This is a genomic window from Acinetobacter qingfengensis, assembly GCF_008693185.1.
GTDB classification, from domain to species: domain Bacteria; phylum Pseudomonadota; class Gammaproteobacteria; order Pseudomonadales; family Moraxellaceae; genus Acinetobacter; species Acinetobacter qingfengensis.
On record NZ_VXKN01000002.1, the window covers coordinates 57,672 to 173,014 of the forward strand.

The following is a 115,343-nucleotide window of genomic DNA, read 5'->3' on the forward strand; positions in this document are numbered from 1 at the left end:
TGATATTCATCATCCTTACGGTTATATCCCGTCCAGACCGAAATACCATCAAATTTTCTATAGGCATAAGAGGTGCTTAATGAAGTCTGAATTCCATTTTTAAAACCATAATTCACCCCCAGTAAACTACTAAATCGTTTAGATGATTCATTTTTATTGCTTAAATCATCTTTTTGTACGCCCAGATTGGCATAGACCACGAAACGAGGGGAAATCACACGGGCAAGTACAGTAGAAAATATATAAGTTTCACCATCATAGGCAGCACTATAAGATGGATTATCATATTTACGAGTTAAGGCATTGGACGATACAATCATTTGCCATTTAGGTGTAAGCCAATGACCATATTGGGTAGAAAAACCAATAGAATCCAGTTTACCAATATCATTAAGATGATAATTAGCTCGATTTACCCACGGCCCTACTTCCAGCCATGAATCAATATCCTGATATTTATAAGTAGCTGATAATGTCACATTGGCATCGTTAAATTCCCGATGCTCCTTCACAATATTGGCATTACTGTCTACAGACAGATTAATAAAGTGATTACCCTGTACATTATAATCTTTATTTGTAGAGAAGGATAAACCTGCCACATGACCCGACTGCGGTAATGATTCGGCATCTCTGGTTAAAATCCAGTAATAACCACTGGTACCGATAGGGATGTATAGATATTTATTATTAGTGGCATTATTAATATTTGAATTATAACCATAACTCACTGCCACTTTACTTTTCCAACGATCCTGCTGACGTAAGGCAGATAAATAGGCTTGTGCCTTGGTTCGGGCATTAGGCACAATATCATCCTTCAAGACCCGTTCAAACTCAGTCTGACTATCATTATAGGCTCTATTTTCAAACAGCATGGCAGCCAGATCCAGCCGCATATAACTTAAGTCAGGATGTTGCTCGACAATATTCCGATACAGTTTAATCGCCTGTTTATGCTGACCATCTTGCCGATAGATTGCACCACGAACGTAATCATATAAAATTGGGTCGTAGCCTGGAATCTGATTATAAAACTGAATGATACGGCGTAAAGTCTTCCAATCCTGCTGAATGACTGCCTGATTTACAACAAAATTAGTCAGTTTTATATTCTGTTTTAAATCTTCATCGGTAATTTTTTTTATTTGTTGTTCATATTGGGATGCGGACTGTACGCCTTTACTTAGGCTTGGCGCAGCAATTTCTGTTTTGTCCTGCAATTGCGGGATATGCTCATTGATCAAGTTCTGATCCTGAACAGGGTCTGCACAAAATGCATAAGAAACGCTACACATTGCAGATAAAAATATAACCTTAGACTTTATTTTCATAATATTCCGCATGTATAATAGGTATCGGACTTAACCAGTTTTTTACTGGATAAGGACAAATATAGAATCCAAACCCAAGTTAACGTGATGTTGTTTAAAACAGTACGCCAGCAAGGGCAGTCATGTAATATGACAAAGTAATACCCAGACGCACATCATAATGTACGTCTTGGGTCAGGCTTATTTAGTCTAGTCCACTAAATAAGCCTTTTTAATTTAAAAGTCCAAACACAAATTAGCGTTTCCCGATGATTGGTAGATCGGTTAAGCCATAGTTAACAGACCAAGTGTGAATATTACCCGCCACTTCCTGCGCTGCATCACCGTAAACACCCAAATCATACTTTGCAGTTAAGCCTGATAGTTCAGCTACAGTTACATTTCCATTGGTCACGCCTAGCAAACCATCGGTAGTGGATAATGTCGCACTAGCCAAAGTTAGGTTGAATGTTCCTACGCCTGCATAAGTGAATGAAGCCGTACCAGAACCTGTTAAAGTGCTACCCGCAGCAGTAATGGTATAGTTAAAGTCGCCTGGATCACCTGATGGTGTAATTAACACACCGTTATAAGTATAGGAACCTGCTGCCTGAATAGCGGCAATGGAACCCGCAGGATCGCTTAAGCCATAGATGGCTTTGGTGTAGCTATCGCCATCCACAAAACCAGTAGTCGTACTACGAGTGTTATTCGCCACAATTGCAGAGTAATCCTGTACATAGATACGATATGCAGTTACTGCTGTAGAATCAGAGTTATAAGTTCCTCTGGTATTGCCACCTATAACTGTATATTTTGGTAAACTTTCCAGATCCAGTGTGGTTTCTGTTGGTGCAGTAATGGCAGAAGTATCACCATCATAGTTATTATTACCAGCAGTCGCAGGATGTTCAGCCTCACTTCCTGGACCATAAACGATATTATCAAGTACAAATGATCCAGTATAACCATAATCATCAGTAGCTCCAGCCTCACTAAAATCGACTGTTGGTGCTGTCCAAGTTGGATCATCTGCCATAGCAACACTGGACGCCAAAGCTGCCAGTAATAATGCTGTTGTTTTGCTTATTTTCATAAGTCACCTATAAAGTTAGTTATGCTGATTAATTCAGCGGTTTTTGTAAATGCTATAACCCCATTGGCTATAACGCCTACAACTTGCGATTACTAAAATCTATAATTCAGACTTACAGTATAATTACGTGGTGTACCGTAAAAACTGCCTTTTTTATTCACAAGATATTTCTTGTCAAAGATATTTTCGGCATTAAGCCCTAATGTTAAATCCTTAGTTAAATTATAACGTGCCATTGCTGAAATGACGGTATAAGCTTTTTGTTCAGCCTCTATTGAGTCAAAATAAGTATCTGTATAAGCTCGTACTGTACTTTGCCAGTTGGCACCCATACCGAGTAATAAATCATCATTCACCTGATAAGTGGTAAATAATTTGATCTGGTGTTTAGGCAATAAAAACTCATTAATGAAGATTTCATTATAAGTTGCCCAACTGGTATCATACCAAGTATAAGAAGTACCAGTCTGCTCTTTAGATATAGACTTGGTTTGATAAACATAGCCTGCATTGATTTTCCATTTCGGGGTAATTTCACCTGCAACATTAAACTCTACCCCTTTAATGGCATAACCTTTACCCGCTACCGCAGGCAAAGTTAAACCGCCTGCTGGGGTACTAATATATGCAGTAGCAGGAATAGCGTTTAAATTGATACTAGGATCAGTTGTTGGATAATTCTTTTGTTTCATATAAAAATAGGACAGTGCCAGATTTAAACGATCATCAAACAAGCCTGCCTTAATACCACCTTCCCAGGTATAACCTTCAATTGGCGGTAAATATTCCCCATCTTTGGTAAAGACGAATTGTGTAAACTCATTGGTATTAGAGATGCCCGTATAGCTAGCATAGACATTAATCTCAGGAGTAATCTCATAAATTAAACCTGCATAAGGCACAAAGGCATCTACATCAGGATCACCATACTGAGCAGTATTCTTATAGCCAGTACTACGATTAGTATATATTTTAGATGAATCCAAATGAGAATATCGTCCACCCAAAATCATTTGTAAATTTTCTAATGGGCGTAATCTTAAGGCAAAATAAGTTCCTAACTCTTTACTTTTACTTGTATAATAACCATAAGGATCATCCAAAGAAAAACCACTATTATTTGCACCAATATAACTTGGCCTATTTAAATGACCATTATTCCATTGATCCAGACTAATAAGACATCCATAACCATTAATAAAATCACTAAGGCCTGTTACTACACTTTTTTTACTAATATTTAATGCACAACCAGTACCTAAGCCTAATATTGAATACACATATTGAGTTTGTTTACTATGATAGCCATCTACCCCTATTACAAAATCATGTTCCCGACCAAACAACTCAAAAGCGCCTTTAAGATGAACATCCAAGCTATGCACATCAGTTTGATATTTATTATGTCCGACATCTAGTGAGGTATAACCATCATCTGGATAATAACCGATCCGTCCAATTGCCCCATAGACACTGTCATTATCATTATGGGCATAGTTATAATTGGCAACAATCTTCCAGTCATTATCCAGAGTATACTCATAACCTGCAAAGGCATTGGTCATTTTATACCAGTTATAAGTCCAGTCAGAGGCATTATTAAAACTACGAGATAAGTTCAGATCCTTAAAACTATAATAAGATCTCCTTTCACTAGCTGATTTTCTTGCATCCCAAGACTGAAAATTTCCAGCAATCCCTTGCGGAGACAGTTCATTAAAGCGTTTATACTGGTGGCTGGCCCCCAGAGTAAATGTGCCATTGCCCACATCCAGTTCGGTAATACCATAAAGGGTAAAGCCATTATGTGAGGCTCGATCAATCCAGTAATCCCCCTGCTCATTGGCAAAGGCTACCCGACCACGCCACGTACCCTCTTGGTTTAATGGGCTAGAATAATCCAGTTCCTGACGGATATTATTCCAGCTACCATATTTCAGGTTAATCTGTCCCTGTGGGGTACTAAATGGGCGTTTACGAGTAAAGTTGACACTGGCAGAGGGATTACCAAAGCCTGAGGTTAAGCCTGTAGAGCCACGAATCAGGTCAACCTGTTGATATAAAAAGGTATCCTGGATGGCAGCGCCGCTTGCGCCACCCAACACTGCCATATTGACCTTAACTCCATCAATGGTGAAGTTATCAATGTCAAATCCACGTGCCATCATACGATAGGCACCTGTACCAGGAATACCAAAGTTAGTAGTACTTACCCCCGGAGTATTCTGTAATACCTCATGAACATCTCGGATGTCCTGATCTTGTAGTTGTTGTTCGGTAAATACAGTAATACTTTGTGGCGTTTCTTTTAGTTTTAAGTCCAACTTGGTGGCAGAGGTACTACTCTTAACTGTATAATTAGTTTCTGGCCCTGCACGGTCATCGGTTGCAGTCACAATAATTGCGTCCAGCTTTTTGGCTTGTTGCCCTTCGCTGCTTGTTTCCTGCTCAGTTGTTTCTGCGTGCGCAAGCTGTAATAGTACAGTTGCCATACTTAACATTAACACTGATGTCCTTAACCGTAATTGAGCCTTCATTGTTTCCCCACAAATGTGTAATAAGTTTGTAAACTAAATTTGTCAGAAGTTGTGCTGACTGTATGAGTTTAATGATGATCATTCTCAATTAACAGCAATATACGGAATAGTTTTAAAAAATACGGAATGATTCTGAAATTAAAAATTTTTAATTTCTCTTTAGTATTCTTCACACAGATTAACTAATATAAAAAACAAAACTTTTTGTTATCATAAACTTATGTTTTTATGTAAATAACCTTAAGATAGAACTCCAAATAAATAAATTTTATGTTAAAGTTATTGACAAAAAGTAACTTAAACACTCTAATTGATAATAATAATTATTAAAAGTTGAAATAGTTATGACCAGTGAAATATCCAAATATATTGTAGCTCATAGACAAGCATTAAATCACGTTAGTGATGTACTAGTAAGTAGATCTTCTAGTTCACCGAAATGTCAGATCAATACTTTTCATCCTTCTGTTGGAAATGGATATAGTGATTTATATGATTTTGGCAGGATATGTTTGGGCAGAGGACAGTTTTGTCTTAAAAAACCCAAACAAATTAGTGCTGAAACAACAGTATACTGCTTTGGCTTGACAATTTTTTTAAGTGGTACATTTCAAATTAAAAATAATAACTTAAATCAGCTACTTATTTGTAAATCTCCAACCATTGTATTGCGCAAAGGTTGTTTAGGTTTTCAGTCTATTAATTTGCCGCAAAATCAACAAATGAGCCTAATTTCAATAGATTTTGATCAAAATTTACTGCATGATTTTATTCAATCTAAACACCTAAATAATATAGTCAGATTTTTCTTAGACCAGAATGCTCCTTGTCTTCAGCAAATTGATAGCCCAAATTCACGTATTATTTATCAATCACAATATATTTTAAACTCGCCATCAACACAAAATGAAATAGAATTACTACATCTAGAAGGTGCAGCTTTAGAACTATTAGGGTTACTATTACAAGAAAATAATAACATTTATAATGAACCACACCTTGTATCTATAGAAAAAACTATTTCTATTATGGATAAAGAGTTTGATCAAAAAATTACAATTCCTCAATTAGCAAAGCGTGTGGGTTTAAATGAATGCGACTTGAAACGATGCTTTAAGCAATATACCAATAAAACAATAGGTAATTATTTACTAACCCTACGTATGCAACATGCAATGTTTTTATTAAAAAATGGAAGCACTATACAAGAAGTAGCTTATAAAACAGGTTATAATAATGTACATTATTTTAAAAAAGTTTTTCAAAAATATTTTAATTGTGAAATTAATTCAAATAATAAAAAACTCGAATATAAGTTACAGTAAAATTTATCCATATATTAGGCCTATTAAATATTTTTAATAAGCCTATTACACTATAATCAAAATATTTTTATCCAATAATATAATTTTATAGATCAAGATTTAATTTTTACCAAACATTAAATTTATCTAATATATCTACCATTAAAAATTACTATTTATTTCTCCTTAAAGATAAAACTCGATAACTTTCAAAAACAAGAAAAATAGCAGCTATAATCATACCAGCACTTAACACAATCCAAATTATATTTATATTTGGAAATGGCTGCAACCACCCTCTTACCCCCATAAAATAACTTAATGGAAGAATAATAAACCAATAACAAATCAAAATAGCTAATAACGGTGGTATAAATTTTTGAAAACCTCTAAGTATACCAGCTGCAACCATTTGCAAAGCATCAAACACTTGAAAAATAGCCACATATATTATTAATCCTGATGCTACATTTACGATTACTTTATCTCGACTAAAAATTTCTATAATTTCTGATGCAAAAATTAAAAGTAATATTGCTGTAATTAAACTATATATAAATGTAAAAAAAATAGCGCTAATACTTGTTAAAATTTCTTCTCTTTGATGGTTTATCAATGCTGAAAAATAAGAAATTCGTATTGTGGTAGCACTACTTATTGCAATTGGAATCATGATAATCATCATTGCTATATTAATAACAATTTGATGAGCAGCAATAATTTTTGTTCCAAGGTTTGCTGCAAAAAAAGCTAATATTGCCAATGCTAAAATTTGTAAAATAAAAGCGACTCCTATTGGTAATCCTTGTTTTAATAAAACCATACTTTCTTTGATTGAAACTTTGGGATATTTTTTATTTTTAAAATCAGTTAAAGAATTTTCCACCAAATAACGCATGATAAAAAATGCAACATAAGCACTGATTGCTGTTGCTAATCCTGTACCGGCTCCTCCCATTTCTGGAAAAAATCCATAACCATTAACAAAGTAAAAACATAAAATTGTATTTGTAAATAATAAAACAATTACCGTAATGATAACTGGTTTAAGTTGGCTATGTCCTTCACTAACAAACCTATAAAGAACCATATATATTAAACCAGGAATAGCGAAAGCAACTAAGTGCAAATAATTTTTTGTAATATTGGCTACAAAAGCATCTTTAATAAAAAATGGGCTAATAAATGCCAAAAATTGAATAATTAAAAACCCTATTATTGCCAAAATAAAAGCTATATTTTTACCTTGCTGAAGTAAAATTATTTTTTCTTTAATATTCTCAGAATGCTGAAGTTCTGAGAACTTTGGCACTATAACATATAAAATACCAGTAAATAAAATAAATACTGGTGACCATATATTTGTCCCAAGTCCAACACCAGCTAAATCTTGATAATTATAGCGTCCAGCAACTATAGTATCAATTAGTCCAAGAGAAGCTTGACATAATTGAATTAAAATTAATGGAAAAGCCAAACTTAGAACAGGTATAAATATTTTCTTAAATATATTCATAGAATTTAATCCTAAAAAATTAATCATATTTACAGTTTATTTAAGCGCCAATATCCTTTCATATGATTATTTTTACCATTTAAATCTCGCTGATTACGTAAATAATGGCGAATTTTTTTAGCAGCATCATTTTCTAATGCACCCCAAACATTTTCAATTAATATTTTTTGCTCAAGAATATTGATAACTTTTTCAGCCTGCTGTCCAGGTTGACAATTTACTCTATGAACTTCACTTTGTAATGGAAAATTAAAATCATCAAAATAAGTATAATCACGAACATCTGAAGCAAGTAAAATAATCAAAGGTGGAATAGGGTTTTTCCAAAAATCTAAAATCCCTGCTACAGCAGGATAAGCAGTTTCATCTGCAATAAAAACTACCTGCCCTTTATTTAAGTGTGTATGTTTGTCTGCAACTTCAGTTTTACTTAATATTACATCACCTTGCTTTAATAATTTTACCCATTGACTTCCAGCACTATTATCATGAGTATAAATATCAATATATGCATAATTACCTTCAAATAATTTTCTTAAAGTATAAATACGTATTCCTTTATTAATATTTTCAATTAACCGTTGTCTACTTTTACTAGATAGTATTTTTATTAACCACAACAACATCCGGTCCATTAAATTTTTTATTTTACTTTTTTTATTTAATACTTTTATATTTTTAGGTTTTTTGTTTAGTATTTTTAGCTGAAATCCATAAGCATATGCTGCATAGTAGTTTGGTGCTTGATTTAGAATTTTTAATTTTATTCTTATAAAATTTTGTGTAATTTTTTGAACATTTACAACATCAAAGTAAACAGTTTTATTTCCACTTAAATCTCTATTATTTTTTATAAAAGCTTGATAGGCTAAGTATAAAATTTGCTCTTCCAAATCGCCTCGTAGCTGAAACTCAACAAATAAGTTCTTTAATTTTTTATTTTCTTTATCAAACAATGCCAATAAAACTCCTTCTTGAAAAATATCCTCAATTAATGCATTTTTAATTATTAATTTCATTTCATAATCTTGAGCAATAATTAATAATTCTTCAGTATGATCCTGATTAATGTGGTCAATAATATCTTGTTTTTTATCTAAATCAATAATTTCTGTACGTTTAATCATAATATTTCCTCAAATTATAAGTTAAAATAGTGTATAAGATTTTGTAGGTATGATTTTCCAACCTAATAATGCAACAAATAATGCAAAAATAAAACTAATTATGATGACCCATAAATAGCCTATATGCTGTGCCAAAACCATACCTCCAGCAGCATAAACAAAGCCCATAAAAACAATTAAACTTAATTGCAAAGTAAAGAAAGTTGCTTTAGCCTGCATTGTTGCAGCCTTATCCATAATAATAGTTGATAAAGTTGCCATTAATCCTGGATTAATAATAAAATATCCAAATACAGCAAAGTAAACCCAGATTTTATTATCGTATCCAATTGAAATTGGAATAAAAAATAACAATCCAAAAGCTTGTGCGACAGTTAATAAAAGCAATGCTTTTTTTCTATTTAATTTACTCATTAAAATTATTGCCAATACTGCAGAAAAAATACCAATAATTGAACCAAAAATCTTGGTTACAAAACCAATATCTGTAAGTAACCAACCAGCATCTACTAACATTGGATTCAAATTTGCAAATACTGCTGTAAACCCAATTGGATAAATAAATAAAATTAAAAACCACGATTTATATTTTTTTAAAAAAATTTTTATTTGATGAAATAATTGACTCAAATAATTTAATATTGATATGTTTTTAATATTATTTTCTTCTTGTATTGGTTCTTTAAATGGTAATAGTTGAATACAGGTTAACAATGCAAAAGCAGCCAAAACCCATAAGGATAATTGCCATTGTAACCAAGGATAAAGCATAAGTAATACACCTCCCCCAATAATGTTACCAAGTAAATTACTAGAGTATTGCACACCATTCGCTAACTGACGTTGAGATTGGTCAAACAACTTACAAGATAATCCATCAATCGCAACATCCTGTACACTAGCCGCAAAACTATAGATTAGGAATAAAATAATAATCAATGAAAAATAGTGCTGGATGTCTATCATGCCAATAATGAATAGCATGATTGTCATTAAGCTTTGTGCAAGGATTAACCAACTACGATATTGTCCATGAAAGAATAAGCGATAATGATCAACAAATGGTGCATACAGAATTTTAAATGCAATCGGTATTGCAATTAAGTTTAATAAAGCCAACTTATTCAAGGGCATACCACTTTGACGCATAATTGCAATAGATGCAGCAGTAATAAATGCAGCACCCATATATTGAGTAGTGTAAATACTAACTAACAATATCCATGGTTTTTTATTTTCTATCATAACTAAATTCCGCACTAAATTTTTTAAATCTTAGATCCTGATTTTCATAGAAAATTTGTAACTTCAAGATATTGATGCTAACCCTAAAAGTATTTTCATCAATCAACTCATTATTTTTAAGTGAAAAAATTTTATAAAAACATTAGGTTGTCTCATTTATGATTTCCATTGATTTTTCATGCGTACCAATATTTTAAGATATAAATAATTTTGCATTTAATGCCTCTCATCAATATTTAGCCAAAAAATTAATTTTGAAATCTGTATCATCATTAGCAACAAAGATAGAATTAGCTTTAAATTTTATTGATATTCATTATCAATAACTAGCAATAAAAGAAATAATTTTAAAAAATTAGGAAAGTGATTGATATTTATTAATTATTTATTCTTAATCATGCATATTAAGTTATGCCAATTTTTCATGGAAAAATCCAAACAATGCTATAATTTTATATGAATTATTAGCAAAAAAATTTTTTTATTCAAAATATTTAATTTATTTATAATTTTTAAAGCATATTTTATCAAATACAACTTCTTTCTATAAATTTAAAAAGCCTCAATAAATCAATTAATTAAATTTCTTTAATAGTTATTTTATCAATTATCATAACGTTTCTACTTTTTCATCAATATAGATGAAAAAGTAGATTTCTGCTTATGAGTAGATGATCAGGACGCTTCTAAATTTAATCCGGCTTGTTGTGCTAATTGCGTAAACGTTGGGAAACTGGTTGCAACAGTTTCAGTGCCATAAATAGTAATAGGCGCTGCGCAACGTAAACCAGCCATACTAAAACTCATTGCAATACGATGATCATGATGGGATTCAATCTCACCACCCGTAAAGATTGTTGACCACTCACCTATTTTACCCTTACCGTTAATTACAATACCGTCTGCTGTAGGTGTACAATCAATACCCAATGTCTTTAACCCATCCGCCATTACCTGAATACGATCAGATTCTTTGACTCGCAGTTCTGCTGCACCAGTTAAAATGGTTTGTCCTTCTGCACATGCCGCAGCAATAAATAAAGCAGGAAACTCATCAATTGCTAATGGCACCTGATCTTCAGGGATATGAATACCTTTTAGGGTTTGCGTACCTCGAATGCGTATATCAGCAATTGGTTCTCCACCAGCGATACGCTGATTTTCAACGCTTAAATCAGCACCCATTTGTTTTAAAATTTCGATCACACCTGTACGTGTCGGATTAATGCCAACAGCTTCCAATGTAATATCTGCGTCTTGCGTAATTGCAGCACCTACCATAAAGAATGCCGCACTGGAAATATCTGAAGGTACCTGAATTCTAGTTCCAGTAAGCTTTCCACCACCTGTTAAAGAAATTTTATTTCCTTCAGTTTTAACTTCATAGCCAAAAGCACGCAACATACGTTCTGTATGATCGCGGGTTGGTTCTGGTTCAGTAACAGATGTTTCTCCCTGTGCCCATAAACCAGCCAATAAAATACCTGATTTTACCTGTGCAGAAGCCATAGGTAAATCGTAATGCATTCCTTGTAAAATTTGTTTTCCACGAATACTCACAGGTGGCGTACCTTTCTCACCTGTAGTCTGGATTTGGGCGCCCATTAATCGTAATGGTTTGGCAATACGCTCCATTGGGCGTTTAGACAGGGATGGATCACCAGTCATTACGGTATCAAAGTCCTGTGCAGACAATATTCCAGACAATAAGCGCATGCTTGTTCCAGAATTTCCCATATATAATGCACTGACTGGTGCCTTTAAACCATGCATGCCAACGCCATGAACCGTGACTTCACCATTTTTAGGCCCCTCAATTGATACGCCCATATCCCGAAAAGCCTGTAATGTTGCCAATGCATCTTCACCTTCCAGAAATCCTGTCACATGTGTTGTACCTTCGGCAATGGCACCAAACATAATAGAACGATGTGACACAGATTTGTCACCCGGAACTGTAAATTTTCCCACAAATTTTTGAGTACCCGGCAGAATTCTGAATTGTTGTGTCACTGTTTGTTTCTCCATTAAAGGGTTATTGGCGAGCATATGATTAAAATGTTGGCGGGCTGCTCTTGCATGCCCAAGCATGCCCATCAGTTTTTGTGAATCTTGTCTTTCAATCACGTCCTTAAATTGTTTTAGCTGTTGTTCAAATCCTGTAACAGCTTCTAGAATCGCACGTTTATTGGCAAAAAAGATATCATGCCACATCTGTGGATCACTGGCAGCAATTCTGGAAAAATCTCGAAAGCCTCCCGCAGCATAACGGAAGATATCCAGATTATCCTTACGATTTGCCAACTGTTCGACCAGATTAAATGCCATTAAATGCGGTAAATGACTGGTATGCGCCAGAACTTCGTCATGTTGCTGTACATCCATACAAATTACTTCTGCATCGGCAGCTTGCCAGAGTGTAATTAATTTATTTAAAGCATCCTGATCACTATTGGCAAGAGGAGTCAGAATCACTTTATGATGTGCAAATAAATCAACTTTTCCCGCATGAATGCCACTATGCTCACTGCCTGCAATTGGATGCCCGGGAATAAATCCTGTGGGAATATTTTGTCCAAATACAGCATGTGCAGCATCAACAACATTGGCTTTGGTACTGCCCACATCAGTAATTATGACGTCTGCACGTAATACAGATTTTATGGTTTTAAGCACTGTCTGTGTTGCCTGTACTGGTAACGCCAAGACAATAAGATCCGCATCCTGTACTGCTTCAGCGGCATTACTATAGCCTACATCAATCAAACCTAACTGTTTAGCATCAAGTAGCGTCTGCACCGAACGTGTTGACGCAACAATTTGTTTTGCCAAATTCTTTTCTCGAATAACACGAGCAAGACTAGAGCCAATTAAACCCAAACCAATAAATGCAACTTTCTCAAACATAACTGTTGATGAATCTGACATGTAAAAATATATCCGCTAATAAATGTTTAATATGGCGATTAATCACAATACAGCAATTGGATAAGAACCTAATACACGCAATTCTTTTACATGTGGCCGGATTTCATTTAAGGCATTTGCCACATTTTCATCATCCACATGACCTTTTAGATCAATAAAAAAGACATAAGCCCATTTTTCAGGCAATGCAGGGCGTGTTTCGATACTGGTCAATGTAATCTGATGTTTCGCAAATGGTGCCAAAATTTCCATCAAAGCACCTGCCCGATCATGCGCAGAAATCAATAAAGAGGTTTTATCATGTCCACTACGAGAAGATTTTTCCCGACCAATGACCAAAAAACGTGTGGTATTTGCCGGATTATCTTCAATATTGGCATGCAAAATTTCCAGATCATAAAATTGTGCAGCCACATCACCTGCAATGGCCGCAGAATGCCATTCGTTACGAATCCGTCGTGCAGCTTCTGCATTCGAGCTTAATGGAACACGCTCTACACCGGGATAATGTGCATCTAGCCATTGGCGACATTGTGCCAAAGCCTGTTGATGTGCATAAATCTGTTTAATGCTGTCTTTTCGGGTGTTCGCAGAAATCAAAAACTGGTGATGAATAGGTAGTTCAACTTCGCCAATGACATGCAAATGCGATGCTCTGAAGCAATCTAAAGTATGGTTAACTACGCCTTCGGATGAATTTTCAACAGGAACCACACCATAATGCGCAGATCCGGATTCTACTTCACGAAAAACTTCATCAATTGTAGTAATAGGTCGCATCACGGCATCCTGACCAAAATGTTTGATCACTGCCGCTTGGGTAAACGTACCTTGTGGACCTAAAAAAGCAATGGATTGTGGTGCTTCAAGTGCCAGACATGCCGACATAATTTCACGAAATAAACGGGCAATGGTTTGGTCAGATAATGGTCCTTGATTACGCTCCATTACTTTACGTAAAACCTGTGCCTCACGTTCAGGACGATAAAAAACTGGATTTTCTTCCTGAGCAAACTTGGTTTTTGCAACAGCTTCTGCCAGTTTTGCTCTACGATTTAATAAATTCTGAATTTGTTCATCAACGGTATCAATATCCTGACGAATTTTTTCTAAATCCAAAGTTATATCTTTGTCCTGCTGTTGCATATTGATTTGCCTCACCAATTTTGCAAACAGTATAACAAGGCTCTTGGTTAAAATCTTGTATCAGATAATCTAGACTCTCAAATTTTGTGCAGAAATAAACCAATGCTTTAAGCAAAGGTAAAAAAATGCCCCAAATCAATACAAAACAAAGTTTCATTTGATTTGGGGCAGATCATCCACTATTTATTTAAAATAATCGATTCATACCATTCAACGCTGCAACACGATACGCTTCTGCCATCGTTGGATAGTTAAATGTGGTTTCGGCAAAATATTTGATTGAATTATTCGGGCTTTGCATTACAGCTTGGCCAATGTGAATAATTTCTGATGCGTTATTACCAAAACAATGAATTCCTAATATTTCCAACGTTTCACGATGAAAAAGAATTTTTAGCATTCCAACCGTATCACCGGTAATTTGCGCACGTGCCAAATGACGGAAAAATGATTGTCCCACTTCATAAGGAATTTTTTCTTCCGTCAATTGCTGCTCAGTTTTACCAATTGATGAAATCTCTGGAATAGTATAAATCCCGGTAGGAATATCAGTAACCGGTTTAACATTTTGCTCACCGACCATATTGGCTCCGGCACAACGTCCTTGGTCATACGCAGCAGAAGCCAGAGCCGGCCAACCAATAACGTCACCAGCAGCGTAAATATTATCAATTTCAGTTTGATATTTATCATTCACTGCCAATTGTCCGCGACTGTTGGGTTTCAAACCAACATTTTCCAGTCCTAAACCATCGGTATTACCTGAGCGTCCATTACACCAAAGAATTGCATCCGCTTTGATTTTTTTACCACTTTGTAAATGCAATACTACATGATCATCAAAAGTTTCCAAATGATCAATTTGTTCGTTATGGCGAATTAATACACCCAATTCACGCAGGTAATAAGATAAAGCATCCGCAATTTCATCATCTAGATAACTTAATAATTTTGCCTGCGTATTAATTAAATCGACTTTATGGCCTACCCCTGTAAAAATAGAAGCATATTCACAACCGATAACGCCTGCACCATAAATAATAATTTTCTGAATGGAAAAATCCAGATCCAGAATTTTATCTGAATCAAATACACGAGGATGTTTAAAATCTAATCCTGCCGGACGATATGGACGGCTACCTGTTGCAATAACAATCTGGTCACAAATCAGAGTTTCCTTAATACCTTCCTGACTAAATACATAAATTGTATTTTTATCCTGAATATAAGCACGCCCATGGTATACATGTACTCTATTGCGATCATAAAAACGACTGTGGGTTTCGACCTGTTGCTGAATCACTTTATGTGCATTACGCAAAGCTTCTTTCAACGTAAATTGCTTCCACTCTCCCAATTTTTGGAATAATGGATCACGTTGATAACGAATCATACTTGATACAGTCTGACGCAATGCTTTACTTGGAATCGTACCCACGTGTGCACTGTTACCACCTAACTGTTCACGCAACTCAACAATTGCAACTTTTTTCCCCGATTTCGCCAGCTTCATCGCTGCGCCTTCACCCGCAGGACCGGACCCCAAAACCACTGCATCATATTTAGCAAAATTAGTCGAGGTCAATTCTCGTTTACGTGCTGCTGGCATTCGACGCTCCTTTCTCACTCTTTTCATCATGATCTTTAATCTCGTTGAGCCACCTATTATGCCTGAAAATTGTTACAATCGCTGCCAAAAAGCTTTATTGTTTTTGTGATATCAACATTTCTTAAATGAATAATAAGATTACAGTAATCCGCTACAAAATCTATTATAATGCAGCTTCATTTAAATTGTTTAACGACTCAGGATAGGATGAATATGTCAATAAACCGTAAACCTGAACAGGGTGTCAAACTTCGTGGCGCAGAAAAAGTTGCCAGAATTCCTGTAAAAGTGATTCCTACGGTTGAAGTCCCTCGAAAGCCCGACTGGATTCGAGTCAAAATGACAGCGCCTGATGAAGTCCAAAGAATTAAAACCACACTTCGTGCGCAAAAATTACATACAGTATGTGAAGAAGCTGCTTGCCCAAATCTGCCTGAATGTTTTGGCGGAGGCACTGCAACGTTTATGATTATGGGTGACATTTGTACACGCCGTTGCCCATTTTGTGATGTCGCACATGGTCGTCCAAATGCACTTGACCTTGAAGAACCCAAACACATGGCCGAAACTATTGCCAACTTGGGATTAAAATATGCAGTGATCACCTCAGTTGATCGTGACGATCTAAAGGATGGTGGTGCACAACATTTTGTAGATTGTATTAAAGAAGCGCGTGATTTAAGCCCCAATACCCTGCTGGAAATTCTAGTTCCTGATTTTCGTGGTCGTATGGACATTGCCCTGCGAATCATGACTGAATGTCCACCTGATGTTTTTAATCATAATATTGAAACTGTTCCACGTTTATATAAAGCAATGCGCCCGGGCTCTGATTACCAGCATTCTTTAAATTTGCTAAAAATGTTTAAAGAATATTGTCCTGATGTGCCAACCAAATGTGGTTTGATGGTCGGAATCGGTGAAACTGAAGAAGAAGTGATTTCTTTACTTAACGACTTAAAAGCTCATGATGTGGATTATGTCACTATTGGACAATATCTACAGCCATCAAAACAGCATGCACCAATTGATCGCTTTGTGACGCCAGAGGAATTTGAACGCTATGCTGAACACGGTCGTCATTTAGGTTTTAGAAATATCTGGTCTGCTCCAATGGTACGGTCAAGTTATTTTGCAGATCGTCAATATCATGGTGAGCCTGTTCCGGGCGTACGCCGTAAAGTTGCACCTGAAAAGAAAATTGCGATTTTGGCTGTTGAAGCCTAAATTTTTTACATATACAAAATGCCTATTTATTCATAGGCATTTTTTGTTCTTTAAAATGCTTGTTGTAAAATGAACGAAGTCATATTTAATGAGCCCATTGTGGTTCCTTCATTAAACAACAGCATTTCATCCTGATCTTCTTGTAACGCCAGACTATAAAGCATTGGATAATAATGGTCGGGCGTAGGAATGGCTAGTCTAAAGGCCTGCCCTTGCTTTTCCCAATTAATCAATGCCTCATGATCATGATTTAACCAATAGTTTTTTATTCTGCTGTCTGTTTCAATTGCCCAATCATATCCAAAGTTTTCTGCATGAGGATGATGCCGTGCCAGCATACGCAAATTATGAACGGTATTACCACTGGCAATAATCAAAACGCCTTTACGACGTAAAATTGTTAGTTCTTTTGCTAGGTCATAATGCTGTTGTGCTGATAAATCATAATCTATACTGAGTTGTACGACAGGAATATTTGCTTCAGGGAACATATTGACCAATATGCTCCATGTTCCATGATCCAGCCCCCAGCTTAAGTCTGGTTGTATTTTTCGTGAATGAATTGCAGCAATCGTGTTTGATATTAGATCCCGATTACCCATTGCCGGATATTGCACATTAAATAAGGATTGTGGAAACCCACCAAAATCGTGAATTGTTGCTGGCTCAGGCATAGCTGTAATAGCAGTACTACCCTGTGTTAACCAATGTGCTGAAATACAAAGAATAGCTGCAGGCTGTGGTTGTAAGTTTTGTCCCATTTTGCGCCATGTTTTAGCAAAAGATGTATCTTCAATTGCATTCATAGGAGAACCATGTCCAGCAAAAATTACAGGCATCACTACACTATCTGGCAAATGCTTTGACCAACCTGATAGATCTTTTAATGTATTTAAATTTTGCATTATTTATCTCCAATGACTTAAGGAGATTATGAGATGATGATTTATATAATAAAAGCTTGATTTTCCCAACGTATCGTTGCAAAAATAAAATAATAAGTAAAAGTTTTTATCAATGAATGGTTTTTGAAAAGTTACTTGATCAAAAACCATGACTTGATTTTTATTACAGCTTAGGCAATTTCCGCCAATTTTTTTTGCTGCTGTGTCTGAGCAATTTTTTGTGATAATTGCTGCAAGACAACTTGTGTTTTCTCCCATCCTAAACAGCCATCGGTAATTGAGCAACCATAAGCCAAGGGTCGCTGTGAAATAGACTGCTTACCATGTACTAAATGACTTTCCAACATTACACCTTTAACTTGAGTGTGTTCAAGCTCATCAGCAATTGTTGCCAAAACTTGCGGTTGTAAATCAGGATTTTTATGGCTATTACCATGACTACAATCAACAATAATGGCTGGATTCATGGCTTTTTTCTGACAAGACTGTTTTACGGCTGCTACAGACTTGGCATCATAATTTGTTGTTGTCTGGCTTCCACGCAAGATAATTTGCAGACTATCGTTACCTGAACTATGTAACATTGCAGGCATACCCTGATCACTTAAACCTAAAAATTGATGTGGCTGACTCGCTGATGCAATTGCATCTAATGCAATATTCACATTACCATCAGTGCCATTCTTAAATCCTATTGAATATGGCAAAGCACTGGAGATTTCACGGTGAATTTGTGATTCACTGGTTCTTGCTCCAATCGCCCCCCAACTATAGATATCTGAAAAATAATGACTTAACATTGGATTTAAAACTTCTGTTGCTAAAGCAAGATTTAATTCGCTCAGCTGCAATAAAAGTTCTCGACTTTGCAATAACCCCTGTGCCATTAAATTTTGATCAGAAATTTCTGGTTGTTGTTCTAATAAGGGATCATAAACAAATCCTTTCCACCCCACTGTACTACGAGGTTTTTCCAGATATGCCCGCATAACTATTTTTAAGGTATCTTTATGTGCTAAAGCAAATTGCTGTAATTTTTGTGCATATTCCAAAACTGCAATTGGATCATGAATAGAACAAGGCCCAACTATCACCAAAAATCTATGATCAGACCCATTGAGAATATTTTTTATGTCTTGACGATGTTTTGCAATCTGTTGTTGTTGAATCCGTCCTAATGGTAAAATCTGTTTTAATTGTGCAGGACTGACCAATAAATGCTGTGTAACAGAAGTATTTGTTACTGTTGATTTAATTTGTGACATGATAAATTTCTCTCAATCAATGGTGTTAAATGTTTTGATAATCGGATCTGCTGCCAAAATTGATAAAATCGAGCCAGATAAAAATAAGATTGATACATTTTCATACTCCATAAATAAAAAAACCTGACCGGGGTTGCCGATCAGGTATATAACTGGTTGGGCAACCTATTTTGCCCAAACGCATTCAGGCAATTATCTAAACTGCCAAAAATAATAAAATGCGCTGTTGATCATAGGTTGCTTTAACATATTTTTCAAAATATCTTGATGATGTCAGTTACCATACTGTTTAAAGAGCTATTTGACAAGTTTTTTCTTATAAAAAAGCAGCACAATGGCTGCTTTTTTTAAAGAATTCAGTTTATGCATCTTTACGGCGCATATGTGGAAATAACAGAACATCACGAATACTTGGTGCATTAGCAAATAACATCACCAAACGGTCAATACCAATGCCTTCACCTGCTGTTGGTGGTAGACCATATTCCAGCGCCTCAATAAAGTCTGCATCATAGTGCATTGCTTCATCATCACCAGCATCTTTTTCTGCAACTTGTGCCTGAAAACGCTCTGCCTGATCAATTGGATCATTTAACTCAGAGAAACCATTTGCCAATTCACGACCACCAATAAAAAATTCAAATCGGTCGGTAATGTGTGGATTATCATCATTACGGCGAGCCAATGGTGAAGTTTCCGCAGGATATTCTGTAATAAATGTGGGTTGACGTAGTTTGGTTTCGACTGTTTCTTCAAATACGATGGTTTGCAATTTACCCAAACCAAATCCTGATTTAACTTCTTCTTTCAACGTTTCACGAATAAATTTTGCCAAAAATTCACGATCGGCAACATTCTCAGCAGTAAATTGTGGATTATGTTCAAGAATTGCATTAAACATGGAGATTTTTTTGAATGGTCCTTTAAAGCTATAAATTTCTTCACCATAAGGTACATCTGTTGAACCTAAGATATCTAATGCCAGTTTTTCCAACATATTTTCAGTCAACTGCATTAAATCTTTATAGTCAGCATAAGCCTGATAGAATTCAATCATGGTGAATTCTGGATTATGTCGTGTTGACACTCCTTCGTTACGGAAATTACGGTTAATTTCAAATACACGTTCAAAACCACCAACAACTAGACGTTTTAAATACAGTTCCGGTGCAATACGCAAATATAAATCCATATCTAAAGCATTATGGTGTGTAACAAATGGTTTAGCTGATGCACCACCGGGAATGACATGCATCATTGGTGTTTCAACTTCCATAAAGCGTTGATTGCTTAAATAGGCACGAATGCCTGCAACAACCTGCGCACGGATTTCAAAAGTTTTACGCGTTTCTTCATTAACGATCAAATCCAGATAACGCTTACGATATTTTGCTTCAGTATCGCTTAAACCATGAAATTTATCAGGTAGTGGACGTAACGATTTAGTCAATAATTCAAATGCTTCTAGATGAACATATAAGTCACCTTTACCAGAACGGCCGATGTAACCTTCTGCAGCAACGATATCACCCAGATCAAGCGCTTTAATGGATTCCAGTGTATCTTTTGGCAATCCTTTACGATCTACGTAAAGTTGAATTCTTCCAGTCATATCCTGTAATACAATAAATGAACCACGATTTAACATGACACGACCAGCAACTTTTACCTGAACATGCGGTTCAGCTTCAATAGTTGTCTTATCTTTCTCGTGGAATTGCTGCTGTAAATCTGCTGCATAATGTTCACGTTTAAATGTATTTGGCCAAGGACTCTTACCTGATTGCTTGGCGACATCCTGAATATGTTTGAGCTTGGCATGACGCTGTGCAATTAAATCGTTTTCGGAAATTTGTTGTTCAGAAGTCGATTGAGCGTTGTTTTGCGTCATTCTAAGCCTCGAAATAATCTGTTAAAAAAGAAGTAGCATAGCATAGCAGATTTCCAGTCCAAGTGTAGGATACAAGAACTGAAAAGTTTTATTATCTGAGTGCAATTTTTTCAATGAGATAATACATTTAGCGATTGAGCAAATCGACAGACTCAATTTGCACATCTGCCATATTTTCACCATGAACCAATAATTCATCAAAATACTGTTCAACAAGCTTGGCTTGTTCAGCCGTATTCTCAACTCGATACATATTTTGACGGAATTCGTTACTACACCTTAAACCTTTGGTGTACCAAGCGATATGCTTACGCGCGATACGACAACCTGAATACTCACCATAAAATGTATAAAGCTCTGTCAAATGTCTAAGTAACACGTGCTTAATTTCATTGATTTGCGGTGCAGCTAAGTATTCACCTGTATCCAGATAATGCTGAATTTCCCGAAAAATCCATGGCCGCCCCTGTGCCGCACGTCCAATCATAATTGCATCTGCACCAGTATATTTCAGCACCATTCTGGCTTTTTCTGGATGATCAATATCCCCATTGGCAATTACCGGAATGCTGATTTCTTGCTTGACCTGTTTAATCAAATCATAACGAGCCATATTTAAATACATATCTTCACGAGTGCGTCCATGTAAAGCCAGCGCAGCAATGCCAGCCTGCTCCGCACATTTTGCAACACGTAAAATATTTTCTTCACCATTTTTAAAGCCTAAACGGGTTTTAAGTGTTACGGGAACATTTACTGCATTGACAACAGCATCCAGAATTCGGGCAACCAATTCTTCATCTTGCAACAATGCAGAACCAGCCAATTTATTACAAACTTTTTTTGCTGGGCATCCCATATTGATATCAACAATTTGTGCGCCATTAGCAACTTGATATCTTGCAGCTTCAGCCAGTTGTTCAGGATCAGAACCCGCAATTTGTGCAGAAATTGGGGCAATTTCTCCATCAAAATTGGCACGATATAAACTTTTTTTACTCATTCTTAAAGTTTTATCTGCGGTCATCATTTCACTCACTGCATGTCCTGCACCGAAATGTTTGCATAATGTTCTGAAGGGCCTATCTGTGACACCAGCCATCGGTGCAACCCAAATTTGATTACGCTTTGATTTATCAAACAAATCTTCAATTACTTTGTTTTTACTCAATGTTTTAGTTCCCAAACACTCAACCATTTGCCAAAATTTCTTTATTACCCTATTTAAGTACACAAAAAATTCTGAGTCATTGGGTTCATTTTACAATAATATTGACGTTTTGATTGAGATTAAAAATTTTAGTTTAGCAACAATATAAATTAGCAAAAAATTTTATTTATCAAAAATATAAATCTACTTTCTCAAAAATGAAAATCTACTTATTTGATATATAATATATTCTACTCTAGAGCTATTAAAATTTTATGCGTATACTTGGGTGATATTCATTTCTCATCTTTTCTGATATGTCATCCGAAAAAAATTTTGAAGTTATTAATAAAGGTAATTTAAGCGATAGTGTTTATGAAGCCTTACGTCTGGCACTAATCGATGGACAATATGAACCTGGTGATCGCCTGCGTCCAACTCAGATTGCCAAGGCCATGGGGGTTTCAATCACGCCAGTCAGGGAAGCAATTTTTCGTCTGGTCAGTGATCAGGCGTTACAAATTAAAGCGGCTACTTCTATTTATGTGCCTGTACTAACACATGAACAATTACAGGAAATTCAGCGTATCCGTTTTTTACTGGAAGGTGAAGCAGCTGCTTTAGCTGCACTTAAAATTAACCCACAACAACTTGAAGCACTGGAAGATATTCAGAATCAATTTCAAAAAATTGTACCCGTAGATTCAAAAAAAGCTGCTGAACTGAATAAACTTTTCCATTTTGGCGTTATTCGTGCTGCAAACAGTCCTTTGATTTCCAAAACACTGGAAAATATGTGGATTATGATGGGGCCTATTCTACGCAGTTTTCATGTCAATACACCGCGTAAAGAATTAGAAAGTGACCAACATTATCATTTTTATGTACTTGATGCGTTGCGTAAGGGTGATGCAGATGCAGCACGAAAAGCCATGCAAAATGATATTGAATGGGGTAAAACCATGCTGAACTGGACTGCTGACATTTAAAATAATCATCAGCTGTAAAGATTATTGACTATCTACAGTCTTTTTGAAATCACATCTTTAAATCTGTCAGCCTCTTGCTTAGGCAATGCTGTAACCACCGTCTACGGGAAGAATAGCGCCGTGAATATAACTGGCATGCGCCGACAATAAAAAAATAATGACTTGTGCAATTTCTGTTGGTTGTGCCCAGCGTCCAAGTGGAATTCTTTCAATAATCTTATGATAACGTTCGAGATCATTTTTGGCGTTTGCACCCATTGCCGTATCAATCCACCCCGGAGCAATGGCGTTGACACGCACACCTTTTGCACCCAATGCTACAGCCAATGAACGTGTTAATGCAACAATTCCAGCTTTTGATGCAGCATAAGCTGGTGACTGTGCCGAACCAAAAAAACTCCACATGGAGGCAATATAGATAATGGATCCTTTCGCTTGAATCAGTTTATCCTGTAATAAGGTGGTAATCGCAAAAGCTGTATTAAGGTTAATTTCAATCACTTTCTCAAAGATTGGTATTTCCCATTCCTGTTTTTGTTTAATGATGCCTGCACAATGAATCAGTGCATCAATTGTATCTTGTTGATCCAGAATGTTCTTGGCCTGATCCAGATTACATAGATCAATCTCATAAAAATGGTATTGATCTGATATTACATGTTCATTTTGCAAACCCAATGCAATCACATGCCATCCCTGCTCAATTAACAATAATGATGTGGCCAGTCCAATGCCAGTGCCACCACCAGTAACTACTGCTGTTTTTATTTCCATCTATTAATATCCTATTTCCATCTGAGCAAACACAACAGAAATAATTAAAAAACAAACCATAAAAATGTTTTTTAATTCATTTTTTGCTGTGTTATTTAATTTTAAATGCGCTGAGTTAAGGGGCTGGGCTATAGATCTTATATCCATGTTTTTTACCACAGCCCCCTAAAGTGATTAAGACTTTTCTACCTTTAAGGCAGATGCATTGCCTTGAGGTATGCCATTCAATCCATTCTTTTCATCCATTGCATTTTCTGGTGTATATAAAGAGCGACCTCTGGTTTCCGGTGAAATATAGATACCAATTAAACTCAAACTCATGATAAACATCATATAAATCGCCACAGGCCACCAGCTATTGGAGAAAGCTGTTAATAATGCAGAACACACCATCGGTCCAATCCCGCCGCCAAACACGGCCGACATTTCACGTCCCAGTGTGACTCCGGCATAACGATATTTAGAACCAAACAATTCAGGGAAATATGCTGCTTGTGCGCTAACTGTACCTTCAGCCGCAAAAATAAAACCAAAGATAATTACCAGCATGATATACAACGTATTACCGGTTTCCAGTAACATAAACATCGGAATCGTGGCAAAAAATAATGTGGTATGGATGAAATACATGATTTTTTTACGGCCATAAATATCTGAGGCTCGTCCAATCATTACCGAGGTAAATGCTGCAATTGTGGCACCCACCAAAAGCGTTTTGGGGATAAATGATGCATTGACTTTAACCACCGAAACTAAAAAAGAACCTATAAATGCCTGATAAATATATGAGTGACCATTTGCCCCGACATTCATCAAAAACACACGAAATATGGTTGCTTTACCATCACGAAAAACTTCGCGCAATGGAATGGCTTTTTCCTGTTTGGCATGGCGTTTTTTCTCGGCAAATACTGGCGATTCTTTTAATCCACGGCGTATTAGCCATGCCGCAAATGTCACCAGAATAGAACTGAAAAATACCAAACGCCAACCCCAGGCATAAAAATCTTGCTCTGGCAAAAGCTGTACCATGATCCATGCCAATGCACCCAATGCCGTACCTACTGATGCACCCACCCAAACCAGTGAGGCCATTTTACCCCGTTTGTTGGGTAAGGCAGTTTCTGTTAATAGCACCGTTGCGCCAGCCATTTCAGCACCTGCTCCAAAACCCTGCATGAAGCGGCAAATCACCAGCAATAATGGTGCAAACAGACCGATTTGATCATACGATGGGATTAAACCCATAGCAAAGGTTGCAAATCCCATCAAATATAATGTGGCAACCAATACCCATTTACGCCCTAGTTTCTCACCGTATTTGGAAAAGAAAATTCCACCTAATGGTCGTGCAAAAAAACCAACTGCAAAAGTGGAAAAACTTGCTAAATAACCAACTGCCGGAGATACATTGGGGAAAAAAATGTGATTAAACACCAGTGCGGCAGCCGTACCATAGATAATAAAATCATATTGTTCTAATGCTGTACCAACAGCACCACCCCACGCCGCAACTTTGCGGTCATGTTCGGTGATTTGAACTGTATTTTCATCCTCTGGATGATGTTCTTGAGGATTATTTGTGGATGTCCTATCCATATTCTTCTCCGAACCTGATCAGACCTGATCAGATCTATGTCATGATTGATTGAGAAATTCCAAAGCAACATCTTTAATCCCTTCACTATCCAGACGATAATGATGATAAAGATGGGTTGGTGGTGCAATCAGGCTATATTCATCATAAATGCCATGGCGTTTTAGCTTTCCTGCATAACCATGTTCGGTGATGACTTCGGCAACAGCAGCCCCTAATCCACCCAAAATATTATGTTCTTCTACTGTCATCATGTGGGTAGATGTAGCAGCAGCCTGTAAAATTGCTTCAACATCAATCGGCTTGATGGATGCCATATTAATCACACCGACAGAAAGTCCCTGCTGCCTCAATAATTTTGCTGCCGCTAAGGATTCATACACCGCCATTCCACAGGCAATAATATTTAAATCATGACCCAATTCATGAATTTTAGCTTTACCAAATTCAAAGTCAGGCTCTGATTCATAAACCACAGGATCACGCCCACGACCAATACGGAAATAAATCGGTTTGTCATAGTGTGCTGAAGCCTTAATCGCAGCTTTTAACTCATTGCCATCGGCAGGTGAAACCACAGCCAGATCGGCAATCGAACGCATCGTGCCAATGTCTTCGGTTGCATGATGTGACGTGCCGTAAAACCCTAGAGAAATACCGGTATGATGACCAATCAAGCGAACAGGTAAAGCCGAGTAAGCAATATCCATACGAATTTGTTCACAACACAACAATCCTAGAAATGATGCAAAGGTCGCAACAAATGGCATTACACCAGACGTTGCCATACCCGCTGCGGCAGATACCATATTTTGTTCAGAAATTCCAAAAGCAATATAACGCTCTGGATAGACTGCCGAAAAGCGGTTTAAGCCATTGGAATATTGTAAATCTGCCGAACCGGCTACGACAGGATAACCCTGTTCAACCAGCTCAATCAGAGCATCAGATAGATAATCAAGACCCGGATTTTTGGCATTCAGTTCACGATATTGCCAAGACTGTGGCGACAATGGATGCGATATTTGTGACGATTGCTGTAATTTTTGTTGGCTGTTCATTTAAATCTCCTTATTCTCTATTTCCTGTAATGCTTTTTCTGCATCTTCTGGTGACAAATAGCCCAGATGCCAGCCCGGTTCAGTCTCCATATAGGAAACACCCTTTCCTTTAAGTGTATTGGCGATAATACACACTGGAGTTTTTCGGTTTTGATCTGCCTTTACTTGTCTTAATAAAGTGGTCAATTGCTGAATATTGTGTCCATCAACCACATGTGTTTCCCAGCCAAAGGCTTGCCATTTATCTGCAAGTGGTTCAATGTTGATCACATCATTGACCTTGCCATCCAGTTGATATCCGTTACGATCCACAATTGCGATTAAACGATTTAATTGATGATGTGAAGCACTTAACGCCGCTTCCCAAACCTGCCCTTCCTGCATTTCGCCATCACCCAGTAAAACAAATACATCATGTGTAATACCGGTATAGCGTTGTGCCAATGTCATACCGACACCTGCGGACAAAGCATGACCAATCGAACCCGATGAAAAATCAATTCCGGGCACTTTTTTCATATCGGGATGATCACCCAGCGGACTACCTAAACGGGTATAATCATCCAGCCATGCGTTTGGAAAAAATTCCAGTTCGGCCAAAATTGGAAATTGCCCCACTGCTGCATGACCTTTACCCATAAGGAAACGATCTCGTTCAGGCCATTTTGGTTCCCCAACCTTAATATTCATCACGTCATAATATAAAGCGGCAAAAATTTCGGCACATGAAAAGACTGAGGAATAATGTCCAGTCTTGGCAATTTCAATTAAACGAATGGTTTCTTTACGAATAAATTTTGCCTTGTCTTTTAAAAATGCAATTTCTTGCGTTGTTGGTTGATGTTGCATTTGTTCAGTTGTCCTTACGTGTGCTTGCGAGATCATTTATCTCTCCTTTCCATCCAAATTTTCAATGTATTGCATGGCAGTAACCAAATCCTGTTGTGTCAGTACACTGGAAAAATTTTTGCAATGTGGTGCAGCCAATGTTAAGTCTGCAATGATGTGCAATGTTGCTTTATCAATCTGGGTTAATCCCAATTGTTTTAAAGCAATTGGCAATCCAATTTTTTTATAAAAAATAATAAGTTGATTAAGTTCTTCGTGTTGTTGATCCAGATATAATTGCACCAATAAACCATAAGCAACCTGTAAACCATGCATTTGCCGTGAGGTTTCCGGTATGGCAGTTAATCCACGAGTCATGGCATGAGCAATAGACAAACCACCACTTTCAAACGCTAGACCACTCATCAAAATACTGGCTTCCAGAATCATTTCCAGCGCATCACTGGATTGCCCTGTTCCGGCAATCGCCAATGCTGCCTGCGCGTGTTGCTGAATCTGCTCAAAACAGGCATCACCAATTGCAACAGCGGTGATTGAAGAGCGAGTTGCAAACATATTCTTGCCCTGACTTTGCAAACAGGCCTGTGCTTCAAATTTTTTAGAAATTGCATCTCCAATTCCTGCAAGTAAAAACTTTTTTGGTGCCTTGGCAATGATTTCACTATCGACAATCACGGCCCACGGACTAAAGTCCAAATGCCCGACATAATCCATTTGATGATGATCGGTATAAACCACATAGTTTTTTGAGGTCGGTGCATCATTTGATGCAACAGTCGGAATCGTTATAAATGGCAAATTAAACTGGTGCGCTAGTGCCTTGCCTGCATCAATTGACATTCCACCGCCAGCAGCCAGCACAATATCCGGAATATTTGATGCAACCTGATCAAACATATTCTGCAAATGCGTGCGGGTAATAGTTTGATTAAAAACCACAAAATCAATGCTTAATTTTTTTTGTTCGGCCTGTCGTTGTAGTGTTGATTGAATAAAGTCTAAAACAAAAGCATCCGTCACCACACAAATGTTTTGATGATTAGGATTTAGCCAATTCAGCGCTTCGTTTAATACGCCCCTTCCTTGTATATAACGCATAGGTGAACCAAAGACCAATCTTTCCATATTGATTATTTTCCCTAACAATAATATTTGATATAAGATATATCATATATTACATGATAAATTTATTTTGCAAATACTTTGCATAAAAATTTCATGAAATTCATAACTAAGAAAATGATTTATATATGTTTTTAAATAAATTATTTGTTTAAACTACATCAATTATTTATCTCTGTATTTCTATATTTATCTCTTAATGAGTTAAGAATTTTTTATTTCGTTCGCTTAATCTCTAAGGATTTCCAATATATGCTTGATATCGGTTAGCAAATTTTGGATATTTTGATGGTAGGTTGAAATCAGTTTCTGCCAACTTGAAATTGCACTGCTAACAAACGAAATAATCATTTTTTCCATAGAGCTATTATGATGAAGCACAATTCACACATAAAAACGTATCAATAATACAGTGATTTTTATACTCAAAATCAAGAAAATTTTGTTCTAAAGACTAAGGTCTGTTGACATTTGCTGTGCAAAAAAATAGCGAGAAAGTAAAATTCAATCGCCAAACCAAATCTACTTCTCACTATGCCTCGTACAATGCTGACTGATCAACACTGGTCAAAGCTGAAATCTATTGTCCATAATTTTGGTATTTATCTCAAATATAATCTCAGAAATTTTATTGAAGCAATTCTCTATAGAATTAGAACAGGTTGCCCTTGGCGAGATTTACCAGAGTCTTTTGGTAAATCCAATACGATCTTTAAACGATTCACCCGATGGTCTAAAAATAATAAGCTTTTAAAAATATTTAAGTTATTGTCAAAATATGCTGATCTAGAATGGGTATTTATTGATGCTAGCCATATTCGGGCACATCAACATGCCAAAGGACTCAAGAATCAAGCTATTTCAAGAAGCATTGGTGGAAATAGTTCTAAAATTCATTTAGCCGTAGATTCAAATGGGAATCCAATTCAATTTCTTATTCATGATGGCACAACCCATGATATGAAAGTTGCTCCTGCATTGGTTAATAAAATAGACTTAACAGATACCGATGTTCTTAGTGCTGATAAGGGATATGACTCGAAAGAATTGAGAGAACAGATAGAAGAAACAGCAACCAGGGCTAATATTCCAAAAAAGTCCAACACACGATCGAACAATAATTACATGGATTGGTACTTATATAAAATCAGACACTTGGTTGAGAACACATTTGCAAGACTCAAACAATTTAGAGGAATTGCTACACGCTATGACAAGCTAAAGCAGAACTATGAAAATTCAGTTGCTTTAGCTTGTATATTTATTTGGCTATCATTATGAAATGTCAACAGACCCTAGATTAAACACAATTATTAAAAGATTACGCTTACCTTAAAATTCAAAATTAAAAGCGATCATTTTGAATAAGTTTTGTAAAAACACACCCTATTTGGGTTAAAAAATAAATAAAATTATTATATTATGATAAAGATCATAAATATTTTGTAAATCTCTAATAGAAATATTACAAAGTATCTATTCTACACAGACTTTGTTGCATATAAACACGTCCTACTCTGGAGCCCTCCTCCACATGTTTATATAGCAAAGCCTATTTCATATTGCATGATAGAAAGAGGTTATTGCGCATGAGTACAGAACAGACCCCGCCTTTGGAAGGAGCCGGGTTAAAGATCTATCGTTACATTTTTGTCATTCTGACTTTTATTGTTTCGATTGTTCTTATCTTTCAAGGTTACAGACTATTAAGTTTAGGTGGTACAAGTTTCTATTTAATTGCGGGTATTGCATATATACTCATCGCAATATTTTATGCCATCAGAAAATCCCTTGGTTTATGGATTTCAATTGTAATCTATGTTGCAACCATTATCTGGGCAATTGCTGAAGTTCATTCATTAGACTTTTGGCCTTATATTCCACGTCTTGTCGTTCCTACTGTTATTTTTGTATTGAGTTTATGGGCAAGTCGTACTTTTGCCAACATTGCACCAACAAAGCTAAAAATTGCCAATGGCGTAGGAATATTAGGTTTTATAGCATGTATTGTAGCGTTAGTGAGTGCTTTTTTCCCACATGGAAAAATTTATAATTCCGTCGAGCTGAGTCAGGATAAAAATTTAACTCGCCCAAATCCTGAAAATCCAGATAACTGGGAATACTATGGTCGTAATGGTAATGGTACACGTTTTGCGCCTTATACCGACATTACACCTGAAAATGTTAAAGATCTGAAGGTTGCTTGGGTTTATCATACCGGACGTGATAAAGGTGTGGGTGTAGATGAAAATACGCCTATCCAGATTGGTAGTACGTTATATTCTTGTACACCAACAAACATTATCTCAGCAATTGATGGTGATACTGGTAAAGCATTATGGAAATATGATCCGAAAGCAAAAACTGCTGAACATATCACCTGTCGTGGTGTAGGTTATTATAATATTGCACTGGACAAAAATATTTCTGCTGAGCAATCAGCATTGCCAATTACCAAAGAATGTCCGGAACGAATTTTAACCTCAACTGTAGATGGTCGCTTAATTGCGTTAAATGCAAAAACAGGTGCATTATGCCAAAGCTTTGGCAACAATGGTCAAGTTGATGTATTACATGATATGGGACCAACGGAAAAAGGTAAGCGTTATCATCCAACATCTACCCCATTAATTGCTGGACACGTAGCAATTTTAGGTGGATGGGTGCGAGATATTGTGCATGGTGAACCTTCTGGTGTCGTACGTGCTTATGATATTAATACTGGTAAATTGGCTTGGGCTTGGGATGTTGGAAATCCGGAACTAAGTGGTGCACCTCAAGGAGATAAAAACTTCACGCTTGAAACACCAAATATGTGGACCATTCCAACCTACGATAAAGATTTAAATTTAGTTTATCTTCCAACAGGTAATGGCCCTCCGGACTATTGGGGAGGCGATCGTAATTCAGCCAAAGAAAAATTTGGTTCAACCATTGTTGCAGTAGATGCTTCAACAGGTAAAACCAAATGGACCTTTCAGACTGTTCACCATGATATCTGGGATTATGACTTACCATCACAACCTGTACTTTATGATGTTACCAATGATCAGGGCGTCAAAATCCCTGCTCTTATTCAAACCACGAAAACTGGTCAAATTTTTGTAGTTGATCGTCGTAATGGTCAACCTGTTACCAAAGTTATTGAAAAACCTGCACCACAAAACGGTAAGGCAGAAGGTGAAAAACTTGCACCAACACAACCTTATTCCGTAGGTATGCCACAAATTGGCAACGAAACCCTAACAGAGCAGGATATGTGGGGAATTTCTACCTTCGATCAACTTTCTTGCCGTATTACTTTTAAAGACTCACGTTATGATGGTCTATATACCCCACCGGGAGAAACACCTTACATTGAATGGCCAAGCTTATTAGGTGGTTTCAACTGGGGTGGTATTTCAGTTGATGAATCAACAGGTTTGATGTTTGTAAATGATATGCGCATGCCACTACGTATGTCATTGGTCCGCAAAGAGGATATGGGAAAATACAAAATCTCTACCGATGAAGTACCAGGATTTATGGGAACTGTACGTCCACAAATGGCTGGTGCATACGCAGGGATTAAAATTGATATTATGCAATCAAAACTTGGAATTCCATGCCAAAAACCACCTTTTGGAACAATGACTGCAATTGATTTAAAAACCAAAAAAGTGGTATGGCAAGTACCTATGGGTACAGCTGAAGAGTTAGGACCATTTGGAATAAAATCCCACATGCCAATGCCTCTTGGTATGCCAACACTGGGGGGACCAACATCAACAGCATCTGGTCTGGTTTTCTTTGCAGGAACACAAGATTATTACTTGCGTGCATTGGATTCAAAAACTGGTAAAGAAGTATGGAAAGCAAAATTACCTGTGGGTGCAGTTGCTGCTCCGTTAATTTACAAATCACCAAAAACCGGGAAACAATATGTCGTTATTTCCGCCGGTGGTGCAAGTCACTCTAAAGATGTAGGTGATTATGTCATTGCTTACGCTTTACCTGATAAAAAATAAACGTAAATGATAAAGCTAGCAACTTTATAAGATTTATCCTTTACGCCACTTTTACAGCAGGATGGCTACATCCTGCTGTAAATCCATTCTATGTTACATCATAATAATGCTTCTATCACTAAGTGCTTTTGGTCAATCCATTGTAATCAAATTGTCATTAATTATTAACATCAGTGTCACATCTCTCCAAGATACTTCATACAAGTTCGTAAGCTTATGTAAATTTATGTTTCCATAGGCAGCACAAGCCAGACAAGTACTTTGGAGAGATGTAAATGAAAAAATTATTACTAGCAGCAGCAATTGCAACACTAGGATTAAGTACAGCACAAGCTGCACCTACTTTATATGGTAAAATTAATGTTACTTTAGACCAAATAGACAACGAAGATTTCAACGGTCATAACGAAACACAACTTAACTCAAATGCTTCACGTATCGGTGTTAAAGGTGAAGAAAAACTAACTGATAATGTTGGTGTTGTATATACCGCAGAGTGGGAAATCAGTGCAGATGGTGATGAGTCAGATGCGCAAACCTTTAAAAAACGTAACTTATTTGCTGGCTTAAAATTCAAAGACATCGGTACACTAAAAGCAGGTATTTTTGACTCTTACTTCAAAACAGCTGCTGGTAATAATCAAGATATCTTTAACGACCATAGTGTTCTGGATATGACCAGTATTTTGGGTGGTGAAGAACGTTTAAAAAATTCTGTTGGCTTTGAAACTGATAAAAAATTATTAGGTGGCTTACAATTTAATGTAATGGCACAACAAGGTGAAGACGAAACGCTTCTTGGTAATAATAGTGAGCGTGATGGTTTCGGCAGTAGTGTTTCAACCTCTTTAACCTATGAAAATAAAGATTATGGTTTCGCAGCAGCTGTAGCCGGTAATTTTGGTGTGGGTCAAAAATATAATGGCGTCACTGAAACATCCAGCAAAATCGCATCAAATGCAATCCGTGTAACTGGTTCTTATGACTTCTCTAAATTAGGTGTTAATGGTCTAGTTTTAGGTGGCTTATGGCAAACCAGTGAAGCTAAGGACGATATCTCTGCACTACCTGGCCTAAAAGAAAATGCTTATAGCATTACCACAGCGTATGCAATTCCATCTACGCCATGGAAAGTAAAAGCCGAATACGTTGCAGCAACAACTGAAATTGATAATGTTGCTGATCGCAAAATTGATCAATATGGTGTAGGCGTAGACTATAACTTCAACAAGCAAACTCGTTTCTATGGTGTGCTGGCGCAACAAAAACTTAATAATGCGCTCTTGGTTGCTAAAGGTGCCACTGATAATAAGAAAACCGTTGTTGGTTTAGGTATGGAATATAGCTTCTGATTATCAATGGATCTTAATCATATCAAACAGCCTGCTTCATGAAGCAGGCTGTTTCTTGTTTAACGTTTTAAAAAATTAGCCAATAAATTCTGAATATCATTGTTGGCTTCCTGTGTATTGGTCTGCTCACCTTTTGGTGTTAAAGAATCGATAATTTGTGGCAAGGCAGATGCAATTGCAGAATAAATAGATTCTTTAGTGGTATTTGCCTGATCAGCAACTTGCTCCACTTGAGCATCATCGAACAAAGATTGTAATTGTTGCTCAGCCACATTGGCATTATTTGCATGGTCAGGGTTTACCCATGATTGCACCTGATCAGCTAAACCTGCTTGTTTTAGTTTATCCAATGCACCCTGTAAACCGCCTTGTTGTTGAATCCAGCCCAATATCAAAGGTAATACGGCAATGAGCAATGCCGAACTGCCTGAACCGGTATTGGTTTGTTTTGTATTACCTTGTCCCAAAGAACCCAATACAGAACCTAATATACCACCTAAACCTGACTGGGCATTTTGATTTTGTCCACCCTGATTACCAAGCTGACCTAATACTGAACCTAAAATTCCACCCAACCCAGACTGGCTTTGATTACCTTGCTGATTATTTTGACCACCTAATGCCTGTTTTGCCAAGCTTTCTACCAAATCAGAAAGATTTGTCATTTTAAACCCCGATAAATATCAATTTAGTCATCTATATAACGTTAATTATTCAATCTATACAAGGTTTGAAGCGGTTAAATAACAAGAAAACAGCACAATTACCGTATTACCATCTAAATTTATCCCAATTTTCTGGATTTGCCCAAAATTTTGAATTAAACCAGTCAGGTACATGTTTATAGGTCAAAATATTAAACTGCCAGATCTGTACAGGGTTATTTTCAGGCATATTTTGTAAAAGTTGATTAAAACCCAATGCTCGAAGTTGTTTTTCTAATTGAGGATGTGCAAACACAATAATTTTTTTGGCAAACAAATCACGTAAGCGAACCAGTGCATTATTGATGCTGATCTGGTTTTGTCCTTGAATATGATCAGCCTTGACCAAATTAACCAATGCCAAATCGTAACGCTGGGTAAAAGGCAGACTTAGCACTTCCGTTAAGTTACAATATTGCCACTGTCCATCCCAGTGTGATTGCGGTGTGATGTCTATCGTAATGGCTGACGTTACTTTTTTCTCCTCTGCGAGTAATTGCAATAGAAGTGGAATAAAATCAAAATCAGCCATATCTGAAATCCTTAATGTCGAGCAAAGCAATGGAATACAAAGGCATTTGTCATAAAATGCAGGCGCACACGACGCCTGCTGATATACAAACGAACGCCACTCTTCCTAGCCATGTTGAGTATAAATTTGTTTTGGATCAATTCAATACTGATTTGATGCATTTAATTGGCGAAACCATCCAACTTGAATGGACTGGTCGAATTTTCTGCGTTTCATGTGGGGCAAAAACTCCAAAATCCTATTCACAAGGTCATTGCTTTAAATGTTTTAAAACAAAAGCCGAATGTGATATGTGCATTCTAAAACCAGAAACCTGTCATTACCACCTAGGAACGTGTCGAGAAGAAAGTTTTGCACAAAATATTTGTTTTCAACCACATATTGTGTATTTGGCCAATTCCAGTGCATTAAAAGTTGGCATTACCCGTATTGTCAATATGCCAACACGATGGTTAGATCAAGGTGCAACACAAGCCTTACCAATTTTAAAGGTTGGTTCACGCCGCCTATCTGGTCATGTAGAAATATTATTGGCTGAGATGATTTCGGATAAAACCGATTGGCGCAAACTGCTCAAAGGTGAAGCTGCCCCTCTGGATCTTATCGATGAAAAAAATAATCTTCTGGATCAATTCCATTTTGAACTGGCAAGTTTATCCAATGAATTCCCTGAAGAAGATTTTCAATTTCTGGATGAAACACCACATGAATTTATTTATCCGGTAAATGTCTATCCGCAAAAAATTAGCAGTCACAATCTGGATAAAACAGCAAAAATTCAGGGTAAGTTACAAGGTATTAAAGGACAATATCTAATCATGGATACCGGTGTAATTAATATCCGAAAATACTCTGGTTATGAAATTATTTTAAGTAGTTAAGTGACTTATCATCCCTCATGACACGATCATCAGGGATGAGTTTAACCTGAAACTTTTATTTTGCTGTAGAAGCTTCAGTTGTGATATTTACAGTGATTTTGTCACCAACATTGGGAACATAGTTTCCGATACCAAACGCAGAACGATTAAATGATGTCGTTGCATTAAAGCCAACGGTTGGCAATTTAGTCATTGGATGTAAACCCTTGTTATTTAAAGTTGCATTTAATACAACAGGTTTAGACACACCTTTGACAGTCAAGTTACCATAGATTTTAAAGTGTTTTTTATCCTTGGTTTCAACTTTGGTACTCTTAAAAGTAATGTTTGGATATTTTGCTGCATTAAACCAGCCTTCTTGCTGAAATTCACTGTCTAGAGCTTTAACATTGGTATTCACACTACTTACGGGGATAGTAACTTCTACAGCAGATTTTGCAGGATTTTGTTCATCGACTTTAATTACACCCTGAATATCAGAAAAGTTTGCGCTTGGTGTAGAAAAACCAAAGTGATTCCATGAAAATACGGTTGCTGTATGTGTTGGATCAATTTTATAATCTACTGGTGCTGCTAATGCTAAACCAGATGTAGTGGCAACCAATAATCCCAAAGATAAAGTTTTTAAAGTGTTCATCATTGTCCTCGACTTTAAATATCTATTTGATGTGAAATAATTCTAGATGAATTGCACATTAAATATTGCATAATCCTGACAACACTATGTTTTAAATTTGCAACGAAACTCTAATTCAATGTATTTGATACTCTAATCATAAAGTTTGATAGACATACAATATCCTTATCCGCGATTCAATTATAGACTTGCCAAATCGCATTTTTTGCAATCATAGTTAACTATTAATATAATTAATTATCAGGCCAAAATATGCAATCAATCTATTCATTTCGTACGTTATTGCTTAAAAGTGCACGATTGTTGACTGAGCAAATTAATGAATATCTACATACACAACAACTTAATTATTCATTATGGCAAGTATTATTTGTGATTGATCAATATCAACAATGCACTTTGATCGATATTGCACAACAATTGCATATTTCACAGCCTGCAATCAGTAAAAGGATTTTTGAATTAGAGCAAAAACAATGTATTACGTTTATTCCCTCCAATAATCGACGAGAAAAAATTGTTAGTTTAAGCCCACATGGCATAAAGCTTTTTGAATATTGTAAACAGCAAATTGATACGATTGAGAAAACCCATCTCACTCAAATTGATCCGGATGCGCTCAATCTCACCAAACAAGTATTACAAGTTTTTTTAAAAAATCTGCAAGATCAGGAATCAGCACAATGAGTGACACTCGTTTATGGACTAAAGATTTTCTTTTATCCGGCTTGATTAATTTTTTAATGATTATGGTGTTTTACATGCTGGTCGTGGTGATGGCAAGCTATGCAATTCATATTCTAAATGCTAGCACTGCTCAAGCAGGGTTAGTATCTGGACTTTTCATTATTGGTACATTGGTTGGTCGATTTTTTTTACATTTGATTATTCAAAAAATTGGGCAAAAAAATACTATGTATTTGGGATTTATCGGATTTTGTGGCAGTGCGATGTTGTATTATTTGAATCCGACGCTTGATTGGCTCATGTTCATTCGTTTTATTCATGGTTTAAGTTATGGATTTGCCAGTACAGTGATTAGTACCATGATTGCCCAAATTATTCCGATCACCCGTCGTGGCGAAGGCATCGGTTATTTCAGTTTAAGTAATACTGTAGGTACTGCTATTGGCCCATTGTTAGCAATTTATTTAAGTATACATGCCTCTTTTGATTCAATTTTTATCTTTTGCATAGTGACCTCTGTGATATGTTTTATGCTGAGCTTTTATCTATCATTTCCAACTCAATCCAATCACACTTCAATACAGACAGCGTCATGGCTTAGTCAAATGATTGAATTAAAAGCCATACCAATTTCCATAGTTGCTTTGCTAAGTGCTATCTGTTACTCAGGAGTTTTAACTTTTATTAATTTTTATGCACAACAACTCCGATTGGATTATGCAGGCTCATTATTTTTTGTCATTTATTCGTTAAGTATTTTTCTTTCCCGGCCATTTACCGGAAAACTGATGGATCAAAAAGGTGAAAATATTGTGATGTATCCTGCACTTGTGACTTTAGCCTTGTCACTTTTGTTATTGTCATTTACGCAATCATCAACAGTATTATTATTATGTGCAGCATTATTGGGATTTGGTTTTGGTAATATTCAATCCATTGCTCAGACCATTGCAATACAAAGTACAGATATTGAACATATTGGACTTGCTACATCCACATTTTTAATTGCAATCAATATTGGATTAGGTTTTGGGCCATTTTTTCTAGGTTGTCTATTAAATTATATGGATTATGCACAAATGTATTTGTATAGCGGTATCGGTGCAGCATTATGCCTGTTTCTATATTATTTTCTACATGGCCGGTATGTAAAACCTCTAAACTAAAAAAAGATGTACACGTGTTTGCACCTGTACATCTGATTGGAAAAATTAATATTTTTAGAATATACCTTGTGCCAGCATAGCATCGGCAACTTTTACAAATCCTGCAATATTGGCACCATCAACATAATTAATTGTACCATCATCTTTTTTACCCCAACGCACACAATTTTGATGAATGTCTTTCATGATGTCATGTAAACGTACATCGACCTCTGCATGTGTCCAGCCTAAGCGTAAAGCATTTTGTGACATTTCCAGTCCTGATGTGGCTACACCACCTGCATTTGAGGCTTTACCCGGAGCATAAAGAATTTTTGCAGCAATAAATTTTTCCACCGCTTGCAATGTAGAAGGCATATTTGCACCTTCTGCGACACAAATCACACCATTTTTTAGCAGTTGTTCCGCATCATCAGCATCTAACTCATTTTGGGTCGCACAAGGTAATGCAATATCCACTGGAATATGCCAGGGCGTTTTACCCTTAAAGAACTCTAAATCATGTTGCTTGGCAAACTGTTCAATTCGGCCTCGTTGCTCATTTTTAAATGTCATGAGTTGCAATAATAATGCTTTACTTAAGCCATCTTTAAAATAAACTGTACCGCCCGAATCTGATAATGTTACGACTTTTGCACCCAACGAAATGGCTTTTTTGGCAGCATATTGTGCAACATTTCCGGAACCTGATACTGCAACCACTTTATCTTTGAGTTGATCATTGCGTGTTTTGAGCATCTCTTCTACAAAATACACTACACCATAACCGGTTGCTTCCGGTCGCATTAAGCTGCCACCAAATGACAAGCCTTTACCAGTAAATACCGAAGACGTATCATTACTTAATTTTTTCATCATACCGGCCATATAACCGACTTCCCGACCGCCAACGCCAATATCACCCGCTGGAATATCAGTATCCGAGCCCAAATGACGATATAATTCCAGCATTAATGCTTGACAAAATCGCATAATTTCTGCATCAGATTTACCCTTAGGATCAAAATCTGATCCACCTTTCCCACCACCCATAGGCAATGTTGTTAAAGCATTTTTAAAAGTTTGTTCGAAACCCAAAAATTTTAAAATAGATAAATTAACTGATGGATGAAAACGCATTCCGCCTTTAAATGGGCCAATGGCAGAATTAAACTGTACACGAAATGCACGATTAACCTGAGTTTTCCCCTGATCATCTACCCAAGCAACACGAAATTGAATCACGCGTTCTGGTTCTACCAAACGCTCTAAAATACCTTGTTGTGCATATTGAGGATGTTTTTGCAAAAATGGCCATAAACTCACCATAACTTCTTCAACCGCTTGTAAAAATTCTGGTTGATACGCATCGCGTGCTTTAACGTAATTTAAAAAATCCTCGATATTGGCGTATTTCAATGTCTTTGCTCTCCTGGTTGTCGTCCCTTGATTTATTTTGGTGCCAAAAATGCACCAAATTAATTATAAAAACGCCCTTATTTAATACATTTTTTACCTATTGCACAATAATTTTACATTTTATTTAAAAATAATTATCATTTTTAAATGTTACATTGTTACTTAACTTATTAATTTAAATAAAAAAAAGCATTTCACTTTTTCCCTGATGAATTTGCTATAATCAGTTTTAATTGATCGGTGTGTTCATTTATCAATATTTTTCAATTTTAGCCTATTATTTTTTGCACCAGCCTATGTCATCGCCACTGCAATCCCTCATTTACCAAATTGACCAACTGCTTCCACAGACCCAGTGTGGTTTATGTGGACACCGTGCCGGCTGTTTGCCTTATGCTCAAGCAATTGCAGCGGGTGAATCTGCCAATAAATGTGTACCGGGAGGACAACCTGTTGCCGATGCAATTGCCAACCTACTTGGCCGCGAACATTTACCCGCAGAGCCCAGTGTATGGGATGTTCAGGCAGATGGACGTCCACAACGAATTAAGGCCGTCATTAAGGAAGATGAATGCATTGGTTGTACCAAATGTATTGCCGCCTGTCCTGTAGATGCCATTATAGGCAGTGGCAAAATGATGCATACTATTTTGACTGATTTATGTACAGGTTGTGAACTTTGTCTGGAACCTTGTCCTGTAGATTGTATTGATCTGGTACCAGATCTTTCGCCCCTACCTCATCCAGCACAACGTATCACAGAACAAAATAGCCTACGAAACCGATATAAAGCACATTTACTAAGAGAACAATCACGTCAGGAACAGCGTACCAATGCGCATCCCGTTACTCGTGCAGGTACATCAAAAGCGCAATTAGAAGCAATTATTGGCAATACAGTAGCGCCACCACCTACATCTGAAATCGCAAAAAAACCAATACAAGATGCAAAAACTACCATTGAATTGGCAAAACTTCGTACACAAATTAAAAAATTACAAAAACAAATCAGTATGCGAGCTGATAATACAAAAGCACAGCAATTAGCCGAACTTGAACAACGTTTACACCAATTAATGGAAGCCTGAAATGACCAAAGCGATGACCAAAGCACAAATTCAGATCTTCTTTGAGCGTTTAAGAGAACAGCGGCCACACCCTAAAACCGAATTAAATTACGAGTCGCCATTTCAATTATTGATTGCTGTTTTACTCTCGGCACAGGCAACTGATGTAAGTGTCAATAAAGCGACCCGACAGCTATTTATTGATGCGCCAGATGCGAAAAGCATATATGCATTAGGCGTAGAAAGATTAAAAACTTATATTAAAACCATTGGTTTATATAATTCAAAAGCGGAAAATGTCATTAAAACCTGTCAAATTTTGCTAGAAAAGTTTGACGGACAGGTTCCTGACCAGCGTAAAGATTTAGAAGCCTTACCCGGCGTGGGACGTAAAACAGCTAATGTGGTATTAAATACTGCTTTTGGACAACCCACTATGGCCGTGGATACTCATATATTTCGTGTGGGTAACCGTACTGGTTTAGCTAAAGGCAAAGATGTACTTGAAGTAGAACAACGCTTACTCAAAGTGATTCCCAAAGAATTTATACTGGATGCCCACCACTGGTTAATTCTACATGGTCGCTATTGCTGTACTGCACGCAAACCAAAATGTGGTGAATGTGTCGTTGCAGATGTATGTAATTGGAAAGAACGCTTTGATTATGGTGCAGAAATTCCTCTATTACCTGATAGGGATTAATTTTTTCAGAAATACTTTGATAGTTTCCGTCTACTGCTATTTTGGCATAGAATAAATTAAATCTTATTCTATCTATGCCTATGAATACCATAAAACCCACCACAAAACGTAATTTTTATGCTTTGGAAGAGCACCCCTTTGCCCAATATGTACGCATATTAGGAAAAGGTAAAACCGGTAGCCGATCTTTGACCTACGATGAAGCCTATCAGGCCTTTACCATGATTTTAAAAGGTGACGTGCTGGATGTACAAATCGGTGCATTTTTAATGTTGTTACGTGTCAAGGAAGAATCTGTAGACGAACTTGCAGGTTTTGTACAAGCCACTAAAAATCAACTAAACCTTCCAGCACTACCTTTTCAAGTTGATCTTGACTGGTCAAGTTATGCAGGTAAACGTAAACATTATCCATGGTTTTTGCTTTCTGCACTCACCTTGGCACAGCATGGCTATAAAGTCGTTATGCATGGTGTTGCTGGACATACCATTAACCGACTTTATACCGAACAGGCATTATTACATTTAGATTTTCAGTCCTGTCAGGATATTCAGGATATTCCGCAACATCTACAACAGCAAAATTTTGCATTTATTCCATTGGAACTGCTGTCGCCAGTATTAAATGAATTAATCCAGTATCGTCAAATTCTTGGATTACGCTCACCTGTCCATACCCTATCCCGTTTGATTAATCCTTATGATGCCAAAGCAACACTACAAGCAATTTTTCACCCTGCTTATCGGCAATCTCACCAACAGGCAGCATATCGGTTAGGTTATCAGAATAGTGCAGTAATTAAGGGTGAAGGAGGCGAATTTGAGCGCAATCCTGATGCCAAGACACTTATTTGTGGCATTAAAAATGGCAAATGCTATGAACAGGAGTTACCAAAACTTAATCCGGATCGTTCTGTAGGAGAAGAAGTTTTTGATCTAGACTTTTTTAAAGCAGTCTGGTTAGGTCAAGCAACACATGATTATGGCAATCAAGCGATTACTGAAACACTTGCAATTGCCCTAATGACCATGCAAATCAGCCAAAGCTATGAAGCCGCACAACAGCTAGCCTATCAACTCTGGCTGACCCGATTTAATGGAAACGAATCGGCTTAAACTCTTCATCTTGCTGGGGATCGTGAGAATCACAATGTTCATCTTCTTCTTTGGTTCCACGATCTATATAGCCTGTTCGCTCAGCTTCCGGCAGATGTTTGTGTTCCCAGATTAAAACTGCCTGCATACAGATCTCACGTTGCTCTTGAGTTAATGCCACACCATTATCCCATTTACCAATCTCGACTGCTGTTTTCAACTTTGCCACAATTTCAGGGGTTAATGTTTTTAAAATTTGCTCAATATTCATTAATTATTTCCTAATTTTGCTCATCAGATGTACTGTCAAAATCCTGATTCCAGCGTAATTTCGTGCGACATGCGGCATAAAAATCGTAACCAGGTGGATGGAGTAAGGTTAATTTAAAAGGGTGTTTACGAATATGTAACCAGTCACCCACCTGTAATGTCACACTGTTTTGTCCATCCGGACTGACCATTGGTAAAATCTGATTATCGCGAATCAAAATCTTAATTTCACTTTGCCCCCCCACTACAATCGGACGGGATGAAATATTATGTGGATGCATAGGCACCAAAATAATCGCATCCATATTAGGATGTACAATTGGCCCACCGCCAGATAAGGCATAGGCCGTTGAGCCTGTTGGTGATGAAATAATTAAACCATCGCTATGCTGCCGATAAACATAAGTTCCATCAATATTTAACTCAAAATCAATCATGTGAACTGATTTTCCAGAGTGCAATACAATATCATTCAGGGCAATATCCTGATATATCACCTGTCCTTGTGAGCGTATTTCTGTTTCCAGCAAAAATCTCTGATCTGCAATAAAATCTCCATCAAGGACTTGGCCTAATTTATTGAGCACATCAATAGGAGAAATATCGGTTAAAAATCCAAGTCGCCCACGATTAACTCCCACGACCGGGACATTATATTTGGCCAACGCCCGAGCTGCATGTAACAAGGAACCATCCCCACCAACCACTACCACAAGATCTGTCATTTGCCCCAAATGTGCCCGACTACTGATCTGTACATTATCGAAAGGGCCTAAATCTGCGGTTTCCTGATCAAAAATCGGGCGAAGTCCCCGTTCCAGTAAAAACTGATAGATAATTTTTAATGTTTCAACAACACTTGCTTTTCCTGGACGGCCAATGAGTCCAATATTTTGAAATGACTTTGAAAAATGATAATGCACCCAATTCACTCCGGTGAAATCAGGATTTCATCATATCATCTCCCCGATTTTTCACCAATTGGCAGAGCATTTGAAAGTTCTAATTTTGCTAAAAAAGTGTGTAATTATTGTTTTTTATGCCAATTATCAAGCTTACAGTCATTGCATATTACATATAGCTATCGCATTATTGAGCCAATTTATTTTTTGATTTATGACGATCATCAATGCAAAAACAACGTGGTATAGGTTTAATTGCTTTTAGCATTTTAATTTTGATCTTGATAGCTTTTATCGGTTTAGGTATTTACCTAGTCAAGTTAGACAATATTGTACGTAAAAAGTTTGACGGTCAACGCTGGGATATTCCGGCCAAAGTGTATGCTCGCCCGCTAGAACTTTATGCACAATCAGATAGCAATAAAACTGACATTATTGCCGAACTAAGATTACTGGGTTATCAATCTGCCAATAGTTATAACAAATCAGGTACTTTTGAAGATAAAGGCCAGCAATTGTTTATCCATACCCGTGGTTTTGATTTCGGTGATAGCACTGAGCCTGAACGCGTCATTGAACTGAATTTTTCAGCCAATCAACAAATCAATAATATTCGCACGACTCAACCTTCAACAACAGGTGTTTTACGGTTAGAACCTTTATTAATTGGTGGAATTTATCCACAACATAATGAAGATCGTGTCCTGATCAAGCTACAAAATGTACCTCAACCTTTACTTGATGCATTAATTGCAACAGAAGATCGTGACTTTTATCAACACTATGGTATTTCATTACGTGGAACCGCGCGAGCAATTTTAAGTAATATCACTGGTGGTAAACGTCAAGGTGGCTCTACTCTGACGCAACAATTAGTCAAAAATTTCTTTTTAACGCCAGAACGTACTTATAAACGTAAAGCCAATGAAGCATTAATGGCAATTTTAGTCGAATTGCATTACAGCAAAAATGAAATTCTTGAATCCTATTTAAATGAAGTCAATCTTGGCCAAAATGGCAATTATTCTGTTAATGGCTATGGTCTTGCAGCACAATTTTATTTTGGTCAGCCTTTGAGGGAATTAAATACCTCTCAACTGGCCTTTCTGGTCGGTTTGGTCAATGGCCCTTCTTATTATAATCCTTGGAAAAATCCTGATCGTGCGATTCAACGTCGTAATGTAGTATTACACAATATGCTGGAAACAGGCAAACTTTCTCAGGAAGAATACCAACGGGAAAAAGCACGTCCACTCGGCGTTATGAATAAACCTGGCCTAACGGCTGTACGTTTCCCTGATTTTATGGATCTGGTCAGACGACAATTAAAACAGGAATATCAAGAATCTGATCTTGAAAATCAAGGTTTGCGGATTTTCACCACACTGGATCCTGTGGCACAAACCCGAATTCAAAATAGTTTTAACAGCACAGTTAATCAATTAATTAAACGTAATCCTCGTACACTGGAAAATCTACAAGGTGCAGTCATTGTGTCACACCCAGAAAATGGTGAAATCATTGCAGCACTGGGCAGTACTGGTAACTTTACTGGATTTAACCGTGTTATTGATGCGAAACGGCAAGTGGGCTCACTGTTAAAGCCTGTAGTATATATGCAGGCATTACAATCTGGTCGTTATAACTGGGCTTCACCGATTCAAGATAGTGCAATTACCATTACCGCTCCAGGACAGAAAGCCTGGACGCCAAAAAATTATAGTGGTAATGAACATGGTATCATACCAATGCAAACAGCACTGGCCAACTCCTTTAACCTTGCAACAGTACGTTTAGGCTGGGAAGCTGGTATGCCAACCTTCATCAATAATTTGAAACGTCTGGGTGTACCAGAACAAATTCCTGATTATCCTTCAGCTCTATTAGGTGCGGTTAATCTTGCACCAATTGATATTTTGCGAGTTTATCAAAACTTTGCCACAGGTGGCTTCAATTATCCTGTACGTACTATTCGCTCAGTTGTTGATGCTAATGGACATCTCTTGCAACGTTACAGTTTGCAGGTACAAAATACCATTGATCCATCTACAGCCTACTTAGTCAATTATGGCTTACAGCAAGTAATGAGTGCTGGTACAGGTCGAGCAGCTTATAGTGGTCTGCCTCGCAACTTAAATCTGGCAGGAAAATCAGGCACAACCAACGATGCAAGAGATTCATGGTTTGCCGGCTATAGTGGCAATTATCTGGCAGTTGTCTGGTTAGGCGAAGACAATAACAAACCTATTGGTCTTACCGGCTCTACAGGTGCTTTACCAGTATGGACCAATGTTATGAAACAACTCAAAAATACGCCAAATGACATGCCGATACCAGATACTGTTCAATGGCAATGGATCGATTCAGCAAGTGGATTACTATCTGCGACCAATTGTAGCGGTGCTTTGTATATTCCATTATCTATCAATAACATTCCACGTCAGGCAACTGCATGTGCCCTACCATATTATCAAGTTGAACCAAGTAGTGCCGATGTCAGCAATGATTCTGAACAATCTACCCCTGATACGATTGAGCACTGGATTAGGGACAGTGATTCAAATTCATCTCAGGCCAACCAGCCGGATATCATTTCTCAAGGAGGATATAATGCGCAATAATAAGCAGAACCAGTTTCTCAACCGCTATGCATTTTTTTTAATCATGGGAACAATGCTGGCTGGTTGTCAATCGTTACCTCCACAAACTTCAGGACAGATAGAACAACCAAAATCTGAACAAAAAGCTGAACCTGAGCAGAAGGTAAAAACTGCACCTTACCCTGATGATGGTATCCGCCGTGAATCGAAACCTTTACCATCTATTCCTGTACAGCAACCCTCCACCCAATCACCACCACGAGTAATCTTACCAGCACCCAAACCACAACCTAAACAACAGTTGAAAGATGGTCGTGGGGTTGCGGCGTATCAAAAGTTAATGAGCGATTATCTTGTTAATTTACGCAATAATCGATTATCAGCAGCAGAAAATAATCTGATTCAGGCACAGCGCATTGCACCCCAATCAGCAGATGTATATCGTGAATTGGCACGATTGGCAAACCTCAGACAACAAGGCGCTAATGCTGAAGCAATGGCGCGTAAAGGTCTAACTTTTGCACAGAACAACACGCAACGTAAGCAATTGTGGCAACAAATTCTTCAGTCAGCACAAATCCGTAATAATAATGCGCTGATTCAACAGGCACAACAAAACATCAATCGTTATTAATTTTTTTAATACAGCTTAAAAAAGAATGCTCAGCAGTACGCATTCTTTTTTTTCATTCAAATGTTTATTTATTCCAAAAATCACCAATACCAGCAACACCATAAGCCCCATATCGTATAGCATCGTCTAATTGCTGTCGTTGTATACCACCCAATGCATATACAGGTAAATATGTAGATTGAGCCAGTACAGAAAATTTTTGCCAGCCTATTGGAGCATGATCTGGATGGGTCAAAGTTGCTTGAATCGGACTTAATAAAATTGCATCACAACCAAGTTTTTCTGCCTGAGCAATATCCTGCACATGATGACAGGCAGCAATTAAATTTTTATTCTGAAGCAATTTTTCATTATAAGTTTGATGAAGTTGAGAAGATTTTAAATGAATGGCAAAGATCTGTTGCTGCATTTCTATACTGAGTTGCTGATACACCTCAATATTGACAATATAACGCAAAGAATCATTTTGATGTAAACGCGCCCGAACAGCATCCAAATCTTCACGTAAATAACATAAATCCGTTTTGCACTGTGTCAGGTGAATATCGTTTATTGCAATGGCCAACTCTCTTGACCAATGTAATTGTCGCAAAACAGGTAAATTTGCCGCAGGAAATGGTAATGTTAAAACTTGATCCAGTCCAATCCATTGCCAATGTTGATTCTCAAGAATTGTAGTGCGAGCAATACAACGATAAAAGTATAATTCTACGGTTTTGTCCGCATAAGCAAAGCTAAAATGTGCAAACTGGCGGTTCACATCAATTTCAATACCCACTTCCTCCATAACTTCCCGCTGTAATGCTTGCTGTACCGATTCATCTACTTCAATTTTTCCACCAGGAAATTCATAACATCCACCTTGATGTAAATGTTCATCACGCCAGCCAACCAAAACTTTGCCCTGATTTAAAATAAGCGCAATCGCAACCTGTACTTTTTTCGACATGATCTAAATCCTATGTAAAATATTCATATATGATCAAAAAAAATCATCATAAAACTCACAAAAAAAATGATGAAAATAATTGACAGATGTATTCGATAATTATTATCATTTATTTCGTTAAGTAAATACCACGGAGCCAGACAACAATGAACGCACCATTCACTTTATTCACTCGCAATACCGAAACTCAACATAGTTTACCAATGTTACATTCAAGCAATCTGTTTGCATTAGGTCGTGAAATTCGAATTCTACATGCTGGTGAAGAATATCGTTTACGCTTGACTCGCAATAATCGCCTAATTTTAACCAAATAATTTTAAACCAGCTCAAATAAAATAGAACACGTGGGAATTATATTTATGCGATCAGCTCAGATCGCATAAATTTTTCACTTATTCCTTTAAATTGGTACCACTCTAAGTACTTCCTCAAAGCTGGTTAGACCATCTGCAATACGTTTCGCACCCGACAATCTTAAAGGTTGCAATCCTTCCTGATATGCTTGCTGACGAATCTGATCTAAGCTGGCCTTCTGCCCAAGTAAATGTTTTAATTCCTGACTGGTTGGCATCATTTCATATAAACCTATTCGTCCTTTATATCCCGTATGACGACATTGTTCACAGCCTACAGCCCGATAAACCTGCTGTGGTATACTACTATTCCACGGCGCAGTAAGTTTTTTCCATTGTTGAATATCAGTGTTTACCGATTGTTTACAATGAGGACACAGTGTACGTACTAAGCGTTGCGCCAATACACCAAGAATTGTGGCCGCAGACAAAAATGGTTGTACCCCCAGATCAGTTAAACGAGTTAAACTGGAAGGTGCATCATTGGTATGCAGAGTTGATAACACCAAATGACCTGTTAATGCAGCTTGAATGGCCATATCTGCTGTGTCCTGATCACGAATTTCTCCAACCATGATAATATCAGGATCCTGACGCATTAATGCTTTAATTCCTTCAGCAAAACCCAAATCAATCGAAGTATTAATTTGCATCTGATTAAAACTGGATTCCAGCATTTCGATTGGATCTTCAATAGTGCATACATTGACTGCATCAGTTGCCAATTGTTTCAATGTCGAATAAAGTGTTGTCGTTTTTCCTGATCCGGTCGGTCCTGTGACCAGAATAATGCCGTGCGTACTTTGCGTAAGCGTTTTCCATGTTTCCAATAATTGTCCACTGAAACCCAACTGAGCAAAAGAACGTACTAGTACTTCAGGATCGAAAATTCGCATTACCAATTTTTCACCAAAAGCTGTTGGTAATGTGGATAAACGCAATTCTGTTTCCATGCCTTTAGGTGTTCTGGTTTTTAATCGCCCATCTTGTGGTTTACGCTTTTCAGCAACATTCATACGCCCGAGGATTTTAATTCGCGCAATCACTGCCGTCATAATATTGGTTGGCATATCATAAATATTATGCAATACACCATCAATCCGAAAACGTACCTTACCTAAGTCTTTCCTTGGCTCTAAATGAATATCACTGGCACGCTGTTCAAAAGCAAACTGTAATATCCAGTCTACAATCTTTACAATATGCTGATCATTTGCATCAGGATTTTGAGATACTTCTCCCAATTGTAGTAATGCTTCGACACTTTTATCAGTCTTAAATGCACCTAATCCCTGTGCAGCATGTACTGCACGACTTACCTGATAATACTCCTGTAAATAACGGCTTAGTTGCTCAGGATTAAGTAAAACAATTTCTATCTGTTGTTTTTTCATGGAATGGCTTAAATTATTTTTCCATTCCAGATCAAATGGTTGATCCGTTCCGATAACCACTCGATCTGCCTGCACTTCTACAGCTAAAATTCGGTTACGTAGGGCAAATTCATGGGACATCACTTCGGTTAAGCGGGCAACATCAGCTTTAAGTGGATCAATAACGAAATATGGTAGATTTACTAATTTTGCCAACCATTGACATAAACGATTCAAGGTCAGTTTTCTATCAGGATGCTGGTGTTCCGAAAGATTAAAATACGCAATCCATTGTAATGGATGCCAAGATAACTGGGTTTTGTTACGTGTGGTAGTCAAAACTAAATTGGTATCTTTTTCTGTAATTTTTTGATCCTGCTGCAATTGCTTTAAACACCAGTGTAAATCAATTTTTCCATATATTGTCATACGTTGTTGCATAAGTTTGCCTGTTCACCCCTAAACTAGATCTATAGTTTATACCAAATTTATCCATCCTTCTTAACTAAGTCTTTTGTAATGACAAAATAATGACTTTGTCCATTGCTATATGAAACTTAATATTAAAATTTGCATAAGATAAACCGTAAACCTTTTCTTCTTTTTGTTGATAAGCGGGTTTGGGGTTTTGTGCCAAGATAGCTTCTAAAGTCTGAAGTGTTTCAGCATTAATCGCATGTTCTTGTAACAGTTTCGTCAATTCAGATTGTGCAGAATCAGACCAACTGACCATTAAAATCTCTGGTTGATGTTGTGCATAACCACTGATCGCTTCAGGAATTGCTTCAACATAAGCAAGATACGGTTTAATATCAATAATCGGAGTGCCATGCAAAAGATCTGCACCAGAAACATAAACTCGAGTATATTTATTTTCTCGCTGAACACTTAAAAACTTCACCACTGATAGGCCCATTGTTGAAGGTCGATACATACTACGGCTGGCAAAAACCCCCATTTTCTTATTCCCACCCAGCCTCGGAGGACGAATCAGTGGTTGAAAATTGTCTTTCTGATTGGTTCTCTTATTTTCATGAAATTGCCATATTAGCCAGATATGACTAAATTGCTCTAATCCAACAAAGGCATTTAAATCATCATAGGGTGCGAACATTTCAATGTAAGATATTGAATTTACTAAATTTGGTTGACGAGGAATACCAAATTTTTCTTTAAAAGGAGAATGCATCACACCGATAATCGGAACATTCAGTTCTTTGTTCATCATTTTTTTTTATAAAGACCATTAGTTATATTCAGTGTAACGAGAAACGTTTTAGATTAAAATAGCAGCCTGTTTTTATTGGATAATTATTGAGAACTCGATGGCTGCATTTAATGTAGAAAAAATTATTGACGTTCATCACTGGAACGATACTTTATTTAGTTTTAAAACCACACGCGATCAAAGCCTGCGTTTTAAGAATGGTCAGTTTGTCATGATTGGGCTTGAAGTAAATGGCAAACCGCTAATGCGTGCCTACTCTATAGCAAGTGCAAATTATGAAGATCATCTTGAGTTTTTCTCAATTAAAGTTCCTGATGGTCCATTAACGTCTATTTTACAAAAAGTAAAAGTCGGCGATGACATCCTGATTTCCAAAAAACCAACAGGTACTTTGGTTCATGATGATTTGAACCCAGGAAAAAATTTATATTTTCTTTCTTCCGGAACTGGTTTGGCGCCTTTTCTTTCCCTTATTCGTGACCCAGAGACTTACGAAAAATTTGATAAAGTTATTCTAGTGCACGGTACACGCTGGATTAGCGAATTAGCTTATCAAGATTTAATCTTGAATGAATTGCCAAACAATGAATGGTTTGAAGAACTGGATATCAAAAATAAGTTAATTTACTACCCAACAGTGACTCGTGAACCTTTCAGAAATGAAGGACGAGTAACAACGGCAATTGAAACAGGTCAAATATTTGAAAAAATTGGTTTACCACCATTTAATCCCGAAACTGACCGTGCCATGTTATGTGGTAGCCCACACTTTTTAACAGACGTTGCTGCATTACTAGATAAAGCAGGTTTAAAAGAATCGCCACGTATGGGTGTATTAGGTGATTATGTAATTGAACGTGCATTTGTGGAAAAATAAGATTCTAGCCACTAACGCCTAGAATTTTATGGCTAATCTAAAGACCTGAGATTTCAGGTCTTTTTCATATCAAAATTTAACTGATCTGACTAATTTCCTGTGTAGATTGTCTGGCTTGTAATTGAAGCTGAATGGCATGCATAAAACCTGTCCATGTGGCATCAGGCTCCCAAATTTCGTGTAGAGCTATATCAGCAATAGCAATATCAATACCCAAATAATATTGTTGATATAAATACATTAAACTGCTGACTCGCAAATTCTTCGCACAGTGTAGCCAGACTTTTTGTTCCTGTACCAAATATGCAATTAAATCTAGAATCAACAATCCTGTGGATGGATTAGGACAATCCCACAGTAATGGAATATGTATATAATCTAATCCAAGTTCCAGACAAATTTTATCTTCGTTTGGTAAATGATTAGATGCATTTGTGAGAGCCAGATTAACAATTGTATTAAAGCCAGCAGCTTTAATTTGTGCCAATTGTTCAAAAGTTGGCTGACCTGATGTCGTTAAATGTTCATGTATAAATACATGATTCAAAATATCTGTTAATGCCTCATCAATTCTATTTTGCATAGTAAAAACGCCATCTTAATGATGGCGCTCCTTTAAAAATTATCGATTCACCAAAACATCTTTTAATGCTTGGTTCATTTCAAGTAATACCCGTTCTGTCGTATCCCAGTCAATACAACCATCAGTCACTGATTGCCCGTATTCTAATTGTGTTAAATCTTTTGGAATATCTTGACGACCACCTTTTAAGTGACTCTCAACCATGACACCAACAATAGTTTTATTACCATCAAGAATTTGTTCTGTCAGATTTTTAAGCACTAAAGGTTGTAAATATGGATCTTTATTTGAATTGGCATGACTTGCATCAATCATGATTTTATTGCTAACTTTAGCCTTATTCAGGGCATCTTCTGCCTGTGCTACTGATGTGGCATCATAATTTGGCTTACCATTACCGCCACGTAATACAACATGAGCATAAGGATTACCTTTAGTACGAATAATCGACGCCTGCCCCTGATCATTTAGACCCAGAAAACTATGTCCAGATTTCACCGCCTGCATAGCATTGGTTGCCACAGTCAAACCGCCATCTGTACCATTTTTGAATCCTACTGGAGAAGACAATCCTGATGACATTTCACGATGTGTCTGACTTTCGGTGGTTCTTGCCCCAATTGCAGACCATGCGATTAAATCCTGCAAATATTGTGGTGAGTTTGGATCAAGTGCTTCTGTAGCGCAAGGTAAGCCTTTTTCATTGAGTTCCAGTAAAAGTTTGCGGCCAATATATAAGCCTTTTTCAATATCAAAAGAATCATTCATGTCAGGATCATTAATTAATCCTTTCCAACCTACTGTTGTACGAGGTTTTTCAAAATATACCCGCATGATGATATACAAACTATCTTTTACTTTTTCACGTAATTTTAACAAGCGATCAGCATATTCATGTGCAGCTTTTGGATCATGAATAGAACATGGACCAATCACAACAAAAATACGTTTATCATTATTATCCAGAATGTCACGAACAACCTGACGACCTTCAAGTACTGTAGCTCTAGCTGCGTCCGTTAAGGGCAATTGCTCTTTAAGTTGTGCTGGCGTAATTAAAGGCTGTACGCTGGCTACATTAATATCATTTACATCCGTATTTGCCACAGTATGGGCGGTTAAATCATTCATTACTTTCTCAACGAACAAAAAACATCATTTTATGCATGCAATATAACATGAATTGATGCTTTTTGACTGCTGATCAAGCAAGAAAATAGCAGAGTATCTTCATTCATAAATGATACTATTGGTGTGAATATTATTTTATTCAATACATTAGGCATGCTGCTGTAACTGCTTGGTAACAAGGGCTTGTTCAGATGCTGCAGGTTTGGCTTTTACCGGATGAATAATAAAATTAATGCCAAGTGCAAATAAAGTAATACCTAATACACGGCGAATGAGCTTTTCCGGCATTTTAGAACTAATTAATGTACCAATTACAATTGCAGGAATAGAACCAACTAACAGCCATGTCAATAAACTAAAATCAACATTACCAGTACTTAAATGCCCCAGTCCTGCGACCAATGTGAGTAACACTGCATGGACAACATCCGAACCAATAATTCGAATCATAGGCAAATTGGGAAACATAATAATCAAAGCCATCACACCAAATGCGCCAGCACCGACAGAAGATAGTGTTACAAATATGCCCAGCACAATTCCCATGATAACAATATAAAATTTTTTCGATGGATCATAGCCATTTTGTTGCTGATGATGTCCTTCATTCTTACGATACTTATCAAAGAACTTTTCAATCGTTGTTCTAAAAATAATGGAAATACCGGTCAATGTCAGCATAAACCCTAGCACAATGGTCAATACAGATTTGTAATGTGTAGATTGGCTTAAATAATGTTCTAATGCCCATGTTGTTGCAAAAGATGCAGGAATACTGCCAACAGATAACCAGATCACAATCGGCCAAACAATATTTAATTTACGGGCGTGTACCATCGAACCGCAAAATTTAGAAATTGCCGCATATAATAAGTCTGTCCCAATAGCAATATGAGGTTCAATTTTAAAGAGCCCGATTAAGATTGGTGTCATTAAAGAGCCACCACCTACGCCGGTGATTCCTACACAAAAGCCGACCAACATACCGGCTAAAATATAATGAATAACATCAATCATGGCTTTTCCATTAAAACTGCTGAATGGTGCGCATCTTATTACTTTTTCATCTAAAGTGTTGTGAACTTTATTGCTTTACTTATGAATAATTAAGATATATAGATATCCAATTTTAATGCTGATAAATTTTTATTATTATTTTTCAATAACATATAAAAAATATAAATAATTTAAACTTGCAGTAAGTTTTTATGATCAGCATTTCACTTGATCTGTTTTTATCATAACCAAGTCATTATTTATGATTTAAAAATCACCCTAGATATAAATCCAAGGTGATTTATAATTAAAATACTATCATCAGTTAGCTAAATACTTTGCTCTAAAAATTATCCGGATGTTCAAGTCTCTTCACTTCTTTTTCAACCTCTTGAACAGTTTTGTCAGCCCGAATTTCCCCACCTGAATTTTTCTTGTTAATCAATGCAGATGGATCATAGATACTGATCACTTCATTTCCTTGATCGTCTTCATCAATAATATACTGAACTCCACGTACATTCATTTTATGACAGATTTTTTGATACCAACCTGAAAAACCTGTTTTGGGTTCATCAGGATTATAATAAAATGCATTCATCACTTGCGGTAAACCCAGACCACAGACTAATCCAGATAACAGCACACAAATAAAAGTATAGCCAATTAACACATCGCTATAATCACTTAGAACCGACATATTTGACACAGCAAGGATCAATGCCAATGACAAACCACCACGTACACCCCCCCAGGATAAAATGGTTAAACTGCCGTTATAGCTTTTTTTGCTGACTGAAGGGAAAAACATAAATGCAAGAAAATTGGCAGCAAAACGAGAAATATGTAATATGATAAAAGCAATAATACCGCCAAATACCAATTCTTTACTTAAATCGATAATAAACAATTCCAAACCGATCAAGGTAAATAAGAAGGCATTAATGATCCCTTCCATTGTGTGCCAAAAATGATTAACTTCATTAATTTCTTTTTCTTTAAGAACTTCCTGCCATTTATTACCAACCACCAAACCGGCAATAACACAAGCGATAGGCGCAGAAGCATGCGCATATAATGCAATCAAATATGCACCAGAGGCCAAGACCGCCGTGGTCATGATTAAAGATTCCATTTCATGCCTTTGCTTTAGCACCCATAAAGCAATATGACCTGTGACAACACCAATAACAATTGCAATAAAAATTTCTAAAAACAAATGACTCAGAATATATTGTGGGGTAACGTGATCGCCTTTAATGATATTAAGAATGGTCATAAAAACCGCAATACACATGGCATCGTTAAATAAAGATTCTCCCTCAAGTTTCACCATTAAATGATGTGGGGCACGAACTGAACTCAGTACGCCTTTAATCCCAATTGGGTCTGTTGCACCTAATGCTGCACCCAATAATAGTAATACTAGAATGTCAACTTTATGCCCAATCAACCATTGGTACCCAAACAATAGACCAGCAAATAAAACTGCACAAATCACTAATGCCAGTGATGCCAGAATCCCGATCGGCTTCCAATAACGCTTTAAATCTGAAACTTTAAATTTTAAGGCTGATGCCATCAAAATAAAACAAATCACACCATTGATTAAAAAATCATAGAATTGAAAGCTCCTGACAGTTGCTTCAATTTTTTCTATATTAATCGAAATAATGTCACTGCCATTAAATAAACTTGCTGCCCATTGTAAAATAAATACAAATAATGCAGAAACAATTGGGACACCGATGGCTGCCGGAAACCCTAAAACTTTTTTATTAAATAAAGTTGTCGAGATGGATAATAAAAATACAACGGTTAATGCCTGTAAAAATAAATAACTTCCCATGGTCTTCTCTAGATTCAAAATAATCGACAACTATGCCTAACATCGGGCAAAATCACTGGAAACAGGTTCCACAAACCTATTGTAAAACAAATTTCTTGCACATTTTTGATAAATTAAGACTGAAAATTAGTTTTGTTAATACTGACCAACAGCACCATGATTACAATACCTTGATCAAGTTAATTGCGTAGGTTTTTTTGTATTTAAAATCGTCATCAAGATGAATTTATGTTGGCAAATTTACATTTTTAAGGCTTTTTGCTTTATTATGTTGCTTATTTTTTGTTGAAGTCAGATACCCTTGGATACAATAACTCTCCTTCAGCCAGATGACTGGCATGCGCATTTACGTGATGGCGAAGCGTTAAGGCGTACTGTTCCAGATTTAGCCAAACAATTCCATCGGGCGATTTGTATGCCAAATCTTGTCCCACCAGTAAAAACAGTAGAAGAAGCAATTGCCTACCGTCAGCGCATTTTGGCACATGTACCCAATGGTATTGATTTTGATCCCCGTATGGTATTGTATTTTACTGATCATACCCCAGCCGAAGAAGTGGTTAAAATTAAACAATCAGACGCTGTAAATGCCATCAAACTTTATCCGGCAGGCGCAACAACAAACTCAGAAAATGGGGTCAGTGATATTCGTAAGGTTTATCCTGTCATTGAGCAACTGGAAGAACATCAAGTCCCATTGTTATTACATGGCGAAGTTACACATTCACACGTTGATATTTTTGACCGTGAAAAACGTTATCTCGATGAAGTTTTAGTGCCGCTTTTGCGTCAGTTCCCACAATTAAAAATTGTACTGGAACATATCACCACTGCAGATGCTGCAAATTTTGTACTGGAACAAGGCCGCAATGTTGCAGCGACTATTACGCCACAGCACTTACTGTTTAATCGTAATCATATGCTGGTTGGTGGAATCAAACCACACTTTTATTGTTTACCAATTTTAAAACGTCAGACCCACCAAACCACTTTACTTGAAGTGGCAACAAGTGGTAATCCAAAGTTCTTTTTGGGTACAGACTCTGCACCGCATGCACAAAGCAAAAAAGAACAAGCTTGTGGCTGTGCTGGCTGTTATAGTGCACCAAATGCCATTGAATTATATGCACAGGCATTTGAACAAATGGGAAAACTTGACAAACTTGAAGGTTTTGCCAGTCATTTTGGTGCAGATTTTTATGGTCTGGCTCGTAATACCAAAACTATCACACTGGTACGTCAATCTATACAGGTTCCTGCGCAGCTTGATTATCTGGACAATGATCCAATTATTCCATTGTATGCTGGCCAGACTCTAAACTGGAGTCTACAATGAACAACAATACCTCACAAAAATCAATCATTGGACAGCGATTTCGAGGATTCTTACCGGTTGTTGTTGATGTAGAAACTGCCGGATTTAATGCCAACACAGATGCTTTGTTAGAAATTGCCTGCATTCCTGTCATTTATGATGAGAATGGAAAATTTGTTCCGGGCAAAGCCTACCATGCTCACATCAATCCTTTTGAAGGCGCCAATCTAGATCGTAGATCATTGGATTTTACTGGAATTGATCCATTTAATCCCATGCGTATGGCAATGGCAGAAAATGAAAAGGATGCTTTAAAACGTATTTTTAAAGCCTTAAATGAGGTACGCCGGGATCAACAATGTACACACTGTGTATTAGTCGGCCATAATGCACATTTCGATTTGAGTTTTCTCAAAGCGGCAATTGCCCGTACCAGTACCAAAAATCAGAATCCTTTTCATAGTTTTTCTGTTTTTGATACGGTGACATTAAGCGCTGTCACTTTTGGTCAAACCGTTCTGGCAAAAGCTTGTATTCAAGCTGGTATAGCGTTTGATGGGAAAGAAGCACACTCTGCCTTGTATGACACGCAAAAGACTGCCGAATTATTTTGCTATATTTTAAATAATTGCACTACATACATTCCAACAAACTAATCATTACTGGTGACCATGCAATTGATTTTAATTTTTTTGCTGATCACCTTTAATTTTTTATCATTTTTGGCGCATGTTTTTGTGCATTGATCAGCTATTTTTTCATCAATAAAACTTTCTTATCACAAAGTGAACACATAGAATAGCCGCTTTCTGATCTTTTGAGCCACAATATGGAAAAAAACTCATCTCCTCAATTGCACCGTGCCATGCAACGCAGACATCTGATAATGATTTCATTGGGTGGAGCGATTGGTACAGGGCTATTTCTGGGTTCGGGTGAGGTAATTTCCCAAACTGGTGCAGTTGGTGCAATTCTCGCCTATGCTTTAGGTGGATTAATTGCATATTCAGTTATGTTATGTTTGGGTGAACTATCTGTGCATCTCCCTGTGGCAGGGTCTTTTGGTGAATATGCTAGCCGTTATATTAATCCATCTACTGGTTATATGGTTTCGTGGATGTACTGGCTAACATGGACAATTACTTTAGGTACGGAGTTTACTGCCGCGGCTATGCTAATGCAGGAATGGTTTCCACATGTTTCGCTTTGGATCTGGACATTAATTTTTGCTGCTACTGTCTTTTTGCTTAATGTCAGTTCTACCCGTTTTTTTGCAGAAGCAGAATTTTGGTTGGCATTGATAAAAGTTGCCACTGTGTTGCTCTTTATTATTTTAGGTGCAACTGCCATCTTTGGCATTATCCCAATGCAAGGTTACGATTCAGCGCCTTTATTTCATAATTTAACCAAGGATGGCTGGTTTCCTCAAGGTTTTTGGCCAATTTTTACGACCATGCTTGTGGTCAACTTTGCTTTTTCTGGTACAGAGTTAATTGGTGTTGCCGCAGGCGAAACACAGGATCCTGAGAAAAATATTCCTCGAGCAATTAATGCTGCAATCTGGCGGTTATTAATTTTCTTTGTCGGTACTATTGTTATAGTAAGTGCATTATTACCTTACCAGGCAACAGCCGTAGATAATGCACATGGCTTAAGCCATAGTCCCTTTGTTAGTGTATTTTCGCGTATTGGCATTCCCTACGCAGAAGACTTTATTCGCTTTGTGATCATTACTGCATTGCTATCTGCGGCAAACTCAGGATTATTTGCAGCATCACGGATGTTATGGTCGTTATCCAGTACCAGAAAACTACCATCTGTTTTCTCTCAATTAACACAATCTGGTACACCGATGATGGCCATTTGTGTCACGATGATGGGCGCCTTGCCAGGTTTATTGTCAGAATTTTTTGCGCCAGAAGTTATTTTTGAGAATTTATTAAATATTGCAGCATTCACTATGGTTGTGGTTTGGATCTCTATCTGTATCAGTCATTTTAATTTCCGCCGTAAATGGTACGCTTCAGGTAAAACTAAATCCGAACTTAAATTTATTGCGCCACTTTATCCCTTAACACCTATTCTGGGTGGTATTTTTTGTTCAATTACCTGTATCAGTATGGCAGCTGATCCAAATATGCGTTATAGCTTTATCAGTTGTCTAGCAATTATCGGATTCTGCTATTTAAGTTATTTTATTTTTGTTAAAAATCGTCAAGTGGCTTAATCTACTTAAATCTACCGGATGCTGATATACATCTGGTATTTTACCCCGTTTATCCTTGCCAAATTGAATATGCCGTCATACAATTTGCGCACATTCTCCCCTCAAACTCCCAGCTTTAATTATGTCTAGTTACAGCCAAACCGAATCCGGGACTTCTGGTCGCTGGATTAGTGTCATTACGCTTGCTTTAGCCGCATTTATTTTTAACACTACAGAATTTGTTCCTGTGGCATTACTCAGTGATATTGCGCAAAGTTTTAATATTACCACCAGTCAAACAGGCTTAATGCTCACGATCTATGCATGGATGGTATCTTTAACTTCATTACCATTGATGTTAGCTACTCGAAATGTCGAACGTAAAAAATTACTTTTGGCAATTTTTGTGATTTTTATTATTAGCCATATTTTATCTTATTTTGCATGGAATTTTACAATTTTAGTACTAAGCCGTATTGGTATTGCATTTTCTCATGCAATTTTCTGGTCAATTACTGCATCAATTACCGTTCGTGTTGCACCCGCAGGCAAGGAAACTCAGGCTTTAAGTTTATTATCTACGGGTACTGTATTGGCATTAGTACTGGGTATTCCTTTTGGAAGATTTATTGGTGAACTTACCGGTTGGCGTAATACTTTTTTGATCATCAGTATATTGGCAGCGTGTACAGCTGTTATTCTGTATCGTAGCTTACCAGCAATTCCAAGTGTAAATACAGGTTCTTTAAAAAGCTTGCCAATTTTGCTGAAACGCCCAACATTAATGTGCTTATATGCGATTACTATCCTAGCGATTACAGCACAATTTACTGCTTATAGTTATATTGAGCCTTTTGCATTAAAAGTTGCAGAATTTAGCGGACATGAAACAACATTAATTTTATTAACTTACGGTGCAGCAGGAATTTTAGGCTCATTACTTTTTAGTAAATTTAGTGGGAAGTTTCCAAAAGCATTTCCCGTGATTGCTCTAGGCTGTCTGACCATCTGCTTATGGGGATTATTACCTTTATCTGCCAATTATCATGGTTTTAGCTTAATGACGATTCTATGGGGTATTGGCATTATGAGTTTTGGTTTGATCATGCAATTTCAAGTTTTAAAACAAGCTACGGATGCTACAGATGTTGCAATGTCGATATTTTCCGGATTATATAATGTCGGTATTGGTGGTGGTGCATTATTGGGAAGTATCGTCAGTACCCACATAGGTTTGAGTTTTGTAGGAGAAGTCGGTGGCGTAATTGCTTGCATTGCGTTTCTACTTATGTATTACACAAGTACACGTAAAGATTTTTAAGCATAAAATCTACAATAAAAATGCGCTGAACAATATTTTCAGCGCATTTGCTTTTTTCAAATCATTTAAAATTCTTCATAAACTGCAGGATCCTGATTTTGTAGCCGACCATCAGGGCGTGTTAATGCATTGATCGCTTGCATGTGTTGTTCTGATAATTCAAAATCAAAGATTTGTTGATTGGCTAGCTGATTATGTTCACTGGCAGATTTAGGAATTGGGATAACACCTAATTGTACTTGCCAGCGTAAAACAACTTGTGCAACTGATTTATTTTTATCTTGTGCAATTTTTGTCAATATCTCTTCGCTGGCAATTGCCCGTCCCCGACCAAGCGGACTCCATGCTATAGTAATGATCTGTTTTGATTGATCATATTGTCGTTGTGGAAGCTGGTTAAAATATGGATGTAATTCCACCTGATTAATCACTGGTAAAATTCCAGTTTCTTTTTGTAGAACATCAATATGTTCCGGTAAAAAGTTACTGACACCAATGGAACGTACATAACCCCTTTTTTGCGCTTCAATCAAAGCCTGCCATGCTTCTACATACTTTCCCTGTTTTGGATTAGGCCAATGAATTAAATATAAATCATAGTAATCCAGTTGTGCCCGATAAAGAGATTCCTCAATGGTTACTAATGCCTCATCATAAGCATGATGACGACCAGGTAATTTTGAACTAACAAAAAGTTCTTCACGAGGAATATGGCTATTTTTGACTGCCTGCCCCACTGCACCCTCATTTTCATAATTAAACGCTGAATCCAGTAACCGATACCCTAAAGCAATGGCAGCCTCAATACTCTTGACACCTTGCTGCCCATTTAAAGAATAAGTCCCGAATCCCAACGCTGGAATTTTTTGACCATCATGTAAAGTTAAATATGGAATTTTCATTTGTTATCCTGTTTCTGTTTAAGTTTGAATTTAACAGCACACATGATTGGAAATGTCCATATTTTCAGAGAATTCTTTGTACCACATAGAATTTCTATTAATTTCCTATAAAACCATGTTGTTTGCTTAGTTTTAAATTATGAACAAGTCCGTGCCTGAAAATCAGTATACAAACTGTTTTCCTTGTAATCTTCATACATTGAATGACATTACAAAAAGTCTGGATCAGAAGTTGATTTTTTAAATTATTTATTGGTTTTTCACTGGCAGTTTTATATAAAAAGGACTAGCATCATGCCCTAAAATTTTGGCAATAAACTAAGGCTGCATGGTGTTAAATCTTAAACGACCACTTGTACTGATTTTACTTTCAAGTCTCAGCATGTTCAGTTCCGCACAGGTGCTAAATATTGATCCTGGCAGTGTTGAAGCTCAGGCATGGATCATCTACGATCCCCAATCTGGACAAATTATTGATGAATATCAGTCTGATGTAGAACGTGCACCAGCCTCTCTTACCAAAATGATGGTGGCTTACCTGACCTTGAAGGCGGTAAAAGAAGGTAAATTACATCTGGATCAGTTCATTAATGTGCCAGAGATTATCACTACCGTTCATAGTGATGAGTCACGCATGCATCTTAAACCTAATGAACAGATCAGTATTCAGAATTTGTTATCTGGTTTAATTATCATGTCAGCCAATGATGCAGCACTAACTTTGGGCGTACTGGTTGCAGGAAATGATACAAATTTTGTACAACTCATGAATAGTACAGCGCACAAACTGGGAATGCAGCATACGCAATTTCGTAATCCATCAGGGATTACTATGGATGGTCATTATTCCAGTGCTAAAGATCTAGCCATTCTTGCTCAGGCAATTGTTAAAGAAACACCAGAATATCTCAACTACTCAAAACAGCCGATATTTAATTATAAAGATTTAACCCATCATGCCACCAATATTTTATTGCAAAAAGATACTTCCATTGATGGGATGAAAACTGGTTATACTGGTGCTGCCGGCTACAATCTGGCATTAACCGCCAATCGTCTGGATCCAAATACCAATGAATATCGCCGTTTGATTGTTGTGGTATTGGGTACTGCATCCAAACAAAAACGTGCCGAAGTTGCAGATCTATTACTCAATATTGCATTCAACTACACACAAACCAAACGCTTATTTATGCATCCTCAACCTTTGGCAGATTTACATGTTATCAATGGTAAACAAAATCTTTATCGTATTTTACTACCGCAAAATCTAAGTTATAACACTTTAAGTTTATTACCTCAAAATCAAGTATTAGACGCGAAACAATTTGATCAAATCACTCAACGCTTCGTCATTCATCCAGATTTTCAACAAATACTGGAACCCCTCAAGAGCCCCCAACAGATCAATTATCATGTTGAACTCACTCAACCCCAACTCCATGCACCATTGCAACAAACTGCCATGACTATTGCTAAAGTGGACGTCAGCCAGTTTGGAAGAATCATTCATCAAGTGAATATTCAACAAGATGTTTTGCTAGAACAAGCAAGCTGGTGGCATCGGTTACTTCACTGGATAAAAGCATTATTTGGACTAAACAGTGAAAACTTAAAACCGATCCTTTATCCAATACAAAATAATTAATTGTTTTTGTAAAAACCTACCTTTTACAAGCCAAATCTGTGTCATGATCACTTTAATCCCGATAAAAATACTAGGAATTAAAATATCATGACGCAGAAGCATCATATTGTCATCGTTGGTGGTGGCGCAGGCGGACTAGAACTGGCAACACAATTAGGACAACGGATTGGAAAGAAGTCTGGCTTTCAGGTTACATTGGTTGATTGTAATTTGACACATATCTGGAAGCCTTTATTACATGAGATTGCTGCTGGTACACTAAATGGTGCAACAGAAGAAATTAATTATTTTGCCCACGCCAAAAAAAATCACTATAAATTTCAACTTGGTTACTTACAATTTATTGATCGAGAAAATAAGCAACTTATTCTTGCACCCTTGGTTCAGGATGATTTAAAACTGGCAGAGCAACGCCATATTTCTTACGATACTTTGGTATTATCCATTGGTTCAACATCCAATGACTTTGGTACGCCAGGTGCACGAGAAAACTGCCATTTTCTGGATAATCGTTTACAGGCAGACCTATTCCAAAAGGATTTACTACATCTTTACTTACAAGCACATGCCCAACCACGAACCAAACCACTTAACATCACCATTATTGGCGCTGGTGCAACCGGTGTAGAACTAGCAGCAGAACTATATCAGGCAGCTAAAGATTTTCATCATTATGGTCTGGATGGTATTGATCCCACCAAAGTACGCATCAATGTGATCGAAGCAGCAGATCGGATTTTACCGGCATTGTCTGATAAAGTTGCAAATGGTGCATTGGAACAATTAAAAAAATTTGGTGTTCATGTTTACACGCAACATCGTGTGGAAAAAATTGATGCAGACCATGTATACTGCCAAGGAGATCAGGTTTTTGACTCTAATTTAACTGTTTGGGCTGCTGGAATTAAAGCACCTGCAATCACACAAAACTTTAGTTTAAGTCTAGATCGAATTGGACGAATTAAAGTATATGCAACACTACAAAGTATTGATGATCCAAATATTTTTGCTTTTGGTGATTGTGCCCATTGTCAGCCGGAAGGCAATCGTCCACCTCTGGCACCTCGCGCACAAATTGCCAGTCAACAAGCAGACTTTTTGGTCAATGCTATTTTGCTTAAAATCAAGCAACGCCCTATTCCATTATTTAGATTCACCGATCGAGGCTCTCTGGTTTCTCTAACTCAGCACACTGCAATTGGTGAAATTTTTGGTAATTTACATATTGAAGGGATCGCTGCAAAAACCATGTATCATTCCCTTTATCGGGTTCATCAAGCTGCAATTTATGGCTACACGAAAGCCGGCTTTCTAGCAGCTCGGGACTTCTTTGGTAAAGGTACTGCACCTGTAATTAAGTTACATTGAGATAAATAAACTAATGTAACTCCCTCAAAAGCACTGTAATACAGTGCTTTTTACACTTGCTTGCATAAAAAACACGCTTATTAAAATAATTACCCTCCCATTTTGATCATATAGTCTTTATCATATAGACCTTTAAGACTAACCAGCGGATAGACATATAATGACAGCTATTGCGAATGACCACGTTGTTAAATTTCACTACACTTTGACTAATAGTGAAGGTGAAGTGCTTGATAAATCAGAAGGCCAACCTCTTGCTTACTTACATGGTGCAGGAAATATTATCCCTGGTTTGGAAAATGCTTTAACTGGCAAAACCACTGGTGAAAAATTAGTCGTAAATGTCCCAGCAGCTCAAGGCTATGGCGAATATAACCCTGATCTTGTTCAGGAAGTTCCACGTCAAATGTTCCAAGGCGTAGACAACATTGAAGCTGGTATGCAATTTCAGGCACAAACTGATGATGGTGTACAAATCGTTACCGTAAAAGGTGTTGAGGGTGATTCCGTTATCGTTGATGCTAACTTTCCACTTGCTGGTCAAGATTTAACATTTGATGTTGAAATCGTAGAAGTTCGTCAAGCAACCGAAGAAGAATTAACCCACGGTCATGTCCATGGTGAAGGTGGTCATCATCACTAATTTGTGTTGAATGATATAAAAATGGGAAGATGATACTTCCCATTTTTTATGGATTATTTTTGGGTAGCCAGATAATTCACAGCAACATTTAATGCATAATTCTGACAAGCAACGCCTGTTGCTGGATTGTATGTGCCATTATTAGTAATATTATTTGATAAGACACGAATGCCGATAAACGGCACATTATACAACGAAGCAACCTGTGCTACAGATGCCGTTTCCATCTCTTCAACTGAAGTTTTATACTGTTCATGGAAAATTTTGATACGATCCAGCTCATTATTCCAAACGTCCGCAGAACCAATCACACCTTCAACCACTTTACCTTGCTTATAATTTGATTTAGCTTTGACAGCAGCAGCTAAGAGTACCGGATCAGCCTGAAAACGCAAATGACGGCTTTCTTCTTCAGGTGTTGCATTTTTTGGTAAGACATTAAAAGATTTATTCCATGTCAAACTATTAGAACCCTCACCCAATGCTTTCTTAGGTGTAATAAAAGCACCAATATTTTCAGATTCCTTACCAATTACAATATCAAAAACTTTTAATTGAGGATCATGTCCACCAGATGTTCCCTGATTAATAATTGCCGCAGGTCGATAATGTTCTATCGCTAATACAGTTGCTGCTGCGGAATTACTCATTCCCATGAGTGTTCGTGAAATAACAATTGGATAACCTTTATATGTACCTTGCCAAAATTTCCAGCCCCCATAAGTTTTTATACTGACATTTTCCAATTGCTGAATCATATGATCAGTTTCAATGTCCAAGGCTCCCTGAATTACAACAGGCGCTTGTTGCGGTGCAGCAATAGTATGTGTTGCCCACAATGTGACTGTGACAATAGCTGTATTTTTTAGTACACTTTTTAGCATCATTACATTTCCTCATTAAAAATTGGCTAAAATATCAAAGAATAATCAATATTATGCATCAAAAAATAGCAATAATTTTTGCTTGCAAATTTATTTGATTACATATCGATTTAAATAAAAAAATCTATCACCCTCTCAAAGCAATTTTAATGCCTTAAATAACTTTTAAGATAAATTATTCAGGTCAAATGCTTTAAATAAAATCAATTGGCAAAGCATCAAAACAATAAAATTCGATTTTTATAATTTTCAATATATACTTCCCAAAATGTTAAAATAGGTATGAAAATTGCTTAATTTTGATTTACTCATGTTATTAATTATGAATAACTTCGTTTAATCTTCTAAATAAGGATATTCCTTTTATGCTAGCGAAATCTTTAATCTGTACATTTACTGCTCTTGCCACACTTGGTGGTGTACAACAAGCCAGTGCTGAAGTTGGAACGACTTTATGGGGGATTTATAGTAACAACGTTATGTTTAGCCCAAAGCCCGTTGAAAATGCCTATCTTGAACTTGAATACTATGGTCAAAAAGGGCCTTTCGATTTATATGGATATTTTGATGCTCCAAAATATTTTGGTGGTAATGATAATATTCAAGGTGTTTGGGATAAAGATAGCTCAAAACTTTTCATGGAACATGAACCAAAATTGTCATTTAATCGCTTAACTGGCAAAGATTTATCTATTGGACCATTTAAAGACTGGTTTATTGCTGCTGACTGGATTCTTGATGCAGGAAATACCGTAACTTCTCGCCAAAATACTTTATATTATGGCGTAGGTACAACCATTGATACGCATAGTAAACTAACAGTTAATGTAAATGTATATGCAAAACAACAATGGGAAAATTATGGTGCCGCAAATGCATACACTTCAGATGATGGTGGTCGCTTACAAGTACAATTTTTCTATCCGATCATGACTTTAAATAATGGTGCATCCATTAATTACTTCTCATTTTCCAATTATGATTTTGGTTCTGATTTATCCAGCAAAACAGATGCTATTTCAACGTATAAAAATACCCGTACCGATGAAGCTTTTGTTTCAACTCATATTTTTTCATATAATATGAAACATTTAAGAGCCTATGCTGCCGGTCGTTACTTCCATAATGGCGGTCAGTTTAAAAATGGTGCAACCAATAACTGGGGTACAGAATTTAATCAAAAAAGTAATGGCTGGGCTTATTATTTAGGTTTAGGTTATCAATTCTAAACAATATCAATCTAATATCATGGTGTATAAGCATCATTTTATATGCTGCGCTTTAAATGTATCTTTAAAGCAGCAGTTATTGATTGTAGTTTATTCATTTTACATGATGAATTGATTTTGAAATATATTTTGCTTTTTAAATGGTTATTTTTAATGATAACTTTTTTGGAGAATCTTCTATCATGCGTTTACTCAAACTCTCAGTTATTATTGGTGCAGTTACTTGTGCCATGGGGCTCGTTGGTTGTGCAACATCAACCAAACTTAATCAATCACAGCCTACTGTTGCACCAGCATCGGTTAATTATCTGACTGACGCCAATCCTCGTCTTGGAATCATTGCAGCATTTGGGCAAGAAGCCGATCTATTGCTTGAATCAACATCAGATAAAAAAGAATATTTTATTAAAGGTCGTAAGTTTGTGACAGGTACCTTACAAGGTGCGCCCGTTGTGATTACACTTAGTGGGATTAGCATGACCAACGCAGCCATGACCACTCAATTAATGATTGATCATTTTCAATTAACCGGATTAGTATTTAGTGGAATTGCAGGAAGTTTAAACCCTGAGCTTCATGTAGGTGATGTAGTCATTGCAAAAAGCTGGATTGCACCTAACGAAGTTTATTATGCCAATAAAACCCAACTACCTGCCGCATGTGGTACACCAGGTGATGTTTCCTGCTTAGGTTTAGCCTTGGATAATAAAATTCCACCCTATGCTGCACAATTTTTTCGTCAAACCAATGTAATGAATGCAAGTAATTACAACAAAGTTGCCTTAACAACAAAAATTGCGGACCAAAATATTCCAGTTGCATTTGGTGAAATGAAAACAGATTTCCCCGTTGATGAAAAAATGTGGAATATTGCCAATAAAGTACAAGCTCAAACCCAAAATAGCTTAGAGCCAATTTGTGCAAGTAAGCAAAAATGCTATCAGCCCAAGATTGTTATGGGTAAACGAGGTGTATCTGGCGGTGCTTTTTTAGCCAATATTGAATATCGTAATTATCTACATCAGTATATGCAAGGTGATAGTGTAGATATGGAAACTGCAGCCGTAGCGCAAGTGGCTTATTCCAATGAAATTCCATATATTGCTTTCCGTAGTTTATCTGATCTTGCAGGAGCAGATCATGATCCAAATGTAGGCGCTTTCTTTGGTTCAGGTGTCGCGCAGCGCAATGCTGCGAAATTAACCATGGCATTTATAAAAGAATGGAATACTGAAAAATAATTACAATTGATAATTTGATCGCTTAAAAGAGCTTACATTATTGTTTAAGCCCTTTTAATTTCTAATCGGTATTTGCGGGTATTTACTAAAAAGACATTTTCTAACAACTCTCATCAATATCTTATGGGAGTTGTTTGTTTAATATTGCAAAGCATTGTTGCCCTTTTTCTGTACCACAAAATTCAATTTTTTGCGGATTAATCCATTTGACAAAAAATTGTTGAATTTGCCCTGTTTGATCTTCCTGAATCCCTGAACAATCTTTTTCATTATTATCATATTTGATTTGCATGATTAACATCGGCAAAACTTCAGCCCGGTTATTAGGTGCCTGATATTGATATTGCCCAATTGACCATTCTTGTGCGCTTTTTACTACAACTTCATTGTTACCACGAAAGTTATAATACTCTACACATTGTTTATTGTTAGGAATATCCATGCCCCATAAACCTACAATTTCAGGTCTATTGATAATACTAATACTGCCTTGATTATCAGCATTATTTTGTTGGCGGCCTTCTGCCTGCACAGGCGCATTATTTTCAGCCCAAATTGCAGAAGAACATAAAATACAAATTATTGATAAAACTGTCTTTTTCATGGAGTCTTAAATACATATTTAGACGGATGATTTAACTTAGCATACTTTAATTAAATTTTCTGTGATATTAACGATATAAAACAAAGTCTTCATGAACAAGCAGCCCGAAAGCTGCTAACTCAATATAATTTAAATGTCTTCAAATAAACCTTCAAATAATACAGATGACAAATAACGTTCTGCACTATCAGGCAAGATCACCACAATAGTTTTTCCTGCATTTTCAGGTCTCTGTGCCAGTTGCTCTGCTGCGGCAATTGCAGCACCACTGGAGATTCCCGCAAGTATTCCTTCCTGTGTTGCCAATTGTCGTGCAAATGCAATAGCATCATCACTTTTTATGGCAATCACTTCATCGACCAAATCAAGATCAAGATTTTTAGGAATAAAATTTGCACCAATTCCCTGAATCTTATGTGGTCCAGGAGTCAGTGTTTCGCCACGTTTTGCTTGACCAATAATAGGAGATTCCGCAGGTTCAACCGCAACAGAATATAATACTTGCTGTTTTACTTGTTCAAAATAACGTGAAATTCCACTAATTGTACCGCCCGTTCCTACACCGGATACCAGAATGTCAACTTTACCACCCGTTGCCTGCCAGATCTCAGGTCCTGTTGTTGTTTCATGGATTTTAGGATTGGCGGGATTTTCAAATTGCTGTGGCAAAAAATAGACATCAGGCTGTTCACTAACTAAACGTACAGCTTCATCAACGGCACCTTTCATGCCTTTTGCTGCTTCAGTCAACACCAAATTGGCACCCAATGCTTTTAAGATTTTACGACGCTCTAGACTCATACTTGCCGGCATAGTCAATGTGATTGGATAACCTTTTGCTGCTGCAACAAATGCCAATGCAATTCCTGTATTACCACTGGTAGGTTCTACAATGTGCATACCCGCTTTTAATACTCCACGCTGTTCAGCATCAGCAATTAAAGCTGCACCTAAACGGCATTTTACTGAAAATGCAGGGTTACGGCTTTCTATTTTCGCAAGAACTGTCGCCGAACCATTCACCACTCGATTAATACGAACCAAAGGTGTGTTACCTATGGCTTCAGCATTGTTGGCATAAACAGCAATACCAAGATTTTCAGGTGCTGGAAATTGTGGATCTGTAGCCATTATTGTATCCTTAATTGTAAAGTTATAAGCAGTAACCCAAATCATAAACCGATTATTACGATTGACTCAAGCATAATATCAGTTAATTATAGATCAGCAAAAATAAATTAAATATTTGATTTATATCAAAAATAAATATTTTTCAATTTAAGATTTTTATATTAAAACATTTTTAGACCATGATTATCACGAGTTAAAAGATACATTTTTCGCAAAAAGTGTTGATATTTACATTGTGAAAAATTCATTGAATTATGCTATACATAAAACGAATTTCGTTCACAAAGCAATAAACTATATGACAACTTCACTCGAACAATTGCAACACTTTACCACCATCGTTGTGGACAGTAGTGATCTGGATGCGGTACAAAAATTTCGTCCATTGGATGCAACGACCAATCCATCACTGATCACCGCAGCAGCCAATCAACCACAGAATCGTACCTTGATTGAACAAGCTTATGAATTAGCAAAAGCTGAAAATTATGAAGATGATGTACTAATTGAAAGAACGATTGATATTTTAACCGTTAAATTTGGAGTAGAAATTCTAAAATATATTGATGGTCGAGTCTCCACGGAAGTCGATGCCAGTCTTTCTTATGATACCCAGGCAACTATTGAAAAAGCTTATGACCTTATTGAGCTTTATAAAAAATTTGATATTGATACCAATCGTATTCTGATAAAAATTGCATCAACATGGGAAGGTATTCAGGCTGCCAGACATCTTGAAAGTGAAGGTATACATTGTAATCTGACCTTATTATTTGGTCTGCATCAAGCACAGGCATGTGCGGATGCCAGAGTTACTCTGATTTCTCCTTTTGTGGGCCGAATTCTGGATTGGTATAAAAAGTCTGAAAATAAACAAAGCTATCCAATTGACGCTGATCCAGGAGTACTGTCTGTACAAAAAATTTATACCTACTACAAACAAAATGCGATTAAAACTCAAGTCATGGGTGCCAGTTTCCGCAGTACTGAACAAGTTCTAGCATTGGCAGGCTGTGATCTACTTACCATTGCCCCAAATTTATTACAACAGTTATCTGAGCAACAAAACCCTGTAATTGCTCAACTTTCTGCTGAAAAAGCACAACAGGCAAATCCTATAAAACTTGATGCATTAGATCAATCCAGTTTTAAACAACAACTGGAAAAAGACTTAATGGCATTTCAGTTATTACAAGGTGGGATTGATGGTTTTATCAAAGCTCGAGAACAACTGGCTCAATTATTACGTGAAAGTTTTGGCCTTAGTAAAACTTCTCTATAAACCTATATCAATGTTTTCTAAAAACACATTAATATGATCCTCATACCTGTGCGAAGGAATATTCAGACTTTCACACAGGTGAAATAACCTTAACCATTAAATCTGATATAAATATAATTTGTAAAAATTATGATAAATGCGTTAGAACACGCCATTAAACTTGCAATTTGCCAACATCAACAGCAAGTTGATAAAGCCGGACAACCATACATTTTGCATCCATTAAATGTGATGCGACAAGTGCAATCAACAGACGCCAAAATCGTTGCTGTACTACATGATATTTTAGAAGATACAGAAATTACAGTAAATGATTTAATTCAAATGGGTTTTCAAGCACATGTGGTAACAGCCATTATCGCATTGACCAAACGATCTGATGAAAATCGTTTTAAAGCAGCACAACGCACTAAACTTAATCCATTGGCTTGTGAAGTCAAGCTGGCTGATTTACAGCATAATATGCAATTATCCCGTTTAAAAATTATCACGAATAAAGACCTTAGGCGATACCGACAATATCAGATTATTCAAGCAATATTAAATATTGCATGGCAAATTCATCAACATTTTAAATATCTTACTCAAGATGAAATAAATCATGCTAAATTTCACTATACAACTTTACAAGAAAATTATGCTAATTTATTAAAGATTATGCTGTTAAAACACAATAACATGAGTCTTCAACGTATTGTAAAATTTACACCAGCCATTATCCAAAGTAGTCAATATTTTACTTTTTGTCAGCGCAAGAAACTTGCTCCTCAAGAGAAACATTTTTTATTTATTTATCAAAAAATCCTGGTGAGTCATCAAAATAACGATCAATTAAAGTTTATTTTTAAACAATTTAAACAATATCATTTCGAAGAAAGTTTATAATAAAATGACTAATATTTAATTTTTGTAATTAAAAAACCTAGAATTATCAAGTAGGAATCAATAGATGAAAAAACAAAATATTCTGTCATTATTTGCGCTCAGTATAATTTTATCTGCTTGCCAGAAACCGGATGAACAACAACCTCAGCAGCAAAATACATCTGCATCCACTGCTTATCATTCTACCGTCGAAACCATTAATGGTGTGGCAACTCAAGCAGCCGACAATAAGCAAACAACACCATCAACAATATCAAATCAGCAACAATTCAATCAAGCCGATCAGAAAATTAGTGCATTTATGGATCAAATCGAAGATTCCAATACATCACAAAATTTACGTCATCAAATTATTTGTCAAGACTATCCAAATCTGTATACACAACAATATATTCCAGCTTTACTGAAATTATCTCCTAAAAATACAGACCAAAAATCTTTACTTGAACAAATGAATTTCATTTTAAATGATTATAAACAACGTTATAATATCAAATGTTCATCAGTAAAATGACTTGGTTTTTAATCTGTGACACTAATAAAGTTTAATAGTTAACGCATACGTTTTAAATTATAAGTTACAACTCCCCAAATAATCATTTCCTGTCCCTCTTCAATATAAATATTTTGGAACTCTGAATTTTCTGCCTTTAACCAGATCTTTGGAGGTTCAAAATGATGGTCAATCATCAGACGTTTAACTGTAAATTCATTATCAATCATGGCAATAATGATATCTCCTGCCTTGGCAGGAAGACTACGATCCACAATTAAAGGATCATCAATATCAATACCTGCATCCAACATCGATAAAGAGTTTGCTTTGACAATAAATGTGGCATTTTCATTGCGAATTAAATATTGGTTTAAATCCAACGCCTGTTCAATATGGTCTTGCAAAGGTAATGGCACACCTGCTGCAACACGCTCTGTGGCAAGTGGAATATGATAAATTTTATTTGGATCAGGCTGTACCGGATAAATCTTTATATTATGATGAACATCAGTAAAATCATTGGTTTTGACATTTTGCAGTAACCATTTTTTTATAAAATCCACTTGCGATTCCGGAACACGAATAACCTTTGTAGGTTCCTGAAATTGTGCCTTACGTCCTGAATTAGCTCTTGCACCACCATGCTCAACTTTCTTACTTGTAGACATGATTACTCCTAACAGGATGTTTTATTGGATAAAATTAATTTAACTTGAAATCGTTACAAATTCAAGTTGACGAACCTAATTTTTTACATAACAATACATCTAAAAGATCAATTTATCTGCAACCTGTCCTGATAGGGAGAGTGAATATGAATATTCAACGTGATGCAATTCTGGGTTATGCTGATGAACGTCAGGTTTATTTTATCCAATTTATCGAAAATAATACAGTAATGGGTGAACGCTACGGTTTATTATGCCAACATTCTGATGCTGAAGTTGCCGAAAGCATTATGACCACCTTATTTCTTAAAAAGTCTTTCTGGCTAAATGGATCAGAATTTCAGGATATTGTGAAGGGCTTAATGCCGATTACAATATAATATCGATCCAATTAAGAAATTAATTTCTCTCCTTATATTTTAGTTATATTTACTTAAGATGATCTTTTTAAAGGATATATAATTTAAATAAATTCTATTTATATATCCTTTATATTAAAAATAAAAAGTGTTAACGTAAATATAAATTACCATTTTAATAGAACATTATCGCAACATATACATTATTGTTAACTGATTCCTTATTTTTTTTCAGGATAATTATAATCTCCCCATTTGCTGGTTTTGATACCCAATCCGTGTAAGGCTTCAATTAATTTTACCGCAGCAGTTACACCATCGATCACCGGAATGTCTATTTCTGTGGCAATACGTTCGGCAAGTTTTGCCATACCACCACAGCCAAGCACAATTGCACCAATCTCATCTTGTTGTTTTGCAGCCAGACAGTTTTCCAATAGTTTTTGATAAGTTTGCTGTTCGTTGTTTTCCAGATCCAGAACTGGCAAGTCAATACAACGAATTTTTGCACATTTATGTACAAAACCGTATTGATGTAAAAGATGTTCAGCAATAATTTTAGTACGGCTCAGTGTGGTGACAATTGAGAATTTGGTCGAAACCAATGTCGCCATGTGAAAAGCAGCTTCTGCAATCCCAATCACAGGTGCATTAGCGACTTCGCGTGCAGCATGCAAAGCTGGATCACCAAAACAGGCGATCACATGACCATCAACACCTTGCTCACGTCCCTGTTGCACCAGTTTTAATATGCCTAAGGCAGAAATGGCTTCATCATAATGACCTTCTATCGACGGCACACCCTGCTCTGGAGACACCGCGATAATTTCTGTATTCTCTGCCGAAACTTTTTCTGCACTTTTCCCGATGGAAACAGTCATTGCTAAAGACGTATTTGGATTAATCACTTGTATACGCATATTTAAATTTTCCAACAATTATGTATAGCCCAAAGTAAATAAACTATTTTTATCTCTGGTTTTAGCTTAAATAAAACAGCTTTTTTGATACTAAACTCAATCTAATACTTATTTCACATTTTCAAAAACAGCCAACTACTGCTGCAATACAACATTGTCACAATAGTGTTCATAGACTCTCTTGAATACGTACACAGCTGACTTAAATGTGATATCTATATATTGAGAATTTTAGCCTGTCAAAAGAATCATATTTTTTGGCAGGCTGTTTGCTTCCGCACTATTTTTTTCTCATTAATACAATATAAATCACAAAACCAAGTCCCATCCCGATAAACCATGAAAAGTTTGCCATTATAGACAATTGTGGAATCAATACCCCCATAATTGGGATCAATGCAGCAGGAATCAAAGTATAAATGGCTTTTTTATTATATCCATTTTCATACCAATAACTGCCTTTAGGATTCATACTATATAAATCATCTACAACAATTTTTTGCTTCTTCACTACATAAAAATCTGCCAGCAAGATACCAAATAAAGGACCAATCAAAGCACCCAGAATATCAATGGTGTAATGAATCACTTGCGGATTATTAAATAAATTCCAAGGTGTGATAAAGATAGAACCGATCGCAGCAATCATGCCGCCTGTACGCCAGCTAATTCTATTGGGTGCAACATTAGAAAAATCAAATGCAGGAGAAACAAAGTTTGCCACGATATTAATGCCGACTGTTGCAATCATTAACGTTAAACTACCCAAAATCACTACAGCGGTATTGTCCAGTTTACCCACCATTTCAACCGGATCGGTAATCAGTTGTCCATAAATTGGTAAGGTTGCAGCAATACACACAACAGTAAGAATAGAGAAAAATAAAAAGTTAATCGGTAAACCAAGAAAATTACCAAATTTTACTGCTTCAAAAGACCTGCCATAACGAGAGAAATCGCCAAAATTTAACATTGGACCAGAAAAATAAGAAACTATCAGTGCAATTGCACCAATCATGACTGGTACGACTTCCAATCCTTGATATTTTACTCCTGACAAATTAAAATCAATATTGCTCCAACCTGCTTCATAAATTAACCAAACAGCCATGGCAAACATAACTACATATACAGCAGGCCCTGCCCAGTCAATGAATTTACGAATACCCTCCATGCCCTTCCAGAAAACTATTGCCTGTAATACCCACATCAGCATAAAACCGATCCAGCCCAGATAAGACAAACCAAGCAAGCCATATTGGTTCACATCAGCATATCTGCTATATTCCGGAAAAAACTTGAGAATGACCAATAAAAAGGCACTTGAAGCCAAATAAGTTTGAATTCCATACCATGCCACTGCAATAAGTCCACGGATAACCGCAGGAATATTTGCCCCTTGTACACCAAACGTAGCACGACAAATGACAGGAAATGGTGCACTGGTTTGTTGACTGGATTTGGCAATTAAATTGGTAAAGAACTGTACAATTACAATGCCAGCTAACAAAGAAATTAATACCTGCCAACTATTTAAACCTAATGCAAACAAACTACCCGCAGTGACATACCCACCGACACTGTGTACATCCGACATCCAGAAAGCAAAAATATTGTACGATCCCCAAGTCTGTTTTTTCAATGGTGCCAAATCACTATTGGTTAACTTCGGATCATAAGAAGGTTTAATCACAGCTTCTGATTCATTCATCATACGAATAACTCACTGTTTTTTAACTCTAATTCATGACTTACAAAAGAAGTCTCTTTATCCAAGATGTCATTTACTGTGGTATTAAAATTGATATGACCGGTAATTTTACAAATTAAGAATATATCTAATAAAAGCAACTGATTTTGTACAAACATAATTTTATCCCAAAGTGTTTTCAGCTTATAGTTGAATTAACTACATATTGTTGACAATACATAATGAAAATTGTGTACAATATTATTTAAGCAAAAAAGATGCCATAAAAATAAAATGATTCCTCTGGAAGAAATTTTTATAAAATATTTTAGATCTTTTAAATTTCTTAACTTTTTGATGTGCAATACATTTAGCAGTTTTAAATTATTACAATTCATAGTGATAAATGATTAAGCGATAAGCAAAAATGACTGGCAGTAAATAAAAAAATATTCCAGAATTATCATATAAATTGCTGTATGTATTTGTCTCCTTTGCCATATCATCCAGTGCAAAATTTTTATTATGGAGAATGTAATGTCATCTAACGCACCAAAACAAGACACAGAAATATGTAATGATGACATAGACCAACATGTGTATAATGCTATCGTAGATGCAATCTTAAATCGTCAGCTTAAACCGGGAACACGTCTTATAGAAGCTCCCCTGTGTAAGGCATTTGGTGTAACCCGAGGGGTGTTACGTCGGGTGTTTGTTAGATTGGCACATGATAAAGTCATTGAAATTCAGCCCAATCGTGGTGCATTAATTGCCACCTATAGCTTAGAAGAAACCAAAGAAATATTTGAAGCCCGTAGTATGTTAGAAATCGAAACTGTTAAAAAACTCGCACGTAAAGCCAGATGTATCGATTTAAATCCTCTAAGACATTTGGTCAATCAAGAAGCAGAAGTTCGTAAATCTGGTTACTGGAAAGAATGGATTAAGCTTTCTGGCGAGTTTCATATTCGTTTAAGTGAGGTTAATCAAAATAGTATAGTCACTAATTATTTACAAACACTAATTGCGCGAACATCTTTACTTATCGGAATGTATGAAATTCCTAAACATAACAATTGTTCGGTTGAAGAACACAAAGCTATTTTGGATGCAATTGAAAAAGGAGATGATAAATTAGCTACATCCTTAATGGAAGAACATTTAGAAGATTATGCCAATATTTTAATGGATGAGCACCCGCAAACCAACAATGTAAATTTAACGGATATTTTTAATAATTTAGATTTTCAGGTAAAAAATAGCAAAAAATAATGTGTGAATGATATAAAAACAATAAACTTAAATAACTGATTTAATAAACTAAATTAAAAAATTATGGCTTGAATTTTATAAAATTCAAGCTCTGTTGGTTTTATTAGTAAATTGCCATGTGATTACGGTGAATCATTTCCAAAGAACGCGCCTCACCTAAAACCTGCTTAACCTTATCAGAAGCCAAACCTTTCACAATATCTGCAGATCGCGAGCTAAAATTGATACGTCCAACGGCAATTCTACGACCTTGTTGGTCAACACATTCAACGACATCACCTCGTTCAAAATGGCCTTCTATAGCTTTTACACCAACTGGCAATAAACTACGATGATTTTGTTTAATGGCTTTGACTGCTCCTTCATCAATAACCACACGACCTGCTGTCTGTAGGTGTGCAGCCAGCCACTGCTGATGTGCAGTAATACGATCATTATCTGAAGTAAATAATGTGCCTAAAATTTCACCAGACATTAAGCGTGTAAGTACCTGTTCGCTTTCGCCACTGGCAATTAAAGTCGGACAACCAGATTTTGCTGCCAAACGTGCTGCACGAACTTTAGTTACCATACCACCACGCCCTAGCGTACCACCACCACCAGCCATTTCAAACAGTTTTTCATCCAGTGCCCGCACAGTTGATAACAATTTTGCATCTGGATTGCTACGTGGATCAGAATCAAACATGCCTTGTTGGTCTGTAAGAATAACCAATAAATCAGCGTGAACCTGTGCAGCAACCATTGCAGCCAAGGTATCGTTGTCACCAAAACGAATTTCATCTGTTGCGACCGTGTCATTTTCATTAATAACCGGAATAACATGCCATTCAATTAAGTGATTCAGTGCATCACATGAATTGAGATAACGGCGGCGATCCGTTAAATCATCATGTGTTAATAAAATTTGCGCTGTTTGAATATGATGTTGTTCCAGTATGCTTGACCATGCCTGGATCAATCCCATTTGTCCGATAGCAGCACAGGCCTGTAAGCTTGGTAAATCATCGGGACGTTGTTCAAACTGCATCCGCACCATACCTTCTGCGACTGCGCCTGAGGATACCAGAATAATTTCATGTCCTTGCTGGTGGAGTTTTGCAATTTGTCCTGCCCAATGAGCAATGGCTTGCAAATCTAGCCCTTGTCCATTGGCAGTTAATAAGGCTGAGCCGATTTTGACCACGAGTCGTTTACAATTGGATAATATCCGCTTATTGCCAGTTACTTCAATCATTTATTCAATCCAGCTATACAGAACGTATTAGTCCCGTACATAAATTATTTCAACATCATCTTCGTCATCATCATAGTCGTCAAAGTCATCATCAATGTCCTGACCTTCACGCTGTGCTTTACGTTTGGCACGATAAGCTTCTTTTGCAGCAATGGTTTGTTCGCGCGTTTCTTCTTCAAGTTGGGTACGGAATGCTTGTAATTTTGCAGCATATTCCGGATCTTCCTGTTCGAGCTCTTTTTGCTGTTCAATTTGATCCATCAAATAATAGATGACAGGTTTAGTACCTTCTTCAAGCAAACCTGAAGTTTTAAATACCGGACCTTCCCATTGTAATTCATCAAGAATATGTTGACACCATTCATCACGAGTATCGTCGTCAAGTTGATCCAGTTTATTTAAAACTAATACAATTGGTAATTGTGATAATGTTGGTGAAAATTTTTCCAGTTCATTGAGAATTGCCTTGATGTTATAAACCGGATCAGATCCATCTATAGGCTGAACATCCACAATATGTAAAAGGATTCGGGTGCGCGCCAAATGTTTTAAGAAACGAATCCCAAGTCCTGCACCTTCAGCTGCACCTTCAATTAATCCTGGAATATCTGCCATGACAAAAGAGCGATGGCGATCCACGTCTACCACACCTAAATTTGGCACCATTGTCGTAAATGGATAATCAGCAACTTTGGGTTTCGCAGCACTGACTGCGCGGATAAAGGTTGATTTACCAGCATTTGGCATTCCTAATAAACCAACATCGGCAAGTACTTTAAGCTCCAGACGGATTTCACGGATTTCACCTTTACCACCTGAAGTAAATTTGCGTGGTGCCCGATTGGTTGAAGATTTAAAATGTGTATTTCCTAATCCGCCATCCCCACCACCGGCAACCACAACTTGCTGACCATCTTTAATCAAATCACCAATAATATCGCCACTTTCAATATCTACAATCGTTGTACCAACTGGAACTTTCAGGAAAACATCTTCGCCACCACGGCCAGTACAGTTCGCACCTGCACCATTTTTACCACGTTCTGCACGAAAACGACGAGTATAACGATAATCTACCAAAGTGCTGGTATCATCATCAGCAACTAGATACACACTACCGCCACGTCCACCATCACCACCATCTGGCCCACCAAAAGGTACAAATTTTTCTCGGCGAAAACTGGCTACGCCATTGCCGCCATCGCCAGCTTCTACCGTAATGACTGCTTCATCTACAAAGCGCATAGTCCAATCCTCAACCTCAATTCAAAAGCGGTATAGTATGCCATAATTTTATCTGTTTCTCGAGTATTAAACACAGATGAAAAGGCTATTTAAAGGTCTTGAGTTCTATTGGCCAAAATTTCAGGCAGCATTTCTTCAAGCCATGATGTGAAATGAAAAAAACGTTCCGCAGCCTCTATCCCAAAGGCCGTTAAAGAATATTCAACTCGTGGCGGAACTTCGGGATACACTTCACGATGAATAAATCCATCTTGCTCAAGTGCTTTTAGAGTTTGTGCCAGCATTTTTTCACTTATTCCACCAATCCCCTGACGTAATTCACTAAATCTCAGGGTGCAATCACGTAATGAAATTAATACCAAACCACCCCAGCGACTGGTTAAATTCAACAATATCTGTCTGGATGGGCAATCTTGGGCAAGGACACGCCCTTTTAAATGTTGATCTGTATTCATTTACAAAAAGACCCTAATCACGTCCACACTTACTTTTAGGTAAGTACTTACTTTTAGTTAGTTTAGCAATTATGATGAAATCCGACAACAAAACTTTTTTAACGGAAGATATGGAGACTTTTATGAAAATTGCAGTTACGGGTGCAACTGGTCAACTTGGACAATTGGTTATTGAGCAGCTATTAAGTCGTACACATCAAGACAATATCGTTGCGCTGGTACGTGATCCGCAAAAAGCTCAGACATTCGAGCAACAAGGTATTGAGACTCGGGCTTTCGATTATACGAATCCAATTGATCAACTTTCAGAAACCCTTAAAGGCATCACACATTTGCTATTAATTTCTTCCAGTGAAGTTGGTCAGCGGATACCACAACATAAAAATGTCATTGATGCTGCCAAAAATGCAAACGTAAGCCAGATTGCTTATACCAGTATATTAAATGCGGAGCAATCTCCATTGGCTTTGGCACAGGAACATGTTGCAACTGAACATTTAATTAAGACATCAGGGCTGATTTATACATTACTGCGTAATAGTTGGTATAGTGAAAATTATGCAATCTCATTACCTCAAGCAGTGGAATACGGAACGATTTTTGGCGCAACACATCATGGCAAAATCAGTTCCGCCTCAAGACTGGATTATGCGACAGCCGCCGCTGTTATATTAACTGAAACAGGCCATGGCAATAAAACCTATGAGCTGGCCGGTGACCAAAGTTACACTCTGGATGACGTTGCAAAATGGGCAAGTGAAGTTTCGGGAAAATTAGTAAAATATGAGGATCTTTCAGAACAGGAATTCAAAAATACTCTGATTAAAGCAGGATTACCCGAAGCACTGGCAACCATGTTAGCAGACTCTGATGAAAGTGTTTCTCAAAATGGTTTGTTTAGTGAAAGTAAGGATTTACAACACTTAATTAATCGACCAACAACACCAATGCACAAAACTGTACAGCAATTTTTGTCCTAAATATTTGGGCTTGTTGAGATTTAATCTTTGTAATGGAAAAACAGAAAAATCATGACTTAGACAAAGCAACCAGTGACGACAGTAGTATGAATATTGAAAAACTGGTTAACGCAGTACAAATCTAATTTAGTCGTGTTTCATGCAAAAATAGAAAGCTTATATTTAATATGTGATCAATTCTTAACAACTCTTAATTGATATTGGCTAGAATATCTCTGATTGCGTAACAAGATATTTTAGCCTTGTTATAAATTATTTATGTTCTGCTACCAACGGGTCGTCTATATTTTGCTGTGATAAATAATCTACATCATGTTCTTTTAGATAACTTCGAATCAATTGCCGAACGACTTGTGATGGTGTAAGGTCCTGTTGGGAACAGAGTTGTTCAAATGCTTTCTTTTTGACTGGATCAATTAGAATTGTCAGTCTTGCAGTCTTATTCTCCATAATTATTTCCTTTCCCCCGCTTATGCAAGCTTTATACGATTTTAATAGTCAGTCTAGTTATACTGATTTTATTTTATGATGACAATAAAAAAGCAGCTTTTTAGCTACTTTTCTCATCATTTACCACTTATTATGCAAAAATTTTCTTTAAAACAATCGAACCAATTGAATAACCTGCACCAAATGAACATAGCAAACCAAATTCATTTTCCGCAACCTCATCCCATGTTTTATCCAAAGCGATAATAACGCCTGCGGATGAAGTATTGGCGAATTCATCCAATACGATCGGCATACGTTCCGCTTCAGCTTCTTTACCCAGTAGCATTTTTAAAATTAATGCATTCATATTGGAGTTTGCCTGATGTAACCAAAAACGTTTGATTTGCCCAATTTCTAAACCTAAACGTTCAAGCTGTGCCTGAATGGTTTTGGCCACCATTGGCGAAACTTCCTTAAATACCTTACGACCATCCTGACGGAAAATTCGGTCATTGCGCACGGCATTTTCACTGGCATTTAAAAAACCAAAGTTATTACGAATGTTATTGGAAAATTGGGTATGCAAATAGCAATCCACGATTTCAAAACCTGATTTATGCTCGGTTTGCTCAATGATGGATGCTGTTGCTACATCACCAAAAATAAAATGGCTATCTCTGGAAGTGTAATCTACCTGACCAGACATGATCTCTACATTCACCAACAAGACCCGACGAGCGCCACCATTGATAGCATCATAAGCTTGTTTTATACCGAATGAAGCTGCTGAACAAGCCACATTCATATCAAAAGCATAGCCTTGAATTCCTAAAGCGGTCTGGATTTCAATGGCTACCGCAGGATAGGCACGTTGAATACAAAGTGAAGATAAAATAACTACATCAATATCTTCAGGCTGTACTCCAGCTTTTTGCATAGCAATTTTTGCTGCTTCTACACCCATTTCTGCCTGTAGTGATAATTCATCATTATCACGTTCACGCAAATTCGGCATCATACGGTTTATATTCAGAACACCTGATTTTTCGACCACATAGCGCTGCTTAATACCGGAAGCTTTTTCTATAAATTCTGCTGTAGACTCACGTAAGGCATCAATATCACCTCGTTCGATTGCTTCAGCATTTTCATGATTATAACGTTCTACATAAGCATTGAGGCTAGCAACCAACTCTTCATTAGTAATGCTTTCAGGTGGTGTATATACACCTGTACCGGTAATACGAATGCTCATGAAAACTCCTTATTCCCAGATCAGGGAAGTACAATTTCATCCAAATCCATGATTGCAACGGCAAAAACTCTGGATTAAAAAATAAAAATCTAAAAATAAAAAAATTGATGTACCAAATTTCCAGTACCTGAAATTATTCAATGCGATTGCCACGCTCTCTGGCAAGTAACATAAAGAAAAATAATACAAGCAAAAATACTGGACATTATGGTCATCAATAAGTCTTGCTATTTTGCCACAAATTATTTAGTTATTTGATGACCGAATATGACGGATCAGCAATAAAAGAACTGGCTATTTCTACATTGTCTCCTAACATTTATTGTGCTTTATTGTATGATGCATATTCACCATAAAAAACACAATTATTTGTAATATAAGTATTTTTTATTTTTTAATATTAATTTTTTTTTAAATAATCTGGTTTTAAATTTGCAAAAGATGGATTGGCGAGATACATCATTAGTATTCTTAAATAGTTATTTAAATGTCTGAATACTTCTCCAAATTGCTGAAAATTTTATTTATTTTCTTATAAAAAATATTTATATTTCAGCAATTCTGGAGATTACTACAGTTTCAGACCAGATTAAGATGATATTTCGCTTGATGCAGGAAGTATCAGTCTTGGTACTGTCGCATGGCGAATAATTTTTTCTGCGTGGTTACCAACAAAAACGCGTTGTAATATGCCAGACCGACCTGAACCAATAATCAGTAACTCTGAGGCCTGCCAGTCAATGGAGCGAATGGATTCCTGCCATGTCGCACCTTCTCCAATCTCGAAGCTAATCGGCACATCACTGTCCCAGCTTTGCCTTAGTTCTTTATATTTTGCTTCAATTTGTTCCCGCCACTCATTAATGACCATATTTTCTGCATCAAAACCGGCAGCCGTAGGTGTAATGTCTCGGTCACGCACTGCAAAAGTCACAAATCTTAAAGGTACTTGAAAAATTTCTGCCCATTCGCTTGCATCAACAGCCAAATGAGTAGCGCGATCAGATCCTGAAAATGCGCAGCTTAATCGACCAAGAGGTGTTTGAAAAGTTTCATTTTTATAAAAATTTCTAGGCGCAAGCGCAATTGGTAATCTGGCATGATTCAATAAATCTCCTGCGACCATACCCGAATAAAATTGACCTTTTTTACCTGAACGTGCTCCCCCGACAACAATGCAATCAGCTGAGATATCTCTGGCTGTTTGTACTAATCCATCACTGATTGATAACGCAGTATGTGTAATATAATTCGCAGTGATACCGGCAGGTACATGGTTTCTCGCTTGTTCAAGATTATGCTGAGCCTGATCACATAAGAATTGGTTATAATCTTCATCGATTTTCGACAACGCCAATCCCTGTAAAGATCTAACCACAATCTGACAAATCACAACTGAACCACTAGTCATTTCAGCAAGACTTATACCTAGCCTTAAAGCATCCTTACTACTGGCATCATTAGAGTAACCAACTAAAAATTTCATATATTAATCTCCATGACTGTGTATATTTGCTTCAGAACCTTGTTCTAGTACCGAATTTTTAGCTGCAAAACAAAAATAATAAATCCCAGCAATAATTGCCCAAATGGCAGCAATGGTATAAACCACACCAGAAAGGCTAGCAATCAAATATAGACAGGCACAAATACTTAAAATGGGTAACATTGGGAAAAAAGGTACCTTGAATCCGCGCGATGCATCAGGCATACGATAGCGTAAAACCATGACACCAATAGAAACTACAGTAAATGCAATTAATGTTCCCATGCTAGTGAGATCCCACAACACATCAGCAGGGATAAATGCAGCAATTGTTGAAACGATACAGGCAACGATCAATGTATTTGCATTGGGTGTTAATGTTCTGGGATTAACCCGATGAAAAATTTTAGGTGCTAATCCATCACGGGACATTGCAAATAAAATACGGGTTTGTCCGTAAAGCACCACCAATGTGATAGAAAATACAGAAATTACTGCACCTGCTGCCAAAATAATTGCCGGCCATGCAGATCCAGTAATATTTTGCAAAATAACCGCCAGACCAGCCTGTTGTCCTTCAAATAAACCTTGTTGTTGTGCCCCCAATGCAGTTAAAGCAACCAATACATAAAAAATAATCACCACACATAGGGCACTAATAATTGCCAAAGGCAAGTTTCGCCGTGGATTTTCAATTTCCTCCCCTGCGGTAGAAACTGCATCCAAACCAATAAAAGTAAAGAAAATAGAGCCTGCTGCTGCACTAATACCAGCAAAACCATGTGGAGAAAACGGTGTTAAATTATCCGAATCAAAAGCAGTTGCAGCAATTGCGATAAACAAGATCAGTACAACCAGCTTGACAATCACCATAATCGCATTGGTACGTGCAGACTCTGAAACACCCCGCATCAATAATAAACAACACAAAAAAACCAATACTGCTGCAGGCAAATTAATTAAACCATCACCACCAAAATGTAATTTATATCCATCTGCCACAATTGGTGCGGAAAGCATCCACTGTGGAAGATGAATACCTGTGACATTATGGATCAAATTATTTAGATACTCACTCCATCCAATAGCAACCGCAGCTGCGGAAACACCATATTCTAGAATTAAACAAGCAGCAACCAGAAAGGCCACGCCTTCTCCCAACGTTGCAAAAGCATAGGAATATGAAGAACCAGAAGCAGGAATCATGGAGCTGAGTTCAGCATAACAAAGAGCTGTTAACCCAGCAGTAATGCCTGCAATAATAAAAGAAATTAATACTGCAGGACCTGCAACAGGCACCTGTTCACTCAATACAAAAAATATCCCTGTACCAATAGTTGCACCTATACCAAAACTGGTGAGCTGAAATAGCGTTAATGATCTTTTTAACTGCTTTCCACTTTGTTTAGTTTCATGTACCAAATAATCAATTGGTTTACAACGTAAAAGACGTTGGCTAAACGTCATAGGATTTTTCATAATGCCCCTCCATAGCCAGTTTATAACCACTGGATAATCCATATACAAAATAAATATTACTATCCATATACAAATTACCAAATCAATTACTTTAAATAAATAGATATTTTTATAATTAGCAAATAATAAGCCAACTTAGCAAAAATATAATTTTTAATTCACAATTTATAAAATACAATCAAAAAAACATATTATTTATCTCAAATTAAATTAATCAAATAAAGATAATTATATATCCCAAAAATAATGCCAAAATAAAAAGATGTACATAGCACCAAAATTGTGCATTAAAAAATATTTTTTATAAATATTAATAATTTAAATAAAACAAAAAATAGCCAAATTTTTATCTCAGGCTTAATAATAATATAAAATAGTACACCTTACATTTGAAATATTAAGGAACTATTTTATTTTAATAAATATCCAAAAAATTAATCTTTAATCAATAATAATCCAGCCCTCAATCCTATTTTTACATCTTTATTTGGAAATAAAATCCACACAGAATGGTTTAATAGATCCTCTGCTTTATCCTGTATTGCAATGACTGTATATGCAGGGAAGTGGCTAAAGTTTGGTGCATTTTCATGTAGATTTAATTTAAAATCGCTGGATTTTTTTATAATTGATTTTACCACTTTAAAAATACTAATAGCATCTTTACTTCGAGTGGGAAGCTCTTGTTGTGTCAGTAAGCCATTTAAAACCCGATGAATTGCAGAAAATTGTGATAAATCATTTTTACCAAAGGGTTTGGCTTTTCCTAATTCCAATGTTGCACTGGCAGCCTGAAATTTTTCACTGCTAAAATGGGTAAAAGTTTTACCAGTTTCATTGTGATAAACCAGTGCATCTAAATCGGCTGCATTCAAACTTTGTAGTAAATCTTCATCGTATGGATGCTGTTGATACGGCAGCAAAGCAAAAGTTGGTAATAATGAGGTACGGATTGCCGTGTGTAAATCATAATGGTAACGCTGACTTTTATGCTCATCAGTCTGAAAGAATGTGGTTACAAGCTTTTCCAGTAATTCTGCTCGCTGAGTTTCCTGATCTGATCGTAATGTTCTGTAATGATCACCAAACATTCTATTCAAGTCATTTTCTACATAGCGAACCCCATTCTGAATAGCTAGAGGGTTACCAAGAATAAATAGAACTCTTTGTTTTAATTTTAATTTCCCCTGAAAAAGATCAAGGCAAATCTGATTTAAAATCTCGATTGGCGCAGTTTCATTGCCATGAATACCTGCGGATAACACAATGGATCGGGTATAGTTCTGCTTTGGCATACATTGTAAAATGCCTTCCGCCAGCCATTGCCATTTAAAATCATGTATTGTACCTTCTCGTTGCAATGGAATCTGATTGCTCAGGGTTAACTGTAATAAATTCATTATCTGTTGATCCATCAATTTACTGTTGAAACTGGTATACAGAACCCAGATTCAAAATTTTGGTTAATTCATCCAGCGCTGTTCGACTTTCCAATAATAATTGTGGATCTGCTAAATCCTGTTGCGATAATCTATCCCGATAATATTGATCAACCCATTGATTCAAAATATGAAAAAGTGTATCAGTTAACAATATTGCTGGATTCATAGCCTGTAATTCTTGTTGATTAACTGCAACTCTAAGACGTAAACAGGCTGGCCCCCCCCCATTTTGCATACTTTCACGTAAATCAAAGACTTTGATCTCATCAATTGGATAACCCATGCTGATCATGTCATTCAGGTATGACCATACTGCGCTATGATTACGGGCTTCTTCCGGTACAACAATGGTCATTTTGCCATTGGATCGTGTAAGTATCTGACTATTAAATAGATAAGTCTGTACTGCATCCTGAACACTGACACGATTTGCAGGAACTTCAATCGCAATTAAATCTTCATTGAGTAGTAGCATTTTTTCACGTAATTGTTGCAATGCCTGTTGTTGGTCTAAAAAAGCATGTTGATGATGAAACAAAACTTGCTGATTACTTACTGCAATTACGTCATTATGAAATACCCCCTGATCTATGACATCAGGATTTTGTTGAATAAAAACAGTATATTTTTCATCCAGACCATGTAGGCGGGCAATGGCATGACTAGCTTCCAGTGTTTGTCTGGCTGGATATTTTTTAGGTGCTTGTCTGGTTCCTAGATACTGTTGTCCATAAACGAACATCTGTACACTGCGCTGATCATAGTACCCTCCCAGACGATTATGGTTTGCAGCCCCTTCATCTCCAAACATGCTTACTGAGGGTAACGCCTGATGATGTACAAAATACTGTGGATCAGCAAACATGGCAGCCAGAATGCGACTAGTGGTTGTATGTTCAATAGAACGATGAAACTTATTATTCAAATTGGCTGCGGTAAAATGTAGTCGTCCATCCCGACTGTCCGCAGATGGTGATACTGTACATGAATTGGCTGTCCACATACTGGAAGCAGAACTTAAGTTTGACAACAGTTGTGGTGAAGTCTTCATGGCTTGTGTAATCACTTCATGATCGGATCCTATAAAGCCAAGTTGACGTAATGTAGCAATGTGTGGACGATCCTGTGGTGCAAATACTGCCTGTTTTAATCCCAGATCTGCCAATGCTTTCATTTTTGCCAAACCTTGTCTGGCAGCCAGTTTTGGATTTGAGATATGACTGCGATTTTTTGTTGAAGCCTCATTCCCAAAAGATAAACCTGCATAATGATGTGTTGGCCCAACCAGACCATCAATATTGATTTCATATCCTGACATTGTCATTTCTCTTAATCATTAAATTTAAAACTGGATACCTGGTGATAATTGAGTGGGTAAAGTGATCTGTTCACTTTCCAGAGATGCCATTGGCCATGCACAATAATCTGCGGCATAAAATGCACTGGCACGATGATTTCCAGAAGCACCAACACCACCAAATGGCGCCGCACTGGATGCACCTGTCAGGGGTTTATTCCAGTTGACAATGCCTGCACGGACTTCCAGTAATAATTGTTCAAATAATTCCCGCTGAGGAGAAACCAGTCCGGCCGCCAGACCAAACCGTGTGTTATTGGCAATGGCAATCGCCTGATCAAAGTTGTCATAACGATAGATGGTTGTTAATGGGCCAAAGTATTCTTCATCAGGAATATCGGAAAGATGACTAACATCAAGGATTCCTGCTGTGAGCAATGCACTATCACCCTGTGGTCGGGTCATTTTCAGTAATGCTTTTGCCCCCAATTGCAGTAATTTTTCCTGTGCCTGCATCATATGATCTGCTGCCTGTGCAGAAATCACTCCCCCCATAAAAGGTTGTGGTTCGGCATTCCATGCTCCAACGCGTAATTTTCCAGCAACTTCGACCAATCGGGTAATAAAAGCATCGCCATTGCTGCCATTTTTTACAATAATACGTCTAGCACAGGTACATCGCTGTCCAGCAGACAAAAAAGCAGATTGAATCGCCAGATGTACCACAGCATCAAGATCCATAGCCTGATCAATAATTAAGGCATTATTTCCACCCATCTCAAGAGCAAGAATTTTTTCTGGTGCATTGGCCATTTGTTGATGTAATTGATAACCTGTATTGGCACTGCCGGTAAATAATAGTCCATCAATTTGTGGCGCTGCGGATAAGGCCTGACCTGTGTCCCGCCCCCCCTGTACCAGATTGATAACACCATTGGGTAATCCTGCCTGTTGCCATAATTTAATGGTTTCTTCCGCTGTCCACGGAGTAAGTTCACTGGGTTTAAAAACCAGTGTATTGCCTGCGAGCAAGGCAGGCACAATATGCCCATTCGGTAAATGACCCGGAAAATTATAAGGACCAAACACGGCCAAAACACCATGTGGACGATGCCTCAATGTTGCAACACCATCCATCATTACTGTGTTACTTTCTCCAGTACGCTGATGGTAGGCTCGAATTGAAATTGCTACTTTAGCAATCATGGATTGAACTTCAGTCAGTGTTTCCCATAAAGGTTTACTGGTTTCCAGACTAATAACTTCTGCAAGTTGTTGCTTATTCTGCTCCAATACGCTGGCAAAACAGTCAATGATCTCTATACGTTGCTGTAGTGGGATCTTTGCCCATGCAGGAAATGCTTTACGGGCAGCCAGACAAGCTTGTTCGACATCGCTTTCTGTAGCGGCATGACCTGTCCAGATCACTTGATGGTCAACAGGATTGGTTTTTTTCCACGATTTACCTTTACCCTGTAACCATTGTCCAGCTATAAACAAATTCATTTTTGACATGATCATTTCCCTTTTATATTCAGGGTCAGGACACGTACCTGATCATCCTGTTGTACATTTAATTGTTCAGCCTGCTCTGGAGTGATCGTCAATATGCCGCATTCCGGTTTGTGATAACTGATAATGGCTCGATAATGTGCATACTGATCATTCGATACCAAATAAGGAGATTGCTCCTGTGCGCTGAGACGATCCGAACAAATATTTACCGTAACAAGCTGACTGTCCTTGATTGCCCGTAAATTTTCAATATCTGCCTGTAACGTTGCACCAGCATCAAAAATATCGACATAGCCCTGATAACATAGCCCTTCACTTTCCAGTAAACGATAAGCTGGTAAAGTTTTGGGATGTACTTTGCCAATCACTTGCTGTGCTTTTATTGGTAACATATCCACGTAAATTGGATAACGTGGCATCAGTTCGGCAATGAATACTTTTTGCCCAAGACCACTCAAATAATCTGCATGGGCAAAATCTATGTTAAAAAATTTATGTCCAACAGCATCCCAGAAAGGAGATCGGCCATTTTCATCGGAATAACCCCGCATTTCAGCAATTAAGGTTTTTTCAAAATATTGTCTAAATGCAGCAATAAATAAAAAACGGATTTTGGACAAAAATTTACCATTGGCATCCTTACGATATTCAGGATCCAAAAACAAAGAACATAGTTCACTACAATTGGTATTGTCATTACTAAGAAATAATGTTGGAAAGGCACGATAAACATTGAGATTTTTTGATGAATGTACCTGTGTACCCACATGGAAGTTATACCAAGGTTCATTGAGACCGACTGCGACATCTATACCACAAACCCCAACCACCTTTTGCAAGGCAACATCTTCAAGTACAAACAAATATCCTTGTTCCGCCTTATCCAGACACCCATCAACAGTATGACAAGAGCGTTGAATCCTTGCCATCAGCATATCCATATCAGGTTTTAGTGATGTCATGCCATAACCTGCTTTTTCAGCAAGATGGTAAATACCATCTCTATCTTCAGGTTGAACATAGCGGATAATCATCATGATGAACTATTCCTGATTCTCGATGAATTGCACCATCGCCTGTTCAAAACGCTGCAAGCCTTCATCTATATCCGCAAATGGAATGATTAATGAAGGGGTAAAGCGAATCACATTGGCACCAGCAATCAGCCCCAGCAAACCATGTTGTTGTGATAACTTATTTAGCCTAGCTGCCTGTCCGGCATAGCATTGCTGTAGGACGCAGCCTAATAACAAACCTGCTCCACGGATTTCACTAAATATTTGATACCGTTGATTTAGTAAATTCAGTGCCGTTTTAAAGTATTCAAATCTAGCCTCAACACCTTGTAGAACTGCTGCTGTATTGATATGCGAAAAAACCGCACTCCCTACTGCACCTGCAAGAGCATTACCACCATAGGTCGTCCCATGATCTCCAACCGAAAATGCGCAGGCATATTCATCCGTAGTGAGCATGGCTCCTATTGGAAAACCACCACCCAATGCTTTGGCTGTGGTTAAAATATCTGGAAGTACGCCTGTATTCATGTAAGCATATAAACGACCTGTCCGACCAACACCTGTCTGAACTTCATCAAAGATCAATACTGCGCCTGTCTGATCACACAGATGTCTTAATCCTTGTAGAAATTCAACATTGGCAGGGATCACGCCCCCCTCTCCCTGTATCGGTTCAACAATCACGGCACAGGTATGTTCATTGATTACAGATTTAGCTGCATCCAGATCGTTATAGGCAACGTGGGTAATCCCTGAAGGTAATGGTGCATAATCCTGTGAGTATTTCGCTTGTCCTCCTACCGATACAGTAAATAGGGTTCGGCCATGAAAGGCATTATTAAAGGCGACTATCTGGTTTTTTCCTGCAACACCACTGTTTAAACCAATTTTTCTGGCCAGTTTCAAGGCAGCTTCATTGGCTTCTACTCCGGAATTACAGAAGAAAGCCTTATCTGCAAAGGTGCTTTCCACCAGTTGTTTGGCAAGGTTTAAAATAGGTTCATTGGTATAGCCATTACCAATATGCCAGAGCGTCTGTGCCTGTGTCGTCAAGGCATTCACTGCTACAGGATGTGCATGCCCTAAAGCATTAACAGCAATACCCCCTGCAAAATCAATATATTCTCGTCCTTGTTGATCCCAGAGTCTTGAACCTTTGCCTTTAACAGGAATAAATTGTGCTGGTGCAAAAACCGGCACCATATATTGCTCAAAATCCTGACGGGTTATTAATTCATTTGACATACTAATCTTCATTCCCCAACTAAAGTGATATCCATTTGTACTGACCACACGATATAGACTTATTATTAAAAAACATTTTGATAATAGAAAGTTGATAGATTGATCAAAATGAATTATTTTTTATCAAATTGCTAAGCTAAAGTTTTCAAAATGAATGATACAGACTATCAAATCCTGAGTTTGTTACGTGACAATGCCCGAATCTCCATTACAGATATCTCAGAAAAAATTCATGTTTCGAGAGCAACCATACAAAAACGCATTGAATATATGGAAAAACAAGGCATCATCACAGGATATACTGTAAAAATCAGACCAAATTTTGATCATAATGTGATTCGTGCATGGATGAATATTATGGTTGAAGGAACAAAAACCCAAAGTGTTATCAAATCTTTACGTATGGATTCTGCGGTATGTGCATTACATACCACAAATGGTAAATGGGATTTATTAGTTGAATTAAAATCTCCTAATCTGGAAGAATTTGATCAGGCATTAAGTCGTATTCGACAGATTATTGGCATCTACAATACTGAAACCAGTATCCTACTTTCTACTTATAAAGTTTAATCTGCTATATTTGTCATGTCATTTTAATATTCTTAACCAATAATATATGCAAAATTTTTGAGCCATTAACCCTATGTCGTACCTTGAACAATTAGATCAATTGATTCAACAAATCAAGATAACAAAAGAACCTGAAAAATTATTAATTGGCTATAAAGCTTACATGGAACTTATGAACGACCGAAAATTTTATGAAGATGTAGTCGGTTCGTCCATGAATCCAAATAAACGTAGATACAAAAAAATTAAAATTAAAATCACTCAGGATGATTTTCAGCTAGATGTGATTTAATCCTGATTAACTTACTATTTGCTAAGTATTATTATCTAAAATAAAAATTTTGCAAAAAACAGCGTAGCCATTCAGCTTCTTAAATTTACTCTTTTACAGAGAAAATTTAAGAGCTTTGGCAAAAGTTCATAACATCAAAAATTCGATATCTGGTTATATATGGTTGATTTAAAACCTCCAATTATAGAATAAATCCACTGCTCGTTCGACCGAAGAGCTGGCTTCCATATATAAACGACGATTTACTTGATAACGCAAAGTCAACTTATTCACTGGAGTAAAAATACCCACGCCATAACGTAAATATAGATCTGGTGTAATATACCCCGTAACACTTACCTGAGTATCATTACCCGAACCTTGTGCATCAAGTGCCAAACCACTTAAACCAAAACTACGTCCAATCTGGTTGGTCAATGCACGCGTCCCTCCAAGTCCCATGGAAATACCTGCTGCTGCCAGTGTGTTATTGACATCCGATTTAAAACCTTCAGTATTATTGACAGAGCTTGAACCCGAACTGATACGTCCTGTAATCAAGGCATTTAAAGCTTCCTGTTCAGATAATCCTGCATCATTATAAATCTGGATATTCGGACGAGTTGCTACACCTGTAATCCGTAAACCAATAGTATTGTTATCCACATCTTTAGTTGCATCGATATCAAGCGCCGGATTTGATAATTCACCATTGAAACGTGCAATCGCACGATTAAGATCCAAACTCTGTCCATAAGCTTCAATTTTAACCTGACGACTTACACCAATTGCTCCTGTACCTTGCATGGCAATTTCTGTACCACGTTGTGACAAATTCAGACGTCCAACCAATGGAATGACACTATTAAAACCACGGAAAATGACTTGGTTACCTAAATTAATCGCAATATTTGCACGAATATTCCATGGTCTTGCAGCAGCCAGTAATGCAAGTTGATCATCACTGCTACGTACAACACGTACATCTGACGAAGTATTCACTACATTAGCACTACTTTCAGGCATAGAAATCACAGCACGAGGGACATCCACTTTACCCGATACTGTTAATTGACGAATATTTGGGCGAATATCAATATCTATATTTGGCGAAACTGAAGCACTGATTGTTGGTGGCTGTGCAACCAATAATTCCTGACCGATAACACTAAGTTGAATATGAGGTGATCCTGACCAATTTGCATTACCAGTAATTTTACCCACACCACGTCCAGAATTAAAACCACCTAAAAGTGTTGCCTGGTTACCACGAATACTTGATTGCAATTGAATATTACGTAAATCTACAGGCACACTGATCATTGCTAAACGTCCATCTCGTAGACGAATCTCGCCATTAAATAATGGGGCTGACAATGTGCCGTTCAATTTACCTGCAGCAGATAACTTACCATCCAGTACACGAACATCAGAAATAAAAGGTTTTAGAATATTTAATTTGACTTCATCCAGAACAATATCACCAGATAAAGACTTATTCTGACTTTGCGTACCAACCAATACATTGAGATACCCTGTTCCAAGCAAAGGTGTATCTGCATTCACTTTTAGAGATAATCCCTGTGGCAAAGTCTTGGCAATAATGCGTACCTGATTATATTTTAATGCTGTTGTTGTATTGTCAGATTGGGTTAAATCTTCTGCATCCTCATCATCATTACTTAATGCAATTGAACCATTTTGCGTAATCAATTGCGTATCCAGTTGCATTGGCTGATTATTTAACCATGATAAATGTGTATAGCCATTCACTTTTCCTGTTAATGCCAACCCTGATGGCATAAATGCCTGAAAATCACCAAGTTCAATATTTTTTATCGCAACAGAAATGGCACCTTGCGCTTTTGATGCCAACAAAGGTTGGTCCAAACAAATTTGGTTTTGGGTATTATTTTGACTAATCCAGCAATGTGCAGTAATACTCAATTGACTTTTATTGTAAAGATAGATCAATGATGCGGCTTGGTTTTGCTTTAATTGCGTACGCTTAGAATTAAATAAACCATTCTGAATCTGTCCATACCAGTCATTGTTACTGTTTAAACCACCTGCTAGACGAACTGAGAATTTACTTAAGCGGTTTTCACCTTCGATATTCACCACATGTGCTGCTCGGGTACCGACCAAATCAATTTTAGCTTGACGTACCTGTCGTTCGCCACTACGGGCATTTTGTAATTGCAACAATAACCGTGTTGGTTGATTTCCTGTCGGCAGAGTTCCGACTACACTCATACGCTCTACATTCAGTAAATTGGTAAAACCAAGATTTTGCACAACCAGATTAGCTTGTGCATTGAGTTGTGGGCGACTTTGCAAGGAAATAAATCCTTTAATTGTGCCACGTAACCCAGAATAAATTTCACTTAAATTAGGTGCATTAACATTTAATTGTAAGCGCTGCGCATTACCTGTGGCATGTACCACATTATTAGCATAACTCAGTATAAGATTATTTGCCTCAAACTGCTGTGGAACAAAGCCATGTGCATCATTAAAGCTTAGTGCCAAATTACCTCGCCCCAATACAGGCTGATTATTTAAGCGACCATATAAATTAAGGTTTTGTACTGACAAATATTTAGTTCGATCTGACCATTGACCTGTGGTATTAATCGCACCAGTTAATTCACCATTTAAACCTGAGACAAAAAATTGTGGTTTAAACTGTTGTAATGCAGCCTGAATATTCCATTTAAATCCACCTGCCAAATTCACCAAACCATTGGCATTAATTTGCCCAGCTGCACCTTGATGATAAAACTCGGTAATTTTAAGCACATCAGGCGTACCTGATAATTTTAGGCGTAGAGGGCCCTCTGTATAATTTTGTGCGGCCAGTTGTCCATTATAAAGCACAGCGTAACTATGCAATCCAGATTGTTGGCCAGCACCCATCACCAAAGCAATGGTAGAACGTCCTTTAAGCTGTATCGTTTGCTGATTACTTTCCTGTGCCAAACGTCCCTGTAAATTAATATTTTCCAGACGAATGATTTGTTGGTTAGTATTAGCATAACCATTGGCTTTAAGTGAACCATTTAATAAATTCACAGGCAGTGCAGATAAAACCGTTTGCGGATTAAATTGCTGTGTATTGAGATTTGCCTGCCATTTTAATTGCGTTTTCTCAGTTGGCAAATTAATCACAGCATTTGCAAGAAGTTTACTTTGACCCTGACTATAAGCAAAGCTTTTAATATTTAAAATATTTTTTGCATAATTAAGTACACCTGCATAGTGACCAGCAGGTAGGGATGATTTTTCATGTGCTTCAATATCTGTTGCCAGTACAATATCATCACCTCGATCAGACAGGGTCAAATCCACCTGTCCTTTTTGACTTTTTAACCAGCCAACATACGGAATTTCCCGATCAAAATTATTCCATGCGACATTTATCAACCAAGGTTGCTGTTTTTTATCATTACTATTTTGGACCAGGTTTATCTGCCACTTCTCATACTTATCAAAATCAATACTGGCAGCAATCTCTGATTTTTTATCCAGTGTTCCTTTCGAGGCAATCGCACCATTGATATTTGGTGGTAGAAAATCTCGTACCACCTCAGGAATATTTTGGTTTTTAGGGCTAATTCCCTGCATATTTCCCTGAATATTCCAGTTTACGCCTTTTTGCCAATCAACAACGCCAGCTAGATTAATTTCACCGTTCATGACTTCGCCAATGAACTGATCAATCTGTAATTTTTTTAAATCTGTAAACATCGCTGCCTGATAATTACCTTTTGGAACATTTTTTCCAGCAAGATCACTATCCAGATTTAAATTTAAACGAGCCAGATCACCAGAAAAAGCCAGTTTGCCACGTTCTGAATTGAATTGTTGCTCTACTGCAAAAGGCCAGCGAAATTTTTCCCAGTTTAATTGTCCAGACATCGGCACATTTTTACGTACTGGATGTGCAACGACATATCCAGTAATAATATCCGGTGTCGCAGATGCAATTCCAGCACGAACTGTATCCAGATCACCACGTGCCACAACACTTATTTGTTGCAAGTTTAAACCTTGAAGTGATGGAATGGTTAAATCTGCCTTTACATCCAATGGATATTTCTTATTAAACTCGATATAACCCCGAACGTTTTGAACATTCAGATAATCCATTGCCAATGCAGCTTTTTCAATATCAATCTTTGTTCCTGACCAAACCGAATCATGAAGCTCTATATGATAAAAGTTAACTTTAGTTGTCGTATTTTGAATCGTTAGTTTGTTTACTTTGGCATCATTTAAACGCAAGGTAAATGGTAGTTTTAATTCACTGAACTGAAAAGGTTTATTGCTTGGCGGTGTACGATCAATCACTTCTACCTGATTGGCTGAAATGGTCATAAAATGTAATTCACGACTCATGATTGCCCGCCAACCAGGACGTACTTCCGCCTGATCAATTTTTAACTCGGTATTCTTCACCTTGACGACAATATTCTTTAGATTCAATCCATTGATTAAATTTCCTTTTTCATATTGGTACTGCACAATTTGCTGCCGATTCATGATTAACTCAAGCAGCCACCGACTACCTTTATCAGAACTGGCAAGAAAACCAAGTGCCACAAGTAATAAGAATAATAATCCCAAAAGTGAAAAAACCACCCATTTTATTATACGTTTTGCACGTAGCTGTGGTTGTTCTGGTAAATTGTTTTCAGGCACTTGTTCAGTCATCGGTGTTCCTAGAATTTTTTTTCTTGCAATTGTTATAGTGCAGGACCAATAAAGACATGCAGACGAATTGGAATATTATCCTCACTAATACCGGCACCCACATCAATACGAATTGGCCCAACTGGCGATGCCCAGCGTAGCCCAAGCCCTACACCGTATTTGGTTGGTGTTTTAAAATCTGCATCGTAGGCATTCCCTACATCAGCAAATACTGCACCTCGCCAGCCTGGTTTAAATTGGTAGTTATATTCCAGTGAACCCACTGCCAAAGCCTGTCCACCAATTAATAAATCATTTTCTTCAGGTGATAAGCTTTTATAGTCATATCCACGAATACTTTGGTCACCACCAGCAAAATAACGTAAATTATAAGGAACCCGATTAAAATCATCTGTAACGATATAGCCTAGATCAGCACGACCTACAAACTGATGATCATTATTTTCACCAAGAGAATAAATAAAACGCCAACCTGCATTGAGAATGGCCATATCAGTTTCTGTCAATAAACTCTTTGTACCGGCTTCAATGCGATAAAATTGTCTGAATCCACGGTTGGGATTAACCCGATTGTCCATATCGGTACGGGAAATTTCATATCCAAATAAAAGTGACTCCTGCTCCGGATCATCACTAATTACTTTAAATGCATCCGGAATATCGTCATAATCAACAGCACCTTTTGTAGTGATGCGATCCAGACGATAACGTACCGACATATTTTGTTGCCACTGTCCCAGTGACTTTTTAATCAAACGCTCAAATCCAAGTACAGCTGATTCGGTATCCAGCTCAACGCCTTGACCAATATCATCATTAACTTCACGCTCATAACCACCAACCAGATTAAAATAGTCGTTCAGTGGATCTTTATAAGGAATACTATAACTGGCATCAATCGCTTGACGAATTTGTGAAAGCTCCAGACTGGATTCAAAACTATGGCCGGATTCATTGACAATAGAACGTCGATATTGCGAACGTATACGGAACCCTGTATCTGTCCCATAACCAAAACCGGCTTCCAGATTATTCAGTTTATCTGCATTTAAAGTAACGATCACCGGAATTTTTTTGTCAATTCGTGCCTGCTGTTTTAGACGTTCATTTTCATCCTCTTCCGAACTAGCCTGTGCCGCCAGTTTAGATTGCTGTGGATCCTGATTTTCCTGTGTACCGGCAAACATGGATTCTTCTACAGCTTGTTGTTTGGTTTGTGCAGTATTTTCCTGCTGTTCAATAGGCTGCAAATTTTGTGGATTTTCACTATTACTTTGGCGTTGCTGTTCGACCAACGTTTTCACATCTGGTGGTAGCTCCAAAGGTTTATCAATTGCATCAGGTTTAACAACATCTACGCTGGCATAATTAAAATATCGGCTATTGATTAAATTATTATTCAGTAGAGTAATCCGCCAACTGGCATAATCCGTACCATCCTGAAATGGAACCAGTTTTCTTAACACCGATTCTTTAAGTGGAAATGGCTTTTTAGGATCACTCATCCGAAATTCAACATCAGCCAGTTGATAACGCTCACCAGTTTCATAGGATAAATTAATATCTGTACGATCTTTTTGCTGAGGATCTGTTGAATTTTCATCCTTCAATGTGACTTTAACATCGTGCATCCGCCAATAACTATCAAAATACCCCTGATCACTGGCTGCTGAAGTAATACGTGTTTTGGTCGTTTCATATAAACCATGATTAAAAATATCGCCGATATTCAAATCTGGCGCTAGTTTAATGGCCATAAATGCCGGTTTATCTGCACCTTCACCTGAAAACCCAATATCTTGTGCTGTTACTTTAACTGGTTCATTTGCTGTCACATCAACAGTGAGTGCATTATCTGATGTCTTGGTAAATTTAAACTGAGCATGATAATAGCCCAGCGCTTCTGCGGCTTGTGTGGTCAAGGTGCGAATTTGTGGTAATGCTACACTATAATCTTCAAAGGCATCTTCGGTAAAAGTCGACAATTTTGCTTCGATATTATTATTCAATTCAGGCACAGCACCTCGAACAGTTACTTTTATTTTTGGTAAAGCCTTGACTGTAGCCGTGTCTGAGGAATCACGATGAAATAATCTGGAAAAAAAACCACGTTTTTGCTCTGTTTGTTCAGCCGCCAATTCAGGGACTTGAATATCATTTCCCTCTTGTAACACTTGTGGCAGTTGTACCTGTTCCTGAGAAAGCTCACTAATATAACTATCTACACTTTTTGCAGGCTCATTCATCTGAATTGCTGCATTTGCTGTATTACTTTCAGCTTTTTGTGCCTGAATTAATTGTGACACCCCTGGAATCTGTGCAGAATCCTGTTTGGCTTGTTGTTGAGCTTGTTCAGCAACCTGATAAATTTCATTGACCATTGATTGATCAACTTGTGGAATATCAGCAGAATTCAATTGATACACAGCATCCGACTGAAAATTTTTTAAACTATTATCAATTGCTGTATTTTGAATCTTTTGATCTGCTGTATTTTGTTGTGTGGTGGTCGTTTGCTTAACGTCATCTTGAGCCAATGGATTGACTGTAGTCAGTACCGTATCTGCTGTCGAGGATGTTTGCTGATCAGCGTAAACATAATTAGCACATACACAACTTAAACCCAAAATTAATGTTCTGGGAATAGAATGTAGACAGAGTGATTCCTGAATAGCGTGGGCCAGATTAGATTTTTGCAAGGGTTTATTGTTCATGTTAAACATTATTGACTCAAGAAACTGTAGATTTCCCATCTTGTGATTGTCCTAACTTCCCGTTATGTTGTAAAGAATCTTTATGTTATTTCTGCATTTATCTTCATATTAAATATTGTATTGCTAAACAGCAATATATTAATCCGCAGAGAACGAGTAGTTTAAATGACCCAGAGTACACAACATTTACTTGCTTCACGCCGTTTCCTACCCATGTTTGCCACTCAGTTTTTTGGTGCATTCAATGACAATATCTATAAATATGCCTTACTCATGGTATTTACTTATGGCTGGGTTGACCGGGGCGACATTCGTATTAGCACCTTAAATAATATTGCTGCATTGTTATTTATTTTGCCTTTTTTTATTTTTTCAGCAACTGCTGGACAAATTGCTGACCGCTATGAGCGTGCGCAACTGATACGCTGGTTAAAAATTGGTGAAATCAGTATTATGCTAATCGCAACACTGGGATTTTTTTTAGGGCATCTGTGGTTATTGTTATTTGCACTATTTTTAACTGGAACACAAGCCACCTTTTTTGGTCCAATCAAGTATGCGATTTTGCCTGATATCTTAAATGAACGGGAATTAATGATGGGTAATGCCATGTTCCAGTCAGGGACATCTTTGGCAATTTTACTCGGAATGGTGATTGGCGGTATTGTGATTTCTTTTTCTGCCGGAAGTATGTGGTGGATCAGTTTAACTATTATATTTGTTGCAATACTAGGCTATTTGTCCAGTCGGTTAATTTTGCCGCAAAAAATTGCTGATCCAGCGCTTATCGTAAACTGGAATTTTTTTGCTACAAGCTGGCAAATTTTAAAACTAAGTTATGGTTTACCTTTAATTTTTCTCATTTTACTGGGAAATTCATGGTATTGGTTTTATGGCGCAACCGTTATTACCCAAATACCGCAAATGACTGAACAATATCTGCATGGTAATGAAAATGTTTCTAGTGTGGTACTGACGTTTTTTTCAGTTGGTATTGTTATTGGTTCAGCAATTTGCAAAAAATTAAGTGGTGAGCAAGTGAACATTAAAATGGTACCATTTGGTGCTATCGGCTTAACCATTTTTGCCTTTTATCTCTCATGGGCATTAAGCCTGATTCCTGCATCCAATACACAGGATTACTTGGGAATTACAGATATTTTTCAGCAAGGTTTAAGTTATTATCACGTTTTTGCCGCAGTGGTTTTACTCGGAATCAGCGGTGGATTTTATATTGTGCCACTGTATGCCATGATGCAAGCAAAATCTCCTGAAAGTCATCGTGCCAGAATTGTTGCTGCCAATAACATCTACAACGCAATTTTTATGGTGACTGCCGCCATTTTCTCTATTGTAATTTTAAGTTTCTTACACCTGAGCCTGTTACATTTATTTATAATTAGCGGTATCCTCAGTGCCCTAATTACAGGTATTCTGATTTATAAAATTAGGCTGCAGCTCAACATTCAACATTAAATATTGTCAGGGGATAAATTATGCGTCGTATGACAGGTATGGATCGGCTGATTGCATCTTTTGATCAGGCATTACGCAGTTTAGTGCCCGGTGCCACAGCAGCACATCGCAATAATCCTGCTGCAGACTTATCGGCACAACTTAGTATTAATGAAGCCCGACACGTTGCTGGCCTGATGCGGGTGAATCATAGTGGTGAGGTCTGTGCTCAGGCACTTTATCACGGACAAGCCATGACAGCTAAATTACCTAGTGTTCGTCTGGAAATGGAACATGCCGCAGAAGAGGAACAGGATCATCTTGCTTGGTGTGAAGATCGTCTAAGAGAATTAAACAGTGTACCAAGTGTACTTAATCCCGTTTGGTATTCTTTATCCTTTGCCATGGGTGCAGCGGCAGGTATTGCCGGCGACCAATATAGCTTAGGTTTTGTCGCAGAAACTGAAAAGCAAGTTAGTGAACACTTACTGTCACATTTAGCACAGTTACCTGAGCAGGATCAACGCTCAAAAGCAATTTTAGAGCAAATGAATACCGATGAACTTCATCATCGTGACACTGCATTGGATGCGGGTGGTATAGATTTGCCTTTACCTGTTCGCTTGGTCATGACTGCCATTTCCAAGACCATGACCAAAACTAGTTATTATCTTTAAATTAGTCTACTTAAACACCATAATTGCTCCCCTGAACTCATATTCAGGGGTAGAATTAAAATGGATTAAAAACTATAAATATTGTGTATTCCACCTAAAATTAATAAATAGTAATACGACTAAACTGTAAATCATATTCAAGATATTTTCTTACAAACGCTGTTTTATCCTGACTTTTTAATAAGTTCTGATGAAGAAGTGCGGGAACTGAACAAAAGAGCACACCACGACCATCACTATAAAAAAGTTTTAAGCGCCTTGCCATTGAATCATATTTAAATGTTGTAATATATACTGCACTCATACAACTCTCCTCATATTAATCAAATCAAAATATCCCTATGACATAACTTCCCTCACTTACCTAAAAAATAAATTTTATGAAACATTGAATTGAAATCTATTGATAGCACAAAAAGTTTGATTAAAGCAAAATTATTCTATAACTGATTTATGATTTTTTATCATATAAACAGATGAATCTAATCATATACATTAATTAATTTTTTAATTACAAATAAGACCTTATTATCTGACTAAATTTTAGATAATAAGGCGGTATTATAAATATTTTTTGTGAATAACGTACATCACTTACTTTGTATTTCTTCAATCAATGTCTGCATTAATGGTCCAGCATCCAGACGACGGATTTCGGCCACATTTGCTCCAGCCCAATATGCAGCAAACCCATCATCATTATCTTGTTTACTGGCAATTGCATGTAATTGTTTTGCCAAATCATAAGTATAAGGATACCCTGCATGTTCAGGACGATTCGGCTGATCTATGAGTTCCTGCCAATAATTAAATAATCCTCTGGCTGGCCGACCTGAAATGCTGTCTGTGATCTGGGTAATACTTTCATTAAATAAGGCTTCACGGTAAGAGTCATTTGCCGCAGATTCTGCACACTGAACAAATGCTGTACCCAATTGCGCGCCTTGTGCACCAAGTTCCAGATATAAAGAAATATCCTGACCTGTCATGATGCCACCCGCTGCAATGATTGGTAATTGCACATAATGCTGTAGCAATAAAACCAAATCGATAGTAGATAATCCACTATCACAATTGGCATTAAATAGCCCACGATGTCCACCGGCCTCAATGCCTTGAGCAATCAGGATATCAATACCAGCTTGCTCAGCAAGTAAAGCTTCACTTAACTGAGTAACCGATGCAATTGTCACAATATCAGCCTGTTTTAACCGTTGCATTTGTGATGCTGTAGGCAATCCAAAATGGAAACTGACAGCTTTGGGATGAGTATCCAGTACCACTTCAAGTAAGTCATCATTTTCAATAAAACTTTGATAAATTTTATTTAGCTGCTTTGGTGCATCTTGTTGATAATCAGAGAAATATGGTGATAAGTAGTTTAACCATGCCTGTGCTTGATCAGCATCATAAACTTCTGGCTGGTGACAAAAAAAATTGACCTGAAAAGGTCGATCAGTTAATTGTTTTGTTTTTAGAATTGCTGCTCTAGCCTGTTCGGTCTGACTTGCACCTAAACCTAAACTTCCAAGGCCACCTTCATTAGATACAATAGCCGCTAATTCTGGTGTAGAGACACCTGCCATCGGTGCCAAAAATATTGGATATTGAATATCAAGTATATTACAAAGTTGCATTTACGATCTCCCTTTCTTGTTTCAAACAATAGTAGCACAAATCAAATATCAGAATTTATTTAAATCAAAAATGTTCATTATTTATATAATTATCGTTTCTTTCATAAAGAATGAAATCTTATTATTTATAAACAAAATTATTATTGATTGCAGAATATTCATACAATTACTTTTTATTTTTCCAAATATTAACAAAATAAATAATACACTTCATAATCTAAGACTGTATTTTCACTTCAAACAAGGTAGAATCCTGTATTCTTTTGCCGTTTGAATTTGCGCTTCAACGCAATTAATTTTTTTCATAGGATTTTTATGCTAGCACTAGATATACAACATGTTCGCATGAATCAACGAGCTGCGAACAAAGCTGAAGCGTTGCAGTGTTTAGTTAATATTTTAGTAGAAGATCAACTTGTTACACCGCAATATTTGGAAGGTTTACAAGCGAGAGAACAACAAAGTGCAACTTATCTAGGTCAAGGCATTGCCATTCCGCATGGCACGCCACAATCTAGACAGCATATTTTAAAAACAGGCGTTCGATTAGCGCATTTTCCCGATGGTGTTATCTGGGATGGTGAAAATACCATTTATCTAGCGATTGTCATTGCTGCAAAATCAGATGAACATTTACAGGTATTACAGATTCTTACTCGCGCCTTACTCAATGATATTTCAGAACAAGTCAAAATCGCTGATACACAGCAACAACTGATTGAGCTTTTACAAGCGCAACCGCATTCTTTGGCACTACATGAAAATTTGATTGAAACACACGTTTTAGCTGAGGATCTTGATGATTTACTCTGGCATAGCGCACAGTGTCTTAAACAACAAAAAATGGTCGAAACCGGATTTATCAGTGCATTAAATCCGCAACACATGATCCATCTTGGTGAAAACATCTGGTCAATTTCTGCAAACCAACATGTATTAAGTCCTGCTGTAAGTATTGTAAAAGCTGAAAATACACTCCAATACCAGGATAAGAATTTACAGACACTGATCTGTATTGCAAGTAACGAACAATTGGATTTAATACAATTTAATCGCTTAATGGATGTCCTGTTTGATCCTAATCAACAACAACAACTACATGATCAACAAGATGCACATCAAATTGCACAACTGATTGGTGCAGAGATTATTCCCGACTGGCCGACTCGTACCGTTATTCTTGCCAATGCTCATGGATTACATGCTCGTCCATCATCCTATTTAGTCAATATCTGTAAAGGGTTACAAGGTGAAATTCAGGTTGCTGTCGATCAGGGACAATATGTTTCTGCCAAAAGCGTAACCCGATTACTATCTTTAGGTTGCAAACGTGGTCAAAAACTTACCTTTATTGCTGAACCTGAAACTCAGGCAGCGGTACAGCTTGACCAGATCATTGAAGCTGTCAAACAAGGTCTGGGCGAAACTGTTGAACCCATTGATGAGAGCAACCTTGTTCAGGTACAACAAACACCTGTTTTAGATTTTAATAACGATCAGAGTGATCAGCAAAATAAAGGAATTGCAGCTTCATCAGGGTTGGCTTTTGGACCAGCCCATGTCGTAAAAGCAAGAACTTTTCAATATGATCGTTATGGTCATAGTCTTAAATCCGAAACAGAAAAATTAGATATTGCCATCCATTCAGTCAAAAACAGTATTCGTCAATACATTACCAAAACAGATATTGATGCGATTAAGCAAATTTTTACGGCACATCTGGAAATGCTGGAAGATCCAGATCTTTTGCAAAATGTACATAAAAATCTTGCACAAAATTTATCTGCTCCAGCTGCATGGCATGAATATATTGAATCCGCAGCCAAAGCACAAGAAGCATTAAATGATCATCTACTTGCAGAACGTGCTGCTGATTTGCGTGATATCGGTGATCGGGTATTGGCTGTTTTATGTGGTGTAGAAGAAATTAAGGAACCCGAAACGCCATATATTTTGATTAAGCATGATATTGGTCCAAGTGATGTTGCCAAATTAAATAAAGATCGCGTGGCTGGAATACTTACAGCCGTTGGTGGTGCCAGTGCACATAGTGCTATTGTTGCTCGTGCACTAGCAATTCCTGCTGTGGTTGGTGCAGGTTCATCAATTTTACAAATTAAATCGCATACTACTGTGCTAATTAATGGCGATAATGGTGAATTCGTCATTGAACCAGAACCAAACTTAATCGATCAGGCAATTGCAGAAAGACAACGACAACAACAGATCAGATATGAAGCTGAAGCACAATGTCAACATAATGCAATTACAATAGATGGACATCAAGTCGAAGTTGCTGCCAATATTGGTAAAGTACAAGCAACTCAGCAGGCCGTAGAGCGTGGTGCTGAAGCCATTGGTTTATTAAGAACCGAATTGGTATTTATGCAGCATAACAGCGCACCAGATGAAGCCACCCAAGAAGCTGAATATCGCATTGTAATGAATACACTGGCAGGTCGCCCACTTGTTGTTCGTACACTAGATGTTGGTGGGGATAAACCTCTACCGTACCTACCAATTCCAGAAGAGGAAAATCCATTTCTGGGTTTAAGAGGAATTCGTTTAACCTTACGCAAGCCGGAATTGTTACATCAACAATTAACCGCCTTACTCAAGGCAGCAGATGATCGCCCGTTGCGTATTATGTTTCCAATGATTGGGCGCGTAGAAGAATGGCGATCTGCCAAAGCCATTCTGGATGATGTACGCATTCAATACCCTTGCAAAAATCTTCAAGTGGGTATCATGATTGAAGTTCCGGCAGCTGCACTACTTGCACCAATTTTGGCCAAAGAAGTCGATTTTTTTAGTATTGGCACCAATGACCTTACTCAATACACTATGGCCATTGACCGTGGGCATCCCCTACTTTCTGCCGAAGCCGATGGGTTACATCCAAGTGTTTTACTATTAATTGATCAGACAGTACGCGCAGCACATGCACATGGCAAATGGGTCGGTATTTGTGGTGAACTTGCAGCAGATCCAAAAGCAGTCCCTATTCTTATGGGACTAGGGGTTGATGAACTCAGTATGTCGAGTACCAGTATCCCGTTGGTTAAAGCACAAATTCGTCAATTAAATTATGCACAAAGCCAACAACTGGCACAAAAAGCCCTCAGTTGTGAAAGTGCTTTTGATGTTCGTCAATTGGTAGGATAAATCATGACTACGATTTTATGTATTACACTCAACCCAGCCATTGATGTCACACTGCAATTAGATATATTAAAAATTGGCGAAGTTAATCGTCAGCAAAATATTGAATGCCATGCAGCAGGCAAAGGACTCAATGTTGCACAAGTGCTAAAAGATCTTGGACATAAAGTCATTGTGACTGGATTTTTAGGTCAAAATAATCGTCAAATTTTTGATCAACATTTTGCTACACAACATTTTCATAATCAATTTGTGTATGTTGAAGGTGAAACCCGTCAAAACATCAAAGTTGCTGAACAATCAGGACGCATGACGGATATCAACGGAAAAGGTTTTCTGGTTTCTGAGCAACACAAGCAGCAATTACAACAACAAATTTCGCAATTGCTTGAACAATTTGAAATTGTAGTCATTGCTGGAAGTTTACCTCAAGGTTTTAGTACATTCGAACTTGCCGAACTGATTAAGTGGCTCAAAAGTAAAGGTAAAAAAGTTGTGGTTGATACCAGTGGTTCTGCATTATCCGCAGCAATTTCTGCACAACCGTGGATGATTAAACCCAATACAGATGAACTTGCAGAAACTTATCTGCAACCAGCACAAAGTTATCTGCAACAAAAGCAACTCTTTCAGTCACTTCAAATACCCGAAATTGAACATATTATTGTATCCATGGGGGAACTTGGTGTGAATTGGTTGGGACAACAACAGGATTTTCATGCCAATGCTCCAAAGGTTACGGTAAAAAGCACTGTTGGTGCAGGAGATTCTCTACTTGCAGGCATGATTCATGGGTTAATTCAAAAAAACTCTGCACAGGAAACCTTAAAAACAGCAACGGCCATTGGTAGCCATGCAGTCACCCAGATTGGTTTTCATATTCCCCAAAATTCCATTATTGATGATTTGAAGCAACAAATTTCAGTCACTGCATTGAGTGAATAAGATGAACGAAATTAAGCATATTTTATTCGTGCCTAACAGCACAGAGCAGCAAATTAATGCAACTATTTTTGCCAAAAAATTAGCCACCATTGCTTCTGGCTTAGGGTATAAAAGTCAAGTTACACAATCTTTTGAAAATTTAAATGTTGATACTACTGACCTTGTTATCATTATTGGTCAAAAACCACGTCAGCTTGAATCATTGCAGGATAAAAAATTTGCGCTTGTCAATCTATCCTCATTACAACAAGATGCTGAACAAATCCTTAAAAATGCCATTGCAACTGCGCAACCGGCTAATGAATTTACACAAAAAAATCAAGTACAAACAACTTCCGATCAACTAAAATTTGTTGCAATTACTGCCTGCCCAACAGGAGTTGCGCATACATTCATGGCTGCTGAAGCATTACAACAAGGTGCAGCAAAACACGGCTATCAAATTGATGTAGAAACTCAAGGTTCTGTTGGTGCAAAAAATATTTTATCGCCACAAGCGATTGCCGAGGCAGATATTGTAATCTTGGCAACTGATATCGAAGTGAATACTGATCGCTTTCTCGGCAAACGTGTTTATCGTTGTGGTACTGGATTTGCGCTGAAACAAACCGATAAAGCCTTTAATGCCGCAATTGAAGAAGCACAAATACTTAGTTCTGGCAAACAATCTCAAACCAATGATACCAATAAAGAAAAATCTGAAAAAACAGGTACTTATAAGCATTTATTAACCGGTGTTTCCTTTATGCTACCAATGGTTGTCGCTGGTGGATTATTAATTGCCTTATCCTTTTGTTTTGGGATTAAAGCATTTGAAGTTGAAGGTTCACTTGCCGCAGCATTAAAACAAGTCGGTGATGCAGCATTTTTACTCATGGTACCTATGCTGTCTGGTTATATTGCCTACTCTATTGCAGATCGTCCTGGTTTAGCACCAGGACTAATTGGCGGTGTATTGGCCAGTCAGTTACAGGCAGGGTTTTTAGGTGGTATTATTTCAGGCTTTTTAGCAGGATATTTTGCCTTATTTTTAGCAAAGAAACTCAAACTTCCACAAAGTCTCGAAGCACTTAAACCTATTTTGATTATTCCGTTACTCGGTTCATTGGTTGTAGGTTTGGCAATGATTTATGTCATTGGCAGTCCAGTTGCTCAAGTGTTCCATGCGATGGAACATTTTTTAAATAATATGGGAACTACCAATGCCATTTTAATGGGCATGATTCTGGCAGGAATGATGTGCGTGGATTTGGGTGGCCCAATTAATAAAGCGGCTTATGCATTTACGGTAGGATTATTAACCACACATACCTATTTACCTATGGCAGCAACAATGGCCGGTGGAATGGTGCCAGCGATTGGTATGGCAATTGCCACATGGATTGCAAAAAGTAAATTTGAACAGGCAGAACGAGATGCTGGTAAAGCATCATTTGTATTGGGTTTATGCTTTATTTCTGAAGGAGCCATTCCTTTTGCAGCCAAAGACCCAATGCGTGTTATTCCAAGTGCTATTATTGGTGGCACAATCACAGGCGCATTAGTTGCATTTTTTCATTGTGAGCTTATGGCGCCACATGGAGGAATTTTTGTACTATTAATTCCTGGTGCGATTAGCCATGCAGGTTGGTATCTGTTCTCAATTGCAGTAGGAAGTATAATTACAGGTATAATTTATGCAATACTTAAACAAAAACAAGTCGCAACACAACAGTTGGCTTAACTGATCAATTTATACAAGCCAGCCAAAAAATCTTTTTGGCTGGCACTGAATCTAAAATAATGCTTTTTTTCTATAAACTTTATACAAAATTCCCCATATCCCTAAAATTATAATTCGCATTAAATACCAATTAGAAGGGATCCATTACAAAGGCTTAAACGTTATCTTGTACAACTAAAAATTTTCTGGCAGATGCTTCAGGTAATGCTTTGTTATATAAGAATCCCTGACCATAAATACAACCACTATTCACGACAAGATCTCGCTGCTCAATAGTTTCAATTCCTTCTGCAATGACTTCTAAACTTAAACTCGGGGCTAACTGACAAATTGCCTCAATAATTGCTAATGCAATCGGGTCACTTTGAACACTACGCACAAATTGACCATCAATTTTGACATAATCCACTGCAAAAGTTCGTAAATGTGTTAACGAGGAATATCCTGTTCCGAAATCATCTAAAGCAATTTTAATTCCATAATCTCTTAATGTTCTCAATGCACGCTTAACGAAGTCCACTCCACGTTGAACAAAATGATGTTCAGTGATTTCAATATTAATGTATTCTGCTGGAATACGATATTGTTCAAGACGTTGAATAAATTTTTCTGCACAATCATCACGTAGAAATTCAATTGGTGCAATATTGATGGAAACAGGTACAGGTTTTAAACCACTATTCATCCATTGATAGATATCATTAAAAATCTTATGTTGCATGGCTTCACTGGTTTTCTTCGCCCATTCATAATTATGAAAAGCTTCCAGTAATTCACCGGGGAAACGAAGCATTCCTGTTTCATCATGCCAGCGTAATAAAGCTTCAAAACCGATGGTTTCACCTGTCAATAAATTCACTTGAGGTTGATAATAAGGGGTGATCATATCTTTTTGGATAATCATACGTGCGACATTCAACTGATCCATGGCAACTTCAACACTTTTTAATGCATTGATATCAAGTAATTCGACACTACCTCGTCCACGAGCTTTTACTTCATTGAGTGCAATATCAGCACAACGTAATAACTCAGTTCCCACTTCACTATGATCCGGATAAATTGCACAGCCAATACTCATACCACAATTCACAACCTTACCAGCAAAATAAACAGGTTGTTCAATCAACTTTAAAATTCTCTCTCCAACTTCAATTACTTCATTTGGGTCATGTATCATTGGAACGATAACTGCAAACTCATCCCCACCCAAACGGGCTACAGTAATATCGCTAGATAACAATGTATTCATGCGATTAGCAATCACTCTTAATAAATGATCGCCTGCAATATGGCCCAATGAATCATTAACATTTTTAAAATGATCCAAATCAATCATTAATAAACCCAATTTCTTTGCAACATTTTTATGTTGATTAATTTTTTTAGCTAAAAGTTTTTTAAAAAGCCGCCTATTTAACAGTCCCGTCAAATCATCCAACTCACTGGCTTTTTTAAAAGCATCCTGAATTAGACGCTGTTCCGTAATATTTCTTGAGATACCCAATATACGAACTACTTGTCCATGAATATCATATTCTGGTGTTAAAATATTATCCCAATAAACCTGCTGTCCCTGATTATCTAATATGTCCATTTCAAAACGAACAAATTCACCCTGATTTGCTTTTTCTATTGCATTCAAACAACGTTTTTGCATATTTTTAGGTAATAAATCTGTCCAGAACATACCAAATTTTTGTTCATTTATCGGTAAATTCAGTGCCTGACAACCAGCCTGATTCATATAAATTAAACGAGAATCCGGATGGAGAATTTTAATGCAGTCGACACTGGTGTTAAATATATGTTTTTGTTGTTTTATTTGTTCATTGACCGACTCTTCCATACTAGCATTAATATCAGATGCCTGAATAATGAGTCCTGAAATATTACCTGCTGAATCTACAATTTCCAACTTGGAAAGCATAAACCAATGATATTGGTCATTAACAAGTTGTAAACGGCATTTTAGAATATGGGAAGGTTCTGAGTGTTGTTGTAAAAAATTATCTAATGCAACATAGTCATCAATATAAGTTATTTTTTTCCAAATACTTACATCATACTCATATTGGTTTATCGCAAATTGCTCACACCATAATTGATTAAAATATACCATTTCATTATGATTATATTTAATGGCAATTAATTGTGGTAATTTTTCACACCAAATTTGATTATCTAAAATCTCAGCCATTGAATTCATCCAATATTCCTAACACAAAATCTGGATTATTATTTAACATCCTATTAACGTATCATTTTATACAAACCATTAAAAATATAATATAAGTTTATAAAAATAATTACCTAAATCTATTAATAAGTTGAGCTTATCTTAAATCAACACAGATCATGTCACAAGTACCGAGCCAAAGTTTATTTTCAATCTGTATTTTACTTTAGATAAAATGAATTGATGCATAAAATATGTACGTTCATTCCTATTGTATAATACTTATGTTAAATATAAATTAAGTTTCAGCTTTTGCGACTTAAACATTTTTCATCTGTTATACTATTTCAATCATGTTTTAATTAAGAGTGTATCTGGTGTCTAATCGTATTGATGCAACTGATGTTACTGAAGAAGAAGCATTAAATGCTACTTTTTTTAATTGGGCAGATCAGTTTATTAAACAGGCCAATGAGTTTTGTCGTACAAAACCCGGTGAACAAGCCAAACCGGCAGAAATACGTGGACAAGTCAGTGCATCATTACTCTTTGCAGCTGCACGTTTTAATACTTGGGTGAGCGCCAATACATTTAAAGATGGTCAAGAAATGCTTGAGGCCAAAGAACAGGTCATGGCCTATCTGGTACAGCAATTTCAAGCCATGCTAGAAGATAATTATGATGAATATTGCGAACAATTTGATAATTATCTACGTTTTAGAAAAATGGAAGAATTTCACACACATAAACACGATCATTAAGCAAAATGCCTCGAAATCATCGAGGCATTTTTATTGATATTACTTTTGTTGTTTGCCGTATTGGTCAGCCATGACCTCAACAAAATGTTCAGGTTTCAGATATTGTCTGATTACACGATTGACATCTTGTACAGTCAGTTTGGCAAATTCCTGATCACGCTTTTGACGATCCAGTAGCGTTTTATCATGCTCAAGTTGATAATTTAACATGCCATGAATGGTACGACTATCATTCAATTGAACTAAGCGCTGTTTTAAAATATCGGCTTTGGCTGCTTCCAACTCCTGCTGAGTAACACCGTTTTTAATAAATTCTGCAAAAACCTGATGAATCACCTGACTCACTTCCTGTGATTTATCCACCTGATAGTCTGCACTAATTGTTAATGTACTAAGATCTGTATCAGCGTCGCGGTTTAAGTTACTTCTAAAACTATACACCAATGCATTTTTTTCTCTTAATCCCTGACCCAGACGAGAAGAAATTTGTGAATTTCCTAAAATCCTATTCATCACCACTAATGCAGCACTATCTGGATGCTGATCCCCAATAGGCATTAAAAGCACGCCACGATAACTTCCAGATTCTCGTTGTTCAGCCAATACATGATGTTTTTGTGCTTGATAAATAAAATATTGATTATTCACAGGCTGATACGGCTGGTATTTATTCCACTGACCAAGTTGTTGTTCAAGGTCTGCTCGTACTTTTTCTATATCAAACTGCCCTGTCACCGCAACCTGCGCAT

The 115,343-nt window shown here is 37.1% G+C and carries 94 protein-coding genes and 1 pseudogene (2 of these 95 cut by a window edge); 39 read left to right on the plus strand and 56 right to left on the minus strand.

Annotated elements, in window-relative coordinates:
• The 3 genes from F4V57_RS02845 to F4V57_RS02855 form a co-directional block, all read right to left on the minus strand.
• On the minus strand, positions 1-1,334 hold the 5' portion of the coding sequence (locus F4V57_RS02845; RefSeq protein ID WP_171257542.1) for a surface lipoprotein assembly modifier. The gene continues 148 nt to the left of window position 1, outside the view; only the first 1,334 of its 1,482 coding nucleotides appear in the window; its start codon is at positions 1,332-1,334; its stop codon lies off the left edge, out of view.
• Between the two features lie 235 nt (positions 1,335-1,569).
• Entirely contained in the window at positions 1,570-2,409 is an 840-nt protein-coding gene (locus tag F4V57_RS02850; protein ID WP_070070013.1) for a factor H binding protein domain-containing protein, read from the minus strand.
• A 92-nt stretch (positions 2,410-2,501) separates the two neighbouring features.
• Positions 2,502-4,946, minus strand: coding sequence for a TonB-dependent siderophore receptor (locus F4V57_RS02855; RefSeq protein WP_081409214.1), 2,445 nt, complete (start codon positions 4,944-4,946; stop codon positions 2,502-2,504).
• Positions 4,947-5,290: 344 nt separating this feature from the next.
• On the opposite strand from F4V57_RS02855, the gene F4V57_RS02860 reads away from it, so the two are divergent.
• The gene (locus tag F4V57_RS02860) at positions 5,291-6,271 is read left to right on the plus strand and encodes a helix-turn-helix transcriptional regulator (protein WP_150330537.1); all 981 of its coding nucleotides are present in this window, start codon (positions 5,291-5,293) and stop codon (positions 6,269-6,271) included.
• A 151-nt stretch (positions 6,272-6,422) separates the two neighbouring features.
• Here the strand turns inward: F4V57_RS02860 and F4V57_RS02865 are convergent, their stop codons facing one another.
• The 6 genes from F4V57_RS02865 to sthA form a co-directional block, all read right to left on the minus strand.
• A complete protein-coding gene (locus tag F4V57_RS02865; protein WP_070070918.1) occupies positions 6,423-7,766 on the minus strand; it encodes an MATE family efflux transporter in 1,344 nt (447 codons plus the stop codon).
• A gap of 29 nt (positions 7,767-7,795) precedes the next feature.
• Entirely contained in the window at positions 7,796-8,893 is a 1,098-nt protein-coding gene (locus F4V57_RS02870; protein WP_150330538.1) for a siderophore-interacting protein, read from the minus strand.
• Positions 8,894-8,914: 21 nt separating this feature from the next.
• A complete protein-coding gene (locus F4V57_RS02875) occupies positions 8,915-10,138 on the minus strand; it encodes an MFS transporter (protein ID WP_070070920.1) in 1,224 nt (407 codons plus the stop codon).
• A gap of 675 nt (positions 10,139-10,813) precedes the next feature.
• Positions 10,814-13,066 (minus strand): bifunctional prephenate dehydrogenase/3-phosphoshikimate 1-carboxyvinyltransferase, encoded by a 2,253-nt coding sequence (locus tag F4V57_RS02880; RefSeq protein ID WP_070068849.1) that lies wholly within the window; start codon positions 13,064-13,066, stop codon positions 10,814-10,816.
• A gap of 42 nt (positions 13,067-13,108) precedes the next feature.
• Positions 13,109-14,212, minus strand: coding sequence for a prephenate dehydratase (gene pheA, locus F4V57_RS02885; protein ID WP_070068850.1), 1,104 nt, complete (start codon positions 14,210-14,212; stop codon positions 13,109-13,111).
• Positions 14,213-14,399: 187 nt separating this feature from the next.
• Positions 14,400-15,821 carry a Si-specific NAD(P)(+) transhydrogenase gene (gene sthA, locus F4V57_RS02890; RefSeq protein ID WP_070068851.1) on the minus strand — a complete coding sequence of 474 codons (1,422 nt, stop codon included), beginning with the start codon at positions 15,819-15,821 and terminating at the stop codon, positions 14,400-14,402.
• Positions 15,822-16,034: 213 nt separating this feature from the next.
• Here sthA and lipA point away from each other — a divergent pair, with 213 nt between their 5' ends.
• Entirely contained in the window at positions 16,035-17,048 is a 1,014-nt protein-coding gene (lipA, locus tag F4V57_RS02895; RefSeq protein ID WP_070068852.1) for a lipoyl synthase, read from the plus strand.
• A gap of 50 nt (positions 17,049-17,098) precedes the next feature.
• On the opposite strand, the gene ygiD is transcribed toward lipA, so the two are convergent.
• From ygiD to dusB, 4 genes are all read right to left on the minus strand, one after another.
• The gene (gene ygiD / locus F4V57_RS02900; RefSeq protein ID WP_070068853.1) at positions 17,099-17,953 is read right to left on the minus strand and encodes a 4,5-DOPA-extradiol-dioxygenase; all 855 of its coding nucleotides are present in this window, start codon (positions 17,951-17,953) and stop codon (positions 17,099-17,101) included.
• A gap of 170 nt (positions 17,954-18,123) precedes the next feature.
• Positions 18,124-19,218 (minus strand): 3-deoxy-7-phosphoheptulonate synthase, encoded by a 1,095-nt coding sequence (locus F4V57_RS02905; RefSeq protein WP_070068854.1) that lies wholly within the window; start codon positions 19,216-19,218, stop codon positions 18,124-18,126.
• 361 nt (positions 19,219-19,579) lie between these two features.
• Complete coding sequence (gene lysS, locus F4V57_RS02910; protein ID WP_070068855.1) at positions 19,580-21,109, minus strand: lysine--tRNA ligase; 1,530 nt, start codon at positions 21,107-21,109, stop codon at positions 19,580-19,582.
• A 127-nt stretch (positions 21,110-21,236) separates the two neighbouring features.
• Positions 21,237-22,280 (minus strand): tRNA dihydrouridine synthase DusB, encoded by a 1,044-nt coding sequence (dusB, locus tag F4V57_RS02915; RefSeq protein WP_070068910.1) that lies wholly within the window; start codon positions 22,278-22,280, stop codon positions 21,237-21,239.
• A 296-nt stretch (positions 22,281-22,576) separates the two neighbouring features.
• On the opposite strand from dusB, the gene F4V57_RS02920 reads away from it, so the two are divergent.
• A complete protein-coding gene (locus F4V57_RS02920; RefSeq protein WP_070068856.1) occupies positions 22,577-23,248 on the plus strand; it encodes a GntR family transcriptional regulator in 672 nt (223 codons plus the stop codon).
• Between the two features lie 78 nt (positions 23,249-23,326).
• On the opposite strand, the gene F4V57_RS02925 is transcribed toward F4V57_RS02920, so the two are convergent.
• From F4V57_RS02925 to F4V57_RS02945, 5 genes are all read right to left on the minus strand, one after another.
• Positions 23,327-24,022 (minus strand): SDR family NAD(P)-dependent oxidoreductase, encoded by a 696-nt coding sequence (locus F4V57_RS02925; RefSeq protein WP_070068857.1) that lies wholly within the window; start codon positions 24,020-24,022, stop codon positions 23,327-23,329.
• 174 nt (positions 24,023-24,196) lie between these two features.
• Positions 24,197-25,621, minus strand: a complete 1,425-nt coding sequence (locus F4V57_RS02930; RefSeq protein ID WP_070068858.1) for an MFS transporter — start codon at positions 25,619-25,621, stop codon at positions 24,197-24,199.
• A 39-nt stretch (positions 25,622-25,660) separates the two neighbouring features.
• Complete coding sequence (locus F4V57_RS02935) at positions 25,661-26,680, minus strand: transketolase family protein (protein WP_227515656.1); 1,020 nt, start codon at positions 26,678-26,680, stop codon at positions 25,661-25,663.
• Positions 26,681-27,565, minus strand: coding sequence for a transketolase (locus F4V57_RS02940; protein ID WP_070068859.1), 885 nt, complete (start codon positions 27,563-27,565; stop codon positions 26,681-26,683).
• A complete protein-coding gene (locus F4V57_RS02945) occupies positions 27,566-28,654 on the minus strand; it encodes a glycerol dehydrogenase (RefSeq protein ID WP_070068860.1) in 1,089 nt (362 codons plus the stop codon). It lies immediately after the preceding gene.
• A gap of 531 nt (positions 28,655-29,185) precedes the next feature.
• Here F4V57_RS02945 and F4V57_RS02950 point away from each other — a divergent pair.
• The 3 genes from F4V57_RS02950 to F4V57_RS02960 all read left to right on the plus strand — a co-directional run bounded on the left by F4V57_RS02950 (position 29,186) and on the right by F4V57_RS02960 (position 34,010).
• Positions 29,186-29,932 carry an IS5 family transposase gene (locus F4V57_RS02950; RefSeq protein ID WP_070068861.1) on the plus strand — a complete coding sequence of 249 codons (747 nt, stop codon included), beginning with the start codon at positions 29,186-29,188 and terminating at the stop codon, positions 29,930-29,932.
• A 308-nt stretch (positions 29,933-30,240) separates the two neighbouring features.
• A complete protein-coding gene (locus F4V57_RS02955) occupies positions 30,241-32,658 on the plus strand; it encodes a membrane-bound PQQ-dependent dehydrogenase, glucose/quinate/shikimate family (RefSeq protein ID WP_070068862.1) in 2,418 nt (805 codons plus the stop codon).
• A gap of 275 nt (positions 32,659-32,933) precedes the next feature.
• Complete coding sequence (locus tag F4V57_RS02960; protein ID WP_070068863.1) at positions 32,934-34,010, plus strand: porin; 1,077 nt, start codon at positions 32,934-32,936, stop codon at positions 34,008-34,010.
• Between the two features lie 59 nt (positions 34,011-34,069).
• On the opposite strand, the gene F4V57_RS02965 is transcribed toward F4V57_RS02960, so the two are convergent.
• Together F4V57_RS02965 and F4V57_RS02970 are read right to left on the minus strand one after the other, a co-directional pair.
• On the minus strand, positions 34,070-34,675 hold the full coding sequence (locus F4V57_RS02965; protein ID WP_070068864.1) for a YidB family protein: 606 nt from the start codon (positions 34,673-34,675) through the stop codon (positions 34,070-34,072).
• 106 nt (positions 34,676-34,781) lie between these two features.
• Positions 34,782-35,246, minus strand: a complete 465-nt coding sequence (locus tag F4V57_RS02970; RefSeq protein ID WP_070068865.1) for a DUF6231 family protein — start codon at positions 35,244-35,246, stop codon at positions 34,782-34,784.
• 29 nt (positions 35,247-35,275) lie between these two features.
• On the opposite strand from F4V57_RS02970, the gene F4V57_RS02975 reads away from it, so the two are divergent.
• Positions 35,276-36,127 (plus strand): DUF2797 domain-containing protein, encoded by an 852-nt coding sequence (locus F4V57_RS02975; RefSeq protein ID WP_070068912.1) that lies wholly within the window; start codon positions 35,276-35,278, stop codon positions 36,125-36,127.
• A gap of 55 nt (positions 36,128-36,182) precedes the next feature.
• Here F4V57_RS02975 and F4V57_RS02980 read toward each other — a convergent pair whose 3' ends face one another.
• Positions 36,183-36,764: a YceI family protein gene (locus F4V57_RS02980; RefSeq protein ID WP_070068866.1), complete on the minus strand. Its 582-nt coding sequence runs from the start codon at positions 36,762-36,764 to the stop codon at positions 36,183-36,185.
• 252 nt (positions 36,765-37,016) lie between these two features.
• Here F4V57_RS02980 and F4V57_RS02985 point away from each other — a divergent pair, with 252 nt between their 5' ends.
• Both F4V57_RS02985 and F4V57_RS02990 read left to right on the plus strand, forming a co-directional pair.
• Positions 37,017-37,451, plus strand: coding sequence for a MarR family winged helix-turn-helix transcriptional regulator (locus F4V57_RS02985; protein ID WP_070068867.1), 435 nt, complete (start codon positions 37,017-37,019; stop codon positions 37,449-37,451).
• Positions 37,448-38,617, plus strand: a complete 1,170-nt coding sequence (locus tag F4V57_RS02990; protein ID WP_070068868.1) for an MFS transporter — start codon at positions 37,448-37,450, stop codon at positions 38,615-38,617. The genes F4V57_RS02985 and F4V57_RS02990 overlap by 4 nt, the downstream gene beginning before the upstream one ends.
• Before the next feature lie 54 nt (positions 38,618-38,671).
• Here the strand turns inward: F4V57_RS02990 and gdhA are convergent, their stop codons facing one another.
• Positions 38,672-40,075 carry an NADP-specific glutamate dehydrogenase gene (gdhA, locus tag F4V57_RS02995; RefSeq protein WP_406564509.1) on the minus strand — a complete coding sequence of 468 codons (1,404 nt, stop codon included), beginning with the start codon at positions 40,073-40,075 and terminating at the stop codon, positions 38,672-38,674.
• A 236-nt stretch (positions 40,076-40,311) separates the two neighbouring features.
• On the opposite strand from gdhA, the gene F4V57_RS03000 reads away from it, so the two are divergent.
• From F4V57_RS03000 to F4V57_RS03010, 3 genes are all read left to right on the plus strand, one after another.
• Positions 40,312-41,103 carry an RnfABCDGE type electron transport complex subunit B gene (locus F4V57_RS03000; protein ID WP_070068870.1) on the plus strand — a complete coding sequence of 264 codons (792 nt, stop codon included), beginning with the start codon at positions 40,312-40,314 and terminating at the stop codon, positions 41,101-41,103.
• Position 41,104: 1 nt separating this feature from the next.
• Positions 41,105-41,785 (plus strand): endonuclease III, encoded by a 681-nt coding sequence (gene nth, locus F4V57_RS03005; protein ID WP_070068871.1) that lies wholly within the window; start codon positions 41,105-41,107, stop codon positions 41,783-41,785.
• Between the two features lie 74 nt (positions 41,786-41,859).
• A complete protein-coding gene (locus F4V57_RS03010) occupies positions 41,860-42,900 on the plus strand; it encodes a glycosyl transferase family protein (RefSeq protein ID WP_070068872.1) in 1,041 nt (346 codons plus the stop codon).
• Here the strand turns inward: F4V57_RS03010 and F4V57_RS03015 are convergent.
• Positions 42,878-43,150 (minus strand): YeaC family protein, encoded by a 273-nt coding sequence (locus tag F4V57_RS03015; RefSeq protein WP_070068873.1) that lies wholly within the window; start codon positions 43,148-43,150, stop codon positions 42,878-42,880. The genes F4V57_RS03010 and F4V57_RS03015 overlap by 23 nt on opposite strands.
• Positions 43,151-43,160: 10 nt before the next feature.
• Positions 43,161-44,072, minus strand: coding sequence for an NAD(+) kinase (locus tag F4V57_RS03020; protein ID WP_070068874.1), 912 nt, complete (start codon positions 44,070-44,072; stop codon positions 43,161-43,163).
• A 206-nt stretch (positions 44,073-44,278) separates the two neighbouring features.
• On the opposite strand from F4V57_RS03020, the gene mrcB reads away from it, so the two are divergent.
• Together mrcB and F4V57_RS03030 are read left to right on the plus strand one after the other, a co-directional pair.
• Positions 44,279-46,672 carry a penicillin-binding protein 1B gene (mrcB, locus tag F4V57_RS03025; protein ID WP_070068875.1) on the plus strand — a complete coding sequence of 798 codons (2,394 nt, stop codon included), beginning with the start codon at positions 44,279-44,281 and terminating at the stop codon, positions 46,670-46,672.
• Positions 46,662-47,285, plus strand: coding sequence for a hypothetical protein (locus F4V57_RS03030; RefSeq protein WP_070068876.1), 624 nt, complete (start codon positions 46,662-46,664; stop codon positions 47,283-47,285). Before mrcB ends, F4V57_RS03030 begins: the two co-directional genes overlap by 11 nt.
• 64 nt (positions 47,286-47,349) lie before the next feature.
• On the opposite strand, the gene F4V57_RS03035 is transcribed toward F4V57_RS03030, so the two are convergent.
• Positions 47,350-48,234, minus strand: a complete 885-nt coding sequence (locus tag F4V57_RS03035) for a thiamine phosphate synthase (protein WP_070068877.1) — start codon at positions 48,232-48,234, stop codon at positions 47,350-47,352.
• 146 nt (positions 48,235-48,380) lie between these two features.
• On the opposite strand from F4V57_RS03035, the gene hemP reads away from it, so the two are divergent.
• Positions 48,381-48,551, plus strand: coding sequence for a hemin uptake protein HemP (gene hemP / locus F4V57_RS03040; protein ID WP_070068878.1), 171 nt, complete (start codon positions 48,381-48,383; stop codon positions 48,549-48,551).
• 86 nt (positions 48,552-48,637) lie between these two features.
• Here the strand turns inward: hemP and F4V57_RS03045 are convergent, their stop codons facing one another.
• Both F4V57_RS03045 and tsaA read right to left on the minus strand, forming a co-directional pair.
• Positions 48,638-50,392 (minus strand): GspE/PulE family protein, encoded by a 1,755-nt coding sequence (locus F4V57_RS03045; protein ID WP_070068913.1) that lies wholly within the window; start codon positions 50,390-50,392, stop codon positions 48,638-48,640.
• A 76-nt stretch (positions 50,393-50,468) separates the two neighbouring features.
• On the minus strand, positions 50,469-51,188 hold the full coding sequence (tsaA, locus tag F4V57_RS03050) for a tRNA (N6-threonylcarbamoyladenosine(37)-N6)-methyltransferase TrmO (RefSeq protein WP_070068914.1): 720 nt from the start codon (positions 51,186-51,188) through the stop codon (positions 50,469-50,471).
• A 100-nt stretch (positions 51,189-51,288) separates the two neighbouring features.
• Between tsaA and F4V57_RS03055 the strand changes: the two genes are divergently transcribed.
• Positions 51,289-52,068 (plus strand): ferredoxin--NADP reductase, encoded by a 780-nt coding sequence (locus tag F4V57_RS03055; RefSeq protein ID WP_070068879.1) that lies wholly within the window; start codon positions 51,289-51,291, stop codon positions 52,066-52,068.
• 76 nt (positions 52,069-52,144) lie between these two features.
• Here F4V57_RS03055 and F4V57_RS03060 read toward each other — a convergent pair whose 3' ends face one another.
• The 4 genes from F4V57_RS03060 to F4V57_RS03075 all read right to left on the minus strand — a co-directional run bounded on the left by F4V57_RS03060 (position 52,145) and on the right by F4V57_RS03075 (position 56,627).
• Complete coding sequence (locus tag F4V57_RS03060) at positions 52,145-52,651, minus strand: protein tyrosine phosphatase family protein (RefSeq protein WP_070068880.1); 507 nt, start codon at positions 52,649-52,651, stop codon at positions 52,145-52,147.
• 39 nt (positions 52,652-52,690) lie between these two features.
• The gene (locus F4V57_RS03065; protein ID WP_081409146.1) at positions 52,691-53,782 is read right to left on the minus strand and encodes a 3-deoxy-7-phosphoheptulonate synthase; all 1,092 of its coding nucleotides are present in this window, start codon (positions 53,780-53,782) and stop codon (positions 52,691-52,693) included.
• A gap of 147 nt (positions 53,783-53,929) precedes the next feature.
• Positions 53,930-54,799 (minus strand): sulfite exporter TauE/SafE family protein, encoded by an 870-nt coding sequence (locus tag F4V57_RS03070; RefSeq protein ID WP_070068881.1) that lies wholly within the window; start codon positions 54,797-54,799, stop codon positions 53,930-53,932.
• 322 nt (positions 54,800-55,121) lie between these two features.
• Entirely contained in the window at positions 55,122-56,627 is a 1,506-nt protein-coding gene (locus F4V57_RS03075) for a cation:proton antiporter (RefSeq protein ID WP_070068882.1), read from the minus strand.
• A 301-nt stretch (positions 56,628-56,928) separates the two neighbouring features.
• Here F4V57_RS03075 and pyrC point away from each other — a divergent pair, with 301 nt between their 5' ends.
• The 4 genes from pyrC (at position 56,929) to F4V57_RS03095 (ending at position 61,469) form a co-directional block, all read left to right on the plus strand.
• Positions 56,929-57,963 (plus strand): dihydroorotase, encoded by a 1,035-nt coding sequence (gene pyrC / locus F4V57_RS03080; RefSeq protein WP_070068883.1) that lies wholly within the window; start codon positions 56,929-56,931, stop codon positions 57,961-57,963.
• Positions 57,960-58,598 (plus strand): ribonuclease T, encoded by a 639-nt coding sequence (rnt, locus tag F4V57_RS03085; protein ID WP_070068884.1) that lies wholly within the window; start codon positions 57,960-57,962, stop codon positions 58,596-58,598. The genes pyrC and rnt overlap by 4 nt, the downstream gene beginning before the upstream one ends.
• Before the next feature lie 173 nt (positions 58,599-58,771).
• Positions 58,772-60,169: an amino acid permease gene (locus F4V57_RS03090; protein ID WP_070068885.1), complete on the plus strand. Its 1,398-nt coding sequence runs from the start codon at positions 58,772-58,774 to the stop codon at positions 60,167-60,169.
• Between the two features lie 121 nt (positions 60,170-60,290).
• On the plus strand, positions 60,291-61,469 hold the full coding sequence (locus tag F4V57_RS03095; RefSeq protein WP_070068886.1) for a sugar transporter: 1,179 nt from the start codon (positions 60,291-60,293) through the stop codon (positions 61,467-61,469).
• A 65-nt stretch (positions 61,470-61,534) separates the two neighbouring features.
• Here the strand turns inward: F4V57_RS03095 and F4V57_RS03100 are convergent, their stop codons facing one another.
• A complete protein-coding gene (locus tag F4V57_RS03100) occupies positions 61,535-62,371 on the minus strand; it encodes an aldo/keto reductase (protein WP_070068887.1) in 837 nt (278 codons plus the stop codon).
• A 382-nt stretch (positions 62,372-62,753) separates the two neighbouring features.
• On the opposite strand from F4V57_RS03100, the gene F4V57_RS03105 reads away from it, so the two are divergent.
• The 3 genes from F4V57_RS03105 to F4V57_RS03115 all read left to right on the plus strand — a co-directional run bounded on the left by F4V57_RS03105 (position 62,754) and on the right by F4V57_RS03115 (position 66,030).
• Complete coding sequence (locus F4V57_RS03105; RefSeq protein WP_171257516.1) at positions 62,754-64,019, plus strand: D-alanyl-D-alanine carboxypeptidase family protein; 1,266 nt, start codon at positions 62,754-62,756, stop codon at positions 64,017-64,019.
• 87 nt (positions 64,020-64,106) lie between these two features.
• On the plus strand, positions 64,107-65,387 hold the full coding sequence (locus F4V57_RS03110; RefSeq protein ID WP_070068889.1) for an NAD(P)/FAD-dependent oxidoreductase: 1,281 nt from the start codon (positions 64,107-64,109) through the stop codon (positions 65,385-65,387).
• A gap of 160 nt (positions 65,388-65,547) precedes the next feature.
• Positions 65,548-66,030: an FKBP-type peptidyl-prolyl cis-trans isomerase gene (locus tag F4V57_RS03115; RefSeq protein WP_070068890.1), complete on the plus strand. Its 483-nt coding sequence runs from the start codon at positions 65,548-65,550 to the stop codon at positions 66,028-66,030.
• A 53-nt stretch (positions 66,031-66,083) separates the two neighbouring features.
• On the opposite strand, the gene F4V57_RS03120 is transcribed toward F4V57_RS03115, so the two are convergent.
• Complete coding sequence (locus tag F4V57_RS03120) at positions 66,084-66,917, minus strand: 5'-methylthioadenosine/S-adenosylhomocysteine nucleosidase (RefSeq protein ID WP_070068891.1); 834 nt, start codon at positions 66,915-66,917, stop codon at positions 66,084-66,086.
• A 362-nt stretch (positions 66,918-67,279) separates the two neighbouring features.
• On the opposite strand from F4V57_RS03120, the gene tsx reads away from it, so the two are divergent.
• Positions 67,280-68,143 (plus strand): nucleoside-specific channel-forming protein Tsx, encoded by an 864-nt coding sequence (tsx, locus tag F4V57_RS03125; protein WP_070068892.1) that lies wholly within the window; start codon positions 67,280-67,282, stop codon positions 68,141-68,143.
• Between the two features lie 182 nt (positions 68,144-68,325).
• The gene (locus F4V57_RS03130; RefSeq protein ID WP_070068893.1) at positions 68,326-69,384 is read left to right on the plus strand and encodes a 5'-methylthioadenosine/S-adenosylhomocysteine nucleosidase; all 1,059 of its coding nucleotides are present in this window, start codon (positions 68,326-68,328) and stop codon (positions 69,382-69,384) included.
• A 121-nt stretch (positions 69,385-69,505) separates the two neighbouring features.
• Here F4V57_RS03130 and F4V57_RS03135 read toward each other — a convergent pair whose 3' ends face one another.
• Both F4V57_RS03135 and cysK read right to left on the minus strand, forming a co-directional pair.
• Positions 69,506-69,988, minus strand: a complete 483-nt coding sequence (locus F4V57_RS03135) for a hypothetical protein (protein ID WP_070068894.1) — start codon at positions 69,986-69,988, stop codon at positions 69,506-69,508.
• A gap of 129 nt (positions 69,989-70,117) precedes the next feature.
• Positions 70,118-71,119, minus strand: a complete 1,002-nt coding sequence (gene cysK, locus F4V57_RS03140; RefSeq protein ID WP_070068895.1) for a cysteine synthase A — start codon at positions 71,117-71,119, stop codon at positions 70,118-70,120.
• A 298-nt stretch (positions 71,120-71,417) separates the two neighbouring features.
• On the opposite strand from cysK, the gene tal reads away from it, so the two are divergent.
• The 3 genes and pseudogenes from tal (at position 71,418) to F4V57_RS03155 (ending at position 73,800) form a co-directional block, all read left to right on the plus strand.
• Positions 71,418-72,401: a transaldolase gene (gene tal / locus F4V57_RS03145; RefSeq protein ID WP_070068896.1), complete on the plus strand. Its 984-nt coding sequence runs from the start codon at positions 71,418-71,420 to the stop codon at positions 72,399-72,401.
• 132 nt (positions 72,402-72,533) lie between these two features.
• Positions 72,534-72,944: pseudogene (locus F4V57_RS14740) on the plus strand (HD domain-containing protein); the annotation flags it as partial.
• Between the two features lie 406 nt (positions 72,945-73,350).
• A complete protein-coding gene (locus F4V57_RS03155) occupies positions 73,351-73,800 on the plus strand; it encodes a hypothetical protein (protein WP_070068898.1) in 450 nt (149 codons plus the stop codon).
• 38 nt (positions 73,801-73,838) lie between these two features.
• On the opposite strand, the gene F4V57_RS03160 is transcribed toward F4V57_RS03155, so the two are convergent.
• A complete protein-coding gene (locus F4V57_RS03160) occupies positions 73,839-74,450 on the minus strand; it encodes a LexA family protein (protein ID WP_070068899.1) in 612 nt (203 codons plus the stop codon).
• A 146-nt stretch (positions 74,451-74,596) separates the two neighbouring features.
• Between F4V57_RS03160 and F4V57_RS03165 the strand changes: the two genes are divergently transcribed.
• Positions 74,597-74,830, plus strand: a complete 234-nt coding sequence (locus F4V57_RS03165) for a hypothetical protein (protein WP_070068900.1) — start codon at positions 74,597-74,599, stop codon at positions 74,828-74,830.
• Positions 74,831-75,030: 200 nt separating this feature from the next.
• Here the strand turns inward: F4V57_RS03165 and F4V57_RS03170 are convergent, their stop codons facing one another.
• The gene (locus F4V57_RS03170; RefSeq protein ID WP_070068901.1) at positions 75,031-75,729 is read right to left on the minus strand and encodes an aspartate/glutamate racemase family protein; all 699 of its coding nucleotides are present in this window, start codon (positions 75,727-75,729) and stop codon (positions 75,031-75,033) included.
• 280 nt (positions 75,730-76,009) lie between these two features.
• Complete coding sequence (locus F4V57_RS03175) at positions 76,010-77,440, minus strand: NCS1 family nucleobase:cation symporter-1 (protein ID WP_070068902.1); 1,431 nt, start codon at positions 77,438-77,440, stop codon at positions 76,010-76,012.
• A gap of 516 nt (positions 77,441-77,956) precedes the next feature.
• Here F4V57_RS03175 and F4V57_RS03180 point away from each other — a divergent pair.
• On the plus strand, positions 77,957-78,694 hold the full coding sequence (locus F4V57_RS03180; protein ID WP_070068903.1) for a GntR family transcriptional regulator: 738 nt from the start codon (positions 77,957-77,959) through the stop codon (positions 78,692-78,694).
• Between the two features lie 103 nt (positions 78,695-78,797).
• Here F4V57_RS03180 and proB read toward each other — a convergent pair whose 3' ends face one another.
• From proB to F4V57_RS03195, 3 genes are all read right to left on the minus strand, one after another.
• Complete coding sequence (gene proB, locus F4V57_RS03185) at positions 78,798-79,931, minus strand: glutamate 5-kinase (RefSeq protein ID WP_070068904.1); 1,134 nt, start codon at positions 79,929-79,931, stop codon at positions 78,798-78,800.
• Positions 79,932-79,958: 27 nt separating this feature from the next.
• A complete protein-coding gene (gene cgtA, locus F4V57_RS03190; protein WP_070068905.1) occupies positions 79,959-81,176 on the minus strand; it encodes an Obg family GTPase CgtA in 1,218 nt (405 codons plus the stop codon).
• Positions 81,177-81,265: 89 nt separating this feature from the next.
• A complete protein-coding gene (locus tag F4V57_RS03195) occupies positions 81,266-81,631 on the minus strand; it encodes a winged helix-turn-helix transcriptional regulator (RefSeq protein ID WP_070068906.1) in 366 nt (121 codons plus the stop codon).
• 122 nt (positions 81,632-81,753) lie between these two features.
• Here F4V57_RS03195 and F4V57_RS03200 point away from each other — a divergent pair, with 122 nt between their 5' ends.
• Positions 81,754-82,611, plus strand: coding sequence for an SDR family oxidoreductase (locus F4V57_RS03200; protein WP_070068907.1), 858 nt, complete (start codon positions 81,754-81,756; stop codon positions 82,609-82,611).
• Between the two features lie 252 nt (positions 82,612-82,863).
• Here F4V57_RS03200 and F4V57_RS03205 read toward each other — a convergent pair whose 3' ends face one another.
• From F4V57_RS03205 to F4V57_RS03245, 9 genes are all read right to left on the minus strand, one after another.
• Positions 82,864-83,061, minus strand: a complete 198-nt coding sequence (locus F4V57_RS03205) for a CopG family transcriptional regulator (RefSeq protein ID WP_070068908.1) — start codon at positions 83,059-83,061, stop codon at positions 82,864-82,866.
• A gap of 130 nt (positions 83,062-83,191) precedes the next feature.
• Positions 83,192-84,298, minus strand: coding sequence for a beta-ketoacyl-ACP synthase III (locus tag F4V57_RS03210; protein WP_070068909.1), 1,107 nt, complete (start codon positions 84,296-84,298; stop codon positions 83,192-83,194).
• Positions 84,299-84,887: 589 nt separating this feature from the next.
• Entirely contained in the window at positions 84,888-85,784 is an 897-nt protein-coding gene (locus F4V57_RS03215; protein ID WP_070070774.1) for a universal stress protein, read from the minus strand.
• Between the two features lie 3 nt (positions 85,785-85,787).
• The gene (locus F4V57_RS03220; protein ID WP_070070775.1) at positions 85,788-87,263 is read right to left on the minus strand and encodes an amino acid permease; all 1,476 of its coding nucleotides are present in this window, start codon (positions 87,261-87,263) and stop codon (positions 85,788-85,790) included.
• A gap of 434 nt (positions 87,264-87,697) precedes the next feature.
• Positions 87,698-88,666, minus strand: a complete 969-nt coding sequence (astE, locus tag F4V57_RS03225) for a succinylglutamate desuccinylase (RefSeq protein WP_070069721.1) — start codon at positions 88,664-88,666, stop codon at positions 87,698-87,700.
• Between the two features lie 16 nt (positions 88,667-88,682).
• Positions 88,683-90,023 (minus strand): N-succinylarginine dihydrolase, encoded by a 1,341-nt coding sequence (gene astB, locus F4V57_RS03230; RefSeq protein ID WP_070069722.1) that lies wholly within the window; start codon positions 90,021-90,023, stop codon positions 88,683-88,685.
• Between the two features lie 24 nt (positions 90,024-90,047).
• On the minus strand, positions 90,048-91,508 hold the full coding sequence (gene astD, locus F4V57_RS03235; RefSeq protein ID WP_406564520.1) for a succinylglutamate-semialdehyde dehydrogenase: 1,461 nt from the start codon (positions 91,506-91,508) through the stop codon (positions 90,048-90,050).
• 11 nt (positions 91,509-91,519) lie between these two features.
• On the minus strand, positions 91,520-92,554 hold the full coding sequence (gene astA / locus F4V57_RS03240; protein ID WP_070069697.1) for an arginine N-succinyltransferase: 1,035 nt from the start codon (positions 92,552-92,554) through the stop codon (positions 91,520-91,522).
• 6 nt (positions 92,555-92,560) lie between these two features.
• Entirely contained in the window at positions 92,561-93,781 is a 1,221-nt protein-coding gene (locus tag F4V57_RS03245; protein WP_070069698.1) for a bifunctional succinylornithine transaminase/acetylornithine transaminase, read from the minus strand.
• Between the two features lie 150 nt (positions 93,782-93,931).
• On the opposite strand from F4V57_RS03245, the gene F4V57_RS03250 reads away from it, so the two are divergent.
• A complete protein-coding gene (locus F4V57_RS03250) occupies positions 93,932-94,354 on the plus strand; it encodes an Lrp/AsnC family transcriptional regulator (RefSeq protein WP_070069699.1) in 423 nt (140 codons plus the stop codon).
• A 73-nt stretch (positions 94,355-94,427) separates the two neighbouring features.
• Positions 94,428-94,646, plus strand: coding sequence for a hypothetical protein (locus F4V57_RS03255; RefSeq protein ID WP_070069700.1), 219 nt, complete (start codon positions 94,428-94,430; stop codon positions 94,644-94,646).
• A 168-nt stretch (positions 94,647-94,814) separates the two neighbouring features.
• Here the strand turns inward: F4V57_RS03255 and F4V57_RS03260 are convergent, their stop codons facing one another.
• Together F4V57_RS03260 and F4V57_RS03265 are read right to left on the minus strand one after the other, a co-directional pair.
• Positions 94,815-99,341 carry a translocation/assembly module TamB domain-containing protein gene (locus F4V57_RS03260; RefSeq protein WP_070069701.1) on the minus strand — a complete coding sequence of 1,509 codons (4,527 nt, stop codon included), beginning with the start codon at positions 99,339-99,341 and terminating at the stop codon, positions 94,815-94,817.
• Between the two features lie 32 nt (positions 99,342-99,373).
• Positions 99,374-102,055: a BamA/TamA family outer membrane protein gene (locus F4V57_RS03265; protein WP_070069723.1), complete on the minus strand. Its 2,682-nt coding sequence runs from the start codon at positions 102,053-102,055 to the stop codon at positions 99,374-99,376.
• A gap of 165 nt (positions 102,056-102,220) precedes the next feature.
• Between F4V57_RS03265 and F4V57_RS03270 the strand changes: the two genes are divergently transcribed.
• Both F4V57_RS03270 and coq7 read left to right on the plus strand, forming a co-directional pair.
• The gene (locus F4V57_RS03270) at positions 102,221-103,531 is read left to right on the plus strand and encodes an MFS transporter (protein WP_070069702.1); all 1,311 of its coding nucleotides are present in this window, start codon (positions 102,221-102,223) and stop codon (positions 103,529-103,531) included.
• Positions 103,532-103,551: 20 nt separating this feature from the next.
• Entirely contained in the window at positions 103,552-104,187 is a 636-nt protein-coding gene (gene coq7, locus F4V57_RS03275; RefSeq protein ID WP_070069703.1) for a 2-polyprenyl-3-methyl-6-methoxy-1,4-benzoquinone monooxygenase, read from the plus strand.
• Between the two features lie 100 nt (positions 104,188-104,287).
• Here the strand turns inward: coq7 and F4V57_RS03280 are convergent, their stop codons facing one another.
• Positions 104,288-104,491, minus strand: coding sequence for a KTSC domain-containing protein (locus F4V57_RS03280; RefSeq protein WP_070069704.1), 204 nt, complete (start codon positions 104,489-104,491; stop codon positions 104,288-104,290).
• A 286-nt stretch (positions 104,492-104,777) separates the two neighbouring features.
• Positions 104,778-105,824 (minus strand): NAD(P)H-dependent flavin oxidoreductase, encoded by a 1,047-nt coding sequence (locus F4V57_RS03285; protein ID WP_070069705.1) that lies wholly within the window; start codon positions 105,822-105,824, stop codon positions 104,778-104,780.
• Between the two features lie 315 nt (positions 105,825-106,139).
• Between F4V57_RS03285 and ptsP the strand changes: the two genes are divergently transcribed.
• Genes ptsP through F4V57_RS03300 form a run of 3 tightly spaced genes read left to right on the plus strand, consistent with a single transcriptional unit; the run spans position 106,140 to position 111,654 of the window.
• Positions 106,140-108,989 (plus strand): phosphoenolpyruvate--protein phosphotransferase, encoded by a 2,850-nt coding sequence (gene ptsP, locus F4V57_RS03290; protein WP_070069706.1) that lies wholly within the window; start codon positions 106,140-106,142, stop codon positions 108,987-108,989.
• 3 nt (positions 108,990-108,992) lie between these two features.
• Entirely contained in the window at positions 108,993-109,931 is a 939-nt protein-coding gene (gene pfkB, locus F4V57_RS03295) for a 1-phosphofructokinase (protein ID WP_070069707.1), read from the plus strand.
• 1 nt (position 109,932) lies between these two features.
• Positions 109,933-111,654: a fructose-specific PTS transporter subunit EIIC gene (locus tag F4V57_RS03300; RefSeq protein WP_070069708.1), complete on the plus strand. Its 1,722-nt coding sequence runs from the start codon at positions 109,933-109,935 to the stop codon at positions 111,652-111,654.
• A gap of 154 nt (positions 111,655-111,808) precedes the next feature.
• Here F4V57_RS03300 and F4V57_RS03305 read toward each other — a convergent pair whose 3' ends face one another.
• On the minus strand, positions 111,809-113,854 hold the full coding sequence (locus F4V57_RS03305; protein WP_171257533.1) for a sensor domain-containing protein: 2,046 nt from the start codon (positions 113,852-113,854) through the stop codon (positions 111,809-111,811).
• A 356-nt stretch (positions 113,855-114,210) separates the two neighbouring features.
• Between F4V57_RS03305 and F4V57_RS03310 the strand changes: the two genes are divergently transcribed.
• Entirely contained in the window at positions 114,211-114,594 is a 384-nt protein-coding gene (locus F4V57_RS03310) for a DUF3144 domain-containing protein (RefSeq protein ID WP_070069710.1), read from the plus strand.
• A 39-nt stretch (positions 114,595-114,633) separates the two neighbouring features.
• Here F4V57_RS03310 and F4V57_RS03315 read toward each other — a convergent pair whose 3' ends face one another.
• Positions 114,634-115,343, minus strand: the 3' portion of a protein-coding gene (locus tag F4V57_RS03315; protein ID WP_070069711.1) for a M16 family metallopeptidase. It continues 2,047 nt past the right edge of the window; the window shows 710 of its 2,757 coding nt (coding positions 2,048-2,757); its start codon lies beyond the right edge, outside the window; the stop codon is at positions 114,634-114,636.

Excerpts from the sequence above, each read along its gene's own strand:
- F4V57_RS03030 (WP_070068876.1), top strand. The coding sequence starts at position 46,662 with ATGCGCAATAATAAGCAGAACCAGTTTCTCAACCGCTATGCATTTTTT.
- F4V57_RS03175 (WP_070068902.1), bottom strand. The coding sequence starts at position 77,440 with ATGAATGAATCAGAAGCTGTGATTAAACCTTCTTATGATCCGAAGTTA.
- F4V57_RS02960 (WP_070068863.1), top strand. The coding sequence starts at position 32,934 with ATGAAAAAATTATTACTAGCAGCAGCAATTGCAACACTAGGATTAAGT.
- F4V57_RS02930 (WP_070068858.1), bottom strand. The coding sequence starts at position 25,621 with ATGGATAGGACATCCACAAATAATCCTCAAGAACATCATCCAGAGGAT.
- F4V57_RS03095 (WP_070068886.1), top strand. The coding sequence starts at position 60,291 with ATGTCTAGTTACAGCCAAACCGAATCCGGGACTTCTGGTCGCTGGATT.
- F4V57_RS03070 (WP_070068881.1), bottom strand. The coding sequence starts at position 54,799 with ATGATTGATGTTATTCATTATATTTTAGCCGGTATGTTGGTCGGCTTT.
- coq7 (WP_070069703.1), top strand. The coding sequence starts at position 103,552 with ATGCGTCGTATGACAGGTATGGATCGGCTGATTGCATCTTTTGATCAG.
- astB (WP_070069722.1), bottom strand. The coding sequence starts at position 90,023 with ATGTCAGGATATGAAATCAATATTGATGGTCTGGTTGGGCCAACACAT.
- lysS (WP_070068855.1), bottom strand. The coding sequence starts at position 21,109 with ATGACGCAAAACAACGCTCAATCGACTTCTGAACAACAAATTTCCGAA.
- F4V57_RS02950 (WP_070068861.1), top strand. The coding sequence starts at position 29,186 with ATGCCTCGTACAATGCTGACTGATCAACACTGGTCAAAGCTGAAATCT.
- astD (WP_406564520.1), bottom strand. The coding sequence starts at position 91,508 with ATGAATTTGTTTATAGCTGGACAATGGTTACAGGGTAAAGGTAAATCG.
- F4V57_RS03210 (WP_070068909.1), bottom strand. The coding sequence starts at position 84,298 with ATGAGCATTCGTATTACCGGTACAGGTGTATATACACCACCTGAAAGC.
- F4V57_RS03180 (WP_070068903.1), top strand. The coding sequence starts at position 77,957 with ATGTCATCTAACGCACCAAAACAAGACACAGAAATATGTAATGATGAC.
- F4V57_RS03035 (WP_070068877.1), bottom strand. The coding sequence starts at position 48,234 with ATGTCGAAAAAAGTACAGGTTGCGATTGCGCTTATTTTAAATCAGGGC.
- ptsP (WP_070069706.1), top strand. The coding sequence starts at position 106,140 with ATGCTAGCACTAGATATACAACATGTTCGCATGAATCAACGAGCTGCG.
- F4V57_RS03135 (WP_070068894.1), bottom strand. The coding sequence starts at position 69,988 with ATGAAAAAGACAGTTTTATCAATAATTTGTATTTTATGTTCTTCTGCA.
- F4V57_RS03115 (WP_070068890.1), top strand. The coding sequence starts at position 65,548 with ATGACAGCTATTGCGAATGACCACGTTGTTAAATTTCACTACACTTTG.
- F4V57_RS02980 (WP_070068866.1), bottom strand. The coding sequence starts at position 36,764 with ATGAACACTTTAAAAACTTTATCTTTGGGATTATTGGTTGCCACTACA.
- F4V57_RS03255 (WP_070069700.1), top strand. The coding sequence starts at position 94,428 with ATGTCGTACCTTGAACAATTAGATCAATTGATTCAACAAATCAAGATA.
- F4V57_RS03110 (WP_070068889.1), top strand. The coding sequence starts at position 64,107 with ATGACGCAGAAGCATCATATTGTCATCGTTGGTGGTGGCGCAGGCGGA.
- F4V57_RS02855 (WP_081409214.1), bottom strand. The coding sequence starts at position 4,946 with ATGAAGGCTCAATTACGGTTAAGGACATCAGTGTTAATGTTAAGTATG.
- astA (WP_070069697.1), bottom strand. The coding sequence starts at position 92,554 with ATGATGATTATCCGCTATGTTCAACCTGAAGATAGAGATGGTATTTAC.
- tsx (WP_070068892.1), top strand. The coding sequence starts at position 67,280 with ATGCTAGCGAAATCTTTAATCTGTACATTTACTGCTCTTGCCACACTT.
- F4V57_RS03130 (WP_070068893.1), top strand. The coding sequence starts at position 68,326 with ATGCGTTTACTCAAACTCTCAGTTATTATTGGTGCAGTTACTTGTGCC.
- F4V57_RS02945 (WP_070068860.1), bottom strand. The coding sequence starts at position 28,654 with ATGGAAAGATTGGTCTTTGGTTCACCTATGCGTTATATACAAGGAAGG.
- F4V57_RS02865 (WP_070070918.1), bottom strand. The coding sequence starts at position 7,766 with ATGAATATATTTAAGAAAATATTTATACCTGTTCTAAGTTTGGCTTTT.
- F4V57_RS03285 (WP_070069705.1), bottom strand. The coding sequence starts at position 105,824 with ATGCAACTTTGTAATATACTTGATATTCAATATCCAATATTTTTGGCA.
- F4V57_RS02990 (WP_070068868.1), top strand. The coding sequence starts at position 37,448 with ATGAGTGACACTCGTTTATGGACTAAAGATTTTCTTTTATCCGGCTTG.
- F4V57_RS03245 (WP_070069698.1), bottom strand. The coding sequence starts at position 93,781 with ATGTCAAATGAATTAATAACCCGTCAGGATTTTGAGCAATATATGGTG.
- F4V57_RS03055 (WP_070068879.1), top strand. The coding sequence starts at position 51,289 with ATGGCTGCATTTAATGTAGAAAAAATTATTGACGTTCATCACTGGAAC.
- F4V57_RS03260 (WP_070069701.1), bottom strand. The coding sequence starts at position 99,341 with ATGACTGAACAAGTGCCTGAAAACAATTTACCAGAACAACCACAGCTA.
- sthA (WP_070068851.1), bottom strand. The coding sequence starts at position 15,821 with ATGCCAGCAGCACGTAAACGAGAATTGACCTCGACTAATTTTGCTAAA.
- pfkB (WP_070069707.1), top strand. The coding sequence starts at position 108,993 with ATGACTACGATTTTATGTATTACACTCAACCCAGCCATTGATGTCACA.
- F4V57_RS02880 (WP_070068849.1), bottom strand. The coding sequence starts at position 13,066 with ATGTCAGATTCATCAACAGTTATGTTTGAGAAAGTTGCATTTATTGGT.
- F4V57_RS03305 (WP_171257533.1), bottom strand. The coding sequence starts at position 113,854 with ATGGCTGAGATTTTAGATAATCAAATTTGGTGTGAAAAATTACCACAA.
- F4V57_RS03205 (WP_070068908.1), bottom strand. The coding sequence starts at position 83,061 with ATGGAGAATAAGACTGCAAGACTGACAATTCTAATTGATCCAGTCAAA.
- F4V57_RS03090 (WP_070068885.1), top strand. The coding sequence starts at position 58,772 with ATGGAAAAAAACTCATCTCCTCAATTGCACCGTGCCATGCAACGCAGA.
- mrcB (WP_070068875.1), top strand. The coding sequence starts at position 44,279 with ATGCAAAAACAACGTGGTATAGGTTTAATTGCTTTTAGCATTTTAATT.
- rnt (WP_070068884.1), top strand. The coding sequence starts at position 57,960 with ATGAACAACAATACCTCACAAAAATCAATCATTGGACAGCGATTTCGA.
- hemP (WP_070068878.1), top strand. The coding sequence starts at position 48,381 with ATGAACGCACCATTCACTTTATTCACTCGCAATACCGAAACTCAACAT.
- cgtA (WP_070068905.1), bottom strand. The coding sequence starts at position 81,176 with ATGCGCTTTGTAGATGAAGCAGTCATTACGGTAGAAGCTGGCGATGGC.
- F4V57_RS03015 (WP_070068873.1), bottom strand. The coding sequence starts at position 43,150 with ATGAATATTGAGCAAATTTTAAAAACATTAACCCCTGAAATTGTGGCA.
- F4V57_RS03215 (WP_070070774.1), bottom strand. The coding sequence starts at position 85,784 with ATGAAATTTTTAGTTGGTTACTCTAATGATGCCAGTAGTAAGGATGCT.
- pheA (WP_070068850.1), bottom strand. The coding sequence starts at position 14,212 with ATGCAACAGCAGGACAAAGATATAACTTTGGATTTAGAAAAAATTCGT.
- nth (WP_070068871.1), top strand. The coding sequence starts at position 41,105 with ATGACCAAAGCGATGACCAAAGCACAAATTCAGATCTTCTTTGAGCGT.
- F4V57_RS03155 (WP_070068898.1), top strand. The coding sequence starts at position 73,351 with ATGAAAAAACAAAATATTCTGTCATTATTTGCGCTCAGTATAATTTTA.
- F4V57_RS03120 (WP_070068891.1), bottom strand. The coding sequence starts at position 66,917 with ATGATGCTAAAAAGTGTACTAAAAAATACAGCTATTGTCACAGTCACA.
- F4V57_RS03010 (WP_070068872.1), top strand. The coding sequence starts at position 41,860 with ATGCCTATGAATACCATAAAACCCACCACAAAACGTAATTTTTATGCT.
- F4V57_RS03220 (WP_070070775.1), bottom strand. The coding sequence starts at position 87,263 with ATGAAAAATCCTATGACGTTTAGCCAACGTCTTTTACGTTGTAAACCA.
- F4V57_RS03045 (WP_070068913.1), bottom strand. The coding sequence starts at position 50,392 with ATGACAATATATGGAAAAATTGATTTACACTGGTGTTTAAAGCAATTG.
- F4V57_RS03075 (WP_070068882.1), bottom strand. The coding sequence starts at position 56,627 with ATGGGAAGTTATTTATTTTTACAGGCATTAACCGTTGTATTTTTATTA.
- F4V57_RS02925 (WP_070068857.1), bottom strand. The coding sequence starts at position 24,022 with ATGGAAATAAAAACAGCAGTAGTTACTGGTGGTGGCACTGGCATTGGA.
- F4V57_RS02965 (WP_070068864.1), bottom strand. The coding sequence starts at position 34,675 with ATGACAAATCTTTCTGATTTGGTAGAAAGCTTGGCAAAACAGGCATTA.
- F4V57_RS03280 (WP_070069704.1), bottom strand. The coding sequence starts at position 104,491 with ATGAGTGCAGTATATATTACAACATTTAAATATGATTCAATGGCAAGG.
- F4V57_RS02940 (WP_070068859.1), bottom strand. The coding sequence starts at position 27,565 with ATGATCTCGCAAGCACACGTAAGGACAACTGAACAAATGCAACATCAA.
- F4V57_RS02875 (WP_070070920.1), bottom strand. The coding sequence starts at position 10,138 with ATGATAGAAAATAAAAAACCATGGATATTGTTAGTTAGTATTTACACT.
- F4V57_RS03170 (WP_070068901.1), bottom strand. The coding sequence starts at position 75,729 with ATGCGTATACAAGTGATTAATCCAAATACGTCTTTAGCAATGACTGTT.
- tal (WP_070068896.1), top strand. The coding sequence starts at position 71,418 with ATGACAACTTCACTCGAACAATTGCAACACTTTACCACCATCGTTGTG.
- F4V57_RS02860 (WP_150330537.1), top strand. The coding sequence starts at position 5,291 with ATGACCAGTGAAATATCCAAATATATTGTAGCTCATAGACAAGCATTA.
- F4V57_RS02985 (WP_070068867.1), top strand. The coding sequence starts at position 37,017 with ATGCAATCAATCTATTCATTTCGTACGTTATTGCTTAAAAGTGCACGA.
- F4V57_RS03250 (WP_070069699.1), top strand. The coding sequence starts at position 93,932 with ATGAATGATACAGACTATCAAATCCTGAGTTTGTTACGTGACAATGCC.
- F4V57_RS02935 (WP_227515656.1), bottom strand. The coding sequence starts at position 26,680 with ATGAACAGCCAACAAAAATTACAGCAATCGTCACAAATATCGCATCCA.
- F4V57_RS03060 (WP_070068880.1), bottom strand. The coding sequence starts at position 52,651 with ATGCAAAATAGAATTGATGAGGCATTAACAGATATTTTGAATCATGTA.
- F4V57_RS02905 (WP_070068854.1), bottom strand. The coding sequence starts at position 19,218 with ATGTCACAAATTAAATCAACAGTAACAAATACTTCTGTTACACAGCAT.
- F4V57_RS02970 (WP_070068865.1), bottom strand. The coding sequence starts at position 35,246 with ATGGCTGATTTTGATTTTATTCCACTTCTATTGCAATTACTCGCAGAG.
- F4V57_RS02975 (WP_070068912.1), top strand. The coding sequence starts at position 35,276 with ATGGAATACAAAGGCATTTGTCATAAAATGCAGGCGCACACGACGCCT.
- F4V57_RS03100 (WP_070068887.1), bottom strand. The coding sequence starts at position 62,371 with ATGAAAATTCCATATTTAACTTTACATGATGGTCAAAAAATTCCAGCG.
- F4V57_RS03000 (WP_070068870.1), top strand. The coding sequence starts at position 40,312 with ATGTCATCGCCACTGCAATCCCTCATTTACCAAATTGACCAACTGCTT.
- F4V57_RS03165 (WP_070068900.1), top strand. The coding sequence starts at position 74,597 with ATGAATATTCAACGTGATGCAATTCTGGGTTATGCTGATGAACGTCAG.
- F4V57_RS03265 (WP_070069723.1), bottom strand. The coding sequence starts at position 102,055 with ATGAACAATAAACCCTTGCAAAAATCTAATCTGGCCCACGCTATTCAG.
- F4V57_RS02870 (WP_150330538.1), bottom strand. The coding sequence starts at position 8,893 with ATGATTAAACGTACAGAAATTATTGATTTAGATAAAAAACAAGATATT.
- F4V57_RS03105 (WP_171257516.1), top strand. The coding sequence starts at position 62,754 with ATGTTCAGTTCCGCACAGGTGCTAAATATTGATCCTGGCAGTGTTGAA.
- tsaA (WP_070068914.1), bottom strand. The coding sequence starts at position 51,188 with ATGAACAAAGAACTGAATGTTCCGATTATCGGTGTGATGCATTCTCCT.
- lipA (WP_070068852.1), top strand. The coding sequence starts at position 16,035 with ATGTCAATAAACCGTAAACCTGAACAGGGTGTCAAACTTCGTGGCGCA.
- F4V57_RS03270 (WP_070069702.1), top strand. The coding sequence starts at position 102,221 with ATGACCCAGAGTACACAACATTTACTTGCTTCACGCCGTTTCCTACCC.
- F4V57_RS03195 (WP_070068906.1), bottom strand. The coding sequence starts at position 81,631 with ATGAATACAGATCAACATTTAAAAGGGCGTGTCCTTGCCCAAGATTGC.
- F4V57_RS02850 (WP_070070013.1), bottom strand. The coding sequence starts at position 2,409 with ATGAAAATAAGCAAAACAACAGCATTATTACTGGCAGCTTTGGCGTCC.
- cysK (WP_070068895.1), bottom strand. The coding sequence starts at position 71,119 with ATGGCTACAGATCCACAATTTCCAGCACCTGAAAATCTTGGTATTGCT.
- ygiD (WP_070068853.1), bottom strand. The coding sequence starts at position 17,953 with ATGCAAAATTTAAATACATTAAAAGATCTATCAGGTTGGTCAAAGCAT.
- F4V57_RS03200 (WP_070068907.1), top strand. The coding sequence starts at position 81,754 with ATGAAAATTGCAGTTACGGGTGCAACTGGTCAACTTGGACAATTGGTT.
- F4V57_RS02955 (WP_070068862.1), top strand. The coding sequence starts at position 30,241 with ATGAGTACAGAACAGACCCCGCCTTTGGAAGGAGCCGGGTTAAAGATC.
- proB (WP_070068904.1), bottom strand. The coding sequence starts at position 79,931 with ATGATTGAAGTAACTGGCAATAAGCGGATATTATCCAATTGTAAACGA.
- F4V57_RS03065 (WP_081409146.1), bottom strand. The coding sequence starts at position 53,782 with ATGAATGATTTAACCGCCCATACTGTGGCAAATACGGATGTAAATGAT.
- F4V57_RS02920 (WP_070068856.1), top strand. The coding sequence starts at position 22,577 with ATGTCATCCGAAAAAAATTTTGAAGTTATTAATAAAGGTAATTTAAGC.
- F4V57_RS03160 (WP_070068899.1), bottom strand. The coding sequence starts at position 74,450 with ATGTCTACAAGTAAGAAAGTTGAGCATGGTGGTGCAAGAGCTAATTCA.
- F4V57_RS03300 (WP_070069708.1), top strand. The coding sequence starts at position 109,933 with ATGAACGAAATTAAGCATATTTTATTCGTGCCTAACAGCACAGAGCAG.